The sequence below is a fragment of the Acinetobacter sp. KS-LM10 genome (genome assembly GCF_036896575.1).
Classification (GTDB): Bacteria; Pseudomonadota; Gammaproteobacteria; order Pseudomonadales; family Moraxellaceae; genus Acinetobacter; species Acinetobacter avistercoris.
Map to the genome: position 1 here is coordinate 1,672,475 of NZ_CP145906.1, position 115,343 is coordinate 1,787,817.

The window sequence follows — 115,343 nt, forward strand, 5'->3', positions numbered from 1 at the left end:
CAATCATTAAAGATTGCTGTAAATCTTGCGTCGACTTACGACCTTGCAATTGTAGTGCAACGGCATGAATCAATCCGGTCCAAGTCTCATTTGGTTCCCAGATTTCATGCATTAATTCTTGGGCTGTCGGCATATCTATGTCCATGAAATATCGACGATACAAATAAATCAAACAACTACATTGACTGTTAGAAGTGCAATGAATCCAGACCATCTTTTGTTGGATCAAGTGATCAATAAGATCAAGAACAAATAAACATTGCTCATCAGTTGGCATATCCCAATGAATAGGGACTTGAATATAGTTAAGTCCAAGTTCAGCACAAATGCGATCTTCATTCTCTAAGTGAGGCTCTGCATCGGTAAATGCAAGATTGATGACCGTGTCTACACCATATTCTTTGATTTGTTTAAGCTGTTCAGCTGAAGGTTGCCCTGAGCTAAACAGATGATCATGAACAAATTGAAAATGAGAAACTTGGCTTAATTCTGATTCAAGGTGATTCATAAATTATCTTCTACATAAAAAACGCCATCATAAAGATGGCGTTTATCATTCAATTATCGATTTGGCAGCACATTTTTAAGAGCTGCATCCATTTCTAGCAGCGCTTTTTCTGTCGTTTCCCAATCAATACAACCATCCGTTACAGACTTACCATACTCTAAATCACAAAGATTTTCAGGAATATCTTGGCGACCACCTTTAAGATGGCTTTCAACCATAATACCGACAATAGACTTGTTACCGTCTAAAATTTGTTCGGTGATATTCTTTAATACAAGAGGTTGTAAGTACGGGTCTTTATTTGAGTTGGCATGACTGGTATCAATCATGATTTTAGTGCTGACTTTGGCTTTAGCCAATGCATTTTCAGCTTCAGCGACAGAGCCTGCATCATAGTTTGGTTTACCATTACCACCACGTAAAACCACGTGTGCATATGGATTACCTTTAGTACGAATCACAGAGACTTGACCTTGATCATTCAGACCCAAGAAGCTATGGCCGTGTTTTACAGATTGCATCGCATTGGTCGCAACCGTCAAACCGCCATCTGTACCATTCTTGAAACCAACAGGTGACGACAAACCTGAAGACATTTCACGATGCGTTTGGCTTTCAGTGGTACGTGCGCCAATTGCTGACCATGAAATCAAATCTTGATAATACTGCGGTGAGTTAGGATCAAGTGCTTCAGTGGCACATGGCAAACCTTTTTCATTCAGTTCAAGTAATAATTTACGACCCAAACGTAGACCTTTTTCAATATCGAAAGAGTCATTCATATCTGGATCATTAATTAGGCCTTTCCAGCCTACTGTTGTACGCGGTTTTTCAAAATAAACACGCATAATAATATATAAAGTGTCTTTCACTTGTTCTGCCAACACTTTAAGTCGGTCTGCATAGTCATGCGCTGCTGCAACATCATGTATTGAGCACGGTCCGATGACCACAAACAAACGCTTATCTTGGCCATCTAAAATTTGGCGTACAGTTTCACGACCATTCAGCACAGTTTGATATACTTTTTCGTTAAGTGGCAGTTCTGCCTTAAGTTGAGCAGGTGGAACAAGAGGTTGAAAACTTTGAACATTCACATCGTTGATATCTGATTGTTGAATGGTATTAGACTGTAGTGTATTCATTGCCGTCACTGGTATTAGAAGATACATAAATATTGTTAGTTGCCTGAATATAACACGTTTTAATCATTACATTGCTAAATAAAAAATCAATTAAAACGTGAAATACATTGTGCGCGAATCAAGCAATTATCCGATTTGATGACTTTGACTGGTATTTATGACAGTAACTTGCGCTGTGGTTTCGACTGGTTTTGCTTTGACAGGATTCAACATAAAGTTAATTCCTATTGCAAATAAGGTAATCCCTAAAACCTTACGAATAATTTTTTCAGGCAAACGCGAACTGACTAATGTACCGATGACGATAGCAGGAATAGAACCCACCAAAAGCCACATTAAAAGATTAAAATCAACATTACCTGAATTCATATGTCCAATGCCGGCAACCAATGTAAGTACGACTGCATGAACTACATCTGAACCAATAATTCGAATCATAGGTAAGTTTGGAAACATGATAATCAGCGCCATAATCCCGAATGCGCCTGCTCCAACAGATGATAAGGTTACAAACACACCGAGAATAATTCCCATCAACAAAATATAAAATCTTTTATCTTTAAAACGTTGGCGCTCTTCTTCAATTTCATGTTGCTCAAGCTTCTTACCAAACTTACTGAAAAATCGTTCTACTTGAGTACGAAATACAATTGAAATACCCGTGATGGTCAGCATAAAGCCTAGAACCATAGTCAGAATAGCTTTGTAATGAGTAGATTGGCTTAAATAGTTGTCTAATACCCAAGTGGTTGCAAGCGATGCAGGAATACTTCCTAAGGCTAACCAAAGGACAATAGGCCAAACGATATTGAGTTTTTTGGCATGTACGAATGATCCACAGAATTTTGAAATTGCGGCATAGAGTAAATCTGTTCCAATAGCGATGTGAGGCTCAATTTTAAATAAACCGATAAGAATAGGCGTCATTAAAGAACCACCACCAACACCTGTCACACCAACACAAAAACCGACTAAAACGCCCGCCAATATATATTCTATGGAACCATACATAACAATTACAACATATCAAAAATCCCGCATATCTTATGGCTTTTTGATATAAGCAGTTGTCTTGATAATTGATTAACTTATTCAAAAAAATGCTAAAGATTAAAGTGATTTAAGCTGAAGTCAAATGAACGATTTAAAGAGCAATTTAAAGCTGGATTTAAACTGAATGATTGAGCTACTTTCAAAATTCATTTTTTATACAATAAAATCAGAATTCCCTGATCCTAATCTTCTCCCAAAGGAAACAGGCGCTTTTTAGATACTGCCCAGTTATCTTTTAAGATTGATGCAAGAGATCTATTCTTAATACAAAAATTATCATCAGCAATTCCTCTCATCATCACCTTTACTCTGACGGTGAAGGCGTTTCGTATGTCGAGCTATTGCCGCTTAATGAGAGATTTTTGATGTATAAAATAAATCGAATGCATCGAATAAATATTACTTTTTCTTTAGGGGGGTATGCATCTTAATAATCAGAATCCAAAGGACGGGTGTAATCCATACACAAAGGCTCACCAGCGCGATACCAGCTCCATACTTGTGATGAAACAAAAGAAGCGAGAATATTAAAATGATATAGGCCAAAACAAGAGTAGATTTTGGGTGTTGTGCAAAAAATTTGAAAGGTGTGTCTAAGCTTTTAGTTCGCTGTTTAGTCGACACTATATAAAACAGTCCACTTGCGAAGCTAAGCAGGATTAAACACCATAATTCGATCATGACTTTGACTCAGATTGAGGTTCTGAAGATTGTTTTTTAGATAGCCGCTTTTGGATTTTTTCGATCGATTTTTGTTGGATCGGTTGAATGTTTTGATGTAGATAAATAAACATAATTCCAAAGAGTAGGATCATCAAATCTACACGTAAAAATACCCAGTAATCTTGCCATTCGCTTATATATTGGTTATGGATTAAATAGATCGCATCCCATATCGGCAGAGCAAAACTCAGCAAGATGGTCAGTTTTAAAGCAGATTTCCAAAGTAAGTGTTGTGGAGTGAATAATCCCGCCAAAAAGCAGAATAACCATGCACTAAAAAAGGCATAAACTTCATAATTTGGTGTATTGGCATTGAGCGTAAACACGCGGTTTGCAAATAAATAGCAAAGCAAAGCCAATGGCAAACCTAGAAGTGCTGTAATGTTTAATCGATTAACCAAGTAATGGCCAATATGGAAATGATTTTGTTTATTTTGTATTTGTCGTTTTAGGCTCCATAACAATAATCCAGATGCAATCATTGCACAGCCCAATAGACCTGAAAAAAATAAAGCTAAGCGGAGCAGTGGTTGTGCATAGCGCGCCATATGTAGACCATACATCGCTGAATTTACGGTAGCCGTAGCACTTCGATTACGAATATCTTCTAGAATTTGGCCAGTATGAGCATTAAAAGTGAGTTGTGCTTGATTACGTGTTATTGAACGGTCTTGTAATTCGGTCAGGGTGATTTTGGCTTGATTGGTGTTAGGGTTTTGATAACTCACATTTTCAATATGAGTATTTCCCCATTTATTATTTTTCTGAGTTAAAAAAAACTCTATTCCACGCATAGTTGCAGGTGAATAAACGATATTTTCATCCTTTACACTAACGTTACGAATTTCTTCAAAATATTGAAATGGATTGTCTGGATAGGCCGTTTTCATACCATTGGGTAGTAATATATAAAAGAAAATGGCCAATCCTGTAAAGGTTATGGTGAGAAAAAAGGGTAGTGCAATGACGGAAGAAACATTGTGAAAATCTAAATAGGAACGCTGACCTTTAAATGCTCTTAACGTAAAGAAATCCGCGAATATTTTTTTATGCGTAATAATGCCCGAAATCAATGTTAAAAACATAATGAATGCGGCGAAGGTTACGATTAATCTTCCAATAAAATAAGGCACACCATAAAGTTGGTAATGAAAGCTATAAATAAAATCGCCACCTAGCGTGGAAGAAAGTGTCAACTCTTTACCTGTATTTGCATCTAAAGTTTTACTTTCATATTGGCCATCGGCTTTCTGCCAATAAATTTTATTTACAGGTGTATGTGGATTTGCAACGCCAATATACCAATTCTTTGCATCAGGCGCATGGGTTTGCAAATACTGTTGTGCAGATTGAATGGCGGTGTCTTGTTTAATTTGTTGAGTCGCAAAATGCGGTTGCATCCAAATGTTAATTTCTTGACGATAATAACTAATAGATCCTGTTAAAAAAATTGCGAACAATAACCAGCCAAAGCTTAGTCCAATCCAAGAGTGAAACCATGCCATCGATTGGCGAATTGATTTTTGCATGATTTAACCCGTGAATTTTGACAAAGAAAAAAGAATAATAAACAGCGATATACTAAGCAATGAAAGCTTTAAAATCGATTGTATACAGAAGCTAAATATGACGAAAAGTGTATAAAAAATAAGTGCAATTAATGCCGCTAGATATACCGATTCAGCTTTGTCTAAAGCAGGGTAGAGCCATGCACTGAATTGAATCGACATTAAATTTGAGCATAAGTAGCCCATTCCGAACGCGATTAAGAATCGGCAGAAGACCAAAATGGGATGACGAATAGCACTTAAGAACATAAATTTAATGGCTCGGTATAATCAATAAGAATCAAGTCAAAACAAATGAAATCAAAACGATAAAATTTCTAATACACCTTTACTTAATATTTGAATCTCAACGCCACGCTGTAGTTTGCTGGTGCACCGTAGAAACCTTGAGCGTCAGGAAAGTTAAATAAATATTTTTCATTCGTTAAGTTATTTCCATTGGCTTGAAGAGTCAGCTGAGGCGTGAGTTCATAACTTGCCATTAAGTTCACTAAGGCATAAGCATCTTGACGAATCACACCAGATTTTTGAGTCATGTTTCCAGTCATATCCATTACTTCATTTACATCTAAGTATGTTTTATCTTGCCACTGTAGTCCGAGGCCAAGTTTGAGTTTAGGTATTTGAGACGGCTGATAACTGGTCAGAAGGTTGATCGATTGAGTCGGATTATATGGTCGAGCGTCTCCACCATTGATCAAGTCTTTTAAACTAAACTGTGTGTATCCAAAACTAATATTTACGCTGTCAGTTAATTGGCCTGTAAGTCCAAATTCGAAACCTTGTGAGCGCATATCTGTGATTTGTGTTTTACGGTTGATTGGCAATCCATCTGAATTTCGAAGTGGATAATTATTTTGTTGAGTTCTAAAAATCGACATGCTTGCTGTCAATTTATCATCGAGCCAACTACTCTTAATCCCCATTTCATAACTTTCACCTTCAATCGGTGGATTAATATTGCCATTTATATTTTTAGTGGTTTGTGGACGAAAAATAGAGTTATAGCTTAAATAACCCGTATATTCAGGGCTAAAGTTATAACTAAACCCTATATAGGGCAAAAATTCATTTTCATCATAATCCGTAACTGTGCCATAGCTACTCCCTTTACTTTCAGCCTGAATATAGTTTGCGCCTAAAATCATTTTCAAAGCTTCACTCAGGTGTAAACGAGTTGCAGCATAATAACTTTGGTTTTGCTGTTGGGTGTGTTGTTCTCCATTCGTTTGACTCAAATTCCACAGAGGCTCATCAGGTGTCAAACTGCTTAAATCTGTCGTATAGGGAAAGTCATAAGTACCGCCATAACCGAGCCCATTAATTTTATTTTTTGACCAAGAGTAACCGATCGTGGCTTCGTGCTCACGACCCCACAGTGGATAGGAGCCTTGGAGATTTAAATTGATTAATTGTTCTTTGTTGTCATCAACATATTGTCCAGGCCATAAAAAAATATTGGATGTACCATCAGCATCGGGATTGCCAGATAGAAATAAAAATTTAGAAACACGATCATTACTTCTTTCTCCCATGTGAAATTTGAGAGACCAGTCATCATTCAGAAGATGCTGAACTTCAGCAAAATAGCTTTTGTTATTATTGTCCCAGTATGTCCAAGCAGGACTAAAGTTATAATGTCTATCGAAAGTTAGTTGTTGACCTTGTTTTGTGATTAAGGGATTCGCACCCCAGTTATTCCCATTGGGCATATGGTTGGTTTCGTTATAACCCAAAGTGACGAGTGTTTTATCGCTTAAATCTACTTCGACAATTGCGCCGATACCATTTTTTTCCAGTGAGTATCGATCCAAATACGAATCGCCGGTTTGTTGATATCCAAATAGACGACCTCGAATACGTCCATCTTTTGTAATCGATGATGAGACATCTGCTTCATAACGCTGGGTATTCCATGAGCCATAACTTGCATTAAATGCTGCTTGAAAGTCTTGAGTTGGACGTTTTCGAATCATATTAATGGTTGCGCTGGGCTCACCCACGCCATTGTTTAATGCATCAGCGCCTTTAACGACTTCTATGCGATCAAAAAAGAATGAATCTGGATTGTCACTATTGTAGTTATAACTATCTAAGGGGAAACCAATACCGTCGATGAGCACATTAGAAATTTCAAATCCTCTCGACATATACGTGGTTCGTTCAGTTTCTTGATTGGCGACGATGACACCAGGAGTATTACGAAGTACGTCACGAGTGTCATAAATTGCAAAATCATCAAGTTGTTGTCGTGTAATGACATTAACGGTTTGTGGTGTTTCTTTAAGGGGGATATTTAATTTTGTTGCGCTTGAGGAATCTTGAATAAGATATGATTTTGACTGCTCAGAACTTAGCGCTTTTTCAGTATGTGCTTCTAGTTTTATGGTTTCTAAGCTTTGTACTTCCAAAGCGGCACTGTATTGTGAGATTAAAATGGCACAGATGAGTGAAAGTTGAAAATAGCGAACATTGGTACTCTGCATTGGAATCTTAATACTAGTGATAATTATTATCATTAATGATAGTGGCGTTGATGAATGTTCTCAACTGAAATGAAATTGATAATTTGAATCAAATCAAGTCATCGCTATGATTTATTGAATGATGAAGATAAATCTAATCTAGATTGGTCAACTGTGTAATCGAATGATTATGTTATGCTATTTGGGCCAAATGTGAAGGAACAAGATCTTGCAAAATCGAAAGCTTAAAATAGGGATAGTGGTTGGTGAAGTATCTGGGGATACTTTAGGCGCTAAGCTGATTCGAAGTTTTCGCGAGCAGGGTATAGATGTGGAGTTTGAAGGCATTGGTGGTCCTCAAATGATCTCAGAAGGCTTTAAAAGCTTTTACCCAATGGATGTTTTGTCTGTGATGGGCATTGTAGAAGTGCTTAAAGACATTAAAAAATTATTCGCTGTTCGTGATGGATTGATAGAGAAGTGGACAGAAAACCCTGTTGATATTTTTGTTGGTATCGATGCGCCTGATTTTAATTTACGCCTTTCCAAAAGTATTAAACAAAAACAATTAACGATTAAAACTGTTCAATATGTGAGTCCATCAGTGTGGGCATGGCGTCAAGGACGAGTGCACGGTATTAAAGCCAGTATTGATTTAGTTTTATGTTTATTTCCGTTTGAAAAATCTTTTTTTGAAAAATTTGCAGTGAAAGCGGCATTTGTCGGACACCCATTGGCCAGTCAGTTGCCTCTGGTGAATCCGATTCAAGATGCAAAGCAGGCTTTAGGCTTGGTGGTCGATCAAAAGCATATTGCTTTATTACCGGGAAGTCGCCGTGGTGAAATTGAAAAATTAGCCCCTTTGGTTTTGGACGCTGCTCAGTTGATTTATCAAAAATATCCAGCCTATGAGTTTTTAATTCCGGCAATTAATGACGCGCGTAAACAACAAATTGAAGCGTTGTTATTGACATATCCTGAGCAACTTCGTGCAAAGGTGAAGTTGTTGGAAAATAATGGTGCTGAATCTAAAATTGGTCGTATGGTGATGGATGCCAGTGATATTGTGGCATTAGCTTCTGGTACAGCGACTTTAGAAGCGATGCTCTTACATCGACCGATGGTAACTTTCTATAAGTTAAATTGGTTGACTTACCGGATCGTCAAATGGTTAATCAAAATTCCTTATTATTCTCTACCGAATATTATTGCAGGTAAAAAAGTTATTTCTGAGTTGATTCAGCACGACGCGACGGCTGAAAAATTAGCGCTTGAAATTGAAAAGTTAATGAGTGTTGAGACTTCAAAAATTCAATCCATGCAGCTATTGACCATGCATAAGCATTTACTTTCGGATCAGAGTAATGATCCAGTTGAAGCCATTTTAAATTTAATTGACGTTAAATAATATTAACTTTAAGTGATAAAGCATTAAAAGCCTCTTCATAAAGAGGCTTTTTTTAAAGACTATTCTGCACGAACTTTAAGTTCATAACCTGTATATTTACGAATGTTAATGACACCAGTATCCATCAGTAAGTATTGACCTTTAATGCCTTGAAGTTTTCCACGAATAATCGGTGTCTTGTCCAAGTTGTGAGAGGTGATTTTTTCCGGATAATGATCAACAGGATAAATAAATTCACGCGCTAATTCATTTTCTAAAATTTCAACATTTTCATTGAAATCAAGACTCATACTGAACTCATCACGAATCATTTCAATTTGTGGTTCAAATTCGACAAGAAGCTCATCACGTATTTGAATCAAGTCGATAGGATCTGATTCACCTTTAAGCAGTTTGCGCCAGTTGGTTTTATCAGCAACTTGTGTACCAAACATGACTTCCATCTGACCTGACAGACGTCTTGAACCGACTTTCATAATAGGAAGCGCTTGCGTAGCACCCTGATCAAGCCATCGTGTTGGCATTTGGCCTAAACGCGTTATACCAATTTTAAGAGCGCTTGAATTGGCTAAATAGACAATATGCGGTTGGAAGCAAACTTCTTGTGCGAAGCTTTCTTCACGACATGTACCTAAATGATAATGACAGGTTTCTGGTTTCATAATGCACATGTCACAAGATGCTTTGGTTTTCATGCATTTAAAGCAATGACCTTGAGAATATGATTTTGGCGTTTTAGCACCGCATGAAACGCAAAATATTTTACCTGTCCATTCAAGTTCAATTTCTTGGCCTAAATGAAAGGGAAGGTTGATTTCTGCGCGATCTAATATAAATTTATATTCAACATTTGCCTGGTGAGTTTGATGTTCAGTTACACTTAGGTTGGTTAGACCTGCATGCATTTTATGGCAAATGCCTTGTAATTCCATGTTTAAATTCTCTCTCAATAAAGGTGCAGTAAATGGCTGAGAAAAATGTCATCACGTCGATGCTAGACGATTTATCAAAACAACAGCCAATCTCATCTGCATTGTGTCTAGGGCAAAATTTAGGCCTAGACCATCATCAATCTATTCAATGGTCATATTTTAACGTAACTGAGTTTTTAAATCTTCCTTTTACACAAAGATATGATTTGGCTGTTGTGCTGTTAAATACTGAACAATTAAAACAATTGAGTTCAACGCAAAAAGCACAATTATTGGTCAAGCTTCGTGATTTATTGGCAAGAAGAATTATTGTATTAAGTCCTTTTGAGGAAGAGCATCTACTTAGAAGTCTTGGTTTTACCCAGCTCATAGAGCATGCTTCAGAAGATATGGACTTAGCTTTTTGGCAATTTAATATTTTAACCTACAAACATGTGCCAGATTGGTTCAATTCTAAATTTTGGGCAAACCCAGAAAACTGGAATAAATTCCGTTGGTAAAATGCCCTTGAGTCATTTAGTATCATTAAAAATACAACAATTATCTTTAATCAATTATTCATAAAGAATTGTATGCTCAGTAAGATTGAAACAATTTTGAGGTTAACATCATGACAAACTTAAGCAATATCGTAGAAATATTGGCAAAACAAGCTTTAGGCGGCAATCAACAAAACGGTCAACAGTCACAGCAAGGTGGTCTTGGTGGAATTTTAGGTTCTGTACTAGGTGGTTTAACAGGTCAGCAACAAAACCAACAACAAGGTGGTCTAGGTGGAATTTTAGGTTCTGTACTGGGTAATTTAACCGGTGGTCAACAATCCACAACACCTGCAGCGAGTGGTTTTAATGCACAATCATTATTGATTGCTGTTGTACCATTGGTTTTAGCATGGATTCAAAAAAATGGTGGACTACAAGGTGCTTTGGATAAACTTAAGGGTCAAGGCTTAACCAGTCAGGTCGAAGATTGGGTTTCTACAGGTCCAGGCGAAAATGCTAATATTCCGACACAGAGCGTTCAAAATTTATTTGATCAACAAGATGTTGAAAGTGTGGCGGAGAAAGCGCAAGTTCCAACACAAGATGTTTATAGTGCAATTTCATCAGTGCTTCCACAAATCATTGATTCATTGACACCACAAGCAGGTCAGACTAATCAACAAGAAGCGAACTCAGATATTCAAAATGTGATGAACTTAGTGTCTGGTTTTTTAAAAAAATAAAATTTTAAATCATAATTCAAGCCAACTTAACCATGTTTAAGTTGGCTTTTTTGTTTCTTAAATTAACGTCTTAAATCAAAATATTAGGTTTTAATAGTATATTTTCTTAAATTCGATTTTTGATTGATCTTTCATCATATTTAAATATAGTTTTTATATATTCAATTGAAATTTAAAATAATTGAGTAAAATAAATGAATTTAAGCAATCAAAAAAAAATGCTGGCACTGCTATGTGCGAGTGCGATGCTGGTGGGTTGTAATGATGATGACAATAATTCTTCAAGTGGAACTGAACCTACACCTAAAGCTGTCGAATTAAATATTTTACATATCAATGATCATCACTCACATTTAGATGAAGAAAGTCTCGATTTTAAAATGAATCTCGGGACGGGTGAAGAAAAGTTTAGTGTTGCACGAGGCGGTTTTAGTCGTGTTGCTTCATTTATTAATCAAAGAGCAGCAGAAAGTAGCAATGTATTGAAAATGCACGCTGGTGATGCAATTACCGGCGATTTGTTTTTTAATTTAACCGATGGCAAAGCCGACGCTGATGCAATGAACACGGTCTGTTTCGATAGCTTCACTTTAGGTAATCACGAGTTTGATTCAAAAGATGTAGGTTTGAAGAAATTCATCGACTTCCTTGATGCAGGAAAGTGTGCAAAGCCAACCAAAATACTTTCTGCGAATGTCACTTTTGGTGCCTCATCTCCTCTATATCAGACCAAGCGCGTAGAAAAGTCTCATATTTTTGAGCGAGGTGGTGAAAAGTTTGCTGTGATTGGTTTGACAGTTGCTAAAAAAACTAAAAATTCATCACAACCGAATGCAGATACACTCTTTAGTGATGAAATTGAAACGGCTCAAAAAGAAATTGATCGTTTGAAAGCCAGTGGCGTCAATAAAATTATTCTACAAACTCATGCAGGGTATGATTTAGAGAAAAAATTGGCACAATCATTAACGGATGTTGATGTTGTCATTGGTGGGGACTCACACACTTTGCTCGGGCCAGAGAGCTTGATTAAATATGAGTTAACCCCAGAAGGACCTTATCCAACCCAACTTAAAAATAAAGATGGTGATTTGGTTTGTGTTGCACAAGCTTGGCAATACAGTTATATCGTGGGCGAGTTGAATGTTCAATTTGATCCAGCAGGTAAAGTCACCAGTTGTAAAGGGACACCGCATCTATTAATTGATGATCAATTTAAACGTGGAACAGTCGAAGTCTCAGCAATTGAAAAAACCAATATTTTAAACCAATTCAAAGTTGATCAAGTGCCATTTACTGTAGTTAAGCCGTCAACTCTGACCGATCAAGTACTTGCACCTTATAAAGCACAGAAAAAAGCATTTGCAGAGAAAATTGTTGGACAGGCGACCGATAACTTATGTTCTCGACGTGTTCCAGGGACACAGCGTGATACAGGTCGATCAAGCTTAGGGGATGTGTGTAATCAAAATGAGCATGTAAATCTGCATGGTGGAGATATTCAACAAATTGTTGCAGAAGCATTTTTACAACAAGGTAAAGCCTACTTTGATGCGGATCTCTCCTTCCAAAATGGTGGTGGTGTTCGTGTAGATGTTGCTAAAGGCGATGTTACTGTCAACAATATTTATACTGTATTGCCATTTAAAAATACTTTAGTTCGATTAGATATGACTGGTGCTGAAGTGAAAGCGACATTGGAAGACGCAATGAACGGTGTGTTGGCTGAAGGAAACAGCGGTAGTTATCCTTATACCGGTGGTTTAACTTGGAATGTTGATTTCAATAAAGCGTATGGTCAGCGTATCAGCCAGTTAAAAGTTCGTAATGCATCGGGTGGCTATGAGGCTTTGGATCCAGCAAAAACTTATAAAGTGATTACGATTGATTTCCTGGCCAATGGTTCAGACTATTATACAGCTATGAAAAATGTGACTGGTGAGCGTCGCGAAGATGTTGGTTTAGATTATGCAGAAGCCTTTTTAACCTATGTGCAGTCATTACAAGGCACTGAAGGGCAAAAGCAAATCAATAAATTAAATACTTTAGATTACAGTACCCAATTATTTACTGATGCGCCGAAATAAAAAATATTTCACAGTTTTAAGATAAAAATCTCGCTTTACGCGAGATTTTTATCTTTTATGGGTTCTAAATTGATCAACAAGAGCTGTTTAATTTACTTTTAGATTAAAAAACACTCAGTCGTTATGATTGTGTGAAATAAAGGGTTGCAAGAGTTTTTAAAGTGTATAGAATGCACCCCATACCGACGAGATAGACGGAAACGAACGAAGCACGAAGTGCTGAGTTGTTCAGTTTATTGAAGTCCAGCACTTAATACTGACGAAGTATTAAGAAGATCATTAAGAGATTATGAAGAACAACTTGTGTGGATTTTTACTGGTTGATTGATCGAAATTATTTTCATTGATTGATGGTAGAAATTACTCGAAGTTTATTTGAGAAATATTTGTCAGAAAATTGATGAGCCAAGATTGGTGCCCTTTAAGGCACTAAGCAATATTAAACTGAAGAGTTTGATCATGGCTCAGATTGAACGCTGGCGGCAGGCTTAACACATGCAAGTCGAGCGGGGAAAAGTAGCTTGCTACTTGACCTAGCGGCGGACGGGTGAGTAATACTTAGGAATCTGCCCATTAATGGGGGACAACAGTTGGAAACGACTGCTAATACCGCATACGCCCTACGGGGGAAAGCAGGGGATCTTCGGACCTTGCGTTAATGGATGAGCCTAAGTCGGATTAGCTAGTTGGTGGGGTAAAGGCCTACCAAGGCGACGATCTGTAGCGGGTCTGAGAGGATGATCCGCCACACTGGGACTGAGACACGGCCCAGACTCCTACGGGAGGCAGCAGTGGGGAATATTGGACAATGGGGGGAACCCTGATCCAGCCATGCCGCGTGTGTGAAGAAGGCCTTTTGGTTGTAAAGCACTTTAAGCGAGGAGGAGGCTACTTAGATTAATACTCTGAGATAGTGGACGTTACTCGCAGAATAAGCACCGGCTAACTCTGTGCCAGCAGCCGCGGTAATACAGAGGGTGCGAGCGTTAATCGGATTTACTGGGCGTAAAGCGTGCGTAGGTGGCCAATTAAGTCAAATGTGAAATCCCTGAGCTTAACTTAGGAATTGCATTCGATACTGGTTGGCTAGAGTATGGGAGAGGATGGTAGAATTCCAGGTGTAGCGGTGAAATGCGTAGAGATCTGGAGGAATACCGATGGCGAAGGCAGCCATCTGGCCTAATACTGACACTGAGGTACGAAAGCATGGGGAGCAAACAGGATTAGATACCCTGGTAGTCCATGCCGTAAACGATGTCTACTAGCCGTTGGGGTCTTTGAGACTTTAGTGGCGCAGCTAACGCGATAAGTAGACCGCCTGGGGAGTACGGTCGCAAGACTAAAACTCAAATGAATTGACGGGGGCCCGCACAAGCGGTGGAGCATGTGGTTTAATTCGATGCAACGCGAAGAACCTTACCTGGTCTTGACATACAGAGAACTTTCCAGAGATGGATTGGTGCCTTCGGGAACTCTGATACAGGTGCTGCATGGCTGTCGTCAGCTCGTGTCGTGAGATGTTGGGTTAAGTCCCGCAACGAGCGCAACCCTTTTCCTTATTTGCCAGCGGGTTAAGCCGGGAACTTTAAGGATACTGCCAGTGACAAACTGGAGGAAGGCGGGGACGACGTCAAGTCATCATGGCCCTTACGACCAGGGCTACACACGTGCTACAATGGTCGGTACAAAGGGTTGCTACCTAGCGATAGGATGCTAATCTCAAAAAGCCGATCGTAGTCCGGATTGGAGTCTGCAACTCGACTCCATGAAGTCGGAATCGCTAGTAATCGCGGATCAGAATGCCGCGGTGAATACGTTCCCGGGCCTTGTACACACCGCCCGTCACACCATGGGAGTTTGTTGCACCAGAAGTAGGTAGTCTAACCGCAAGGAGGACGCTTACCACGGTGTGGCCGATGACTGGGGTGAAGTCGTAACAAGGTAGCCGTAGGGGAACCTGCGGCTGGATCACCTCCTTAACGAAAGATTGACGATCGGTAAGAATCCACAACAAGTTGTTCTTCATGAAGATGTATCTGAGGGTCTGTAGCTCAGTTGGTTAGAGCACACGCTTGATAAGCGTGGGGTCACAAGTTCAAGTCTTGTCAGACCCACCACTCTGCGAACTTTACAGATAAAAAGATACATCGATCTATATGATAAGCTGGGGACTTAGCTTAGTTGGTAGAGCGCCTGCTTTGCACGCAGGAGGTCAACGGTTCGACTCCGTTAGTCTCCACCAAATTTCAAGATCATAAAAGCACAGCTTTTACTTGAAATTTAAGCAAGAAGCTACGCTTCGCGCAGTATGTAATCATACAGTGCTGAAGTTGCTTAGTTCCTAAGCGATCAAGTGCTTAGATCCTAGAGATTAACAAGTATAAGCGTTATGATGCGCGGACTTTCTAATCTCTGTGATTTATCACAGTTTCTAGACCTGACGAAGGCTAGAAAAATCATTAACAGAATATATTTGAGTTGAAATAAATTGTTTAAGGCTCAACATTAAATTGACATTTAAATGTGACACGCAAGTGACATGTTTGTATGGAGATAGAATGTTGAGAAACTAGCGATTAACTGAATCAAGCGTTTTGGTATATGAATTAGATTGAAGCTGTACGGTGATTAAATTCACAGTGCGTCAAACTGTAATGTTGAATGTTCTGCTTGTAAGAACAATCGACTGTTTGGGGTTGTATAGTCAAGTAATTAAGTGCATGTGGTGGATGCCTTGGCAGTCAGAGGCGATGAAAGACGTAATAGCCTGCGATAAGCTCCGGGGAGGCGGCAAATATCCTGTGATCCGGAGATTTCTGAATGGGGAAACCCACTTACCATAAGGTAGGTATTGCATGATGAATACATAGTCATGCAAGGCGAACGAGGGGAAGTGAAACATCTCAGTACCCTTAGGAAAAGAAATCAATTGAGATTCCCTTAGTAGCGGCGAGCGAACGGGGAAAAGCCCATTAAGTCATATAAGTTCTAGTGGAATGCTCTGGGAAGTGCAACCGTAGTGGGTGATAGTCCTGTACACGAAAGGGCTTATATGATGATGTCGAGTAGGGCGGGGCACGTGAAACCTTGTCTGAATATGGGGGGACCATCCTCCAAGGCTAAATACTCCTGACTGACCGATAGTGAACCAGTACCGTGAGGGAAAGGCGAAAAGAACCCCTGTGAGGGGAGTGAAATAGATCCTGAAACCGCATGCATACAAGCAGTGGGAGCCGGCATTGCGTCCGGTGACTGCGTACCTTTTGTATAATGGGTCAGCGACTTACATTCAGTAGCAAGGTTAACCGAATAGGGGAGCCGTAGAGAAATCGAGTCTTAATAGGGCGTTTAGTTGCTGGGTGTAGACCCGAAACCAGGCGATCTATCCATGAGCAGGTTGAAGGTTGGGTAACACTAACTGGAGGACCGAACCCACTGTCGTTGAAAAGCCAGGGGATGACTTGTGGATAGGGGTGAAAGGCTAATCAAGCCTGGTGATAGCTGGTTCTCCCCGAAAGCTATTTAGGTAGCGCCTCGGACGAATACCATTGGGGGTAGAGCACTGTTTCGGCTAGGGGGTCATCCCGACTTACCAAACCGATGCAAACTCCGAATACCAATGAGTACTATCCGGGAGACAGACTGCGGGTGCTAACGTCCGTAGTCAAGAGGAAAACAATCCAGACCGCCAGCTAAGGCCCCAAAATTATAGTTAAGTGGGAAACGATGTGGGAAGGCATAGACAGCTAGGAGGTTGGCTTAGAAGCAGCCATCCTTTAAAGAAAGCGTAATAGCTCACTAGTCGAGTCGGCCTGCGCGGAAGATGTAACGGGGCTAAAACTATATGCCGAAGCTGCGGATTTGCAATTTATTGCAAGTGGTAGGGGAGCGTTCTGTAAGCCGATGAAGGTGGATTGAGAAGTCTGCTGGAGGTATCAGAAGTGCGAATGCTGACGTGAGTAACGACAAAACGAGTGAAAAACTCGTTCGCTGAAAGACCAAGGGTTCCAGTCCAACGTTAATCGGGGCTGGGTGAGTCGACCCCTAAGGCGAGGCCGAGAGGCGTAGTCGATGGGAAATTGGTTAATATTCCAATACTTCTGTGTAATGCGATGAGAGGACGGAGAAGGTTAAGTCAGCCTGGCGTTGGTTGTCCAGGTGAAAGGCTGTAGGCATGCATCTTAGGCAAATCCGGGGTGCTCTATGCTGAGAGCTGATAGCAAGCTAGTTTACTAGCGAAGTGGCTGATACCATACTTCCAGGAAAAGTCTCTAAGCTTCAGTTACACAGGAATCGTACCCGAAACCGACACAGGTGGTCAGGTCGAGTAGACCAAAGCGCTTGAGAGAACTCTGCTGAAGGAACTAGGCAAAATGGTACCGTAACTTCGGGAGAAGGTACGCTGTCGACGGTGATAACCCTTGCGGTTTGAGCGGTTGACAGCCACAGAAACCAGGCCCCTGCAACTGTTTATTAAAAACATAGCACTCTGCAAACACGAAAGTGGACGTATAGGGTGTGATGCCTGCCCGGTGCTGGAAGGTTAATTGATGGGGTTAGCGTAAGCGAAGCTCTTGATCGAAGCCCCAGTAAACGGCGGCCGTAACTATAACGGTCCTAAGGTAGCGAAATTCCTTGTCGGGTAAGTTCCGACCTGCACGAATGGCATAATGATGGGGGCGCTGTCTCCAGCAGAGACTCAGTGAAATCGAATTCGCCGTGAAGATGCGGTGTACCCGCGGCTAGACGGAAAGACCCCGTGAACCTTTACTGCAGCTTGACATTGAACTTTGATCTTACTTGTGTAGGATAGGTGGGAGGCTTTGAAGTCGCGACGCTAGTTGCGATGGAGCCAATCTTGAAATACCACCCTGGTAATATTGAGGTTCTAACTCTGCTCCATTATCTGGAGCGAGGACCATGTCTGGTGGGTAGTTTGACTGGGGCGGTCTCCTCCTAAAGAGTAACGGAGGAGTACGAAGGTGCGCTCAGCGTGGTCGGAAATCACGCGTAGAGTATAAAGGCAAAAGCGCGCTTAACTGCGAGACCCACAAGTCGAGCAGGTACGAAAGTAGGTCTTAGTGATCCGGTGGTTCTGTATGGAAGGGCCATCGCTCAACGGATAAAAGGTACTCTGGGGATAACAGGCTGATACCGCCCAAGAGTTCATATCGACGGCGGTGTTTGGCACCTCGATGTCGGCTCATCTCATCCTGGGGCTGAAGCAGGTCCCAAGGGTATGGCTGTTCGCCATTTAAAGAGGTACGCGAGCTGGGTTTAGAACGTCGTGAGACAGTTCGGTCCCTATCTACCGTGGGCGTTGGAAATTTGAGAGGATCTGCTCCTAGTACGAGAGGACCAGAGTGGACGAACCTCTGGTGTACCGGTTGTGACGCCAGTCGCATCGCCGGGTAGCTATGTTCGGAAGGGATAACCGCTGAAAGCATCTAAGCGGGAAGCCTACCTCAAGATTAGATTTCCCTAGGACTATATGTCCTCTAAAGAGCCGTTGAAGACTACAACGTTGATAGGTTGGATGTGGAAGCATAGTGATATGTGAAGCTGACCAATACTAATTACTCGTGAGGCTTGACTATACAACACCCAAACAGTTGGTGTTGTTGATCTAATTGATACAAAAACCTTGATTTAGTGAAAGCTAGTCCTTAAACTGCAACTCAAATATAGTTCTGTTAATAACTCTTTTGGTAGAAAGCTTTGGCATCTAAATAAGACCAATGCAAGTATCCATAAACAGTTGTGCTGGCGACAATAGCAAGAGTGAACCACCTGATCCCTTCCCGAACTCAGAAGTGAAACCTCTTCGCGCTGATGGTAGTGTGGGGTTACCCATGTGAGAGTAAGTCATCGCCAGCTCATTAATTCTAAAACACCCCCAGCCGTTAAGCTGGGGGTGTTTTTTATGCGCGAGATAAAGAAAGAAAAAAGATTAGAAAAGAAAGTTTCTAATAAAGGGTAGACTAATATTAAAACTTCAAAAAATAAAAAGTTGATAATCATATGATATATCAGAAGAAAGTGACATGAATTTGTCATAAAACCTACGTCATTGTGTCACTTTATTTGTGTTTAATGTGATATTTAAATCATTAAAAGATCTATTATGAAAAAATTTTACGGTTCAGTTTTAGCCTTAAGTTTAATGGCCTTGGTCGGATGTAATGATGATTCTGATGACGTAGGAGTGGTTTCTCCTAGTCCTGCTGTCTCAGTTCCAACATTAATTTCTTTTGCAAAATTAAATGTAGCAACTTATGCAGATGGTCCAGAATCAGGTCTTGCAGTTAAAGGTGCCAATGGTATTTTACCACCATTCCCAGGACAGCCTGTACAAGGTTTTTCTGCGGCACTAAAAAATGCAGATGGAACTTATATGGCGATGGCTGATAATGGTTTTGGTGCACAAGATAATTCATCAGATTTTTTATTGCGTATTTATCAAATTAAACCAGATTTTAAAACCAAAGCTAAAGGGTCAGCAGACGTTGAAGTCATGAAATTTATTCAACTACGCGATCCTAATAAATTAGTCCCATTTGAAATTGTAAATCAGAATACAACCGAACGTTTGCTAACTGGCGCAGATTTTGATCCTGAATCATTACAGCGTGAAGCTGATGGTAGTTTCTGGATTGGCGATGAGTTTGGACCATATCTACTTCATTTTGATAAAGACGGAGTTTTATTAGATGCTCCAATTGCTTTGCCAAATCCTTATGTTAAAGATCAAGAATTAAGATCTCCACAAAACCAACTGAATAAAGAAGCAGTTAATTTTGTAGAACCGTTAGTTCAGCGTAGTGGTGGTTTTGAAGGTATGGCAATTTCAAAAGACGGGAAGTACTTATATCCTATTTTAGAAAAACCATTGAGCAATGATAAAACAGGTAAGTTGATTATTTCTCAATTTGATTTAAAAACTAAAAAATATACTGGACAATACTACCTATTCACTCTAGATACTAAAGCAACGGCGATTGGTGATTTTCAGCTTTATAGTGAAAATGAAGGCGTAATTATTGAACGTGATGATAGTGAAAATAACTTAGGAGGGCATAAGAAGTTAATCAAAATATCGTTTAATGGATCAGGCAAAGATGTAGCACGAGAAGAAATAGTAGATTTGATGGATATCGCGAATCCAGATTTACTTTACGGTACGCCACGTGAAGGTGATATTGCTACAGGACAACGTTTTGGTTTTCCATTCCAAACGATTGAGGATTTAATTATTGAAGATGCAACGACATTAACGATTTTTAATGACAATAATTTCCCCGGATCATCTGGTCGTAACAAAAATCTAGCTGATGATAATGAAATCATTCAGATTAAATTGCCAAAATCACTCTATTAATTTCTATATATTTTATATTAATGACTGTTATTTAGACTTAATTTATAGAAAATAAAGAAGAGACTTTAGATTGGTTATATTTAATGTCTCTTCTTTTTTATATTTTTTAAAATTTACACGATATAATAATTTATGAATATTAAAAATTCATACTGTAGAATTAACTCGATTGTTTATCATAATTCGTTGATAAATATTGATTTTAAAGATAATAAAAATCTATTAAGTCAAAAGTAGATTTATTTCAAAAGTCATTATTCAAATAATAGACTCATCATGAGTAATTCCTCATCCTAACCTTCTCCCAAAGGAGAAGGGATTTTTACATATCATTTTATGGCCAATCAATAATCATTTTTCTACTTATGAAAGAGATCTAGTGTAAATCATAGAATTAAAATAAAGCTCAATTTGAATAATGGAGCTTTACTTTAGAATGAATTTAACAGTAAGAAAATTATAATGCGCCTTTTAAATCATTTTTACGTGATTTAACTTGATTGGCATATTTTTTACCTTGTCGCTTCATTTTTCGATTGGTATTGTAGCCTGTTGGACCAACATTATAATAAGCTAAAGCTTTTTTCCAGCTTCCTGCAGATTGATTATATTTAGCTAAAATAAATGTACCACAGTTGATATTAATGTTCTCTTGGAAAAGATCACCTGGACAGGTTTGTTGCCAGTAACGCGGCATAACCTGTGTCAAACCGACTGCTCCTGCAGAGGAAACAACATGACTACGATAACTGGACTCTTGTTGAATCATCGCTGCAAGTAATAAGGGATCAACATCATACCGTTGTGCACTTTGTACAATCATTGGTGATACACGATTGGCAGTTGCTGGAGAAACGGAGTATGCTTTTTGAATGCCATTGGATAGTTTTGCTGCTCTCTTTTGAACAGAACCACCACCAAGTGAAGAACATCCTGTAAAGATGAGCACACTACCTATCAAAAGGATTGTTTTCAATGAAAAAAAAGTTGAAGGTTTATTATTTGCTTTAATAAGTGAAAAATGGTGTTTATTCAACAAAATATAATCCAAAATTTAACTGTAATATACGCAAAGATGTTAATTAGCAATGCACTGAGGGTCAAGTATATACTCACGCAATAATGGGTGATTTTGTAAATCTTATGTGTTTTCTCATTTTTATACCTAAAAAAGTAAAAGCTCAATCAGAGCGATTGAGCTTTCACTTTTTTAGGCATCTTTATGTATCACTTGAGTCGTATTACACATATTGATGATGAAACTTAGAATATTTGTTTAGTGTTTCTAGAACTTCCTGTTCTTCATATCCATAGAATAGGTTAATTTTAAAATATCAAAAATAAAGTTTTTCTACTGATCGTGTACGCTTAAATCTACAAATGATGTCCGTTAATGCTTCATTAATATACAGCTGAAATTCAGGTTTAGGATATTTAACTTCATAAAAATCTAAGACCACCAATAGCGTAAAATATGGAAAAAAATGGGTGCAGAGAAACATATGGAGTCGATACGATCGAGCATTCCACCATGACCATGAATCAGCTGACCCCAATCTTTAACGCCTCGGTCTCGTTTAATTGCAGACATCACCAATCCACCAAAGAAACCAAAAATACAGACAATAAAGCCAATAAAAGCAGATTCTAAATAAGTAAAGGGTGTTAGCCAAGACATTGCAACACCAAGGGCAGATGCCAAAACGATACCGCCGACTAAACCTTCTATGGTCTTTGAGGGCGAAAGAATAGGCGCAATTTTATGCTTACCAAAAATTTTACCGCAGACGTATTGCAGTACATCGGAGGCTTGAACAACCATAATTAGCCAAATAGCAAGCCATATAGGTTCACCATCAAAATTTTTCAATTTTAAATTGAGTAGTGCAGGAACATGAGAAATACAGAAGACACTGATCATGAGTCCCCATTGAATCTTTGCACTACGCTCTAAGAAATGTGTTGTATCTTCTTGTTTTAAACTGGCGATCGGAATAAGTAAAAACACATAAAGCGGAATAAATAGTGAATACAGCCCATACCAGTCGATATAAACCAAATAATACTGATAAGGGATGACGAAATAAAATGCAATCAACAGTGGAAAATAATCACCACGTCGAGTGGGCAATAAACTAATAAATTCTCGTAATGCAAAGAGAGAAATCAACGCAAATAAAATAATAAATGCAATATTACCTAGAAGGATCGCTGTACCAATAACAATCAGCATGACCCACCAAGCATTGATACGAGCATTTAAATTGTCTATAACAGGTGCAGATGACGTTCCTGCTTTTTGTTTTAAAATATATCCAACCGTTGAGGCAAAAACCAAAATAGCCGAAAAAATTCCAAAGAGAATATAGGTTTGGTGAAGGTTGTTGAGTGTCATTGATTTTCGACCTCTTTTAATTTTAGTAACTCATTTTGGGCATAATTTAAAAAAGCCACTTTATCTGTATGTTCATTCTTATTTAAAGGTTTTCCAAACACCACAGTGGATAATAATGGTAATGGAATAATTGCGCCTTTAGGCATGACACGTTTTAAGTTTGAAATCCAAACCGGAACTACTTCAACATCGGGAAATTGTTGAGATAAATGAAACAGCCCACTTTTAAACTCTAAAAGATCAACATCATCTTCTAAATTACGTGTGCCTTCGGGAAAGAAAATAATAGAATACTCTTGAGCCAATACATCCTTTACAGGTTGTAGAGGATCATTCTGTCCTTCTCGGTTTCGTTGTATGGTGACACCTGAAAAAGTATCTTGGATTAAAAAACGTCTAAGACGATCTTTCATCCAGTAATCCGAGGCTGCAATTGGCCGTGTTTTTCTTCTAATATCCGTTGGTAAAGATGACCATAATAAAATGAAGTCGATATGACTATTATGGTTAGCGTAAAAAATACGTTGCTTATGTTCAGGTTTACACCCCAGCCAAATGCTGCGTGCCCCAGTCAATAACCGGGCACTTCGACGTGTGATAAATGCAATAAACCGTCCACATAGATCGACGATGATATTTTTCTTTTTGAGCAAAATTTTTTGTTTCTTCTGCTCTTGAATCGCATATTTCATTGAAATCGGGCTCATTTATAATTTATGGATCTATAATTTATGAATCATCAGCACACTGAAGAGTGAGACTGCTTGTAAAACCAAAATGAATATTTGTATTTTAAAAAGTTTTAAACAGCCTTTGAAACGAATTTGCCAATCACGATCTGTCTTTGCACTGGGCATTAAATTGAATAAAACCAGACTTTGATCTAATTCAAATGTCGATTTCTGTAGACTTTGATACTCTGCTTCAGTATGCATCATAATCAGCAAATCAGAATCAAATTTAACTCGAATATAAATATAATGATGAATCCCGATAAGCAAAAATATCCATAGCATAAGAATGAATATGTTGAGTTGAGAGCACTCTTGTAGATGCATAAGCGCCAATATAGACAAGCCAAACATGAAATAACCAGCTGTGATTAAACTTGAGGTCGATGCGAGTAGTTTAGATAGAACATAAAAGTTAATTTTCATGGTGCAAGTCCATTCAGTTTCAACTTAAATAAATTGAGTTGTTGAATCTGAACTGTATTTAAAACGATCCATGGTCTGCCTTTCTGAACAATCTCAAACGCTTGCTCTGCATTATGAGCATACTGATGTTTGATTAACCAGGCGCATAAAACGGATGTACTTCGTGAATAACCTAATGCACAAAAGATGAGAATTTTTGAATCATTTTGATCATTAAGTTGCTGGGTGTGTTTGAATAACTGATCAAATTGAGTAACAGCAATATCGAGTTGATCAGCATAAATTGGAATTAAATCTAAACTCAAATATTGATTATAGTTTTTTATTTTATCTCCTAAATATGCAATTGGAAGTTCAGAGCAGCAGTCAAAAATACCCTGATAATTCATAAGATTTTTTTGTTGTGGAATACGCCCTAAATGTATTTCACGATTTTCAATGTTAATAATAAAAGAATCTTCAGGGTGTTGATGCGTCCATAATCGACTGTTTAACCAAGCTGCGCATATATATGGTGCGAATAAAATAAATGCAGCAGCAGTCATTTGACCATTGTTCTTTTTTTGAAAAAAATGTGGGCGTACGCATACATAAGCCATCGAAACCATTAATAAAGTAAATGCAGGATAAAGTAACCATAAAAATATCCCTTTAAAAATAAAGGCAATTAAGGCAAATAAAATAGATCCTAATAGATATAAAACACCCATTTTCAAATGTTTTGGACTGAGCTTTAGTCCTTTCTGTTTTTTGAATGGAGAGCGTACCTCAAGTGGGAATAACCAGACACAGAATGCACCTACCAGTATTCCTGTCGGAATATCAATGAAGTGATGTTGCCATGTGGTTAATACTGAAACGCCAATTAAAAATGCCCAAAAATCAACTCCGTATTTCCAGTGACCATGCACATGTCTACGAAAAAAATCCCAGAGAATGATCAGTAAAACGATATGCAAGGAAGGGGCTTGATTAAACGGTTTGTCAAAACCCATCAATACATCAAACCATAGACCAAAGAAACCACTCAATTCAGGACGTTCAAAAGTAAATTTTAGAGGAAAAAGCAAAAAACAACTGATTGAAATGATTTGAGCGGAAAATAGTCTAAGTGCATGTTGCTTGAGTTCAAATTTATTCCAACAGATCAGTAAGGAGAGCCCATAAAATAGATCGATAGACCAATAGGGTACAATCGTCCAAGACCATAAAGGAATATGCTTTTCCCAGTCAAATACAATAAAAGCAACTTCCGTTAAATTCGCTGCATATTGATTTGCAAATCCATAAGTAATAAAGAAAAAAGGGGCGAGTACAACTAAGCAGAGTAATCCCAATTTCCATGTTCCAGACTGTTTTTCTAAAATTTGCATATATCAGTCTCTTATATTTCACTCAATTATGATGAGGAAGCGCTTTTTTTTAAATTCAATTGAAGCTGGTTTTTAATAAATAAACCAAGTCAGATAAAGATGTAACCTGACTTAGATTTCATTTGTTTCATTATAAAGTTAAATTTTCTGAGCGACAGACACGGTAAAGATTCCAAATTCATCAATACACTGATCCACTTTTTTAAAGCCAACACGTTCAACTAAAGCATCCATTTCAGCTTGGGAGCGCAAACGCATTACCCAAGCATCTCCCTCGCGATGTGAAGTGAGCGCACGTGCGATAAACTCTTGTTGAGGATGCCAAATTTGTCCTGTGTAGATCAGAAAACCCCCTTTGGAAATTGCTTTTGATAAACCTTCCAAGGATTGAGCCAGCAAATCATTATCACTAAATAGTTCATATAATCCTGAAACTACAGCCAGCGTTGGTTTTGGACTGATAGAGGCTAAAGATTGTTTATCAAAAGCATCTGCTTGAATGAATTGAGCAATATCAGTTAAACCCCGTTGGGCAACCATCGCTTGGCCAGCATTAACATTAATATCACTATAATCACGTAATAAAATAGAATCAGGGCGTTTAGGTAGTTTATCGACAGCATCTAGAATATAACGGCCATGTCCAGAAGCAATATCTAAAATTCTGAGTGGTTTACGTTTTTGTATGAGTACTTGAGCATATTTTTCTAATAAGTTTTCAATATTTAATTTTCTGGCACGAATACCACGCCAGCCAATTGCATTCAAATATTGTCGATCAATAATCTTACCCAGTGGATTGGTGCTTTCACTTTGATTTCGATAGACAAAATCTAGTGTGCTCCCTGAGTCGTAACCTGTATCTTCACCAATTTTTAAGCCTGTAGAGATTTTACTGCCTATTTTGAGGTTGCTTTTGGTGAGCTGCCAAAATATATTCTTGATTGATTTTTTCGGTAGAGCCGAACTTAAATTCTCAGCAGTTGCACAGCTCGGACCAATTTTATCGGCATTGAGTAGATCTACTGCTAGGTATGGATTGGCAAAAGACTGTTGTATGAATCGACGGATTTTATCTATTGCAACTTTGCGATTTTTTTCACCTAAAGTGTCATGAAAAAAGCCATCTAAAATATGAAATTCTTTTTGAGGGTGCGGTAGCTTTAAATAGAATTCACGTTGAGGCGCTTGTTGAACCACAAAATCTGAACCAGAACAAAGTACTTGCGTCGGCACAAATATATTTTGAGCATCGTTGACAATGCGGGCTGAAGCATCATAGAGCCCTAAAAGCATTCTGACTGAAATAGAGCGTGCTATTTTAGGATCTTTATCATAGCTTTTAGCTCTGTCTAAATCATGCGTGAGCATGCTCGATTTAACATAGCTTTGGATGAAAAAATTGCCTTTGACTTTGCTCAAGGCTTTTAAACTCGGTATTGCGAGTGGTACATATAATTTGATTTCAAAAGCAGGTGAGGCTAAACATAAGGCTCTGATTTTAGGCGCATAATCATGCACCCATGTTGCAGCAAGAACAGCACCAACACTTTGACCGATTACGGCAATATTGTGTTCTTCAATGCCGTATTTATCATGTATATGTTGAACAAAGTATTGAATGTCTTTAACACATGCTGAAAAGCTTGGAGCATCTCCACGCTCTCCAGGAGATTCACCGTGACCACGTGCATCCCAAGCAAAAAAATCATATTCGGGTAAAGAAAGTTCATCGACTAAATGTGCCATACGTTCTGAATGTTCATGTCCACGATGAAACAGTAAGATCGCTCGTTTTTCTTGAGTTGAAACAGTGCTTTGCCAATGTTGGTAAAACAGTTCAGTTTGGTCGTGTGAGACAAAAGTATTGTGGGTATTGGAATACATAAATTAATCCATTTTTTAAAATTATATGGCTGTTGTTATACTATTTTTAATTCGGTTATAGATGGTTACGACAAGCAATAAACCCATCATAAAAAGTAATCCATTACAGAGATATATAAGGTACTCGGAGTGATCTGACATGATCGGGAAAACAAAAATAATTGTGGTTAAAAGTCCAAAACAAAATGCTCTATCACTTTTCCCCATAGGACCATCATAGCGACGTTCTTTTCCAATCAGGGGTGCCATGACCCCCGTATATTCACTTAAAATAGCCAAGAATACGATAATCAAAAGTAATTCAGATTGTATGAAACTAAATCCGATGAAACATAGATAAAGAGCGGTATCCGATATTACATCGCTCAACTCATTATAAAATGCACCCAGTTGAGATTGTTGAGCAAACTCTTTTGCAAGCATGCCATCAATAGCATTCAAGGCCATACGAATAAGCATCCATATCGGGAGTAACAATAAAATCCAAGAGGATGTTTGCTCTAAGGAATGCATATAAAGATAAAAAGCCAAAAAAATAGATACAAACATGGCGAAGAGGGTCACTTGATTTGCAGTCACACCGATTCGATATAACTGCTTAACAAGTGGTCGCAGAAGATTTTGAAATTGTGGTTTAAGTTTATATATAGTCGACATTTTTGTGATTAATTTTATATTTAATTGATTTTAAGCATGATCAGACACGAGTTACAAGTAAAATATATAGCCTAAGTAGATTAACAATTTGCTTTAAAAATTTTATAATCAATTCAGGTCTATTTTACTTATTGATATCAACATGACACCAGCTACTAAGATTCTGAAAAATAATAATATTAAATATTCTATTCATGAATATGAGCATGATTCAAATGTTAAAAACTTTGGATTGGAAGCAGCTGAAAAATTAAATTTATCTGTTCATGAGGTGTTTAAAACGTTATTGGTGACGGATGAAAAAAACTATTTTGTTGCAATATTGCCTGTAGAGCATCAACTCAATCTAAAAAAGGTGGCGAATGCATTGGGTTGTAAAAAATTGCAGATGGCGAACCCAAAAGATGCAGAACGATTAACTGGTTATTTGGTTGGTGGGATCAGTCCACTTGGACAGAAGAAGCGTCTTAAAACAGTCATTGATGCATCGGCAGAATCATTCGCTAAAATTTATATCAGTGGAGGAAAACGTGGCTTGGATATTGGCCTAGATCCTCAAAATTTAGCTCAGGTGTTGGGGGCAGTATTTGTTGATATCTTAGCGGAATAATATCGACAGAGTGTTTTAGAAAGCTTCAGGTTTCACATAGATCCAAGTTTTATAAGGTTTTAGATTTCACAAATTTATAGGTTTTACAAAGGCCTAGATTTTATAAGAGCTTAAAATTTAAAAAGGGTCAGGTTTGACAAAGGCTTAAATTTTACAAAGAACAAGATTTAAAATTAAGGCTGTTTTCATCATTTGATATTTACTATTTCAATTCTAAAGTCCTTATTAATCATTAAGTCCAATGCCATTAATTTTAATAATTAAAAGCAGAAAAAATTATATCGGATATACATTCTAATTTATTCAAAGACTTGCATCTGCATTACTACTCCATTAGCAAATCTTAACAATACTGCAATTTTAAATAATAACGATTATCATTAACGTGCTTTCAGAAGTACCCAGTAAAACAATTAAATGTCACTGAACTCAAAGGTTTCGTCTTGAAACTCAATAAAGGAAATGGTCAGATGAAAAAGCTAGCCAATCGACTGGCGATGCAACATCTAGTCAATGCATACGCTCAAGAAACAAACAAAGCGTTTTTACTTGAGATGAATCAGCAAAATTCTACACAGATTGCGTTTAGCCAAGGCTTGACGTTATTGATTATTCCACTTGAATGCTTGCAGGCACAAATTTTATTTCCTCTGTCTTATGTCAGTGTTGTGGGGCGACATCGCCTCGCTAAACTGCCAAAGGTGTCCATCAAAGGCGGGATTCAAGCGTTTAGTAGTGTTGCAGTGGCGACGTTAATGCTTGAGGATCTAATTCAGCAAGATCCAAACACGAATTCACAATGCTTAGATTCAGCTTCTTTATTAGAACGATGGATACAAAGTCGGGATGCTCTAGAGAAATTTCTAATATTAAGAGCTGCTGGAAGTGCTGTTGATCAGAACGATCGATTTAATCGTTTGGTTGATTTCGAGCAAAACTATATTGAGTCTGAACAAGCATTAATTCTTGGCCATAGTATGCATCCTGCACCCAAAAGTAGGACAGGTTTTGTTCATGAAGATTGTTTGAAATTTTCACCAGAGGCAGAAGCTAAAACTCAATTGAATTTTTGGTTAATTGCACCTGAATATATTGTTGAAGACAGTTCTCTAGAAAGTCCAATTTCTGAAGCGTTAAGAAAAAGTATCAAATGGCATTTAAACGAATGTGAAAATAATATTTTAAATCAGTATATGCATTATAAATTATTGCCGTTGCATCCGTGGCAAGCTCGATATTTACAATCTAAAGATTGGTTTAAATCGCTCAAACAAAAAAATAAGTTAATTGAATTGGGTGAAAAAGCGTGGCAATTTTCGCCTACGACTTCCGTAAGGACATTGGCTTCATTTGAAGCGCCGTGGCAACTAAAACCTTCTTTGTCCGTCATGGTCACCAATTCGATTCGGGTTAATCTAGAAAAAGAGTGTCATCGCGGTGTAATGACACATCAACTTTGGCATAGTCAATTCGGGCTTAATATTCTAGCGCAATGTCCGACGCTTAAAGCTGTTAATGATCCTGCTTGGATTGCTCTTAAAATTGATGATCAAGTCGTCAATGAAACGATTTGCATTTTTAGAGAACAGCCTTTTGATAAAGAACAGCAAGTGACGTGTATTGCTTCACTTTGTCAGGATCATCCAGCTGAGAATTTGAATCGTTTTAATGCGATTTTTGAAAATATTCAACAAAATAAATCTAATCATGTGCATGAAAAAGCTGAACGTTATGAGCTTGCTTTAGCGTGGTTTCAGCAATTTTTGGAGATCAGCTTAAAACCTTTAATGTATTTATATCATCAATACGGAATGGCATTTGAAGCGCATCAACAAAACGTGTTGGTCGAACTTGAACATGGATTGCCTAAAACATTATGGCTTCGTGATAATCAAGGGTTTTACTATATCGAGGAATTGGCAAAAGAAGTGCTGAGCCAATTTCCAGCCTTAAAAAATAAAGCGTATGCGGTTGGATCTCAAGCTTTTGTTGATGAACGATTTAGTTATTACTTCTTTGGTAATACGCTGTTTGGAATCATTAATGCGATTGGTGCGACAGGCTATATTACTGAACAGCAATTGTTGGAAGAATTAAAATCTTCGTTAGAACAGTTACTTAAAATCTATCCAAACAGTAGTTTAATTCAAGGTTTATTATTTAATAAAACGATTCCTTATAAAGGCAATTTACTGACTCGACTCCATGAGTTAGATGAACTTACTGCATCAGTAGAACTGCAATCGGTATATGTGCAATTAAACAATCCTTTGTGGATTAAACACGAGGAGGTAGCATATGCTTGATTTTATAGGAATAGGGTTAGGGCCGTTTAATTTAAGTCTTGCCAGTTTATTGCATCAAAAAACAAAAAAATCTTATATATTTTTTGAAAAAAAAGTTCAGTTTGATTGGCATGCAGGTATGCAACTCCCCAATACCATATTGCAAGTGCCATTTATGGCAGATCTGGTATCGATGGTTGATCCAACCAGTCCTTTGAGTTTTTTAAATTATTTAAAGCATCAACAACGCTTATATAAATTTTACTTTTTAGAACAGAGTCATATTCCTCGCCGTGAATATAACCATTATTGTCAATGGGTTGCAGATCAATTAGACAACATTCAATATCAGTCCAATGTGCTTGCTATTTATCCTAAAGACGTGGGTTTTGAGGTGGTTGTAGAGCAAAGAGGAATTACGCATCGTTATCGCTGTCGTAATTTAGTCATAGGTCCAGGGAATGTGCCAAGACTGCCAGAGTGCCTAGAAAAAATTCAAAATATTGAGCAAGTTCAATGTATCCATTCTGCTGAATATATGACGCATCGTAAAAATCAATTTACGGGCAATGTTGTGGTTTTAGGATCAGGCCAGTCAGCGGCCGAAGTTTTTCAAGATTTACTTGAGCGTCAGGCTGTTGAAGATTCAGATCATGCTCCATTTAATTTGCACTGGTTAACACGATCACCAGGTTTTTTCCCAATGGAATATGCACCTTTAGGTTTAGAGCATTTCAGTCCTGATTATGTGAATCACTTTTTTGAACTGAGTGACACCGCCAAGCAAGATCAATTGAAGGAACAATCGCTACTTTATAAAGGGATTAGCGCAAAAACCATTCAAGCGATCTATCAAAAACTGTATCACATGACCATTGGTCAAAAGCGGTCTTCAACTCATTTACATCAACATGCTGAATTGATCGATGCCAAGGTATTCGATGATCACAAAGTCAGATTGTATTTTAGGCATAAGTCGACAGGATCCGAGTTCTATCTGGATGCTGATCATGTTATTGCAGCCACAGGTTATCACGCTCCACAATTTGATTTTTTAAGTCAATTGACTCCTTTGATTGAGAAAAATGAGCATGGTCATTGGATGATTAGTAAAAACTATCGACTGAAATACACAGGACAAGGACTAATTTTTGGTCAAAATTTAGAAATGCATAGTCATGGCGTGGTAACACCAGATCTGGGTATGGGGGCTTATCGTGCTGCCATTATTGCAAATCAACTGGTGGGTTGTGAACTTTATGAAGTGGGGCAACAAGCGCAGTGTTTCCAGCATTTTGATCCTGAATCTAATCCGCATATTCAGGTGTATCAACCTCATTTAAAAGCCTTAATGCCTCAAAAAACAGCCAGTGAAGCGCAAAAGAAATCTTTTAATGTTTATTCAGAGCAGGTTTATTCAGAGCAGATGCATTCAGAACAGGTTCATCCAAAGCACGTGTACCCAGAGCATCAGAACGCAAACATGCAGCATACTTATTATGAGAAAAGCATATGACATTCGCAACCTTACAAATTAATCAAAAAGAATGGCGCGCTGCAGGGCAACGGCTTATTGAAATGGCAATTGCAGAATTTCTATATGAAGAAATTATCACCGTAAAAAAAATTCCAGATCTCTCTGCGAGCCATGAGTCGACTAATTCTGAACTTGGTCATTCAGAGGACTCAAATCGTTCTCAAAATACAGTTTCAAGAAAAACTCAACGTTATCAGCTTGAATTAGGGCATCATATTTATCAATTCAATGGCTATCAATATCTATTAGGGCATTGGCATATTGAAGAAAACTCTGTCGTTGTCATCGCGAATAATCAATCGTTACCTGCGTGGAATTTGCACGAGTTTATCGCAGCATTTTCAATACAGGCTGAAATCAAGCCTTTTACCAAAGCGTATTTAATCAAGGAAATGAATAATACTTGGATTGCTGAGGCACATTTATTCAAGTCTAATCGTTTGCCGAGTTCAGCAGTACTGCGCGAATCACATTCTAAAATTGAAGGCATGCTAAGAGGACATCCTTGGCTCATCATGAGCAAGGGACGTATGGGCTTCGGTTATGATGATTATTTATCAGCTGCTCCAGAACTATCACCTGAAGTTAAAGTCTTATGGTTGGCTGTTCATCAAGATTTAGCCGAGTTTAGATCGACTGATCAATGGCAAGCCAAAACGTTGTATCAACATGAGCTTGATCCGTTCGAAATTAATTACTTTAGACAGCTCATGCTTGAAAAAGGTCTAGATAGCGAGCATTACTTTTTAATTCCTGTTCACGCATGGCAATGGCATCAATGGTTGTTGCCGACCTATAGTAATGAAATTGTTGATCAGCGTATCGTTGAGCTGGGCGTTAGCCAAGACAGCTTTGTACCAATGCAGTCAATTCGTACCTTATGTAATATCACAGAACCCAAAAGACACTATATCAAGCTGCCGGTCAGTATTTTTAATACGGCAGTTTATCGTGGCTTACCGTCTAAACGTAATTTAGCTGCACCTGCGGTAACGCAATGGCTTAAATCTAAACTCGACACTGACCAAGACTTAAAGGCAACAGGTGTCATTTTCCTCGGTGAAGTGGCAACGCTGACCATACAACAGCCTTGTTATGATCAAATTGAGGGTGCTCCTTATCAGTTTAAAGAGCTCTTTGGTTGTCTATGGCGTGAAAGTGTAGCCGCCTATGTTCCCAATCATATGAAAGTGCTCTCCCAAGCCGCACTTTTACATCGTGATATTGATGGGAAATCTATACTACAAACCTTAATTACAGCATCAGGTTTGAGTCCATTGGACTGGTTAAAACGTTTTGCTGAAGTATGTGTATCACCTTTATTGGTGAGCTTGTACAAATATGGTTTGGCTTTTTCTCCGCATGGTGAAAACACCATGTTAGTCCATGAAAATGGCATTCCTCAAAAATTGGTCCTTAAAGACTTTATTGATGATGTCAATTTGGTTGATGAAGACTTCATTGAACTGAGTGATCTGCCCGAAGAAGGCAAAATTTTACTTCGACATCCCGCTTTAGAACTCAGTCACTTTATATTTACCGGACTGTTCATCGTGCATTACCGCTATATCTGTAATGTATTTTTGCAAGATTATCCTGAGTTGAATGAAGTGGAATTTTGGCAAGTCATTTCAGATGTCATTGCTGAATTTCATAGTGCGCATCCAGAACTGGAAAATCGAATTCAAAAATTTGCAATGTTTAGAGAAGAATTTGAAAAAATTTGTTTGAACCGAGTTCGATTATTTACCACCAGTTATAACGATGAAGCAGAGCGTCCAGTGCCTGTATTCCTCGATCCTATGGCAAATCCAATCAGTCCCATAACTTTAGAAAAGTGGTCAAATATTACCGCTGTCAATACATCAGCCTCAGATGATCAACAAAAAATAGCTTCAAGTTTAAGCGCATAATTCAGGACTTATGATGAAAACATTATCACAGCAATTACCAGATTTTTATGAATATTATGAGAATGAGACGCATTTTTACTTGCGTCAGGTTCAATATCCGCAAGATATTCCGTTGTTACACAAATGGATGAATGAACCGCACGTGATTCCACAATGGCAACTAAATAAGCCCGAATTAGACTTACAAGTTTACTATGACCGCATGCTGGCTGATGACCATCATCGACTATTGATTGTAGGGGTCAATGGAGAGGATGTCGGGTATACCGAAATTTATGAAGGTAAGCGTGATCGATTAGGTCGTTATTATGAAGGCGATGATTTGGATCTAGGTTGGCATTTATTATTTGGGGAAAAGTCTGTTTTTGGTAAGGGCTATTTACGTCCAGTGATGCGTTTATTGAGTTTTTATATTTTTGAAAATGCTGAATCTGAAAAGATCGTCGGTGAGCCAGATCATACAGTTAAACCTTATGCTGCTGTGGTCGAGGAGCTGTGCTATGAAGCTCAACGGTTGATTCCGATGCCTGAAAAAACAGCAATGCTGTATTACTGTTTTAGAGATAAATTTTATCAAAAATATGGTCATTTCCTTGTTGAATCTCAACAGTTTCAACAAAGCCAAATTAAGAATAATGCATCTTCAGACTCAAGCGACATAAACCCAATCGCTCAACAACAGTCTTCACACACTGAGACTGCACTATGAGTTATTTGTGTACTCACATGCACATTTTGGATATGCGCTTTTCTGGTCAGGTCAGCATAGAAGATTTTGAACAATGGCTAAGTCAATTTGAACGTTTCTTTCTCAAAAAACAATATTTTGTTTTGGTGATGCAGACGGCTGTGAATACCACATTTCCTGACGAGTATCGTCAGATTCAAGCCGTTTGGTATAAGAAATATAAGTTGGATTTTTTTAAATATTGTCTGGGTTTAGCGCGTATTGCACAAGACCAAGATGATCAAGTGCGTTTGAATACACCCGCTTTGCATAGTGCATGGCGAGTGCCTTATTTCGTTTCCTTAGACCAAACTTCTGCACTGCAATGGGCTGTGCAGCAGTGGATATGCAAATCATGACATCATCCATAAAACCTGTAGAAAATAATTTAAAACAACAGCAAACCGCATCACATCCTGTAGAGAAAGTGACTGCATTGGGCTTGGGCGTTGTTGTAATTTTATATTTAGCACATGCTTTACCCTTGTATTTTTACAACGTGGCTTTGCCAGCGATTCTTCGTCATCAAGGCGTCGATTTACGTTGGATTGGTATGTTGTCCTTACTCTATATTCCTTGGGCTTTTAAGTTCTTCTGGGCACCGTATATCGATCGTTTTTATTCTAAAAAATTGGGAAAAAGAAAAACCTGGTTGTTGTTTACCCAGATAGCCTTAGTGCTTGGTGTTGTTGCGTTGGCACTCACACAGTTCGATTATGGCTTAGGTGTATTCATCATCGTGGGATTGTGGATTTCAACCTTTGCAGCTACCCAAGATATTGCCATTGATGGCTATACAGTAGAGCGCCTGAGTGAGTCCGAGTATCGACTTGGCAGTATGGCACAAAGTATGGGGGTTGCTTTAGGCAGTATGATTGGTGGGGCAGCGACCTTATGGCTTTATCAATATTATGGCTGGAAGACGGCACTCATATGTTTAGCTGCAATGACAGCGATGACAATGTTCGCCGTATTTTTTATTAAAGAAGACAATGAAGAACATGCCATTTCTAAACCCATCCCGAGTTTAAAGAAAGCATTTAAGCGTAAAGAGATTTTGTGGGCATTGTTGCTCATCGTGTGTTATCGCGTGGTTGAAGCACCTGCGATGGCCATGCTGAACCCCATGCTAATTGATCAAAAATGGTCTCTATCGCAAATCGGTGTGTTGATGTCTGTGATTGGAGCAGGAGTAGGTTTACTTGCTGCGGTTACGGCGGCATTTTTGCTTAAAAAAATTGATGCAACCAAGCTATTAATTTGGGCCGGTTGGGGGCGAACTTTTTTGTATGCATTAATCGGTACAGCTGTCATTTTAGGTTGGTTAGATCAATGGCACCTGTTACTCGGTGTATTTGTCGTCTCTATGCTGGCGATTCGTTACATCGCTATGACCTCCTTATACGCTTATTTCATGCAAACCAGTTCTAAAGAACAAGCAGGAACAGATTTTACCATCCTCGTTTGTTTTGAATTATTGGTGTATTTCATTGGCGGAGCAGCATCGGGCTTCCTTGCAAAATCACTGGGCTACGGGAATTTTTACTTAGTGCTTGCCATTGCATCTATTGTCAGCGTCATTATCAGCCAAATAATCATTTCAAAAATAAAAACTCAAATAACACCCCACACAACACCTAAAGTCATTCAGGATTAATCATGAAAAAAATATCATTCCCTTTACAAATGACATGTTTAACATTGGCAATTTGTACTCAGCTTTATGCTCAAGATGAAGTTGCAGGAACAGTAGCGAAAAAGAGCGATAGTCAAACAGTTAGTTCAGCTTCTAAACTGGCACCTATAGTGACTACAGCAACAAGATCTGAGAAGAGTATTGCGAATATTGCAGGTACTGTTTATAGCATTGATCAAGTTGAAATAGAGAAACAATCAAATGCAGGTAAGAGTACGGCAGATATTCTGGGTATTTTAGTTCCATCACTAACACCAAGCAGTGGTACAACGTCTAACTACGGCATGACCATGCGTGGACGTGTAGTTCAATACATGATTGATGGCGTTCCGCAAACTGGATCACGTGATGGTTCTCGTCAATTAAACAGTATCAGTCCAGCAATGATTGAAAGAATCGAAGTTGTTTCTGGTTCAACGAGTATTTATGGTTCAGGAGCGACAGGCGGCATCATTAATATCATCACCAAGCGAGGTGGAGATGATCCAATTAATTTCGAAACAAAACTAGGTCTAACTTCAGGCGATAATTTTAATTCTGATGCTTTGGCCTATGAAGTCTCACAATCAATATTGTTTAATCAAGGCGCTCTTAAAGGCGCATTTGGTGCAAACTTTAGTCAGCGTGGAGAAATTCAAGACAGTCGTGGACGTCGTATTGGACCTGAAATTGCGCAGACAGATCGACAAGATACTGAAACGATCGATGTTAATGGTCGTTTAAGTTGGGATATTAGTGATGTGCAGAGATTAAGTATTGGTGCGCAATATTATCTTGATAAACAAGATAGTGATTATGCGCCTGATTATGGTCCAAATTTAAACGTCTTATTTGCTGGTGCCCAACCGAGTTTGAAAGCTTTATATGGATTGCAACTACAAGATCAACCTCATACTGAACGTTGGTCTACCAATGTTCAGTACAGTCATGATGATGTTATGGGGCAAGGACTCACAGCAGAAACTTATTATCGTAAAGAACAAGCACGTTGGTTCCCTTCAGCAATTATGCTACCTCATGCTGCATTGCCAGGCGGTGGAATGCCAGTAATAATGCAATCCAATACTGATATTGATGTTTGGGGAGCACGTCTTGCATTACAGAAAGACTTCGAAATTTCAAATCAGTCTTTAAAACTAAGTTATGGTCTAGATTTTGAGAATGAAAACAATGCTCAAGAGGGGCAGGCTTATGACAGAAATACATTTGTTTCAAGTAATGGTTTGAATTATCGACCTGCCAAAACTTATGCAATGGGTCCAGATGTTAAAATTCAAAAATTAGGCGGTTTTATACAAGGTGACTACCAGCTTAATGATCGAATTGATTTACAGGCTGGTATTCGTCATGAGCGAATTGATAGCGATGTATCTAATTCAACGCCTTATCCTGAAGCCATTGTTGCTGACTCAATTGCAGGATATGAATCCAAACCATTGGCTGGTGGAAAAATTAAACATAATGCGACATTATTCAATATGGGTGGGGTATACCATTTAAATGATCAACAACAAGTATTTGCGAATTTTTCACAGGGCTTCAGTCTGCCAGATGTACAGCGTATGTTGCGCGATGTTCCTGCAACATTTGTAGTAACCAGTAATAATATTGAGCCAATCAAAGTGAATAACTATGAATTAGGATGGCGGTTACAAAGTGAAAGTGGTGCAAATTTAGGCGTGAGTACGTTCTACAATGATTCAGATAAATCTGTGAAATTTAGAGGTGCGCCAAATTACAATATAGAAATTATTGATACAGATGAACGTATCTATGGTTTAGAGGTAAATGCTCAGTATCCTATTTCTAATATGTGGAAAGTTGGAGCAACGGCTGCATATACCAGAGGCCAATTTAAAAATACAAATGGTAAATGGCAGGAATTAGATGCAACACGTGTTGCACCATTAAAAGGAACCGTATTCTCTGAATGGCAATTTGATAACGATATGAGTTTACGTGTACAAGCACTTGCTGTAGCCGGCACTGATGAAGCTTTTAAAGATGGTAATTCATTCAATACGACTGTTGAAAATGCTCTAAAAGTTAAACCACCTGCGGAAATAAAAGGCTTTGCGACGATGGATGTCATTGCCAATGCAAAAGCAGGTCCAGGCCATGTTGGATTTGGGGTCTACAATGTATGGAATACAGACTACAAGTCGGTTTATAGTCAATCTGTCGCACCTGTATATGGCGCTATTTCTAGTTTAGCAGCGCAAGGCAGAACCTATGGATTGAGTTATAGCTTGAAGTATTAATGACGCTTATTAATAATCTATAGACATATCCAAGAGGTAGTTTTAACTACCTCTTTTTAAATCAATTAATTAAAAATTATTAATATTTAAAATATAAATATTTCAGACTTATACAGACTAGAATCATTCTTGGAATAAAAGAAAATGACGAATAGAAAAAATAAAATCTTTATCGCGGCTAGTTTGGCCAATGGTGCAAGTTTTTCAATGATTTTGCCACTATTAGCGCCATTGATTCGTCAACTGAAATTGTCTGAAATTCAAGCTGGTGCAATGGTTTCAGTGGGAGCTTTGCTCATGGCCATTGCTGCGATATATATTTCAAAACATCAAAATAAATTTTCAATTTATCAATTACTCAGTATTGGTTTTGTGGGAATGGCCATCACTTGGGGGCTATTCACAGCTATTTTAATGTACGGTCTGAATACTCAACTTTCATTACTCATATTATTTATTTTGCTCATGGTTGCTCGGGCATCAACCGGTATTTTTATGGCAATGCCTCAAATTGCATTACAAAGTTATGTGATGACCAGTTTTTCTGATGAAAAGACAAGATCGCAAACAATGTCAAAGTTTGGTGCTTTAAATAGCTTAGGATTAATCCTTGGTCCATTAATGACTACGGTGCTTTTATATTGGGGGATACTAACGCCGTTATGGGCAGCGGTGATTATATTGCTCATTATGAGTGTGATGATTGTTTTTTTGTTTGATCAATCGAGTTCAATTGCAGGTTCAGAACAACACCAAGTACATAATAAATCAATAAAAAATATAATCATCGAAGCGGATCATAATCAACAAGTTGATGTTGAAGTTGATGCTAAAACTGATTGGAATATCAAAAAGTGTTACCCATGGTTAAGTTTAGGTTTTTCATTATATTTAGCAATTGTGACTTTAAATTTGACGGCTGGTTTTTATATACAGGATAAGTTTCAAGTCAGTGTTGAACAAGTCGCAGTATACTTTGCGCAATGTTCACTGATTGTGGGTGTAGCATTGGTTTTCATGCAAATTTTGATTTCTAAATATTTAAAATGGTCTTTGCAACGATTACTTTGGGTGGGTCTGAGTAGTATGGTGCTTGCATTAATGATTACGCTATTTACTGATCAATTAATCGTTTTCCAACTCACTTATGTGCTTTACGGAATCTCTGTTGCCTGTCTGCTTCCAGCATTCACTACAGGCGCAGCACAGACTGCACCCAATCAATTTCAAACCAAAGTAGCGAGTTTCTGTACTGCAACGCAAGCTATTAGTTTTGTGGTTGGACCGTTGTTAAGTACAGGTTTATATCAAATCAATCAAAGCTATCCATATTATTTATTGATTATGGTGATGTGCATCATGATGGTTTATTTTGCAGTTCAACATTTTAAACTAACGGACCAATTAAGATTCAGTAAATAAAATACGTCTTTCATAAGTCATTTTTTAACGAACTTAGATTATCGTTCGAAGTGCAAAATCATTCACCCCTTATCCTTAACTTTTCCAAGGAGAGGAGTGAGACTTGCTTATTGGTATATTGACGCTAAAGAACTTTATAAAATGTATCAAATAGAACTTATGATCATGTCAAGATTTAAACAATAATTTAAATATGGTCAAAGAGCATCATAAATTTTTCAACCAAATGATTCGTTGTAAAAGCTCCACGACAGAAGGGAGATAATTTAGCTAAATTAATTTGATATAAACGATTTTGATCGATTCAAATGGATGAAGCTACTTAGGGCTTAAAATTGAATTGATATTAGACTTCTTTCATACATCATTATTCACACAACAAAATCATCATGATTATTTCCTCATCTGAATCTTTTTCCAAAGGGAGAAGGAGTTTTTACAGATCAATGTATTACCACTCAATGATGATTTTTGATTTATGAAAGAGGTTTATTAAAATATATCTAATGTCAGAGTATTAGATTTTTAACTAAATTAGATTTTTAAATTTAAGGAATAAAAAGACAGCCATGGTGTACATGGCTGTCTTTTATAATGATTGATTAGAGGTTTTTATGATTAGAAATCGTAACGGAAACCTAAAGAAAGACCTAGTGAGTCTTCACCTTTAAAACCTTTAACGTTATTTGTGCGTGCTTGTTCCCAAGGCGTTAAGCTCGAGTTTTTGTCATTCAAAACTGTAGCAATGTTGCCATAGATGCGTACAGCTTTGTCAAGACGGTGCTCAAGACCAATTGCAATAAGGGTAGCATTAGCATCTTCAGCATCTACGTCACGGTGCATGACTTGACCACGAACATAAGTTTTAGGCGCAAATTTATAATCTGCAGCGATACCAATCACTTGAGCATCTGGATTAACGACATCATTGTCATGAGTAAGGTATTGATATAGACCACCCACATTCAACTCTGGCGTAATTTTGTATGCGCCTGCTAAGCGTATACCATCACGTTCTCCGCGAGTCGCATCTTCTTCATAATGTTCATATGCTGCAGCGAAATCAATTGGACCTTCTTTGTAGGTTAAAGCTAAATCATAAGCTTTGTTCTTTTTAGTGTCGCCTTTAAGGTTATCAGCTGTATTTTCTACATAACCTGCTGAGTTTCCTTCATGTAAAGATAATGCTGCTATAACGTTAAAGCCAGTACCTAATTTTGGAGATTTATATTCAATTGTATTTTCATTACGCTCATCAAAACGCAAATTTCCTGCACGAGTGACATTTCGTAAATCACCAACTTGATCACCGAAGAAGTTTACAGGTCCGCGTGCTGCTTTAAATGGGCTATCAAAACGACCTACACGCGCTTGACCAAAGTCACCTTTGAGACCCACGAAAGTATCACGAGTTGCAAAATCTGTACCTGAGTTTTGACCACCGCTCGCGAAATTAATTTCTTGTTCAATTTGACCAAATACGGTCATATTATTTTCAAGTTCTTGTTCTACTTTAAAACCTAAACGCGATGAGTTCGAAGAAAGTCCAACATCGTTATAATCTTTTCCATCATCTAAATAATCTAACGAGATGTGTGCACGACCATAAATTTTTACATCTGCTGCATTAGAAATAACAGGTGTTAAAATAGATGCCCCGATTGCAAGTGCGCAAAGTGTTTTTTTCATTTGTGTTGCTCCAATTAAGACTTTTATTATCGAGTCAGCATGAGCAGTAGGTTTATAGTTGTAACTACTGCTCTCTAATGGAGCTCAGTATCGTTCACAAATAAGTCAGTCATATTAAGGATTTATTTCAAATTTATTAAATTAATTTAGACGATGAATATTGAGTAAAAACATTAACGATAATCATAGAAGTAAAAATAATCTTGCCAGTGAAACTAAGCACAGCAAGGGACTGTACAAATAAGAAAGTGCCTCAATAAAAAAATGGAGCCTAAGCTCCATTCATTAAATCATCAATATATTGTGATCATTATTTGTTGATCAGTGTTTAAAGATCAAAAAATTAAGGTGTAAATATTAAATCTCAGACTAAAGTGCGGCTTTAATTTTATCTGCTAAAACTTTAATTTGATCTTGATCACCCATTTGCACACCATGTTTGCCTAGTTCATGAACAGAACTTGGGATCAAGTGGAAATGCACGTGAGGTACGGTTTGTCCAGCAGCAGCGCCTGAAAGCTGCATTAAAACAATACCTTTTACGTCTAATGCTTTTTCCATTGCTTTAGCAATTTTTTGAACGACTTGAATGGTATATGCCGCTTCCTGAGGATCCAAATCTAATAAGGTTACTGCGGGTGATTTTGGAATCACAAGAGTATGACCTTCAGCTTGGGGCATAATATCCATAAATGCTAGAACTTGATCATCTTCATAGACTTTAATTGCAGGAAGCTCATTGCGTAGTATTCGTGCAAATATATTTTGATCATCGTAAGTCATTTCAATTCCTTGCTGTCAATGGTTGAACGATATTAATTACAGTTCAATTCTTTCTGACGAGCCTTAATCGAGTCAAGCTTTTGTTGCTCTTTTTCAGAGAATTTAGGTTTAGTTGTATTGCAATTCTCGTCACCAAATTTAGCTTTAGCTTCAGGATCCTTGAAGCAAAAACCTTTAGCCGCATAAATGACATTGTGGTCATTTTTTAATTTTTCACATTCTTTTGCTGTATCAGCAAGAGCATTTACCCCAACTGACATAGAACATGCAGCGATAATCGAAACAAATAATTTATTCATGAGAAACCCTCAAATGGACATTTTTTGTATTGTCACTATAGCTATTATAAGTCCATCTAAAGGGTTTTCAATGGCTAATAATTATTCTAAGGTAATTTTACTCCATGATTCATACATTTTTACTGCAGCGGAAAAGTCGCTATTTACTTCAGCAGTCGCATGCGCAACTTGAATTAAATTCTGTGTGAGATTGATGATGGGTGCAGAAAGATTTGCTTGACGTACAAGGTCGATTGCAATCCCCGTATCTTTGGCTAATAAAGGCAGGGCAAAGGTATTCGGAAAACTACGATTGAAAACACGTTGTGGTAAAACATTTTCAGTGACACCGCTTTTTCCACTTGATGCATTGATGCAATCAAGCGCTTCATTCAGGTTTACACCATGCGCTTTTAGTGTTGTAAAGCCCTCTGCAGCTGCACATAAATGTACAGCAAGTAACATATTGTTTACAGCTTTCACCGCAAAGCCAGCACCAGATTCACCGACATGCTTAATCAATTGACCCATTGCTTGCATTGCGGGAAGGGCTTGTTTAAATATTTCAGCTTGTCCGCCAACCATAAAGGTCAAGGTCGCATTTTCTGCACCAATTGTTTGACCACTGACTGGAGCATCTAAAAAAGAGACATTTTTAGACTTTAGATATGCAGCTTGTTGACGTGCTGCTTCGGGTACACCGCTGGTACAATCCACCCAAATTGCACCAGATTTCATCTCTAATTGATGAATAATATCGTCTACGTGTTGACTGGTGGGTAAGCATGAAAAAATAATGTCTGCTTGAGCGGCTTCATCTAAAGAGACTGCTTGAGTATTAAACTCAGTTGCATGTTGTTTGGCTTTTTCAAAATTTCGATTCCATACCAAGACGGATTCAAAGTGTTGAGGTAAGTGGGCTGCCATGCGGTAACCCATTGCGCCTAAACCAATAAATGCAACTGTTGTCATATTTTTTCTCTACTTTCTATAGCGTGATCTATCTATAAAGGCGTGGATCTTTGTGCTAACCATTCAGAAAGTTTTGGCCAAAACTCGTCTGCACTTTTTTGGCTCGACATTAAACCCAAATGCCCCCCAGGGATTAAAGTAAACGTGACATCTGGGCTACTTGTCAATTCAGTCAATGGTCTAACAGCGTCAGCTGTGACCATTTGATCGCTACGACCCGCGCCAACAAACAGAGAGCAGTCTATATTTTTTAACTCTATTTTCTTATCTTTTAATTCGATAAAGCCTTGATGGAGTGGATTTCTTAACCAAACATTAAAAAGCATGTCTTGATTGACTCCAGCAGGATAATCAATCATGTGGTTTAAAAAATAGCCTAAAGTTGCATGTTCATGTAATAACTTGGTGTCATCTAAATTGGTTAATAGTTGTTTATGACCTTCATACCAACCTTTCGGATCTAAGATTTTAAAACCAACGGCATTAAGAATACCTGGGGTGTGGAGTAAACGTTTTGGCAAACCACCCGCATAAATTTTACGTTGTAAAGCAGGATTACGATTGAGATAACGATTCACTCGGGCATACAGTTTTCCAATACTCCCTGAAGCATAACTGTCGATAGGACTTCCCAAAATCACTAAATTTTTAATGTAATTGGGTTTTTGTAATGCTGCATACAATAAAACAAAAATGCCAGACATGCTCCAGCCATGCAGAGAAATCAATTCAGAGCCTGAATGGGCACGAATTTGTTCGATACAGTTGGGGATGGCATGTTCAATAAAACTTAAAAAATCTAAATTTCGATCTTGGTAATTAAAATGACCCCAATCCAATAAATAGACATCAAATCCTTGTTCAATATAATATTTAATCAGAGAACGATAAGGATATAGATCATAGATATCCATCTTAATCGCTAAGGGTGCAACAAACACAAGAGGTTCAGCGAACTTCTTATTCGGGGATGCATAGTAGCGAATTTTACTGTTGTTATATTTTCCAATAACCTCGTAACTTGTCGCTTGTGATAAGACCAGAGATTTTCCATAAAATACGCGAGTGCCTAAGTTTTTTAATTTACTTTGCTTTTCGCGCCAGCGATCTTTGAGTTGTTGCATGAGGAGGTAATGTCTCATATTCATATGATTTGTTCGAAGTGTAAGCGATATTTATATATTTTACCTTGACCTTAAATGCCGTAGGCGCTCAAAATGTTGGCAATTATTTACAAAGGCAGTCTATCGACTGATTCGTACACATGAGCCACCAAGACGACATTGAATATCAACTTGATACTTTAGCACTTCGTACAGGCCATACACGCAGTTTTGAAGGTGAGCACGCCGAGCCAATTTTTCTAACTTCATCTTTTGTGTATGCAGATGCTGCTGAAGCTGCTGCTAAATTTTCTGGGCAAGAACCTGGGAATATTTATTCTCGCTTCACCAATCCGACAGTCGCTATGTTTGAAAAACGTTTAGCGGCAATGGAAGGTGCTGAGCGTGCAGTGGCGACAAGTACAGGTATGGCTGCCATTATGGCCGTTGCAATGTCATTCTTAAAGCTTGGCGATCATGTGATTTGCTCACGTGCAGTATTTGGTTCGACTGTCGCATTATTTGAAAAATATATTTCCAAGTTCGGTGTTGCCGTCGAATTTGTCGATTTAACCGATTTGAATGCTTGGAAAAATGCGATACGTCCAGAAACAAAACTATTATTTGTCGAATCTCCATCAAATCCCTTATCAGAAATTGCAGACATTCGTGCTTTAGCAGACATTGCACATGCCAATAATGCACTGCTTGCGATCGACAATAGCTTTTGTACACCAGTTTTACAGCAGCCTCTGAAGTTAGGTGCAGATCTTGTGGTTTATTCAGCAACCAAATATTTAGATGGACAAGGTCGAGCTTTGGGTGGCGCAGTTGTGGGCAATTCAAAACTACTTGAAGATGTGTTTGGCTATGTGCGTACCACAGGGCCTTCAATGAGTCCATTTAACGCTTGGGTATTTCTTAAAGGTCTTGAAACCTTACGTATCCGAATGAAGGCACATTCTGAAAGTGCGCAAAAAGTGGCGGAATGGTTACAGACACAGGACAACGTTGAAAAAGTATATTTTGCAGGTTTAGAAGATCACGTTGGTCATGAACTGGCGAAACAACAGCAAAAAGGCTTTAGTGGAATCGTTTCATTTGTAGTGAAAGGTGGACGAGAAGGTGCTTGGAAAGTCATTGACCATACTCAATTTATCTCTATAACGGGTAATTTGGGGGATGCGAAGTCGACGATTACCCATCCAGCAACCACCACACATGGCAAATTATCGGATGATGCTAAAAAAGCAGCGGGTATTTCTGAAGGTTTAATACGATTATCTGTTGGTTTAGAAGATGCAGATGATATCATTGCAGACATTCAACGTGGTTTGGATCTTATCTAAGATCTTTTAAAGTTTTTAAATTTTTTGTTCGGAGAGTTTTATGAACATTAATATGCTTATGCAACAAGCGCAGCGCATGCAAAAAGATATGGAAGTGAACGTAAAGAAAGCGAAAGAAGAGCTTGCGCAGACTGAAGTTCATGCTGAAGCAGGCGGTGGTTTAGTTAAAGTAACGATGACTTGCCGTAATGTTGTTAAACGTATCGAAATCAATCCAGAACTTTTGCAGGATGATCCCGATATGATTGAGGACTTGATTGCAGCAGCAATGAATGATGCAGCACGTCAAGCTGAATTAGTGTCAGAAAAAAAAATGAAAAGTGCGAATACGGGTATGGGTCTACCACCTGGTCTTGCAGGAATGTTCTAAGGAATCTTATTGTGTTTAGTGATCGATTTGATCAACTTGTACAAGGCCTAAGAATATTGCCAAGTGTTGGGCCGAAATCGGCTCAGCGCATGGCATTGCATTTGATTATGAAAAATAAACAAGGTGCACTAGGTTTGGCCAATGCTTTAAATGAAGCCATGTCATTCATCTAAAGACGTGACCCATGATGTTGACACCCTGATTGAAAATATTGCTTTAGATATTCAAATTCCGAAAGAAGTCATCATGCGTAAAAAATGGTTAAGTTCGCTATATCAGCATGTGGTTTTTAAACGAGATGAACAAGATTTACCTGATTATTTACTTGGCTGGCGTTATGATTTATTAACCAAGCCTTTAATTCAGATGCTTAATAACGACGCAGATTATTTAAGCTTACAAATGCGAGTAGATGATTAAAAAGTCGATTAGCGTGAGTAATGCTACGATTGGTCAAAGAATTTACAGTCATTTAAAAAGACGACTGTTGCGTTAAAAAAGGTTAATGTTTCGCATATAATTTTCCTGTATGCTTTATTTTGAGTTTTATTGGTGTTGTAAAAATGTGGTGTGAAATCTTTAAATCGAGTAAAAAAGACGAAATGTATCTTTACGTTGCTCGCGCTGAATCTACTGAAACAAATGAGCAAGCAGATCCGCTGGCAGTATTATCCGATGCCTTAAAAAGTGCATTTGGTCGTGCGACATTTGTGATGTCAATTGAGTTGCATGAAGAGAAGAAATTAGCCCGTGCGAATGTTTTGCATGTTATGGACTCTATTCAAACCAATGGTTATTTTCTACAACTACCACCAGAAGGTTTAATTAACCCGAATGCTGTAGAACCAGAGGGATTACGCGGTGCTTGAAGCTTTATCAGGAATATGGACTCAATTTTTATCAATACTTGACGCTATTCCAGAAGACAGTATTGCCATAACAGTTTATGTTCTTGGTACTTTAATCATCTTATGGTGTTGGTATTCAATCGCTAAACGTTTACCTTCACCATTAGGCGGAATCACTTGGATTCTGATATTCGCAATTTTGGCAACGCCAACAGTTTCTGAAGGCCCTAACTCTGCTATTGCACCCGCATTTTTTGGTTTGGTTTTTGGCATATTAACTAAAGATTCGCCTTTAATTTGGTCTAATTTCTCACTCATTGCTTTTGTTGCAGGTGTGGGCTTCGTCATTGGCTATTTTTGGTCCAAATATTCATCCAATAAAAAATCAATCCAGAACAAAATGCTCAGCAATAGAACATCACCACTTTAATAAAAATAAGGTTAAAACATGTCTGTCGATATTCAACAATTTTCAGGTACGGATCAGTATATTGCGACTGATAGCTTAAAACTTGCTGTTAAGGCGGCTCGTGCTTTACAGAAGCCTTTATTGGTTAAGGGTGAACCTGGAACAGGGAAAACTTTACTCGCTGAGGAAGTTGCTCAAAGTTTAGGTCTAAAACTCATCACTTGGCATATTAAGTCTACGACAAAAGCGCAGCAGGGCTTGTATGAGTATGATGCTGTATCACGATTACGTGATAGTCAGTTAGGCGATGAACGTGTATATGACATTAAAAATTATATAAAACCAGGTAAGCTTTGGGATGCATTCACCAGCGAAGAGCGCTGCGTTTTACTGATCGATGAAATAGATAAAGCAGATATTGAGTTTCCAAACGATTTGTTGCATGAACTCGATAAAATGTCGTTCTTTGTGTATGAGACAAGTGAAACCATCACTGCAACGCAACGACCGATTGTGATTATTACTTCGAATAATGAAAAAGAATTACCTGATGCGTTTTTACGTCGTTGTTTCTTTCACTATATTGAGTTTCCAGATGAAGCCACGATGCGTGAAATTATTGCGGTACATTTCCCAAATATTTCAACAAGTTTGGTCAATGAAGCCCTACAAGTGTTCTTCAAATTACGCGTTGTACCAGGCTTGAAAAAACCACCTTCAACCTCGGAATTGATTGATTGGCTAAGTTTGTTAATGGCAGATGAAATGCCTGAAGATGTGTTACGCAATCATGATAAATCCAAGGCGATTCCGCCTTTATATGGTGCATTGATTAAAAATGAGCAAGATGTTCAGTTGTTAGAGCGTCTTGCCTTTATGACACGTCGTTAAAAAAGGGTCGCACAGATGTTCGTAAGATTATTTTATACCTTGCGAAAATACGGGATTCCCGTTTCGACGCGTGAATTGATTGACTTGAACCATGCGGTAAGTCAGGGTTTGGTCTTTGCGAATCAAGATGAATTTTATCAATTGGTTAAAACGGTCATGGTTAAAGATGAGCGTTTCTTTGATAAATATGATCGTGCCATTAAAGACTATTTTCAAGGCATTGAAACCTTTGATCTAGACGATCTCTTGAGAAAGATTGAGCTCCTACCCAAAGAATGGTTTGATTTAGAATTATTAGAAAAGCATCTCACCCCAGAACAGCGTGAAGAACTTTTAAAAGCGGGTTCGCTTGAAGATCTCCTGAAGATGTTTGAAGAACGTTTACGTGAGCAGCATAAAAAGCATCAAGGTGGCAATCGTATGATTGGCACGGGTGGAACTTCACCTTTTGGTGCCTATGGTGATCATCCTGAAGGTGTTCGCATTGGTGGCCCTGGTCGTAAAAAATCGGCAGTAAAAGTCTGGGAGCAACGTAAGTACCAAAATTTAGATGATGATCAAATTTTGGGTACGAGGCATATGCAAATGGCGCTGCGCCGTTTGCGTAAATTTGCCCGACAAGGTGCCGCAGAAGAGTTGGATATAAATCTCACCATCAAAGAAACAGCCAAGCAGGGTATTTTGGATGTTCAGCTGGTTCCAGAACGTCGTAATCGCGTGAAAGTTTTAATCTTGTTTGATGTAGGTGGATCTATGGATGCCTATATTGCACAATGCGAAAAACTCTTTAGTGCTGCAAAAACAGAATTTAAAACGCTTGAGTATTTCTACTTCCACAATTGTTTATATGACTATGTCTGGAAAGATAACCACCGTCGCTCATCTACAAAAATGAATACTCACGATCTCTTTAATACCTATGGAAAAGACTATCGTGTGATTGTTGTTGGTGATGCCAGTATGGCCCCGTATGAACTGCGTTCAGCAGGTGGTTCAGTCGAATATATGAATGAGGAATCTGGTGAAATTTGGTTAAAGCGTCTACGCCAGCATTATGAAAAAACGGCTTGGCTCAATCCTGAAACTGAAAATTATTGGCATTATACTCAGACGATAGGCCTGATTAAGCAATTGTTTGAAGATCACATGTATCCAATGAGTCTCAAAGGTCTTGAAGATATGACCAAATATCTAGCACGCTAAGATTTTTGTGTGCACTGAGTTTGTACTGTGATTTGATTTAAATTTATTGTTATCTAATTTGTTATCTAATTTGTTATCGAAAAATGTAAAAGGATCTCACATGGATCATCATATCAATGGCATTGCATTACCCAACGAAGACGGTTTTTTTGGTGAGTATGGTGGACAATTTATTCCGCCACATTTAAAACAAGCAATGGATGAAATTAACCTTGCTTACGAAGAGATTCGACATACAGCAGAATTTCAAAATGAATTGAATGATTTGTTTGCGCATTATGTTGGCCGCCCGAGTCCATTGTTCCATGCAAGACGTTTGTCTGAGCAGTTGGGTGGAGCGCAGATTTATTTAAAACGTGAAGACTTAAATCATACTGGCGCACACAAAATTAACCATTGTTTAGGTGAGGCATTACTCGCTAAATACATGGGTAAAAAGAAAGTGATTGCTGAAACAGGTGCTGGTCAGCATGGCGTTGCTTTAGCAACTGCATGTGCATTGGTCGGTATTCCCTGTGAAATTCATATGGGACAGGTGGATATTGAAAAAGAACATCCTAATGTCGTAAAAATGAAGATTTTAGGTGCAAATCTCATTGCTGTGAGCCGTGGTACTGCGACATTGAAAGATGCCGTTGATAGTGCATTTGAAGAGTATTTAAAAAATCCTAAAGATTTTATTTACGCGATTGGCTCTGTGGTTGGACCTCATCCATTTCCAAAGATGGTGCGTGACTTTCAAGCCATTATTGGTGATGAAATAAAAGTTCAGACTCAAGCTCGTTTTAATAAGCATCCTGATTATATCGTTGCTTGTGTCGGTGGTGGTTCAAATGCAGTAGGTGCATTCACTGCCTTTTTAAATGATCCTGAGGTTAAGTTAGTGGGCGTAGAGCCTGCTGGTCATGGTTTGGATACGAATCAGCACTCAGCAACTTTGACCCTAGGTAAACCGAGTGAGCTTCATGGTATGGCGTGTTATGTACTTGAAGATGAAAATGGTGAACCTTTGCCTGTTCATTCTATCGCTTCTGGTTTGGACTATCCTGGTGTCGGTCCTCAGCATAGTTTCTTAAAAGATTTGGGACGTGCACAGTATGCAACCGCCACTGATCAAGAATGTTTAGATGCTTTTATGACTTTATCTCGAGTTGAGGGGATAGTTCCTGCTTTGGAAAGTGCACATGCGGTGGCATGGGCAATTCGAGAAGCGCCTAAAATGGCCAAAGAGATCAATATTGTGGTGAACCTATCGGGTCGTGGTGATAAAGACTCTGATTACGTTGCTGAAAAACTTGGATTAAATTGAATATATTTCGTTAAATTTGAGTTGGAAATTCTAAAAAACAAAAACCCACTTGCTGTGGGTTTTTGTTTTTTAGAAGTTATTAGATCTCTTTTATCGGTCGAAAAATGATCATTGAGTGGCCATATATTGATAGGTGAAAATCCCTTCTCCCTTTGGGAGAAGGTTAGGATGAGGGAATACTCATGATAAGTCCGTTACATGAATAATGACTTTTGAAAGAAGTCTATTTAATAGATTTCTATTTAAAGTTTTAAATTAAAGATCAAAATTAAAAATTAAATAAATCAAAGAATCTATTTTAGGAATTTCAAAAAACTAATTGCGCGCTAGGAAACTATCCTGAAATGTATTGCTGCAGTTGTTCAATCAGAACCTTTTGATCGTCCATAGTCGCTTTAACCAAATCACCAATAGACACCAAACCCACCAACTTATCATGATCAATTACGGGTAAATGGCGAATATGTCGATCTGTCATCAAGGCTAGGCATTCATCTACCGTATTAGAACTACTGATAGAAAGAACTTTTGACGTCATAATTTCAGCAACGGTGGTCAGGTTTGAAGTACGTTGCATAAGTGCAATTTTGCGCGTGTAATCGCGTTCAGACAAGATACCAGTGACCTGAGTATCACTTACTACCACTACAGCACCTATACCTTTATTCGCCATCAAGGTGATGGCCTCCAATACAGTTGCTTCTGGTGAAATCGTGGTTATTTCAGAATTATTTTTATTCTTTAATACTTGAGCGACTGTCGTCATCTTGTTGCCTCGCTTTTTTAAATAAACTCTTGCTTCTATTTAAATAACTGAAATTTTTGAATATTACAATTAATTAAATATCATTTTGTGAAACAATTAAAGTAAATCATTCATTTAATTGCATTCTTTAGCCATGTTAAGAGGTAAATTTTACTTGATGACCAAAAAATATTTGGTTCATTTGTGCAGTTGAAAGCTTAAATCGTCGATTATTATGATTAAACAAAGCAGGTGAAACGTCTAATCGAGTCAAAGTGGGTAATAAGGACTCTTTAAAATCTTTAATTGTAATTTTTCTTGGAGTGTAATTAGGCCAATGCACTTTAGCATACTGGATGGCTTGTGTGGAATTCAACCAAAAAGGAAATATATGATCTGAATTTTCAGATTTAATAGCCCAGCCTTGATGTTCGGTATTATAAAGTCCCCATAAAACACCGCAATACATCATCGTTTTTAAAATTGAAATTTTTAACAGAAAATCTTTGGTTGCTGGTTGAAGCTTAATATATTTCTTCATGAGAATATTTTTGCATTTACAACTAGAAATATAGTTAGATTGATTTTAGCGGATCAATGTTAAAGTTCAGTGTATTGATTGCTTAATATCGTAAGCAATTATTATCAATGATCAAAATAGTGTGTATATGTCAACAATATTGATTATTTAAGTCAAATGAAGAAAATTTTAAAGAATAAAGAGTCAAAAAAAACGCCACCTGAGTGACGTTTAATTATGCTTGCATGGTGGCCATGTTCTGCCAATATTGTGCTTTGAGAGAATCACGTTCTACGCGAAAACCCTGTAAATAAAGTTCAGCGAGAAACATAGCAGCTTTACCATGACCCGCATGGGCAGCATTTTCTAACTCTTGAACTGCATTTGAAAAGTTCATTTCAAATTGGATGGTGTTTACAGCATTTGAGTAAATAAACTCAAGATCTTGCTGAGAGATTTGGTTAATCATATCAAACTCCTTATTCTAATTATGATTAGTACAACAATTACATATGACCCATAGGGTCTAAAGTCAATATAATGAAGCAATATGAAACTAATATTACAATTTGATATACTTGTCAACTATATTTTCAGTATTTACACTGGTTACATTAGCTTACATGTCTAAACTTTAATCGTATTTGGAATTATTTAAGATAGAATTGAAAAAATAAATAAGGAGATCAAGTCATGTCAAATACAATAGATGGATTTAGTTTTGATACACCTCCAGTGCAATCTCAAATTATTGCTTTGGCGCAACATCATCGTCAACAGTTGGATGAGGCTATTTTTCATCAGGAAATTCATTTGGGTGATTACTGTCTGGCCCAACGTAAAAAAATTCATGACTTCACAAAAAACCTAACACCCAATGAAAAAGCTGAATTTTATCGTTATTACGATGGTGAGCTAAAACGTATTGCTGTTGAAGATCGCGAACATCCGGATGATGCTGAAAGTGGGGTGAGCCTATTTACGATTTTTATAGCACTCGCTTTTATTCTGCTGATTTTGTATTTTGGCGTTATTCGTTCAGTGACAGCTTAATCGCTTAATATAAGTTATATATAAATTATATATTTGTTCTGAAGACTTCCTTGAATCATTAAATGTTCAAGGAAGTTTTAATGTCGATTGTTGGTTCTTTTTAGTCTATTCAATAGGTTTAACGTCAATAATGAGTTTTAAAACCCGTTTTAGGCTGTTCTTTTCTGTGCATCACGATTAAAATACCTTGAATTAGAGGTCGTACATGCTCAGCTTTAAAGAATACATTTTAAAAATTAAGACTACTTTTCCTTTTGAAGTTGCCCAAAATTATTTGGTTATGATCATTGTGATAATGATCATATTGGCTGCAAGTTATGCGTTATATAGACCTGTCAATCAGGATCAATTTGCACAGGTGATTGTGCTCAAAAATCAATATACATTACCTGAAACACAGGATATGGCTGAAAAATTGGCTTCCCAAAACACAATTTCAAATGCTGAATATTATCGATTGATCAATGCCTATTCTTTTGAATCATCGAATATTAAAAAATATCCAGATCTCAATGTTGATGACTTACGTTAAGCTATCATTTAAAACATCAATATTTTTTAAATAACTTAAAAAATCAATGAATAGTATGAACTTAAGTTAGCTAAAAAATTAATTGATTTCAGACGTTTGATTTGCATCATCAGATATAAACGTTACTTGCCCTAAATTTTCATTGAGAATTTCAGTGATTTTATTTTTATCTAATTGATTTGCAACGACGACTACAGTCATCTTATCGGCATGTAAATTTTTACGAATTGCATTCTCAACATCTTGCGTGGTTAATTGAGAAATTTGTTTTTGATACTGATTTAAATAGTCAGTTTCTAGACCATAAAATCCAATGGATGCAATCTGGGCATTGATGTTGGCATTACTGCTCAAAGTCATTGGAAAAGACCGCAACAAACCCTCTTTGGTTTCAGCCAGTTGCTTTTTAGAAATCGGCTGATTGATAAAATCATATAAAGTCTGATGTGCAACATCAATACTCTCTAAAAGTTGCACTTGTTGAGTGGCATAGCTCAAGCTAAATAATCCTCGTGCTTGCGTAGATGTCAGGGTGCTCGACGCATTATAAGTGAAGCCACGTTTTACACGAAGTTCTTTGGATAATAATGAATTAAAACTCCCACTACCAAAGATACGATTGGCAACTTCTAGCGCAATTCGATCGGGATCATTTCGACGTATACCAATGTGACCCATCATAACGTGTGCTTGACTTGAGTTATGCGGTATCCACTGAATATTAAAATTATCTTGTTCAACTGGCTCAACAGTAGGAGGGGCTTTGCTACCTTGTGGAAGAGAAACACTTATTTTTTCTGCAATTTTACTTGCCTGTAAATTGGTTAAATTACCTGTGATAGCAATATTAGAATTTTGAGCGACTAAAAGTTGGTTTCGAAAGTTTTGAATGAGTTCAGGCGTTATTTTCTTAATGCTTGATTGTGTGCCCACACTCGGTTGAGCATAAGGATGCTGTCCATATACAGATCGATAAAATTGAATCGTCATTAAGCGACTTGGATTTTCTTGTACTTGTTTTTGACCCACCTTGGTGTTGTTCAAAACGAGATTTAGTCCAGACTGATTAAAATTGGCATCTTGGATTAAATGTAAAAATAGATCTAAGGCTGGTTCAAGTTTCGTTGGATCGGAGAGTACACGGAGACTGACTGTAAACATATCTCGGTAGGCGTTAACACTAAATTTAGCACCAAGCTCTTCAAAGGCGCGACTCAGTTGTTTTGCAGTATATTGATCAGTCCCTTCAGGCATGAGTCTCGCCGCCATGCTGGCGATCCCATATAAGCCTGGACCAATCACTTCATCTTGTGCCGAACCTGCATTAAAGCTCACTTGGATATCGACGATCGGTAAGTCTTGGGTCGAAACAAAGAGTGTGCGAACATTTTTTGTATTGGTAAGTTCTTGTACAAAAGGCGTTTGATAATTCTGACCTTTAGATAAATTTTTTAAGCTGATTAAATGGGGGATTGAGCTTAAAGTGCTTTGATCAATCAGTTCTTCTTGATCAGTGATTGGTAATGGGTCTACGTCTGAATGCGATAACGTTGAAGATAAGAGCACTGGAAACAAGAAAAAATGTAAATACTTTTGCATTGGATATCCTTTATTTCCACTCAGCCATCATCTTATGATTCAAACTTAAGTGAGATATGAGAATTTAAGTGGCTCTGTGTAGTTAAATCATTTTGAATTTTTCGTCATTTACACAAGTTTTGAAAACATGTATTTGAAACTAATTTGTTTGATACTAATTTGTTTGATACTAATGTATTAGACAATAATGTATTAGACAAAAATGTGTTTAGGCTTCTAAGATCATTCGGGCATTAAGTGTAAAACACTCAAATTGTCGCGTACAAAAAAAACATTGGCGATGCGCTGGATATCTTGCGGCGTGACTTTTTCATAATGTTCACTTAATGTGTCGATCATACGGTAGTCCAAGCCATTAATATCAAGTAATCCGATCATTTTTGCTTGTCCTGCGATATCATCTTGGCTGTAGATAAAATTAGAAACAAAATTTGATTTTATCCCTGATAGTTCGGTTGAATCGACCAATTGCGTTTTAAACAAATCTAATTCTTCCTGAATAAAATTTTGCGCTTGACTCAAATTAACGCCTTCTGCTGGTAATGCCGAGATCATGAATAAACTATCACCTCGACTATAGGGGTCATAACTGACACTAATCGCAGTCAAAACTTTTCGATCTCTTACCAATCGATCTTGCAAGCGAGATGAAATTCCACCATCCAATAAATTTTGAATAATGGTTAAAGCATAAGCATCTTGAGGGTTTTTTGCCGTTTTAAGAGATTTCACATTCCATGCCATATATAAATTAGGCACTTGCACAGCTAAATTCATTTCCATCTGGCGGTAGCCGAGCCGTTCGAACTCAAGCACATCATTACGTTCAGGTATTTCTTGTTTCGGTATCTGTGCAAAATACTGCTCAACTTGCTTTAAAGCCACTTCAGGATTGACATCACCGACGATAACTAAAGTTGCATTGTTGGGGCTATACCAAGTTTGATACCAATTTTTTAAATCCTTTAATTGAATGTTTTGTAAATTTTTCATTAAGCCAATAATGGGTTGTCTGTAGTGACTGGTGGGATAAGCAATCCACTTAAATCGTTCAAATGCCAGATTTCGCGGATTGTCTTCAGTTCGTTGGCGACGTTCTTCCATCACCACTTTTATTTCAGGTTCAAAATCTGTTTGGCGCAACACCAAATTTCGCATTCGGTCCGCTTCCAACTCTAAAGCGAGTGGAAAGTATTTTTTAGGATAAAGTTGAAAATAGTTGGTGTAGTTGGTCGATGTGAATGCATTAACGCTGCCGCCATAAATCCGGCTTAATCGTGTAAATTCATCATTGGGCACTTTTTTGGTCCCTTTGAACATCATATGTTCAAGTACATGAGAAATCCCCAGTACATTGCCAGACTCATCGCTACTGCCAACGCCATACCAAATTTGGCTAATGACAATGGGTGCACGGTGATCTTCTCGAATGATGACTTTTAAACCATTTTTCAGTGTGCTTTCGACTGTATTGCGCGCAAGCTTACTTTGATTTTCTGCAAAACTTAAACTGCTGAAACCGCATAAACATGCGATAAAAAAAGAACGCATAATGTGCTTTGATCGTGACTGTAAATCAAAAAATAAGGATTGGTGGAAAAACACACATCACAGCCAGTTGGTTATTATTGTTCCTATTTTTAAAAATATTCAAACTGAAAGCAAGTGAGCCTTGTTGCTTTTTAGTTGATGTTTTTAAAAGCGTCTTGGCAGCGCTTAAAATAACGAATCTATGATAAACTTCTGGTCTTTAATTCTATGCTTTTCAAGGAATCGGCATGCAAGAACAGCAAAATAAATTCTTGATTGATGCGGATATCGGTGATGACGATGTCACATTACCTAGTTTACCAGCCGTAGATGTGCCTATTGTTGAAAATAATAAAGTAGAGTCTGTTGTAAGCTCGGCTGTTAGTCCTCAAATTGAAGAAGAAACTGAGGCTAAGGGCGGTTTCTTTAGTCGGATGAAACAAGGCTTAAGTAAGTCACGCAAGAACTTAGCTGATGGAATGGTAAACATTCTGATTGGTGGTAAAGAGATTGATGATGAACTACTTGAAGAAGTTGAAGAGCAACTTTTAGTTGCAGATATTGGTGTAGAAGCAACAAAAACCATTATTACCAATCTTACTGAGCGTACAGCGCGCGGCGATTTGATTTATTCGCATTCTTTATACAAAGCGCTACAAGAAGAATTGGTCACGATACTTGCACCACGTGTTAAACCTTTAAACATTGATCCCAATAAAACACCCTTTGTGATTTTGGTGGTGGGTGTGAATGGTGTCGGTAAAACGACCACGATTGGTAAATTGGCAAAACGTCTGCAAGGCGAAGGTAAAAAAGTAATGCTTGCAGCAGGTGATACATTCCGTGCTGCTGCTACTGAACAGTTAGAAATTTGGGGTGAGCGTAATAACATTCCTGTGGTTTCACAAGGCAATGGTGCTGATAGTGCTTCTGTTATCTTTGATGCCTTTGAAAGTGCACGTGCCAAAGGTATAGATGTTCTTATTGCTGACACTGCTGGACGTTTACATAACAAAGGTCATTTGATGCAAGAATTGACCAAGGTTAAGCGTGTGATGCAAAAGATTGATGCCACTGCACCACATGAAGTGATGTTGGTTGTGGATGCAGGCACGGGCCAGAATGCCATTAATCAGGTTGAAATGTTTGACGAAGCAGTAGGCTTGACTGGTTTAACCATTACCAAGCTCGATGGTACTGCCAAAGGTGGTGTTTTATTTAATATCGCCAGCCGTACACATGTACCGATTCGATTTATTGGTGTTGGTGAAAAGATTGATGACTTGCGTCCTTTTTCTGCCAAATCTTTTGTGGCTGCACTTTTTGAAACAGAAAAATAAGGCATCTATTTGATCTTCAATAAATTTTAACCATTTTATTGTTTTTAAAAATTTCATTAGATCAAGACCCTGCAGTAGTGCAGGGTTTTTTTATGACTAAAAATTACAGTTTTATTTCTTTATTCGTTCTAATTTTGGAACACATTGTTATAAAGATCGGGCTGACGCTGACTCAAAATATTTATATGATGGTTATATCGTATAACAGACACCTACATCAAAATAAGGATTTCAAATATGTCATTTCTAGATCAAATCAAACAACGTCGTTCAATTTATGCCATTGGTAAAAATGTGAGTTTAGACAATACAAAAATTGAAGAGTTAATTAAAGATGCTGTTAAACATAGTCCATCATCTTTTAACTCACAAACGTCTCGTGTTGTGACTTTATTTGGTCAATCACATGAAGATTTTTGGAATATTGTTTTAGAAACATTACGTAAAATTGTACCAGCGGACGCTTTTGAAGGCACCAATGCGAAGATCAGCAGCTTTAAAGCAGGTCATGCCACTGTGTTGTTTTATGAAGATCAAGATGTAGTAAAAGGTCTACAAGAGCAATTTGCTCTTTATGCAGATAATTTCCCAGTTTGGTCTGAGCATTCTTCAGCAATTGCACAGTTTGCTGTTTGGACAGCATTGGCTGAGCATAACATCGGTGCATCACTACAACATTACAACCCAATTGTAGATGCAGAAGTGGCTGCAAAATTTGATGTTCCAGCAAACTGGAAACTTCGTGCTCAGTTGGTATTAGGTTCAATTGAAGCCGAAGCGGGTGAAAAAACATTTATTGATGACGCAGTACGTTTTAAAACATTTCATTAATTTGAACAGTGTGAAAAGGGGCGCTTAGGCGCTCTTTTTTATATGAAATAATTAAGCAAAATTCAGATTGTCATAAAAGTGTCATCGCTGCCTAGCATAGTGTTTTGAAATTTTGATGAAATCATCTGAGTATAAAATGAATTTAAAATTAACCACCTTATTCTTAGGACTAATAGCACAGAGTTCTGTATTTGCTGCCGCAACAATTTCAGCACCCGAAGAGATCATTGTGGTTGCTTTAAATGGTCAAACTGTTAAATCAGGATTATTTAAAGGTCAAAAACAATTTAAAGTTGAGGCAGGTCCAGTCAACTTAAATGTACGTTATCAAGAATATTTCGAAATGCACAATGGTCGTTTTGATATTATTAAGTCAGATGTAGTAAATATTCGAGTGCCTGAACTCAAAGATAATCAGAACTATAGCTTGGCCTTAGTCAATCCACCGAAAGATGAAGAAGAAGGTAAAAAATTCGCTCAATCTCCACAGATTGCAATTTACGATCAAAATAATAAATCAGTACAAATACAACAACAGTCTAATGTTCAGAATGAATCACCATCAATTCTCGGCGGGCTATTTTCTAAGGACGACAATTCTAGCCGAGTATATTCAACACAAGAGCAATCCTCAGCGCCAACACCAAGCATTTCCACAAAGGTTGAACAACCCATTAGAACGAAGACGACTGTTCAACCAGGAACATCTGAACAGCAATTAATTAAGATTTGGCAACAGTCTTCAAAAATTGATCGTCAAAAGTTTTTATCTTGGTTAGCAGAACAGTAATTCATCTTTAATTCTGAGACAAGTACGACTGTTAATGTTAAAAATAAAAGAGAGATGGCTTATTAAGTTCGATAAAAATGCAAGACTTTGATTTCAGACTGGCTGAAGAAAGAGATATTCCGGATTTAGCACTATTGATTAATCGTGCTTATCGAGAAGACCACAAAAAAAGCTGGAGCAATGAATCTCGATTTGTTGCAGGTGATCGTATTAATCACGCTCAACTCAAAGATTTAATCGTTCCAGACTTGAAACAAAGAAATAATTCACGACTCATAGTCGCTGAATTTAATACTGACGATCATACTGAGATATTCGGCTGTATTTTAATTGAGTTTAATCAAAATACAGCTGAAATTGGCACTTTTTGTATTGCACCAACGTGGCAAAATTTAAACTACGGTCATAAGTTACTCTCCAAGGCTGAAATGTACGCCTTAAAAACTAATCCAGACTTATACAGTTATGAAATGTGAGTATTGAATCTTCGTTATGAATTAATTGATTTTTATTTACGTAGAGCTTATGTCAAAACCGGTAGGATCAGCAGCTATCCAGTTGATGCAGGTGTAGGTGAGCCATTAACAGAACTTCACTTAATTCATCTCCAGAAAATAGCCTAAGCATTATAATAATTTTATTTAACTCTAATAAAATATTATATAAATATACTTAGAAATAAAGATTATACAGTTTCTTATTTTACTTTCTTAAATTGAACTAACAGCAAGTCTTAATCTGCATTGAATAATTGATTTGTTCTCGCTATTTTTTTTGCTATGTAATGGGATTTTTTAAAACGAATTAATAAAATTTGTGAATGAAGCTCAAGTTCACCGAATTCTGGTTCTACTTGAACATAATGTAATTGACCGAGTTCATCACGGACACGTGCTTGTGCTGAGAACCCAGGTCTTGCATTACCACTCGAAACGGTTGCCAAGCGACCGAGAAGATTGGTTTGAGTATACTTTAAGTGTGGCTTAATCACTTGATCGAGACAGTGAATCATGAAAACTGTAAAAAAAATGGCAATAATTAGAGCAGGTAGGATCACGTAGTACCAAGGAATAAATTCATCTTGATACGCAAAACTAAGTAATTGTAGAAAATATCCTGCAAAACTAAAATTAATGAGCAGAAATACAAAAATCAGAACTTTAGAAAATTTCACTTGCAGTAAAGGGGAGTGTGATAGCCAATCGGGTGCTACTTTTTTAATAAAAGTACTGGGTCTAAGACCAATATAAACGCCTAGAGTTTCGGCCATACTTAACATGATCAATGCGAGAACACAGATGTGAAATGGCATCAAATCGCATTCAAGTAAAAATGTCAGCATGACCAATCCTTTAGGCGGTTAAAGAGCTTTAATTTTCTAAGTAAATTCCACCGTCCGAATGGACTTTAATCTCTACTTTCTCAAGTGATTCACCTTGACATGGGCCAGAAATACAAAGACCAGTTTCAACGTCAAACAGTGCGCCGTGTGTTGAACATTCAATAAATTCTTGTTCACGATCTAAAAATTGATTTTCTAAAAATTCAAGTTCAACTTGTAGATGTGGGCATACATTTTGGTAGGCATAAAACGTTCCATCACGTTGAGTAATGAAAATCGTATCACCATCAGTAGTTTCAAATGCTCGAGCTTCACGTTCTGGAATTTCTTCCATCATGCATATTTTATTCATGTTAAGCGACTTCCGTATGGAATTCATTTAAAAGTTTTGCATAATCTGCAACATCTAATCTTGGACCAAATTGAGAAACCACCTGACTTGAGATTAGGATCGCCAATTCTGTCGCATGCTTTAAGTCTTTGCCTGAGTTTAAAGCATATAGGAATGTACCCGCAAATGAGTCGCCAGCACCATTGGTATCTACAGCAATTACTTTACGTCCTTTCACTTGAAAAGTTTCATTTTCAGACGATACAAGCGCACCTTCCGCACTCAAAGTAATAATCACTACTTTACTCAAAGATTTTAATTGAATAAGTGCTTCTTCAATCGATTGGGTTTGGGTATACATCAATGCTTCTTGTTCATTACAGAACAAGACATCAACACCATCACCTAATAACTCATCTAAACCTGAACGTGCATACTGCACCATGGCAGGGTCAGAAAGTGTAAGCGCAATCTTCACATCATTTTGACGTGCAATTTCACGTGCTTGCTTGACCGCAGCTCGTGCTGAATCGCTAGTCGATAGATAACCTTCAATATATAACCATTGCGCTGTTTTAAGCGGCTCAAAATCAATTTGAGTCTCAGTCAGCTCAGCTGTAATACCAAGGTAAGTATGCATAGTACGTTCAGAGTCCTCGCTGACCAAGACCATACATGTTCCAGTTACACCGTGACTAATCGATTTTTCAGAAGTGGATATACCCGCATCATTCAAACCTTTGAGGTAAATAGAACCCAGTTCATCATTGCCAACGCGACATGCATAAAATGCACTCGCACCTAAAGCACTAAATGCAACTGTAGTATTGGCTGCAGAGCCACCAGAAGCTTGGCCTTTATACACTTGGCTGTCTTTTAATTTTTGAAATAATTCTGCTTGTGTTTGGCCATCTGTAAGTTGCATGGTGCCTTTTTGCAAATTCTGTTGAGTCAAAAAATCGTCTAAAACTGTAAATTCTTGGTCAATGAGCGCATTACCAATTGCAAAAAGGTCAACTTTAGCCATGATTTTAATCGCATAAATATTTAAAAATGAAAGTTTACACGATTACTCACCTTTACTATAGATTGATGAATAAAATTCATTTTATTCTAGACATTATTATTTAATTCATAGCTTATTTTCTAAATGAATCATTAAGATTAAACACGAATTTACTCGATTAAATTTAAAAGCAGAATTATGGATATTTTCTAAAGAGGATCTCTAATTTTAATTGATCAAAATAGCCTAAGCAAAAAATATTTTAAAATTTTAAAACAAACATAATAATAAACTTGACTAAAAGAGTCGGAAAAATAAGGTAGACTGCTACAAACTCATCAAATCTCATCAACATACGCTATAATAAGGTATGTTAAAAAATTCAAATTTAGGAGCTCACATGACAGTAGATGTTACTGAAACTATTTCCAAGACCGTTCACCCTGCGTTTCAGTTGGTACGTCAACATCATGTAGCCGCGTTAGATATTTTTGTTTCAGAATATAGACACAAAGTCACGCAAGCCATTCACTATCATTTAGCCACTGAGCATGACGAAAATGTATTTTTAGTTGCATTTCGTACACAGCCAATGGATTCAAAAGGTGAGGCGCATATCTTAGAACACACCGCTTTGTGTGGTTCTGAAAAATTCCCTGTACGTGATCCATTTTTCCTGATGATTCGCCGCTCATTAAATACATTTATGAATGCATTTACGGCGGCAGATTGGACTGCGTATCCATTTGCAACGCAAAATAAAAAAGATTTCCAAAATCTACTTTCTGTATATTTAGATGCGGCTTTTGCAGCAAATTTGAATCCTCTTGATTTTGCGCAAGAAGGCATTCGAATTGAGCTTGAAAATGATCAACCTGTTTATAAAGGTGTTGTTTTTAATGAAATGAAAGGGGCGATGAGTGCACCATCAGATCAGTTGTATCATCAGTTGGCACATCATTTATTCCCAAAAACAACATATCATTATAATTCTGGCGGTGATCCTAAAGACATTCCAGATCTAACTTACCAAGAGTTAGTTGATTTCTATAAATCTCATTACCACCCAAGTAATGCCATATTTATGACCTTTGGTAATCAATCTGCCTATGACTTACAAGAACAATTTGAAACTTTAGCATTATCAAAATTTGAAAAAGGTAAAACACTTTATTCAGTAGCTGAGCAACGTTTAACAGCACCGATTGAAGTGACAGAAACATATGCTGTAGACGCAGAAGATTTAACAGACAAAACCTATCATGTCATTTCGTGGTTACTGCCTGAATCAAGTGATATTAAATTACGTCTTGGCTTACGCCTTGCTGAAGGAATTTTATTAGAAGATTCAGCATCACCATTACGTCACTATTTAGAAACCTGTGGTTATGCACAATCCACAGGCCCAATTATGGGCTTAGATGATTCAAATTTTGAAATGACGTTCTATTGTGGAATTCAAGGTTCAAATGCTGAACATGCTGAGACTTTTAAAAATGAGGTGATGGGAATTTTGCAAGATGTTGCTTCTAAACCAGTAGATCCAACATTAGTCGACGCAATTTTACATCAAATCGAATTACATCAACGCGAAATTGATGGTGATGGAACGCCTTATGGTTTGAGCTTAATCTTAAATGGATTGGGGAGTGTCATTCATCATAATGACCCTATACATGTCTGGGATGTAGACTCTACGATCGAACAAGTCAAAGAAGAATTGAAAGATCCAATGTGGCTTTCAAACTTGATTAAGACTCATTTGATCGATAACCCTCATCGCGTTCAATTAACCTTAATTCCTGATGCAACAAAATCTGCGAAAGATTTAGAACTCGAAAAAGCACGTTTGGCTGAAATTGGTGCAAATTTAAGTGAAGCTGATCGAGCTGAAATTATTAAACAGACTGATGCATTAAATTTACGTCAAGCTACACCTGATAATCTCGATTTACTTCCTAAAGTGGGTCTAGAGGACATTCCCGCTGAGCTTGCCATTGTTCAAGGACAGTTACGTGAAATTATCAGCAATAATATGGATATGCCATTAAATCTGTATCACGCAGGGACCAATGGTATTTACTATCAGCAAGTGATTATTAAAATTCCGACTGAAATCGTAAAATCTCCATATTTCAACTTACTCTCTGTTTTGATGGGTGAGGTGGGTGCAGGTGAATATGATTATCTAGAGTTACAACAACTACAAACTGCTGTAAGCGGTGGTTTGGGTATGGGCGCATCATTACGTAGCAACGTCAATAACAAAGGTGAAATTAGTGCTTGGTTAACCCTAACCACTAAATCTTTAGTAGATAAAGTCGATACCATTCAGTTGCTGAAACATGCATTTGAAAAACTACGTTTCGATGAAAAAGACCGTATTATTGAATTATTACAGCAGCGTAAAACCCGGTGGGCTTCGCGTTTATCAGGTTCTGGCCATAGTTATGCTATGCAGATCGCGTCACGCAATATGAGTGCTTTAGCAGAACGCGATTATAATGTCACTGGTTTAGGTGCTTTGAATTGGCTCAGTGAACTAGTGGTAAATATTGAAAAAGACGATGCTGCTTACGATCAATTGATTCAAGAATTAAAAGCGATTCATCAGGCATTATTGCTGGCGCCTAAACAGTTTTTATTGGTCTGTGAAGATCATCATTCAGACCGTCTGATTGAAGAAATACAAAATGTTTGGGATAAATTAGACATTGATCGTACGCCAAGACATATAAGTTCTTCGAATTTCAAGAAAGACTTTAAAGATGAAGCATGGTTAATTCAATCTAATGTGCAGTTCTGTGCTTCCGCTTATGCGGCTGTAGATGTGTCACATCCAGATGCTGCACCATTAATGGTATTGGCAGGCTATTTACGGAATGGTTTCTTACACAGCGCGATACGTGAAAAAGGTGGGGCATATGGTGGCGGGGCAAGCTATGATGGCAATGCATGTGCTTTCCGTTTCTATAGTTATCGTGATCCACGTTTAGCTGAAACCTTCCAAGACTTTGAAGCCAGTATTGATTGGTTATTAAATGCTGAGCAAAAGCCACATCAGCTTGAAGAAGCTATTCTTGGTTTGGTGTCTGGAATGGATAAACCTGGTTCGCCTGCTGGTGAAGCGATAACAGCATGTTATGCATTATTGCATGGACGTACTCCAGCATTCAGAAAAATGTTGCGTAAGCGTTTACTTCAGGTCACTTTAGAAGATCTACAACGTGTTACTCAACAGTATTTAGTTGAACAAAAACCCACTAGAGCAGTTGTTGCGCCAATGACGAAAAGAGAAGCTTTAGAACAATTAAACTTTGAAATAAAAATCGTAAATTAGAAGATTGGGGAGATTTAAATGGCGTTCAAAAGAATTGAACGTACTCCTTTAAGACTGAGTATGATTACCATGCTCAGTCTTTGGAGTGTGAATAGTGCTTATGCTGTAGACGAGACACCGGCAAAACCATCATCAGCAGAAGCCTGCGTTGCTTTAGAAGCCAATTCGGATCGTTTGGCATGCTATGACTTGGTCTTTAAATCTCCATCAATTGAACAAGCTGTTTTAGTTTCAGAAAAGCAGGCGGCACAACAAATTCAACCACCTGAAACTGAACCCGTAGATTTTAAGGAAAGAATCGGACGTAAGATAGACACTTTATTTTCGCTTGAAGGTCCGAAAATCTCTCCAAATACGTCTCTGTTTGATAAACGATGGGAATTGTCACCTGACAGCAAATTAGGGACTTGGAATATTAGAGCGCATCAGCCTGTGTATTTATTACCTGGCTTTTGGACAACAGACAAAAATGAATTTCCTGAAAGCCCAAATGAAAATAACACAGCAACCGAAGATCAAAATTTAAAGTCAATGGAAGCAAAGTTCCAGCTGTCTTTAAAAACCAAGGCTGTCGAAAATTTAATTGGGGATAATGGTGATATTTGGTTGGGCTATACTCAATCATCGCGTTGGCAGGTTTATAACGAAGATGAATCTCGTCCATTTCGTGAAACCAATTATGAACCAGAAGCAAGTTTAGTATTTCGAACCAATTACGAGTTCTTAGGTCTAAATGGTCGCTTACTGGGTTTAACTTTTAATCATCAATCGAACGGTCGTTCAGATCCGCTTTCCCGAAGTTGGAATAGATTGATGCTAAATGTTGGCTTAGAAAGAGGCAACTTCGCGATGATGATTCGTCCATGGTATCGTCTTGAGGAAGATTCCGATGATGACAACAATCCGGATATCAAAAATTACGTGGGAAGAGGTGATTTAACCACTTTTTATCGTTGGAACGATCATGATTTTTCACTCATGTTGCGCCATTCATTGAAAGGTGGAGATAATTCACATGGTGCCGTTCAATTTGATTGGGCGTTTCCGATTAGTGGGAAATTACGGGGGCATTTTCAATTGTTTGACGGATATGGTGAAAGTTTGATTGATTACAACCATCGAGCAACTTATGTCGGCTTGGGTGTGTCATTGATGAATTGGTTCTAAATCTAAGTGTCTTGATAAAAGCCACTACATAAGTGGCTTTTATCTATCAGTTTATGTCTATGTATTTATAGTATGTCTGAGCAAGATTGATTTTTTTAAATAAAAAACTGATTTGTTTTTTATTATGAGTTTAGATTGTATCCTACTTAATACTGCTGAATTATTAGACAAATAATTCTAATATGCTAAGATAATAAAACCATTGCGATAAGAATTTTTAATCATGTGTTGCAATGCGTATACGCTGAGAAGAGGTAAGCTATGTCAATATTTACCACGATGAAAACGACTATAAGTGAAGAGGCTTTAATTCCATCACTTGCTATACACGCCTTTCATCAAGCTTTTGAAGACGCAAGTTCAACAGCTGAAACAGTCACGTATGCTGAAAATAAACAATTGCTTAAAAAACTCGAAAATGGTGATGTAATTGTTTTAAAGGATCTATCTAAATCCTATACCACATTCAATTCAAAGCATGCTGTGTTGAAGCGTAAAAGAAAAATCTCTGCTCTGGCTTAAACTTTGCCACAACCACGTATTCGTATGTTTGCGGGTCCAAATGGATCTGGAAAAAGTACCATCATTCAATATCTTTTGCCTCATCAAGTTGGGGCATATTTGAATGCAGATGAATTAGAAAAACAGCTCAGATCATTTCAATATATCGACTTAAGGACTTATCATCAGGCTTTAAGTGCACAAAAGCTGGTCCAGTTTTTAGAACATAAACAACGTAAAATAAATTCAATTGTATCTCAACTCATCACATATCCACCCGTAGTGAAAGGCAGTATCATCTATTTTAATATGGATGATGTTGATTCTTATCTTGCTGCTCGAATCATTGATTTCATTCGATTCGAATTTTTAAGACTGAAAATTAGTTTTACTTTTGAAACAGTCATGTCACATATCAGTAAAGTAGAATTTCTAAAACAAGCCCAAGAGCAGGGTTTTCGGACCTATTTATATTATGTAGCAACGGTAGATCCTGAAATTAATATTGGACGGGTACATTATCGAGTGCAAACTGGAGGACATAAAGTCCCAGAACAGAAAATCAGAGAACGTTATTACCGTAGCTTAGACTTATTAATTCATGCCATTGAATATAGTGACAGAAGTTATCTATTTGATAATTCGAGTTATGGTCAAAAAGCATCATTTTTAGCTGAGATACAGGCTTCTGAGCTTCTAAAAATTAATCCAGAGCTCAAAGAATACCCAGCATGGTTTGTCGATAAAGTTGTTTCAGAGTTTAGTGATTAGAGTTTAGTGATTTAAGTTTTAAATTTAGAAATTTGTAATTACTAAGCAGTAAATAATACTGGGCTTATTCATAAGTCATTTTTATAAAAAATAAAAATCATTCCTCAATCATCCTGACCTTCTATCAGAGTGAGAGAGAGTTTTTAGATAGAAAATTATTACCGCTCAATGATCATTTAAGTTAATGGCAAAGATTTAGTTGAAGCGTCTTTGCCATTTTATAAAATCTTAGAAATTTATAAAATTCCACAAAAATAAATATTGATCAATTACATTAAAGATTAACGCTTAGCTAATGCTTCTAATTGAGTCAGCAGAGCATTTGCTTTAAAAGTTCCCGTGAGTCTCAAATCACGAATTTCATTGCCATTTTCATTTAAGAATAAAAATGTTGGAGGGCCTAATATTTCAAACTTTTTCAGAATTAGATCTTGTGAAGAGTCATAGCTGGATAAATCGAGTTTAATGAGATAGTTATTTTTAAGTGCGTCTTGTACATCTACTCGTGGTAAAACTTCTTTTTCAAGAGGCTGGCACGCAACACACCAATCGGCATAAACATCAATGACCACATTTTTATTGGCTTTTTTAGCGTGCTCAAGAACCATATTTAAGGCTTCTAAAGTACTCACGGTATGCCAAGCTAAGTGATTTTCTTTTAATTGTTGCGTTTGACTACTTTGATAAGCTTGAACGACATTCCAAATACTAGCAGATGTTGCTAAAAAAATAGCGCATATAAACAATAATTTTTGAGTAAATGATTTGGAGTCTTTTATAGCAGCAAGGCTAAGATAAATTGCCAGTGCTAAAAATATAATCGCGTTTAAACTTAAATAAAGTGTCGATTTCAACATAGGTTGAATAAAATAAAATGCCATGAATAACATCAAAAAGCCAAAGCTGACCTTGAGATGATTCATCCAGATACCAGGTTTCGGTAATAAACGCGAACCAAATACACTCGCTATAAATAAAGGTAAACCCAATCCGAGTCCTAATAAAAATAGATACACACCGCCCAATACTGCACTATGGCTTTGTGAAACAAACAATAATGCACCAGCAAGTGGAGCGCTCATACACGGTCCGATGATAAGCGCAGATAACGCACCCATGACCGCAGCACCTAAAATAGAACCTGCTTTTTGAGAATTTTGAAAATCGCTAAGTTTTTGTGTGAATTTATTGGGCAGTGTGAGATTAAATAATCCAAATAAATTAAGTGCAAACAAAATGAATAAGCTTGCGAAAATTGAAAGTACAACTGGATTTTGAAACCATCTTTGAAAACTATAACCAATTTCTGCGACGACAACACCCATAAGCGCGTAGATAAGCGCCATACTAATGACAAAACTAGAGGCAATAGCAGCAGCACGTAAACCTGATTTTTTCTGAATCAAAAGGGTGGATAATATAGGGATAAGGGGCAATGAGCAAGGTAGAAATGCCAATAAAATTCCCAAACCAAAAAAGATAAAGAGGTTAATCATCAAAGTATCTTGAGAAAGAAGATTAAAAAAGCCTTGGTCATCATTCCATTGTAATGACATTGTATTGTTTTTATCAGTACTTTTTTGATTATTATCTTGTTCAGATGAGATTGCTTGTAATGATTCATTTTCAATTACTGAAGCGTTTTTAGCTTCTTTTAAATTGTTTGTTGAATCCGTTAAATTTTTAATTTCATTTTTTTGTTGATGAGCAGCAAATCCTTGATTTTGATTTGCATTCATTTGAGGAATTAAACCATCAGCATCTGTTTTAATTTTTAAATGCTGTAAGGGATAACATAAACCATCCTGCGAACAACCTTGCCATTGGATGGTGTAAGCCGTATCTGGTTTTACGGAAAATTGCGCTGAAACATGATTATAATGAACTTCGGTTAATCCAAAGGTTGGATCATTTTTCTCTTGGCCTTTTGGAAGTTTAAGCTCAATGATTTGCTGATCTGACTTTACTGAAAATTGATCATGATATAAATAATAGTGTGGAGCAATTTTCCAGTTAAGTTCGACACTCTGCTTGGAAATAGATTCACTTGATATCTGGAATGCTTGATCTGCAGCTAAAAATGTAGGATTAGCAAAGCTAAGTGAACTATAAAGTGTAATTAAAGCTAAGCTGAACTTCATTATAAGGTGCAAAATAAATGTCCTGAATTACAAATGAATAAAACATAAGGGAGGATAATTGAACTTATAAATATATGCTGAAATACAATAAAAATATATAAATGAAACGTGAACAGTCATATGCAATTTGTATTTTTTATCAGGTCTCTTAGATTTATTAACGATTTCAAATTAACGTTAACTATTGGTTAAATCCACTTACTGCATCATTTTGGGTGTTTTTTGTGCTAACGAGTTATATTTTAAAGCGATAAGTTGCTTTTCAATCTTGAAAGGCGTATAAAGACTCTATTGTTGCGGGATGGAGCAGTCTGGTAGCTCGTCGGGCTCATAACCCGAAGGTCGTTGGTTCAAATCCAGCTCCCGCTACCAACCTTAAACACAGAGTTTATGGTTGGAATTGGTATAGAATGATCAATGTATAGTTGTTTTGAAGTGTTAAGTTGATGTTGAAAGTGGTTTTACGTGATGTATGCCATTTAAATGAAAATGAAATATTGCTGTATTTAAACAATAAGACAATTAAATGTCCTCTCTTTGAATGTTGATCTCAAAATCTATGGTTATAAACAAATATAGAATTTTCAATTTTGAAGTTCTATATGTATAAATAAATTGGTGTATGTGTTGAATATATTTGAAAATTTAGTAGCAAAATCTGTAAATGGTCATGAAATTTTAGTATCTTTAGTTCCTTCAAAGAAAATACAAAATACGCGTGATGGCGTGAAATGGGTTGAAGTCGGTAAAAAAGTATTGCTTCAGTCTGGTATCGAACTTGAATTGAACTTAGATGGACGTAGTTTCTATACGGGCGTTAATGAAATGTTCCGCTTAGATGCAAGAGTTTGTTAATACTGAAAATTTATTGATTAATATCAATTAAATCGATAAATTAAAAAAACCGCCTTAAACGGCGGTTTTTTATTGGGTTGAATTTCATTTATTAAATATCTAATAAACTTCTTTCAAAAGTCATTATTCATACAAAAGATTCATCATGAGTTTTCCCTCATCCTAACCTTCTCCCAAAGGGAGAAGGAATTTTTACAGATTAATTTATTATCACTCAATGATCATTTTTTGACTTATGAAAGAGATCTAATGAACTATATTTTATAATCCTTCTTAATTCATTAAAATACTGGCGGTGTATAGGTAAGCGTTCGACCCAATATCCAGAGAAGAAAGAGTACCAAAGGAATATGGAACACCAGTTGAGTCACGGTAAAACCAATCACGTCTTTGGCTTTTAATTTTAAAATCCCAAGCATTGGAAGCATAAAGAAGGGGTTGATTAAGTTGGGTAAAGCTTCTGCTGCATTATAAATTTGAACCGACCAACCTAAATGAACTTTTAAATCATTGGCTGCTTGCATCACATATGGCGCTTCAATAATCCATTTACCACCACCAGATGGAATAAAGAAGCCCAAAATTGCTGAATAAATCCCCATTACGATAGCGAAAGTTTCTTTTGAGGCAATAGATACGAAGAATTCAGCAATATAATGAGATAAAGATAAATCTGAACTGTTCATGGCTGTGGTCATGATAAAGGCGATGCTGCCATAAAGTGGAAATTGAATCAGTACACCTGAAATAGCAGGTACAGCTTTAGACACCGCATTAAGAAAGTTACGTGGCGTACCATGTAATGCAATACCTAGCATTAAAAAGATAAAGTTATAGGTATTTAAACTGGAAATCGCAATAATTGGATTACTTTTGGTGAACTCATTGAACATCCACAATAGACCGAGTACAACGATCAATATACTCAATAGTGGTGAATTTTCTAACCAATCTCCTGGGCGTTTTTTGGCAGATTGGCTAGATACGGATTTATTGGATAACGCGATCGTTTTTTCTTGTTTTTGGTCGTGATCTTGATCAAGTTGAATATCAAACTGATCCATGGTTTTAACGCTATTTCCCTTTGGCGCTGACCAAAAGGCGATCGCAATAGAAGCGACAATAAGAACCGCAGTCATAATCATAGACTGCGGTAGAAAAATCGTTTCTGTAAATGGAATGACACCTGTTAAATTATAGATAGGTTCCGGAAGACTAGCTTTGTTGGCTTGTAGTTGCGCAGCTGAAGAACTAATACCCAGTGCCCACGTTGCACCCATACCAATAATTGCCGCGGCAGCCGCAGCGCGGTAGTCCATATTCAGCTCTTTGCGGTGTGCCAAAGCAATGACCAATAGAGCCGTGAGTACAGTACTCATTGCCCAGTTAATCAAAGACACCAATAAGCTGACCGTGGCAACCAAAACAATTGCACCACGTCCTGAATTTGGAATTTTAGCCATGGATTGAATCAGCAGAGCAATTGGTTTTGAAACTGATACGACATAACCGACCACAATTAACATACACATTTGCATGGTAAAAGGAATCAAGCTCCAAAAACCATTACCAAATGAATTGGCGACATCTTGTACTGGTGCACCGATCCCTATTGCTGCAACGGCGACAATAAGAACACCGAGTAGGGCGAAAATATAGGAGTCAGGAAACCATTTTTCTGACCAGTCACTTACTTTGAGTGCAAACCGTTGTAAAATATTTTGAGAATGATCCATAGCTAAAATCCTTTTGCCATTGGTTTAGATTTAAGATTTATTTTTACGACTTTTTTAAATGATGATGTTTAAACTTATATTATTTTTAAATGCTGTCGTTTCAGTAAAATTATGATTGTTTTGAATCGTTGATCTTTGAGCAATTTATTCTGTACTAAAATTCATGTGTGATAAATTATGGTTAATCGTCCATGAAAGCTGCTCATCATCAACATATCACATTATGAAATACTTCATTTTGCTTCAATGATTTGAGTTATGAATAAATTGAGAGCTGAACACGGTTCATGGATGTATCTGTTTAAGTTTAATAGACTTCTTTCAAAAGTCATTATTCATACATCAGACTCATCATGAATTTTCCCTCATCCTAACCTTCTCCAAAAGGGAGAAGGGATTTTTACCTATCAATGTATGGCCACTCAATAGTCATTTTTCGACTTATGACAGAGATCTCATCATTAAACACCCCAATAAACGGCGTTAATATCAAAAAATCGCATTCTTAATCTGTTATTGAATGAGAGCTACACCTGTAACTTTTTGAATCTCATCAAAACTGACATCCTGAGCAAGTTCGACCAGTTTGACGCCTTGTTGCGTGATGTCGAGCACTCCTAAGTCGGTGATAATACGGTGGACTACACCTTTACCTGTAAGTGGCAGTGCACATTGCTCAACAATTTTCGGAGTACCATCTTTCGCTGAATGCTCCATGAGTATCACCACTTTTTGTACGCCTGCAACTAAATCCATGGCACCGCCCATACCTTTTACTTTCTTACCAGGAATCATCCAATTGGCTAAATCGCCTGATTGAGAAACTTCCATTGCACCCAATATGGCGATATTGACATGGCCACCGCGAATCATCGCAAAAGAGTCTGCACTGGAAAAAAATGATGCACCTTTGCGTGCGGTTACTGTTTGCTTACCCGCATTGATCAGATCTGCATCTACAGTGGCTTCAGTTGGAAATTCACCAATGCCCAATAAGCCATTTTCAGATTGTAGCCATACATTTATATGTTCAGGAATATAGTTTGCGACTAGGGTCGGTAATCCAATCCCTAAGTTGACATAGAAACCATCTTCGAGTTCTAAGGCAGCTCGTTGTGCCATTTCATTACGCGTCCAAGCCATGATTTATGCCTCCACCTTTAAAGTCATTTGTTCAATTCGTTTTTCAGGGTTTTTATTTAAAATAATTCGATTGATATAAATTCCCGCTAAGTGGATTGAATCTGGATCTAAATCGCCAATTTCAACAATTTCTTCAACTTCAGCAATGCTAATTTTCCCCGCCATAGCACAAACAGGATTAAAATTTTGTGCTGTTTTACGAAAAATTAAATTGCCTGCTTTATCTGCCTTATAGGCTTTGATCAAAGCAATATCTGCTGTTAAAGACTCTTCTAATATGTATTCTTTTCCATCATATTCACGAGCTTCTTTTCCTTCAGCAATCAGTGTTCCAACCCCTGTTTGAGTGAAGAAAGCGGGGATACCTGCACCTCCAGCACGGAGCTTTTCAGCCAAAGTGCCTTGTGGTGTGAGTTCTACTTCAAGTTCACCATTTAAATATTGGCGTTCAAATTCTTTGTTTTCGCCCACATAAGATGAAATCATTTTTTTAATTTGTTTGGTTTCAAGTAAAAGTCCCAATCCGAAACCATCTACACCTGCATTATTTGAAATACAGGTTAGATCTTTGGCTCCAGTGTCTTTCAAGGCGGCAATAAGTGCTTCGGGAATGCCACACAATCCAAAGCCACCGACAGCCAAAGTTTGACCATCTTTAACGATATCTTTCAGTGCTTGTGCGGCACTGTCATAGAATTTATTTGACATTGAACACCTCATTTTAATTTTTACTTTGAGCCAAATACCATTTCAGCATTCGGTGTGATCACTAAGCTGTTTTAAATCACTTTATTTTGCCAATAAGCATTGGCGTAGTTGGATGGGTTATTGCGCTGTAGTACTTGGCTTATATTTTTTGAAGCAAGCATCAGTGCATCTAAATTAACGCCCGTTTCAAATCCCATTTTTGAAAGCAAGTAAAATAAATCTTCTGTTGATACGTTTCCAGATGCACCTTTTGCATAAGGACAACCACCAAGTCCAGCGATCGATGCATCAAAGATTCGAATGCCTTGTTGCAGAGATTGATAAATATTGGCAATCGCCATGCCATAAGTATTATGAAAATGTCCAGCTAGAGACTGAGCATCGATTTGTGTCAAACACGCATCCCAAACTTTGGCAACACGATCTGGCGTAGCTGTCCCAATCGTCTCACCTAAAGACACTTCATAACAGCCCATATCGAGCAGTCTTTTAGACACCTCAGCGACTTTCTGTGGATCAATGGCACCTTCATATGGACAATCCACGATACAGGAGACATAACCGCGGACTTTGATGTTGTGGAGTCGAGCATGGCGAATAACATCTGCGAATTTATCGAAACTTTCATCGATACTGCAGTTAATGTTTTTACGGGTGAAACTCTCAGAAGCGGCAGTAAAAACGGCAACCTCTTTACATCCAACCGCCAACGCAGACTCAAAACCTTTCATATTCGGAGTGAGTAAACTCAATTGAATATCATTGTCCTGAGGTAAGTCTGCAAAAAGCACATCGCTGTGTGCCATTTGCGGCACCCATTTGGCAGACACGCAGGATCCAACTTCAATATTTTTCAGACCTGTTTTCATTACGTCCAAAATTAATTGACGCCGATCTTCGAGTGTTAAAGGTGTTTTTTCATTTTGAAGACCATCGCGAGGACCAACTTCAACGATTTTTACAAAATGATTTGAATCTGATGCATTTAAAGATGTCATGCAACCTCCTTTGTGAGCGCCTGAAACTCCACCAGCTCATCACCAGCCTTCACTTGATCACCTTGTTGGAAATAGGCAGCCACAACGACACCATCAAATGGCGCACGAATCGAATACTCCATTTTCATTGCTTCTAAGGTGAGTAAAACCTCATCTTTTTTAACAGTTTGATTGGCGGTAACAAAAACCTGTGTAACCGCACCCGGCATTGGCGCTTTTAAATTTGACTCATTGCCTTGACTTTCGTCCGCTAAATAATTGGTTTTTAAATGCTTAAAAACATAGGTTTTACCGTCTTTAAATAATGAAATTCCCTCTTGGCTACGGCTAAAGCTTAATTTGTAGAGTTGCGTGTCAGATTGAATCTTAATCAGATTTTTATTGATGAATTCACCTGAAATATTAAAATTCTTTCCATTTAGACAGGCTGAATAGCCATGTCCGTTGGTACTAAATTTAAGCTCAAGGGGTTGTTCATTATGTTCAAATTTAATGGTGTAATTACTTTTGATATTGCTACGCCAAATCGGCTTTGCTTTCCACACAGGATGATCAAACTCTTTGCTTACAGCTAAGCGAGAGAGCAGTTCAGTCAATCCAGCAGCAATAATCAATTGCTCAGAAGTTTCAGTTTTCTGCTGGAAAAGAAACTCATCTTCACGTTGAATTAAATTGGTGTCTAAATCGGCATATTTAAACGATTCGCATGTGACTAAACGATCTAAGAAGGCAATGTTGTTACCTAAACCTTCAACATGAAACTGACTCAAGGCATGATGCATTTGCACTAAAGCTGCTTCGCGATTTTCTCCCCAGACAATCAGCTTCGCGATCATCGGATCATAAAACGTCGATATTTCATCACCTTCAACGATACCACTATCAATGCGGACACACTGATTTTGTTCTGGATAGTGTAGATAGTGAATACGACCAATCGCAGGTAAAAAACCTTTTTCTGGTTCTTCAGCATAGACACGTGCTTCTAAAGCATGACCATGAATCTTTAATTCAGATTGTTGCTTCGGTAATGGCTCGCCATACGCGACACGGAGTTGCCATTCAACCAAGTCTTGACCTGTAATCATTTCAGTCACAGGGTGTTCTACTTGTAAGCGTGTGTTCATTTCCATGAAGTAGGCTGTACCATCTTGCTCCACAATAAACTCAACGGTTCCAGCACCCACATAGTCAACAGCTCGTGCAGCATCAATCGCTGCTTGACGCATCGCCTCAAGCTTAGGTTCTGACATTTTTGGTGCTGGTGCTTCTTCTAGCACTTTTTGATGACGGCGCTGTACTGAACAATCACGTTCGAAGAGATGTACATAATTACCGTGTTGATCACCAAAAACTTGCACTTCAATGTGACGTGGATTCACCACATAGCGTTCAATAAGGACATCGTCATTACCAAAACTTGATTTTGCTTCGCTCTTGCACGAATTCAATGCTGCGATCAGGTCTTCACTTCGTTCTACCAAGCGCATACCTTTACCGCCACCACCCGCACTGGCTTTGATCAGAACAGGATAGCCAATGGCGTCTGCTTGTTGTTTTAAAAATTCAGCATCTTGATTACTGCCGTGATAACCCGGTGTTAAAGGCACTCCCGCTTTTTCCATCAAGGTTTTGGAAGTGGCTTTTAAGCCCATGGCTAGAATCGCGGCTACAGGTGGTCCAATGAAAATAATATTATTTTTTTCGCACGCTGCAGCGAATTGATCATTTTCAGATAAAAAACCATAACCTGGATGAATGGCTTCTGCACCTGTGCTTAAAGCCGCTTGAATAATACGATCTGCTTGTAAATAACTGAGTGCAGCAGGGGATTCACCAATATAAATCGCTTCATCAGCTAATTTCACATGTTGAGACTGAGCATCAGCATCTGAATAAACGGCAACAGTTGCTATGCCGAGTTTTTTTGCACTTCGAATCACACGGCAGGCAATTTCACCACGGTTTGCAATGAGAATTTTATTAAACATAGAAAGATCCTTATCCTTGTGTTGCCGTGTTAAGCCACGGTCTTAATCCAACTTGGACTTTGTTTATTTAAAAAAGCATTTAATCCGTTTTTAGCTTCTGAGCCTTGACGAACTTGCGCAATATGTTGAGCAGTCTTAAGCAATAATTGTTCACTCAGTTCTTGTTGGTCGACTAAACGTATCAATTGTTTAGAAGACGCTTGGGCTTCTGGTCCACCCAAAAGAATCGCTTGAACAATTTCATTCACTTTTGCATCCAGTTGTTCTGGTGAACAAACCTCATGTACTAAGCCAATTTTTTCAGCTTGTTCAGCACTTATCCGTTCTGCTGTTAAAAAGTAACGTGAAGCTTGTCGTGCACCTATAGCTCGTATCACATAAGGGCTAATGGTTGAAGGTGCTAAACCGAGACGAACTTCCGAGGTTGCAAATTTCACGTCTGTACTGGCTATACAAATATCACAAGCTGAAGCTAAGCCCATACCGCCTCCAAAGGCAATACCATGTACACGTGCAATTGTGGGTTGTTTAAGGTTGGCTAAAGCCTGCAGCATTTTTGCAAGTTTTAAGGCATCTGCTTCATTCTCTGATGTGGAGGCTTCACCTGCTTGCTTCATCCAATTTAAATCTGCACCTGCAGAAAAGCTTTTGCCTCGTCCAGCAAGAATAACCACACGGATATCATCGCGTGTATTCAGCGCAGTAAAGCAGGCATCCAATTCCTCAATGACTTGAGTATTAAAGGCATTGTGTAACTCTGCACGATTAATCCAAACAGTGGCTACTTCTGCATGTTGTTCAAGTTGCAAAAATTCATAGCTCATGGTCTATCTCCTTACATACGGAACACACCGAATTTAGTCGGTTGAATGGGAGCATTTAAAGCAGCCGCTAAGCTTAGACCTAATACATGGCGTGATTCTGCAGGATCAATAACACCATCATCCCATAAGCGTGAAGATGCATAATAAGGATGTCCTTGTTTTTCAAATTGATCACGATAAGGTTGCTTAAATTGATCTTCTTCTTCAGCTGACCAAGTTTCACCACGTTGCTCGATTTGATCGCGTTTAATGGTAGAGAGAACACTTGCTGCTTGTTCACCACCCATCACCGAAATACGTGAATTCGGCCAAGTCCATAAGAATCGAGGTGAATAAGCGCGACCACACATGCCGTAGTTCCCCGCGCCAAATGAACCACCCACCACCAACGTGATTTTAGGTACATTCGCTGTTGCTACAGCCATAACCAGTTTGGCACCATTTTTGGCGATACCTTCATTTTCATACTGACGACCGACCATAAAGCCAGTGATATTCTGTAAAAATAAGAGCGGAATATTACGTTGTGTACATAGCTCAATAAAATGCGCGCCTTTTTGAGCAGACTCTGAAAAAAGAATGCCATTATTGGCAATGATGCCAACGGGCATACCGTAAATTTTGGCAAAACCAGTGATCAGGGTTGTGCCATATCGCGCTTTAAATTCATCGAGTCGAGAACCATCTACAATTCGTGCAATCACTTCACGAATATCAAATGGTTTGCGTGCATCACTTGGAATTACGCCATAGAGTTCTTCAGCATCATATAAAGGCGCTTCTATTTGCTCAGTAAATGGCTTAGGTGTAATGTTGAGGTTTTTTACAATATTACGTGCAATCGCAATCGCGTGTTCGTCGCTCTCAGCAAGATGATCCGCAACGCCAGAAAGACGTGTATGTACATCACCGCCGCCCAAATCTTCTGAGCTTACCACTTCACCTGTCGCAGCCTTAACCAGCGGTGGGCCACCCAAAAAGATGGTGCCTTGATTACGGACAATAATTGTTTCATCAGACATAGCAGGGACATAGGCACCACCAGCAGTACAACTACCCATAACCACTGCAATTTGTGCAATGCCTAAACTCGACATGCGTGCTTGATTGTAAAAAATTCGTCCAAAATGATCTCTGTCTGGAAAGACTTCATCTTGCAGAGGAAGAAAGGCACCACCAGAGTCCACCATGTAAATACATGGTAAATGGTTTTGTTCAGCAATTTCTTGTGCACGTAAATGTTTTTTTACCGTCAATGGATAATAGGTTCCACCTTTGACCGTTGCATCATTGGCAACAATCATACAAGTAATGCCTTGTACTTGACCAATTCCTGCAATTACACCCGCAGCAGGGACATCATCTGCATAGACTTGGTAGGCAGCCAATTGACCAATTTCAAGAAAAGCAGTTCCAGCATCAATCAGTTGATCAATACGATCACGTGGGAGTAATTTCCCACGATCTAAATGTTTTTGACGAGATTTTTCACCACCACCTAATGCAATGGTTTGGGCTTTTTGCTTTAAATCATCAACCAAGCTCAGCATGGCTGTCTGGTTAATTTTAAAATCTTCACTTCTAATATTTAATTTACTTTGAATTTCATTCATCGTGAACGTCCTTGTATGACTAGGATTGACTTATTTGGTTTCGTTGAAAAGTTCACGACCAATCAGCATACGGCGAATTTCCGATGTGCCTGCACCAATTTCATAAAGTTTTGCATCACGCCATAAACGCCCCGTATCATAGTCATTGATATAACCATTACCACCAAGCGTTTGAATTGCTTCACCTGCCATCCATGTGGCTTTTTCAGCAGAGTAGAGAATTGCACTGGCAGCATCTTTACGTAGACCACGGTCATGATCTGCTTGATCACATGCAGCACCTACGGCGTATACCAGTGCTTTACATGCAAGCCAGGTAGAATACATATCTGCAATTTTGCCTTGCATGAGTTGAAATTCACCTAAGCATTGTCCAAACTGTTTGCGTTCATGAATATATGGAATCACGGCATCCAAACAAGCATCCATAATGCCCAATGGACCACCACTTAATACTGCACGCTCATAATCCAAGCCGCTCATCAATACTTTCGTACCATTGCCCACACCACCCATGACATTTTCTTTGGGTACTTTGACGTTGTCGAAGAAGAGCGGATAAGTATTTGAACCCCGCATTCCCAATTTGTCTAAATGTGATCCATGGCTAAATCCGTCCATGTCTTTTTCAACCAAAAAGGCTGTCATGCCTTTCGCACCGGCCTGAAGATCGGTCTTTGCGTAAACAACGAGGACATCGGCATCACCGCCATTGGTGATCCACATTTTTGAGCCATTGAGAACAAAGTGATCACCATGATCATCTGCGCGTAATTTCATGCTGACAACATCTGAGCCTGCATTGGGTTCAGACATTGCCAATGCACCGACAAATTCACCAGAAATTAATTTAGGTAAATATTTCTGTTTCTGTTCTTCAGAACCATTACGGTTGATTTGATTAATGCAGAGGTTGGAATGCGCACCATAAGACAAACCAATAGAAGCAGAAGCACGGGAAATTTCTTGCATGACGACGATGTGAGCAAGATAACCTAGATTTAAGCCCCCATATTCTTCACTCACGGTCAGACCCATCAATCCCATATCACCAAACTTCTTCCATAAATGGGCAGGGAAAAGATTGTCCTTATCGACTTGTTGCGCAATCGGTGCAATTTCTTTAGCGCAAAACGCCGCAACAGAATCACGTAGGGCAATTAAAGTCTCATCTAGTCCGAAGTCGATGCTGTGTAAATTCATTTTTTCATTCATCCTAAAAGTTCTATTTTTATTTACTAGAAGCAAATTTCCTGTGCTTAGAAACTACAATACATTTATTTTTTAAAAAAGTGAATACATATTCAGAAAATGATTTATAATTCATTTTAGTTGATTAGGCAGACAATTATGAGCTATAAAAGATCATCCTTAATGCAAGAGCGCATGGAGCAAAATCGTCAATCGATCTTGCAATCTGCGAGAGAACTCATTGCTGAAGGGGGTTTTAAAGATGCACAAGTTCAAGCAATAGCGGATAAATCGGGCGTTTCGAGCGGTTTGGTATATCGTTATTTTGAAAATAAAAATCAGATCCTGATCGAAGTGCTTTCACATGCGATTACAGGTGAGGTGGATATTTTAAATAATATCGCGCGAACGGATTTAAGCGCGGCGCAAAAATTACATAAAGCGGTTACGACATTTGTTAAACGTGCATTGAATAGTCCTCAATTGTCTTATTCACTCATGTTTGAACCTGTCGACCCAACGATTGAACATGAGCGGTTTCGCAGTAAGCAGCTCATTAAACAGTCGATTAAAGAAATCCTTGCAGAAGGAAAAATCAATGGAGAGTTTGGTTTCGAAGATTTAAATACCGCAGCACTGTGTGTCGTGGGTGCCATGACATTCGTGGTGATAGAACCTTTGAATCCATCTCGTAATATCATGTTTGATGACAGTTATAAGGGTTACTTCGTGAAGCAAATTGCAGATTTTTGTGTGAATGCAGTCATATCAAAGGGAGAGTAAGAGGATCTATTCATACACAAAGGATGTTGTTTTGAATAAGTAGTAATCGCGTATAGCTAAAATTTGAATGTAAGAACAGTAATAAAAAGAGAATCAAGGAGTATGATTCAATGACGCAATTACGACTGAGTTATGCCTATGGCACCAGTAGCCAACCTTTACTGGGAATGACCATAGGGGATAAGTTTGATCAAGCGTGTTTACAATATGCAGATCAGGATGCCGTGGTGAGTGTTCATCAAAATATCCGTTTAAGCTATCGACAACTGCATGAAAAGGTCAATGCTTTTGCCTGTCAGCTATTAAAACTCGGATTAAAAAAAGGTGATCGTCTTGCGATATGGTCACCAAACTGTGTGGAATGGACGATTACCCAGTTTGCTGCATTCAAAGCAGGCATTATTTTGGTCAATCTCAATCCTTCTTACAAAAGCAGTGAACTTGAATTTGTTTTAAACAAAGTGGCCTGTAAAGGATTGGTCATTGCTTCCTCCTTTAAAAGCACTGATTATCAAGAAATTTTATATAAAATTGCGCCAGAGCTTTCTCAAGCAACAGATAAAATTTTAGAATCCGCTCGTTTACCGCATTTGAAAATAGTCATTAAAATAGATGATGAGAATCATGTTGGTTTTCATCGTTTCGCGGACTTGATGCCTACACCCACAGACACAGAATTAAAAGACTTAGAAAAATTATCCAGTGAATTACAATTTGACGAAACCATCAATATCCAATTTACCTCAGGCACGACAGGCAACCCGAAAGGCACGATGTTAACCCACAACAATATCCTGAATAATGGATATTTTGTGGGAGAGGCGATTCATCTCACACCACAAGATCGAGTCTGTATCTCTGTGCCTCTGTTTCATTGCTTTGGAATGGTGATGGGAAATTTAGCCTGTATTACACATGGCTCTGCGATGATTTATCCAGCTGCTGTTTTTAATCCCTTAGAAAGTTTAAAAACAATTGAAAAAGAGAAATGTACAGCAGCCTATGGTGTCCCCACCATGTTTATTGCGATGCTGGAACAAGAACAATTTGATGACTTTGATTTAAGCAGTTTGAGAACCGGCATTATGGCTGGAAGTCCTTGTCCGCGTGAAATCATGCAGCGTGTGATAGATCGCATGCATATGAAAGACATTACTATTTGCTACGGAATGACAGAAACAGCACCTGTAAGTGCGCAAAGTTCGACGACAGATTCTTTGGAGCAAAGAGTCAGCACCGTTGGGCGAGTACATCCACATATTGAAATTAAAATTGTTGATGAACAAGGCAAAGTTGTGCCTAGAGGAAAGCTAGGAGAACTTTGTGTGCGCGGCTATTCAGTTATGCTGGGTTATTGGGAAGACGAAGAAAAAACCCGTGAAGTAGTCGATGTCGCGAAATGGATGCATACGGGTGATATCGCGGAAATGGATGACTTTGGTTTTATCAAAATCAAAGGACGTATTAAAGACGTCGTGATCCGTGGTGGAGAAAATTTATTCCCCAAAGAAATTGAAGATTTCTTATATAAACACCCCGATGTTTCTGATGTTCAAGTTATTGGCTTACCAGATGCTCGATACGGTGAAGAACTGTGCGCATGTATTATTTTGCATGAACATCATCAAGTAACCGAAGACTGTATTCGTGCCTACTGTAAAGAGCATATTTCGCACAATAAAGTTCCACGTTATGTGAGATTTTTTACTGAATTCCCAATGACAGCATCAGGCAAGGCGCAAAAATTCAAATTACAAGAATTTATGCGCAAAGAATTGAATCTATTAGACGAAATGGCATAGTACTGATGGAATTTTAGAAAATATTGCTGTAAGAATGCCAAATTTAAGGATTTTAAATTTGGCATTCTATTTTGAATATCAAGCTAATTTAATGCTCATTGAGAATAGTTCTAATACAAGATAAACCTAATAGAAAACAAACGTAATAGAAAATAAACCAAAGGTGAAAATGTGGCTAAAAACTTTAATCATCCCAAAGTCGTTGCTGCTTATGATGAGCATATTCGAAAGCTCATTCCTGGTTATGAATTGGTTCATTTACAAATTCAGGCGATCTTAAAAAGTCGTCTTCCAGTTGATGCGAAATTATTAATTGTGGGCTGCGGCACAGGTTATGAGTTGTCATATTTACTCGATCAATTTCCGTCTATGACACTGGTCGCGATTGATCCTGCTTTAGAAATGCTGCAACACGCCCAACGTAATTTATCGGATAGCGCTGATGTATCACGTGTTGAATTTATCCATACCGATACACAAGGATTAGATGCATTTTCCAATCATTTCGATGCAGTTTTAAGTATTTTGGTTTCTCATTTTATTGCTGAAGAGAGTAAAACAAATTTTTTTAGTGATATTGCCAAAGTATTGAAGCCGAATGGTCTTTGTATTAATTTTGATTTAGTACAGATAGACAACGAATCCGATAAAATTTCTTTAAAATACTTAACTGAATCAATCGGTTTGCCAGCGACTCAAAGCCAAGCCATGTTGGATCGTTTAGAGTATGATTTTCATTTAATCACGACAGATGCTTTAAAAGAGATTTATCATCAGGCTGGCTTTAAAACAGTTCAAACGTATACTCAAATATTAAATTTTTATGGTTTTATTGCGATTAAATGAGTTAAATCATCAAATTGAATAATGATTTCATTAAAACGTATATCAATTGATTACAATTGGATATATAACGAAAATGAAATAGGATTATGATTAAACAGTAGTTTTAAGAATATAAAAGGATGATTCATGGCAACTGATGCACAATTTCCTCAATCTGAAAATTTAGGTATCGCGGTTTATAGCAATAATGCTGATTCAATTGGTAATACGCCATTGGTTCGTATTAACCGATTGATTACGGGTGGTGCTACTGTTCTTGCAAAAACTGAAGCCAGAAATCCTGCTTTTTCAGTGAAAGACCGTATTGGTGCAGCATTAATTGCAGATGCGGAAAAAAGTGGAAAACTCAAAAAAGGCATGCATATTGTAGAACCAACCAGTGGTAATACAGGTATTGCACTTGCTTTTGTTGCAGCTGCCAAAGGTTATGAGATTACGTTAACCATGCCAGCCAGCATGAGTATTGAACGTCGTAAAGTGCTTAAAGCTTTGGGGGCTAACTTAGTCTTAACTGAAGCAGCAAAAGGAATGAAAGGTGCGGTCGAAGAGGCAGTACGTCTAGCCACTGAAAATCCTGATCAGTATTACTTACCACAACAGTTTGAAAATCCAGCCAACCCACAAATTCATGAAGAAACCACTGGTCCAGAAATTTTTGTAGCAACAGGCGGGAAAGTCGATATTCTTGTGGCGGGTGTAGGTACTGGCGGTACGATTACCGGTGTTTCACGTTATTTTGAAAAAATTAAAAATCAGCCGATTTATTCTGTGGCGGTAGAACCTGCAGATTCACCCATTATTGGTCAAACCAAACGAGGTGAATCCATAACACCGGGGCCGCATAAAATTCAGGGAATTGGTGCTAACTTTATTCCGAAGAATTTAGATTTAGACTTGGTCGATGAAGTGATTGCGATTGAAAATCAGGTCGCAATTGATTTTGCCCGTCAATCTGCGATTCAAGAAGGTATTTTTGTTGGTATTTCCAGTGGTGCCGCTTTAGCCGCAGCACATGAGCTTGCATCACGTCCAGAAAACGCAGGTAAAACGATCGTTGTGATCCTACCTGATGCTGGTGAACGTTACTTATCTTCAGTGTTATTCGAAGATATTTCAGCAGAATAATCTATTCAATTTAATCGATTTATAATTCTGTTTAAAAATTGAAGAAAAAAACCGATTCAAACGAATCGGTTTTTTTGTTTTTTTAAATGGTTTTTAAAAAATATATCACCAACTAAAGAAAGTGAGTTACTAAAGTCTTAATCGTTATCTGGTCGCTATAAATTAAATAAACCCTAGATACTATTCAGATTATCCGAAATATTATTTACCATATGAATCAAGCGCGGTCCAATTTCATTTTCCAGTTTTTCTTGGTTGAGTAAATAACTCGGCGCACCACAATTGAAGGTTAAGATCCCATGCTTTGGATGCACCAAAGGAACTGCAACTGAGTTCACATCTTTAGTCCAATCACCTAAAGATAAACAATAGCCATAATCTTGATAATCACGAATTGCACGTTCTAAATTGCGTTTAATGTTGAGCCATTGTTCTTCATTTCTTTTTTTAATCGCGTCAAATAAGAATTCTCTTTCTTTAATTTCCATCGCCGCTAGACAAGCACGTCCCATGGCACTCGAGTGTATTGGCAGCGTAGAACCCACTGAACGGCGCATCGTGAGATTTGAGTCAGTATGTACAACCTCTAGATAAATCATATTCAAACGGTCACGGGTTGCCATCGCAACGGGTGCTTGAGCATAACGAGACATTTCTTCCATGATAGGATAGGCCTGATTTCGTGCAGAGATATTACTTAATGCAGAATAGCCCAGCGCCAGAACGCCAACATCTAATAAATACTTCGTGGTATTGGGGAGTTGTTTTAAATAGCCCAAAGAAACTAAAGTACTGGTAATACGTGCAACTGTTGGTTTCGGCAAATGGGTTAACTGTGCAATTTCCTGATTACCCAGTAGCTGATTTGTTCCAGAGAAGCATCTTAATATTTCTAATCCACGTGCAATAGACGCAATAAACTGAGGGTTATTTTCACGATGAATGTGCGAAATAGGATCTAAACGAATTTCATCAAAGTTAGGCGTTTCACCTTTTTTATTTATTGTCATATTGAACAGATATCAAGTTAATTCATACATACTATAACAATTAAATTTCACGATACAAAATAAAAGTTTAAATAAACGATAAATCGCAGTGATTTTCATCATTTTTGTTGTTGATTTTAAAAAAATTATAGAAAAAACCAATATTTCTCAAAATTTTCAATTTATTTTTCAATCAAATCTAAGCTGAGCAAACTTTTATGCTGCTTAATTTTTTATAGTTAATATGTTTTTATAAATTTATATATATCAATCTATTAATAAAGATAAAAAGCATAAATAATCATTTAAATAATGAATCATGAGCATTTTAATTGTTTAAAATTTAAATTTTTTAAATAAATCTCTTGCTGTAATTGAGTTTTTATGGTTATTTATTTCGTATTGCGAAATAAAAATAAGGGTAAAGGAATTTACTCAAACGATATTATGGAGATTCTTATGATTCGCGATCCGGAAATGCTTGAACAACTTTTAGGGACTATCCGAGACTTTGTCAGAGATGAGCTTGTACCTCTAGAACATGAAGTAGAAGAAAATAATGCAATTCCAGAACATATTATCAATCAGATGAAGGAATTAGGCTTATTTGGACTCACAATTCCTGAAGAATATGGTGGTCTTGGGATCACGATGGAAGAGGAAATTCTTGTCGCAATAGAATTGGGGCAAACTTCCGCTGCCTTTCGCTCTCTGATCGGAACCAATAATGGGATAGGTTCCAGCGGTATTTTAATCGACGGAACTGAAGAGCAAAAACAGAAATATTTACCTCGTTATGCCACAGGCGAAATCATTGGTTCTTTTTGTTTGACTGAACCTGATTCAGGGTCAGACGCTGCGTCGTTAAAAACCAGTGCGATAAAAGAGGGCGATTATTATGTTTTAAACGGGACAAAACGCTTTATTACCAATGCACCTCGCGCTACAACATTTACAGTAATGGCACGGACGAATGCTGAAATTAAAGGTGCTAGCGGTATTTCTGCATTTTTAGTCGAAGCAGGCACACCAGGTTTAAGTCTCGGTAAAATTGATAAAAAAATGGGGCAACACGGCTCATATACTTGCGATGTGATATTCGACAATTGCAAAGTACATCAAGATCAGTTGATTGGCGGAGTTGAAGGTATTGGTTTTAAAACCGCTATGCGCGTATTAGATAAAGGCCGTCTGCATATCGCAGGTTATAGCGTAGGCATGGCAGAACGCATGCTTGATGATGCTGTAAATTATGCGGTTGAGCGCAAGCAGTTTGGGCAACCTATTGCCAGTTTTCAATTAATCCAAGGCATGTTGGCGGATTCTAAAGCTGAGATTTATGCTGCCAAATGTATGGTACTGGATGCTGCTCGATTACGTGATGCGGGTCAGAATGTCACAACAGAATCGTCATGTGCAAAAATGTTTGCGACAGAAATGTGTGGACGCGTCGCGGATCGCTGTTTACAGATTCATGGTGGAGCAGGTTATATCAGCGAATATGCCATTGAGCGCTTCTATCGAGATGTTCGCCTGTTCCGTCTTTATGAAGGAACGACACAAATTCAGCAGATCATTATTGCACGTGAATTGATTAAAAAAGCGACTGCATAATCGTAAAGATAATATTTTTAAAACAAGATTTTAAAAAATAGGTCTTAAAAATAAAGTTTTAAAGACACAGTATTAAAGAAAAAATTTTAAATACAGAATTTGCGAAGAAAAGTTTTCAAACAGAATCTTCGCAAAACAGCACGCAAAATAGTACGTAAACAATACTCGTAAAAAAGATAAAGGACATATTGAGATGACGACAAAAAACAGATTTGATTGGCAAGATCCATTTTTAATTGAACAGCAACTCAGCGAAGAAGAGCGCATGATTCGTGATGCCGCTGCTGCATATTGTCAGGATAAACTTGCTCCGCGTGTGCTTGAGCAATTCCGTCATGAAACGACAGATATTTCGATTTTTCGTGAAATGGGTGAGTTGGGTTTACTTGGACCAACCATTCCAGAGCAATACGGTGGCGCTGGCTTAAACTATGTGAGTTATGGCTTAATTGCACGCGAAGTAGAACGTGTAGATTCAGGCTATCGTTCGATGGCCAGTGTGCAAAGTTCATTGGTGATGGTGCCAATTAATGAATTTGGCTCGGAACAACAAAAGCAAAAATATTTACCAAAATTAGCCACAGGTGAGTTCATTGGTTGTTTCGGATTAACGGAACCTGATCATGGTTCAGATCCAGGTAGCATGATTACACGTGCCAAGAAAGTAGATGGTGGATACCGTTTAAGTGGTGCAAAAATGTGGATCACCAATAGTCCAATCGCTGATGTATTTGTGGTGTGGGCAAAAGAAGTATCGACAGAAGGCAATGTTGGCGATATTCGTGGTTTTATTTTGGAAAAAGGCTGGGAAGGTCTCACAGCACCAACGATTCATGGCAAGGTCGGCTTGCGTGCATCGATTACAGGTGAAATTGTGATGGATAATGTCTTTGTACCAGAAGAAAATGCATTTCCAGAAATTCGTGGTTTACGTGGTCCATTTACCTGTTTAAACAGTGCGCGTTACGGCATTGCTTGGGGTGCTATGGGTGCAGCAGAATTCTGTTGGCAGACGGCACATCAGTACACCATGGATCGTAAACAATTCGGTCGTCCTTTAGCGGCCAACCAATTGATTCAGAAAAAGCTCGCCGATATGCAAACTGAAATTGCATTAGGACTTCAAATTGCGCTTCGTTTTGGTCGAATGAAAGATGAAGGGATTGCATCAGTTGAAGGTACGTCACTGATTAAACGTAATAACTGCGGTAAAGCCTTGGATATTGCGCGTGTTGCGCGTGACATGATGGGTGGAAATGGTATTTCAGATGAATTCGGTGTAGCTCGACATCTGGTAAATCTTGAAGTTGTGAACACCTATGAAGGAACTCACGATGTTCATGCTTTGATTTTAGGCCGTGCTCAAACAGGTATCGCTGCATTTTGTAATTAAAGCGTTCGATTTCAACGGGTCAGAATAATCTGGCTCGTTGAATTACTGTTTTAAGCAAATCAGCTTTTATGAAATCTGACTCCAGCAAATTATTTAAAAGTAAATCCATTCACGACTTCATGACAATTTAAGAATGAAAATACTCAGATAGGACGCTTATTAAATTGATGAGTCAATCTTATTAATAGGAATTTAAGTTGAAGAGAAAAAAATGGAGTCATGATAAACAAATAAAGTTTTAAATATTTTTAATTAAGAGCTCTTTCATCAATCTAAAGAAATCTTTAGCGGCAATAAATTGAAATAAAAAATACCGTCTTCCTCTGAGAGAAGATTAGGATGGGAATATTTTGATGATGTTTATATGACTTTTTTGATGATGAGCAAGTCGTTTAAAAAGAAGTTGGAATAGTCTCGCAAAGTTTTTTTATCGTTTAATAAAAATATTTCTGAACAATCAGACAAAATCAATGGAGTGGACATGGAACAGGTCGTTCAAATTGAGCAAATCTCAGCGCATGTTGCGATGGTCAAAATTCATCGACCTGAAGCAAAAAATGCATTAAATACAGAAGTGCGGCAGAAACTCGCGACCGCTTTCCATCAATTAAATGATGATGAAAATATCCGTGCCATTATTCTGACGGGCGGTGACAAAGATTTTGCTGCGGGGGCTGATCTTAAAGAATTAGCACAAGCAGAAACGATTCAAATGATGCAACGTCATACTGAACGATATTGGCAAGCGATCGCTCAATGTTCAAAACCAGTCATTGCAGCTGTGAATGGTTATGCATTGGGCGGTGGCTGTGAGTTGGCTATGCATGCTGACATTATTATTGCTGGAAAAAGTGCTCAATTTGGTCAACCTGAAGTCAAAGTCGGGGTTATGCCAGGTGCGGGTGGAACGCAGCGTCTATTTCGTGCAGTAGGGAAATTTCACGCCATGCGTATCTTGATGACAGGATGTTTAGTACCTGCATCAGAGGCCTATCAAATTGGACTGGTTTCTCAAGTCACAGAAGACAGCGAAACGATTGCAACTGCCATCAAAATGGCTGAAGGTCTGGCAAAATTACCCCCAATCGCATTGCAACAAATCAAAGAAGTCGCATTGTTAGCAGAAGATGTTCCACTGAATGCAGGCTTGATGTTAGAACGAAAATCGTTCCAAATGCTTTTTGCTTCGGAAGATCAAAAAGAAGGTATGCAAGCCTTTATTGAAAAACGTAAACCCAATTATCAAGGACGATAATGATGACTTTACACATTCAAAAAATCGGTATTATTGGCGTTGGAACCATGGGTGCTGGCATTGCACAAATTGCGATTCAATCTGGTCATGATGTGCTGTTATTTGATGCCAAAACGGGTGCTGCACTAGAGGCGCAAGAAAAACTAGCTAAAACGCTGAATGGATTAGCAGATAAAGGCAAGTTTAGTCACGATAAAGCAGCCGAAGATCTCAGTCATTTGTCTATTGTACAGCAGCTTGAAGATTTGAAAGATTGTGACCTCGTGATTGAGGCGATTATTGAAAATCTAGAGATTAAACAAAAACTGATGCAGCAACTAGAAACAATTTTAAAACCAGAAGCCATTTTGGCATCAAATACATCATCGCTGTCTATCACTGCAATTGCTGCAAACTGTCGTCAACCTGAACGTGTCGCAGGCTATCATTTTTTTAATCCAGTCGCGCTAATGAAAGTGGTGGAAGTGATTGAGGGTTTTAATACACGTCTTGATATTATGGATACCTTAACCCAACTCTCAATAAAAATGGGACATCGTCCAGTAAAAGCCAAGGATACCCCCGGCTTTATTATCAACCATGCAGGTCGTGCCTTTGGAAGTGAAGCCTACGCCATTCTTAATGAGAACGTTACGCCATTTTACGATATAGACCGAATTTATCGTGATGGGATCGGTTTTAAAATGGGACCATTCGAGTTGGTCGATCTGACGGGTATGGATGTATCACACCCAGTGAGTGAATCTATTTATACTCAATATTATGAAGAGACACGTTATCGTCCGAGTGTAATTACCCGCCAGCGTTTTATTGCAAAACAGTTAGGGCGTAAAACAGGTAAAGGTTTTTATGATTACACCTCAGGCAGTAAGCAAGGGGATATCGCGTCCATATTTGTTGAAAAACTGGAATATTATCCAAAGGTCTGGCTTGCGACAGAATATAACGACGACCGTCAAGCTCTTGTGCAATATCTTGAGCAGTTCAATATTCAAATTGAAACGACTGAACGACCATCTGCTGAAGCTCTAATTTTAATTGCGACTTATGGCGAAGATGCAACATCAGCGGCATTACGTTATCAAGTTGCGCCAGAACAATTGGTGTGTATTGATTTGCTGTATGGTCTGAATAAACATCGCACACTCATGCCAAGCTTTGTTACTCAAGATAAATACATAAAAACAGCACAATCTATTTTCAATCTGGATGGTATCTCGGCCAGTGTGATTCAAGAAAGTGTGGGCTTTGTTGCACAACGTGTCTTGGCGATGATTGTTAATTTAGGCTGTGATATTGCCCAGCAAGGTATTGCTACTGTTGAAGATATTAATGTCGCTGTGAAATTAGGTTTAGGTTATCCCTATGGTCCAATTGAATGGGGCGATGTATTGGGTGCTGAAAAAATACTGAAAATTTTAGATCGTATGACAGCCATTACACGTGATCAACGTTATCGTCCAAGTCCTTGGTTACGCCGCCGTGTCCAGTTAGGTCTTCCACTTGTACATAGTTCACATTAAATAAAAGCTTCTCATTAAATAAAATTTAAAGGAACAACGGATGTTAAATGCTTATATTTATGATGGTTTACGTTCACCCATTGGTCGTCATGCAGGAGCTTTATCCAGCATTAGACCTGATGATTTGGCAGCCACTGTCATCAAAAAATTGTTGGAAAAAACGGGGATTCCAGCTGCTGATATAGAAGATGTTATTTTTGGTAGCACCAATCAAGCGGGTGAAGATAGTCGAAATGTAGCCCGCTTTGCAGCACTCTTAGCGGGAATGCCGGTGACCGTTCCAGGTCAGACGGTAAATCGTCTTTGTGCTTCAGGTTTGGCCGCTGTCATTGATTCTGCACGTGCAATCACAGCAGGTGAAGGAGATCTTTATATTGCAGGTGGTGTAGAAAGTATGTCACGTGCGCCATTTGTATTGGCAAAAGCAGAAAGTGCATTTTCGCGTGATGCAAAAATATATGACACCACCATTGGAACACGTTTTCCCAATCCAAAATTTACCGATCAGTTTGGTGCGCATAGCATGCCTGAAACAGGTGATAACGTCGCTCATGAATTTGGTATTAGCCGCGAACAGGCCGATACTTTTGCTGCTGCGTCACAAGCAAAATATCAAGCGGCAAAAGCGACTGGATTTTTTGTTGATGAAATCACCCCAATTGAAGTTTCACAAGGGCGTAAATTACCGCCGAAACACATTGTGGAAGATGAACATCCACGTGCTGCTTCTACATTTGAGGCATTGGCCAAGCTTAAACCACTCTTTAATGGCGGCATCGTCACAGCCGGAAATGCATCAGGGATCAATGATGGTGCGGCAGCACTGATTATTGGCAGTGAAAAAGTTCAAACACAATATGGACTAAAACCTTTGGCCCGCATCCTATCATCTGCAGCTGCGGGCGTTGAGCCGCGTATTATGGGTGCAGGACCAATCGAAGCCATCAAAAAAGCAGTCAAACGCGCACAGTTAAGCTTAGATGACATGGATATTATCGAAATTAATGAAGCCTTTGCCAGCCAAGTGCTGTCTTGCTTAAAAGGTTTAGATATTGCATTGGATGATCCTCGGGTGAATCCAACTGGTGGTGCGATTGCGATCGGTCATCCACTGGGTTGTTCCGGTGCACGTTTGGCTTTGACCGTCGCACGTCAGTTACAGATTAGTGGCAAAAGATATGCGGTCATCAGCTTATGCATCGGATTGGGGCAAGGCTTAGCGATGGTCATTGAAAACCCTGAAGTGAATTAATCTGATCTATTGATCATTTGAATGTCGAGGGTCAAACTATTTATGAGATACCACTAATTGATCTCTTTCATAGGCCGAAAAAAGCTCATTAAGTGGTCATAAATTGATAGGTGAAAATCCCTTCTTCCTTTGGGAAGAAACTTAGGATGAGGGAATATCAATGATGAGTCTGTTGTCTGAATAATGACTTTTAAAAGAATTTTAATGAAGACTATGAATCATTGGCTAAGGCTATGAATGAATTTTTATTCGTAGCTCGTCGCCTTTTTCGCCGACAGTTTCAGGTATAAAAATGCCATACTATTAATCGATAAGATCAATTTTGCGATTCTTAAATTTTACAACAGTGATTTTCGACTGCCCAAAAGTGAAGTAATTAAACCATTCTTTAAGGATTCGAATGATCTAAAACTTCATTTTCAATATTTTCATTTTCGATATTTTCGATATTTTCGATATTAATACTCTTCAGGCCATCATTCACTTTATTTAACAGATGAATCAAAGTCACGACATCATCAAATGCAACATTGTTTAAAGCCTGTCCATAGAAGTTAAAGAAATTATCTTGTAACTTTTCCCATGTTTTAAAGCCCTCACTGGTGAGAGCAACATTTTTGGCACGTCGGTCATGTTCAGCGATAACACGCTCCACTAAACCATCACGCTCCAAACGCTTTAAAACGCCATCTAAATTTTGACGACTTACGCCAAGATATTCAGTTAAATCCGAAAATGACATCCCTGATTGCACATGTGATCTAGACAGCGCACCCATAACGGCCCAGTGTACAGGTGAAATACCTAATTCATTCGCACACTTTCGGTCTAAAGTATTACCGACCTGAAATAATCTAAAAAAAAGTCTATTGTGTGCAGAATACAAGGACTGGTCATAGTTTTTAGGTAGAGCATCACTCATTTTAGAAGACCATCCTGATCAAAATGTTTAAATAAAAATGAGTATACCTTATAGGTATCTGGCATAAATCAAATTCTAACTTTCTATCATCATTTGCTTTTAAATAAAACGATGCATGATTAAGTTTCATCTTCACCCTAGTTTATCGAATTAGCAGTTCATTCGATAACTATGCTGATTGAATAGAAATTATAAAATTTTTTGTGATACAGATTTGTTTATAAAAAAAATAATAGGTTTATATAAAACTTAAAAGAAAAACCCTACATGTGTCAATACATTAAATTTTAAATTTTATTAAATAACTGATATATATAATTATAATAAATAATAAAAATTATTTTATGTAAATGTATTGACACAAATGTATTCTAATTCTATTTTAATGGATATAGGAATTTAATGATCAAAAGCCAATAAAACTCGATAAGAATAGGGATGAAACAATGAAAGGATTGAAAAATAAAGTGATCATTATCACTGGCGGTGCTGGTGGCATTGGTTCGGCTACTTGTCGCCGTTTGGCTGAAGAAGGCGCCAAAATCGCAATCTTTGATATGAATATTGAAGCCGCAGAAAAGTTAGCCAATGAGATTAATCATCAAAATGGTCAAGCCTTGGCAGTGCAGTGCGATATTACGCAAAGCGATGTTGTGGAACAGGCGGTACAGCAAGTAGAAACAATGCTGGGTCCCATTGATGGTCTAGTCAATAATGCAGGTTGGGATATTTTTAAACCTTTCGTTAAAAGTAATCCTCAAGAATGGGACAAACTGATTCAGATCAATTTGGTCGGTATGTTAAATATGCATTTTGCTGTACTGAAAGGCATGATGGAACGTAATTCTGGAAGTATTGTAAATATTGCCTCTGATGCTGCACGTGTCGGTTCTTCTGGTGAAGCTGTATATGCTGCATGTAAAGGCGGATTACTTTCATTTTCTAAAACACTAGCGCGTGAACATTCTCGTCATAACATCAAAATCAACGTGATTTGCCCTGGACCAACAGACACTGCTTTATTGGCGGGTGTGACTGAAGGTGCATCTAATCCTGAAAAATTGCGTGAAGCATTTATCCGTGCGATTCCACTCGGTCGTTTAGGCCAACCTGAAGACTTAGCATCCTCGATTGCATTTTTCTTAAGTGATGATGCCAGCTTTATCACTGGACAAGTATTAAGTGTTTCTGGTGGTTTAACCATGAGTGGCTAAGCGGGCTAAAAAGGATAAATCTTTATTCTAAATGATTGCTCACAACAGTAACTTACAACAGTTACTCAGAATACCCATACTCATATCAAGATTAAAAAATCAGTAAAAAACACTAGAAAATAGAATTTAGTGATAGACATACAGGACGTTATAAAAATGAATTTTGAAGATATCTTATACGAAGTTAAAAATGGCGTGGCTTGGATCACAATTAATCGTCCTGACAAAATGAACGCTTTTCGTGGCACAACCTGTGATGAATTAATTAAAGCCTTGAATAAGGCAGGGTATGACCGTGAAATAGGTGCGATTGTACTGACTGGTGCTGGAGATCGCGCTTTCTGTACGGGCGGTGATCAATCTGCTCATGATGGTAATTATGATGGCCGCGGAACCATTGGTTTACCTATGGAAGAATTACATACGGCGATCCGTGATGTACCCAAACCTGTAATTGCACGAGTTCAAGGCTATGCGATCGGTGGCGGTAATGTATTAGCAACGATTTGTGATCTCACGATTTGTTCGGATAAAGCCATTTTTGGTCAGGTTGGTCCAAAAATGGGTTCGGTGGATCCAGGCTTTGGTACGGCTTATTTAGCGCGTGTTGTGGGTGAGAAAAAAGCCCGTGAAATTTGGTATATGTGTCGTCGCTACAGTGGACAAGAAGCGGTCGATATGGGATTGGCCAATAAATGTGTACCTGCCGATCAACTGGATGCAGAAGTTCAGGCATGGGCTGAAGAAATTTGTGAGCGTAGTCCGACTGCAATTGCGATTGCCAAACGTAGTTTCAATATGGATACCGCACACCAAGCAGGGATTGCAGGAATGGGAATGTATGCATTAAAACTCTATTACGATACGGAAGAGTCGCGTGAAGGCGTCAATGCACTCAAAGAAAAACGTAAACCTGAATTTCGTAAATTTTATAAATAGAGGAAATGCATAATGTCAAAAAATCCTTATATTTCAGAAGATTTAGAATTCTTAGCAGAAACAGTAGAGAAATTTGCACAAAAGTATATTGCACCCGGCTTTTTAGAGCGTGATCAAAGTCGAGTATTTGATCGTGATTTGGTCAAAAAAATGGGCGAGATGGGCTTTATCGCCCCAGAGTTACCTGAACAATACGGCGGTCAAGGAATGGGACGTCTGGCTGCAGGCGTTATTCACGAAGCCGTAGCCAAAGCAGACTTAAGTTTTTCCTATATCAACTTGCTTGCATCTTTAAACGGGCAGATTCTCGCTGAACATGGACAACCTGAAGTCGTCGAGCCTTGGCTTAAAAAACTGACTGCGGGCGAAGCAATCTTTTCGATTGCCCTGACTGAGCCACGTGGTGGTTCGGATGCAGCTAATCTACGTTTAAAAATCGAACGTGATGGTGATGAATATGTCATAAATGGTGAGAAAACTTCGATTTCCGCTGCTGATCAGGCCGATGCGTCGGTGGTTTTTGGTCGAACAGGTTCAATTGAAGATGCTGCACATGGCGTTACAGCCTTACTGGTTCCCATGGATTTACCTGGAATTAGCACCACACGTTTTGATTGTCATGGTCAACGCGCGATTGGTCGCGGTTCAATTTTCTTTGACAATGTACGAGTCCCTGTTAATCATCGACTGGGCGATGAAAACAAAGGTTTTGTTCAAGTGATGCAGGGTTTTGACTTTTCACGCGCCTTGATTGGCTTACAAGTACTGGCTGTAGCGCGCGTAAGTTTAGATGAAGCTTGGGAATATGCAGCCCAACGTGAAGCATTTGGTCAGCCTTTAAGCGCATTTCAAGGAGTATCACATCCATTGGCCGAGTTTGAAACAAAAGTCGATGCAGCCCGCTTATTGTGTTTACAAACATTATGGTTGAAAGATCATGATCTGCCACACACTTCCGAAGCAGGCATGTGTAAATGGTGGGGGCCTAAATTGGCTTATGACGTGATTCATCAATGTTTATTGACTTTTGGTCATGCAGGATATGACCGTGGTGTGATGGAACAACGCATGCGGGATGTTCTTGGCTTCCAGATTGGTGACGGTACAGCACAAATTATGAAAACTATTATTGCACGTAAAAAAGCAGGACGAAAAGCAGTACCGGCTTAGTTTGTTTTTAAATCATATTTAGACTGAGATTCAGCCGATATAATTAAAATTAGGAGTAAACGAATGGAATTCGATGCAGTTCTGATATCTTCAAGGAAAGAGAAGATGCTCAAGGAAGGCTACTGGCTCAATAAAACGATTATTAATTCACTACGTCAGGCTCTAAAAAAAAATCCAGATAAAACTGCATTGTTTAGTTTTAAAGTGGAATCTAAAACTGAACAGATGTTTAGCTATCAGGACCTTTGGGACATGACCAATAAAATTGCTTTAGGTCTTAAGCAATTGGGGGTGACTAAAAATGATGTCGTTTCTTGTCAATTACCGAATTGGTGGGAATTTACCATATTGTATTTGGCTTGTAGTCGTATAGGCGCCGTATTAAATCCATTGATGCCCATTTTCCGTGAACGCGAACTTGAATTTATGCTCAAACATGGAGAGTCCAAGGTATTTATCGTACCAAAAAAATTCCGTAATTTTGATCATGAACAATTAGCAAATCATTTAAAAACTAAAATTGAGACCTTAGAACACGTCATCGTGGTGAATGGTCTTGGCGAAAATAATTTTGATCAGGTCTTGGTCAATCATGGTCTTGAGCAAGATGCTTCAGCCATTGCAGCTTTGGATCAACTAGAAGCAGCTCCTGATGATATTACTCAGTTAATTTTTACTTCAGGAACGACAGGTGAACCCAAAGGAGTCATGCATACGGCGAATACTTTATATTCAAATATTGTTCCTTATGCAGAACGATTACATTTAAATGAAGATGATGTGGTGCTCATGGCATCGCCTATGGCACATCAAACAGGCTTTATGTATGGTCTCATGATGCCAATTGAGTTGAATGCAAAAGTGGTTTTACAAGATGTTTGGGATGTTTCACAGGCTGTCAATTTAATTCATCAACATCAAGTCAGTTTTACCATGGCTTCAACACCATTTTTAAATGACTTATCGAACACGGTCGCAGAACAGCATAATCAGGTCAGCAGCTTAAAAACCTTCTTATGTGCAGGCGCTCCAATTCCGGGGTCACTGGTACAAAAAGCTCGAGAGACTTTAGGGGTTAAAGTGATTTCTGCTTGGGGAATGACGGAGTGTGGCGCAATTACCACCACACGACCTGAAGATGATGATGAACGTTCCTTTAATACGGATGGTGTTGCTTTACCCGGTGTGGAAATCAAAATCATCAATAAAGCTGGAGAGATTAAACCACTCAATGAACCGGGTCGCTTAATGATTCGTTCCTGTTCAAGTTTTGGCGGCTATTTAAAACGTGCGCATTTAAATGATACCGATGCAGACGATTGGTTCGATACAGGTGATATTGCATATCAGGATGAACAAGGCTATATCCGCATATGGGGACGTAAAAAAGATGTGATTATTCGCGGTGGAGAAAATATTCCAGTGGCTGAAATTGAATCACTGCTGTATAAACATCCGAATATCGCCGTCGTGGCCTTGGTTGCCTATGCAGATGAACGCTTAGGTGAAAGAGCGTGTGCCATTATCAAGCTTAAAGATCCAAGTGAGCCTTTGGTATTGAGTGATCTTGTCACATTCTTAAAAACTCATAATCTTGCAGTGCAATATATACCTGAGCGTTTAGAGATTTGGGAGGAGATCCCAATGACACCGTCTGGCAAAATTCAAAAGTTTAAACTTCGCGAACTTCTGGCCAGTCAGATTGCTATGGCGGAAGCAGCATCAAACTAAAATTTGACATAAATCATTAAAAACCCTTGAAGCCTATTGTTCAGGGGTTTTTATTTGTGGGCAAAAATGTCTTCTCCCTTTGGGAGAAGGCTTGGATGATGAAAGTAGGATGATTAAGTTAGGATCATTAAATTAGGATAGTAGAATATTGATTTTGAGTGGGTTGATTGAAAATGACTTATAAAAGTCTATTTTAAGTGTTTGATTAATGCTTCAGCGGTTGCAGCAGAAGAGGCAGGGTTTTGTCCTGTAATCAATAAGCCGTCTTGCTGCACATGAACCTGCCAATCCTCAACTTTAGAATACTGGCCGCCTTGTTCTTTGAGCATATCTTCAACCAAAAATGGGACAATCTCGGTCAAACCAACAGCATCTTCTTCGCTATTACTAAAACCAGTCACCAATTTACCTTTGGCAATAGGTTGACCTTGCGCATCTTTAACATGGCGTAACACACCTGGTGCGTGACAGACCAAAGCCACAGGTTTATTGGCCTGCAAATTTTGCTCAATCAATGAGATTGAAGTCTGGTCTTCGGCTAAATCCCATAAAGGGCCATGCCCACCTGGATAAAACACAGCATCAAAGTCGACGATTGAAACATCACTGAGCTTTTGAGTCTCGGACAACGTTTGCATCGCAACTTGATCTGCTTCAAAACGCTGCGTCGCTTCAGTCTGAGCCTCTTTTTCATTACTTTTAGGATCTAAAGGTGGTTGACCACCGAGAGGTGAAGCCAAGGTGACTTCAACACCTTCATCCAGAAATGCATAATAGGGTGCTGCTAATTCTTCTAACCAAAAGCCTGTTTTCTGTCCAGTATGACCAAGCGTGTCATGTGAAGTTAAAACGATTAAAATTTTCATCTTATTTCCCTGTATATGCCTAATGAGATATGTGCGTAATCAATTATTAATTTAGCAAGTAGCGAACATGAAAATTGTTGTAATACGTTGATTTGCTGTATCTGTGCATTTTGGGATTGGTTTTTTCTGAGTCTATTGATGAAATACAGGATGACAATAATCTATATAAAAATAACTCTAGTACAGAATATTTATGATCTGGACCATTATTACTGGATATTAATTAACAGCACTTAAAATATCGTTTTATAGATAAATTCTTCATTTCTTCATTTCTTCATTTCTTCATTTCTTCAATCTAATCTTATCCCAGAGCGACAAGGCATTAAAGTATGAACTCATTGCCAGCTGTAAGATTCAAAATATAATTTTATTCAGTTTATAAGGCTATGTACCGTCAAAAATAAATAATTGCCAAGCATCTGAATCTATCGAAAATGATTAAGGTAAAAGATTCAAAGATGATGAATATTATAGATGAAATAAAATTCAAATTATTGATTTTTATGTTTTTATTTTAAAATCATAATGACGTAAAATTAGAAATAAAGTCTTTAATTTTCATTATTCAAGTGCCTTTTAAACTCAATAAATACCAAGCATGAATTTTACTCATCTTTAGGTTAGATTAAATCATTTTTATTCATGTTGTGGTTCGCGTATAAATTACTGCATTGAAAGATTAAGTCGTATTTTAAAAATTAGGGTAGTACATCATCATGAGTAAAGATTTTGCATGTTCAATTAAACGTATTCGTTTCGATGAAAATTATCAGCCTGCAGAAAGTACACGTCTTACGACAAACTTTGCGAATTTAGCACGTGGTGAGCAACGTCATGAGAATCTACGCAAAACTTTAAGCATGATCGATAATCGTTTTAATGCGTTGGCACATTGGGATAATCCGCTGGCAGATCGTTATTCAGTTGAAGTTGATATCATCTCTGTCAACATGGACATTGAAGGCAATGGAAATACATTCCCAGTTATCGAAACATTAAAAACTACCATTGTTGATCATAAAGAAAATAAACGCATTGATGGCATGATCGGTAATAGTTTTTCTTCTTATGTCCGTGACTATGACTTTAGCGTTTTACTGTTAGAGCATCGTAATAAGCAATTGGCATCAGCAACACCAGAAAATTTTGGAGATTTGCATGGCAAGCTGTTTCAATCGCTCCTAAATTCAGAAGCCTACAAAGCCAATTTCAATAAAACACCTGTGATCTGCTTGAGTGTTTCAACCAGTAAAACTTATCATCGTACAGCCAATGAACATCCTATTTTAGGCGTTGAATATCAACAAGATGAATATTCATTAACGGATGAATATTTTGCCAAAATGGGTCTCAAGGTTCGTTATTTTATGCCTGCTGATAGTGTTGCACCACTGGCATTTTATTTCAGCGGAGACTTATTAGCTGATTACACTAATCTTGAGTTAATCAGTTGTATTAGCACCATGGAAACTTTCCAAAAAATTTATCGTCCTGAAATTTACAATGCCAATTCAGCTGCGGGTCAAGTATATCAACCGAGTTTGAAATACAAGGATTGTTCATTGACGCAAATTGTATATGACCGTGAAGAGCGCAGTCAGTTAGCACAAAAGCAGGGTAAATATACAGAAGAGCATTTTATTAAACCCTATCAAGCCATTCTTGAACAATGGGCTGAAACTTACGCTGTCAATAATCACGCTGCCTAATCGAACAAATATTGAAATATAGAGAAGAATGAATATGAAAATTTTATTACCCACATCTACTGCTGGCAGCTTACCAAAACCTTCTTGGCTTGCAGAGCCTGAGAAACTTTGGTCTCCTTGGAAATTAGAAGGAGATCAATTGTTTGAAGCAAAACAAGATGCTTTACGTTTGTCATTACAAGAACAAGTTCATGCTGGAATTGATATTGTGAGTGATGGTGAACAAACCCGTCAGCACTTTGTCACCACATTTATTGAACATTTGGATGGCGTAGATTTTGAAAAGCGTGAAACGGTTCGAATTCGTAATCGTTATGATGCCAATGTTCCATCTGTCGTCGGAGCTGTGAGTCGCCAAAAACCTGTGTTTGTGGAAGATGCTAAATTTCTACGTGCACAAACCAATCAGCCGATTAAATGGGCACTGCCTGGTCCAATGACCATGATTGATACGCTATATGATGGTCACTATAAAAGCCGTGAAAAACTTGCTTGGGAATTTGCTAAAATTCTTAATCAAGAAGCAAGAGAGCTGGAGGCCGCGGGTGTAGATATTATTCAGTTCGATGAGCCTGCATTTAATGTCTTCTTTGATGAAGTGAATGATTGGGGTGTTGCGACTTTAGAAAGAGCGCTCGAAGGTTTAAAATGTGAAACTGCCGTCCATATTTGCTATGGATATGGTATCAAAGCCAATACCGATTGGAAAAAGACTTTAGGCTCTGAATGGCGCCAATATGAAGAAGCTTTTCCGAAGCTACAAAAATCCAAGATCGACATTATCTCACTTGAGTGTCAAAATTCTCACGTACCTATGGATCTGATTGAACTGATTCGCGGTAAAAAAGTAATGGTGGGTGCGATTGATGTGGCAACCAATCATATTGAAACGCCAGAAGAAGTGGCGAATACTTTACGAAAAGCACTTCAGTTTGTAGATGCTGATAAACTATATCCTTCTACGAACTGTGGTATGGCGCCGTTGTCTCGTGACGTGGCAAGAGGCAAGCTGAATGCTCTTAGTGCTGGTGCGGAGATTATTCGAAAAGAGCTTACTTCTTAATACTTAATGATCTTTCTAATGTATAAACTATGCTTTGTACATTAGAATCTTTAGATTTCTTTTTTGTTGATGGCTAGATATTTATCTGTCTAGTTATTAGCGATCTTTTTTGATACTTAGATGAGCGGCTATGGTTTGATTGAAGCGTTTAGATCAAACCGAAAGCTTATAATTTAATTGGAATAACGTATTATTTCTTTTTAGCATCATAGCCATGGCTATCATAGCGCTCATAAATATCTTGAGCTTATTTAGATCTTGGATGTACGTGTTTAAAAGTTCTTTCAGAAAATATACGATCAAATTTTGGAATAAGCTAATGATTGAAGCAGCAGACTTTAGAAATGCAATGTCTTTGTTAACAAGTGCAGTCAATGTTGTGACCACAGCAGGGCTGTCTGGTCGTCATGGATTCACTGCGTCTGCTGTTTGTAGTGTTACAGACACACCGCCAACACTTTTGGTTTGTATGAATAAAGCATCAAGATCGCATGCATATTTTCTTGAAAATAAAATTCTAAGTGTTAATGTTCTTGGCGCTGAGCATGAACAAATTTCTAATATATTCTCATCAAAATTAGAATCAGAAGAACGTTTTACGCATGGAAAATGGATGGAGTTGGAAACTGGATCGCCTGTTTTAAAGGATGCTTTGGTGAATTTTGATTGTGAAATTGATCAAATTCAGGAAGTAGGAACGCATACTATTTTAATCTGTAATATTGTAGCGATCCGTAAAAACCAGCAAGATAATGCGCTCGTGTATTTTAATCGCGCTTATCATCATGTCGGTCAAACTGAAAATGTTTAACCGAGAATTTATCTTTTTTTATTCAGGTTATTAACGCTTAGAAAAATTATTTCTTACTCCAAGTATTGAAATGAAGAGTAGCGTCAAACCAATCTATTTTGTAGAATATATCACACTTTATAATTAAAAAGGGGCTTAGGAAGCTAAAGAGGGTTTTCACGGAGTAGTTTAAGCAAATCAAGGTATAAATTACTGTGTCGATGATTAAACCTATATTCCGTTTCTTTAAGATGCAAATAAAACATCTTTTTGTCAATCCCATTGAATTTAATTAAACGCTTTTTAGCATAACCCCAAAAGGATTCGATACCATTAATATGACGTTCACCACAGGCAAATTCATTTTGCCCATGGTTGACTCTCAGATGCTTATTGAAACCAATATCTACCAACCCATCATACCCTCGCCAACCATCCGTATTGATGATCGTTTCAAGTTCTATATGACCACGGATAATGCCTTGTAGTGTAGGTTTAGTGCAATCAGGGACTACTTCTGTATAAACGTTTCCTTCGCGTTTCAGAAGTCCAAATACGATGGTTTTACCTGAAGCACCACGGCCACGTTTTCCACGAATGCGTCTTGCTCCAAAGTAGGATTCATCAAGCTCAACTACACCAGTAAATGGGGAAATATTCTCACATTCAGTTGCTATCCTTTTACGGATCTTAATGAAAATTGAGTTAATCGATCTTAGAGAAATATTGGTCAATATAGCGGTATCAGTAGCCGTAAAATCCATGGAAAAAAAGCGAATAATCTGTCTGAATTTCGCCTCTGTTATTTTAGAACGGGAATAGTATCTATTTTTACTTTTCATATTAGGAAGTTACCATACAATTTTTATATGTTTACTTCCTAAGCCCCTTAAAAAATATTTGATGCTAAACAATATTTATACAGCACTCGAACAGCTTGGATTGACCGCACAGAAAAGAGCAATACATGTGCAGTTCTCTAACGCGTCTTTAAATGAACAAGTGTTCTTGCACCGTGTGGATGGTCAGCATCAACTGAATCAAGGCTTAAGTCTTAGTTTGATCTGCTTATCTACAAACGCAACGATTTCCTTAAAAGACTTTATCGGCAGTCAAGTTGCAATTGACTGTGTCACAGATAAAGGCAAACTGTCACGCCTCACTGGGATCATCACTAAAGCAGATGTAGGTGCTAGTGATGGTTCACTCACCATTTATCGTCTAACAGTAGAAGATCCAACTGCACTTTGGAAGCATCGTCGTAATTCCAGAGTGTTTATGAATAAATCAGCCGTTGAAGTTGTAGAAACCATCTTCAGCGAATGGCAATCACGTAGCCCTTTATTTGCATCAAGTCTAACTTTGGATAAAAGTGGACTAACCAAGACCTATGATGTACGACCATTTATCATGCAAAGTAATGAGCTCGATTTCGACTTTGTAAAACGACTTCTAGCATCCGAAAGTATCAACACTTTAATTGATGAATCCCAAAGTCAAGTTGCCAGTTCAAGTGAACAAATTCAACCCCAAAAATTGCGTTTAATAGATGATAATTAGCAATATAAGCCCTTGGATCGTCGTAATATTCGATTTCATCGGAGTAGTGCGGTAGAAAAACAAGACAGTATTACTGCATTTATAGGTATACGTTCATTACAACCCACTGCGGTGCATCTACAAAGATGGCAAGCGAATGTTTTAGAGCAAGAAATAGGCGCAGGTTCAACTCTTACCCGACATCAGCACTCAAATAATCAAGATGTGGCGAGTTTAGGCTTAGAACAAGCTTTTCATCTCAGTCCAGCGTGGATACAAGATCTCAAAGGTGAGGATGGCGTTAGCCCATCAGGTAATCATCAAATTGAAAAATTAAATAAAAACCTGAGTCAATATTACGATTCGCAAGCCAAACACTTTGCAGCAACCTCTACAGTACGAGACGCACATGTGGGTTATTGGTTCAAATTTACCGACCATCCTAAAATAGATCAGCATTCTGGGGCAGATAAAGAATTTCTAATTACCTCAAAGACCTTTTATAACCAGAATAACTTGCCTAAAGATTTAACAGGTCAAGTCAATCAACTGTTACAAGACAGTCATTGGCAAGTACAAAACACATTTCAAAATCAACTTATTAGCAACCTTACAGAAGAGCGCCAAGCCAATTATCTGACGTTACAACGACGCAACATCAGCACTGTTCCAGAATATAATCCAATTGAAAATCGACCATCAGCTCATCCGCAACGTGCCAAAGTGGTCGGTCCTAGTGGTGAAGAAATTCATGTCGATGAATGGGGCCGCATCAAAGTTCGTTTTCTATTTACACGTAGCGAAGATCATGGGCATGATGGTGGTGCAGGCGCTAACAATAATGACACCGACTCCGCTTGGGTAGATGTATTAACCCCATGGGCGGGTGAGGGCTATGGCGCACGTTTTTTACCTCGTATTGGTGAAATCGTGGTCATTAATTTTTTTGATGGCAATATTGACCGTCCCTATGTGGTTGGTCGAATTCATGAAGCACAACGTATTCCGACTAAGTTCGATGTAAAAGGACAACTGCCAGATACCAAGAAAATTTCAGGTATTCGTTCTAAAGAAGTGAATGGCGAAGGCTTTGGACAGCTGCGCTTTGACGATACGACTGGACAGATCAGTAGCCAATTACAAAGTAGCCATGGGGCAAGCCAACTGAATTTGGGTAATCTTAGTCATCCTAAAGACAGTGCTGAGAGTGATGGACGTGGAGAAGGTTTTGAACTGCGCACCGACCAATGGGGTGGAATCAGAGCAGGGCAAGGACTACTTCTGACTACACACAAACAAGACCAAGCGACAGGCACCCATCTGGATGCCAAAGAAGCGAAGACCCAACTCGAAGGCAGTCTCAATAACAGTAAAGCCTTAAGTGAAGTTGCGAAGAACCAACAGACCGATCCACTTGAAGTTTTGGATGGATTAAAAGCATTTCTTGATCAAATTAAAAAAAGTGAAAAAGACAAAGCCGATGCGTTTAAACAAGCATTAATGATACTGGCTTCACCAAATTCAATCGCGCTCAGCAGTAATGAAGATATTCATATATCAGCAGATGGCCAGATCAGCCATAGTGCTGGAGATAGCATTAATATGAGTACGCAAAAGAATTTACTGGCGCATGCACAAAGTAAAATGAGTTTATTTGCAGCGCAAGATGGTGCGAAAATCTATGCAGGAAAGGGAAATGTTGAGATTCAAGCACAAGGTGATGGTGCAGACTTTATCGCACGTAAAGGCGTTCAAATTATTTCGACTGAAGATACAATTTATATCACGAGTCCAAAAGAGATTCGTTTGATTGGAGATGGATCAGAACTGAAAATTAATAGTTCAGGTATATTTGTCACCACAGCGGGTAAGTTTGAGAATAAGGCAGGACAGCATTTATTTAAAGGTGGAAGTAAGCAAATATTACAATTGCCGAAACTACCTCAATTAGTCCTTGCTCAAGGCCCTTTCTCTGGAAGATTTCAGCTTTTTAAAACCAATGGCCGAAATTTCGAAGGTTATAAATATTTTATTAAGGATATGAGAGGTAATATTTTGAAAGAAGGTATTACTGATAACCAAGGTTTTACAGAGCAAGTTGTGACCGAAAAAAGTATAAAAGTAGAGTCTTATAAGTCTGTCATGAGAGAAAGTGAGCGAATTACTGAAAATTGGGAAAGCAAATTGGATTCAATGGCTAAACGTACAGGAGAAGATTAATGGCAGTTCCTGTTATTTTAGGGATTATTAAAATTGCTGGTTATGCGATTGCAGCCTATGAGCTTTATCATGTAGGGATGAATATATACACTGAAGTTGAAGCATATAAAGACAATATTAAAAAAGCTAAAGATGAAATGAAAAAAATGATGAAATCTTTAGATTTAGAGATTTCAGATAATATTGATAAAAAAACTGAATTAGCACAACTTAATGCGATAACAGGATCGGATAAACAAAGCTCGGTTACCAAAAATCCATCAGGTCGAGGAGCAACTGTAGCTGGTATACCCGCGGCCATTATGCAAAAAATTCCTTTTAGACCTGTGATTAGTAAAGTATGTGAAACAGCTGATCAACTACCAATGGTTCAGCTACGTGCAAAGAAAGGTCAAAAATTAAAGGATGCTATTCCAAAAAGCAAAGTGACAATTGTCGCTAAATTATTGAGTATGACTACCGAAGAATTCGCAGATGCTTCCATTGAAGAATTTACCATTGTGAGATTAAAGCAGCTGGCTGTTAATTTTATGATTGAATGTATGGATGAACTACTGACATGGCGAGGACCGTTAAAAGCTGAAGTGTGTTTTCCTTTTAATGCAAGAATGAATCAATTTAATAACCCACCTATTGATGGAACCACACGTTTAAAACGTGCAGGAGGCGATATTAATCCTTTTTGGCCGATGCCAAGTCGCGCACGTGGTACGATTAGTGCGGATATGGCTATACCTGAATATCGAGCTGAAGCACTTTCATTAACTAATATTTTTGCTTTAGTGGAAGTTAAATTTCAAGGAGACACAATTCAACAAAAGCAATTTGATGAATATGGAAAATTAAATAATCAATCTAAACAAGCAAAAAGGGTAAGTGGAATCACTGCTAGTGAAGGTTTTAAACTATCATTATTTCGGTATCCTGAAGACAAGTCACCAGAATCTAACGATGATAAATCACAAGGCAATTCATCTAATAATCGTCGTGGAAGAAATTAAATAGCTTAAATAATTAGGATTTATAGATGAGCACATCAACTTTATTTTTGAATGATCAAGAAATAGAAGAATTAGTTCAGGATATTCCTCTTGATACATCAATAATTTACGGGGAAGAAAAAAAAGAGTTCGGAGTTTGCCCTTATATTACATTTTATATTGATCAAAAAAAAACAAATGCTCAAGATTTTTTGGTAAAAGTTATTGATATTTACGAAGAATTTGAAATAAAAATAATTGACAAGCCATTTCATTTAAGATTTCGATGTGATACAGAGGTTTGGAAAAATGCAATTTCATGGATTAGAAGTCGTGAAGAAATATCAGCTGAAATGGCAAAAATTTATAAAAAATATTTCATTTATTATTTAGGTGCAACATCTGCACAATCTCAAGATCAAAGTCCACGTTGGGCTTTAAGTGCTAAGATTAGAGACTCTAGTGAACGCTATTCTAGCCTAAAATTAACTTTTGGTGATCAATGGTATAGATCCAATAAATCTATTTGGTACTCATTTGTTCAAAAATGTCTAGAAATACTTAACCCAATCCAAGCATATAGTGGCTATGAAATTGGAAACACAGGACAATTTGCATTTGTATCTCCTGAGTTTGAAACAGTTGAACGGATTTTCGCAGATTATTTTTACGGACTAGATATTGATCATCCTGGTATGGAGTTTTCTCATGAAAATATGTTTATTGCGGAAGATCGGGATGGTTTAGGTGGAGGTATTCGTACACCTATATGGTGCTTTTTACTTTCACCATATTGGTTAAAAAAACTTGGTTTAAATGAGGAACAAATTCGGGAAAAACTGAATGATCCTCGCATTGAAATCACAAAAATAGAAGATCTAAAAAATCCTAATGAATACAGTTTATGGATTCGTTTAGGGGAACTTTCACTTTATCCAGTTGAAGAAGGTGTACCTGAGTTGTTGGTTATGGCGAATGAATTGATTAAGCCGATACGTTGTGACAACTTAAAATTAACCACCTTAGATGCATGGGATGATGATCCAAACCCAAGGTTTGATGTTATCAGTTCGAAACAATGGATTGCCCGATTTGATAAAGACAGCACATGGCCAGAATTAAAACGAGTTGAAGTCGAACCTGAAAATGAAGAAAGAATAGATATCGTTGCAGCTGGAGAACCATGTCCACATGCAGGTTATTGGTATACGTTTGCCAAAGAAAATTCACGTCAATACTTTAAACAAGGAGATATTTTTCCTGATTTTGAAAGTGATTGGGGTGAAGTGTACTGGCAGTTTGATGGTGAATGATCAAATAATAAATTGGCATAAATGGTTAAATTTAGAAGTAAAGGACAAAAGCCAGTTTAGAGACAATTTACTTGAACAAGGAATGTATCATAAGAGATTTGATACATTTGTAAATGGTATTTACTCGGTTACTGATGGTTTTAGTAAATATAAAAATGATTCTCAATTCGGTGGATATATAGCAGCCGGAAGAAGACGAATTATAGATGGATTGGATTTAGCATCCTTACAGTATTCAGCGAGTGGTGATATTGATTTTATTCAAGAACTTTATCCATATTTACTGCATTGGACTGAAGAATATGCAGAAACCAGTCACCTCTATAATTTAAGCCCTGAAGCTAATGGTCGTTTTGTTTGGCATATTTCTCTAAGCACAGAAGATTATTGGTATATCGCATTACGTTTAGTTTGTTTTGGTTTGCTTACAGGTAATGCCGACCAAATGAGTCGTATTATGTCGATTATTGATTACAAAGAAGCAACGCCTGAAGGACAAGAAAAAGATGGCTTAATTGAGCTTTTAGTTGCGCGATTTGCTTTAGACAGAGGTATTCCACCGAATGAAGCAAGACGACATTTACCATATCGAAAACTCATAAAAGTGTTTGATGCAGAACCCCCAAAACGTCCTAAACTTATATTGCAATATTTAGAAGATTGGTATGAAGCAAGCCGACGAGAACCTTATCATGATCAACATCCACAACCAGATCTAAGATCTGGAAGAAGTTACTATGGTTATTGGTCATGGGAAGCTGCATCCGTCACTTGGTTATTGGATATTGATGACACGATTTATAGAGAACATCAGTTCTATCCAAAAGATTTGGTTGATTTTGCTAGATCACTAGCTAAAACGACTACTAGAGTAAGTCCTGTGGAAAGAATTAAAGTCAAAGGTGGAGAAAAATGTTCAAGAACTGGATATTGGACTACGCCTGCGCAACCTAATACACGTCCTTATTTTAAGCAAGATGAATTTTTACCGATTTTATCTGGGTTGGATTGGGGTGACGTATATTGGTATTTTGACGGTGAAGAATAACACCCACACATTTGAAATATGCCACCTCTATTGGGTGGCTTTTTTTATAATAAGTTTTCTTTATTAGATCTGATCATCATCACAGCTGATAAATTTGATTATAAATAGAGGAAACTAAAATAACACTTAATTCGCACAATATAATTGATACATCGTCTGCATTAGAGCGAGTACTTTAGGATCACAAACTTGATAAAAAATCAGTTTACCTTCACGCCGTGTACTCACCATATTATTTTTACGCAAGACAGTTAGCTGTTGCGAGAGAGTAGGTTGATGAATATCCGTAGAAGCTTCAATTTGTTGCACATTCAGTTCGCCATCGACCAAAACACAAAGAATCTTTAACCGGTCAGGATTTGATAATACTTTTAAACAATTCGTGACTGTATCAACTTGAGAAAAATCAATTTTAGACTGATTCACCAGTGTATTCATTACGAGATCCTTGTATTTGGCATATTTATAAATCAGTTACATAAGAGTAGCACAGAATGCTTGTTTAATATTTAAAATTATATATTATAAATAAATATATTGTAAGTAAGTATACTTAATATGTATGATTTTCTGATTGCTTTCATCGGTGGGTTAATGCTTGGTGTCTCCGTCGTTGGCTATCTGTATGTGCATGGTCGCATTGCAGGCATCAGTGGGATGATCGGACAAGTCTTAAATCCACAAACGATATTCAAAACACCCGCCATTTGGTTTTTATTGGGGCTGATCATTACGCCATTTATCTATGGTGGTTTTGTGCAGCCTGAAATTCAGTTAGATGCAAGCCCACTGATGATGGTCATTGCAGGTTTGTTGGTGGGTTTCGGTACTCGACTGGGATCAGGTTGCACCAGTGGTCATGGGATCTGTGGAATGAGTCGATTGTCCAAACGGTCAATTGTGGCAACAGTAAGCTTTATGTTTGCAGGTTTTGTTACTGTGTATATTGTCCGTCACATCACTGGAGCATTTTAAAATGAAAAATATATTCGCTTTTATTTTTGGTGCTCTTTTTTCGATTGGCTTAATGGTTTCAGGTATGTCAAACCCTGAAAAAGTTCTCGATTTCTTAGATGTATTCGGTGACTGGGATGCAAGTCTTGCTTTTGTAATGATGGGTGCGATCGCAGTAGCATTCATTCCATTTCAAATGGTCATTCGAAGCAAAACTCCTCAAACTATCTTTAATGAACAAATAGATTTACCCACCAATCAAAAGATTGATCCGAAACTGATCTCGGGCAGTTTATTATTTGGTATTGGGTGGGGTATTGCAGGTGTTTGTCCAGCGCCCAGTTTTACCTTGATCGGACTAGGACATTATCAAGTTTTGTATTTTATATGTGCAATGCTGATCGGTGTATTGATTCATCGTAAATGGTCAGGAGTTTAAAGATGTTGAGTATTCCTGTAGTCAAAGATTTTTTTCATGAAGATACCAACACCTTCAGCTATGTGGTACGTGATCCTGCGACTCAATCTTGTGCCATTATTGATAGTGTTCTAGATTACGATGCTGCATCTGCAAGCACATCAACAGATCATGCTGATCAAATCATTGCGTATATCAAACAGAATAGTCTAACCGTAGAGTGGATTCTAGAAACACATGTCCACGCTGACCACTTGACTGCTGCACAATATCTTAAAGATAAGCTGGGTGGCAAGATTGCCATGAGCCAGAAAATAGCAATCGTGCAAGAAACGTTTTCAGCTATTTATCATCTTGATATCAAACAATGGAATGCTGATCAGGGTTTTGACTATTTGTTTGAAGATCATGAATCATTTCAAATCGGAACACTAAAGTCTTATAATATTCCGACTCCAGGTCATACACCTGCATGCTTAAGCTATGTTATTGGTAATGCGGTATTTGTAGGTGATACATTATTTATGCCTGATTATGGAACTGCACGCTGTGATTTTCCGCGGGGCAGTGCTGAGCAACTTTTTGATTCAGTACAAAGTTTATATCAGCTCCCCGAAAACACTCGAGTGTATTTATGTCATGACTATTTACCTGATACACGTGAGTCATACGTATGTGAAACAGATATTGAATCTCAAAAAACAAAAAATATTCACATACATGAGGGAGTGCTCAAAGCTGAATTTGCACAAATGCGTAATCAGCGAGATTCACAACTTAGTATGCCTAAACTCATACTTCCTGCGATTCAAATTAATATGAAAGCAGGTCAGTTTCCTGAGCCAGAACATAATGGTGTTTCTTATTTAAAGCTTCCTCTCAATTACTTTAAATAAGATAGTTTAGAGATGAATAAAAAACTCGTCCTTAACTTATTCAGTTTTTTTTACTTTTCTTTTTCATTAATTTATTTTGATGAAAGAGAGAAGATGATTCAGTCACGGGCATGATAGAAACAACGATCATTCATGAATCTCACTTTATTTGAATTTTCATTTTCTAGATTTTAACTCTAGATTTTAACTCTAGATTTTTACTATAAAGACCATCTACCTATATGTAGCAATAACCTTAAATTTTATCGTGCGAAATATATTCGCCGTTGACGAAGCGACACAGAGTAACTGATATTGTTCCATAATTGATTTGAGCTAAGTTAGCTATTTTCTAGTCAACAACTCACCAATTAATTTAAATCATCATATTTCTGAAAAATTCTAAAAATAACATTCTCAAAACCTTTTCTGAGTCTTTCTCTAACTCTTAATCTTTAAAAGTTAACTTCAAAGTAATTTCTTAGCAAATCTCAATCCGTGTTCTTCTACACATGATTATTCCTAAAATCATTCACTACTGAATAAGTCTCTAACTGAATATTTATAAATACATAGCTTACGATTTTTCATATTCATCTTGGCTTAGATTTTAAAATTTGAGAATGATATCCAACGAGTATGGCTAGGATATTGAAACGGTATTAGACAGCAGGAGTGCATTTAGCTGATTCTTGACACTGAAAAAAAAACACGATGATTTAATTCAGCTAATCCATAGGATTTGGATCGATTAAAATTAAGGATTATTAAATGCACAAAACAATTGATGATA

The 115,343-nt window shown here is 37.9% G+C and carries 95 protein-coding genes, 3 tRNA genes, 3 rRNA genes and 3 pseudogenes (2 of these 104 running past the window's edge); 64 read left to right on the forward strand and 40 right to left on the reverse strand.

Features of this window, described 5'->3' with window-relative positions; translation table 11 throughout:
* The 5 genes from V5M36_RS07625 to V5M36_RS07650 all read right to left on the reverse strand — a co-directional run.
* Positions 1 to 508, reverse strand: partial view of a protein tyrosine phosphatase family protein gene (locus tag V5M36_RS07625; RefSeq protein ID WP_338563758.1) — the 5' portion only. The gene continues 17 nt to the left of window position 1, outside the view; only the first 508 of its 525 coding nucleotides appear in the window; the start codon lies at positions 506 to 508; the stop codon falls past the left edge of the window.
* 53 nt (positions 509 to 561) lie between these two features.
* A complete protein-coding gene (locus tag V5M36_RS07630) occupies positions 562 to 1,653 on the reverse strand; it encodes a 3-deoxy-7-phosphoheptulonate synthase (RefSeq protein ID WP_338564104.1) in 1,092 nt (363 codons plus the stop codon).
* Positions 1,654 to 1,779: 126 nt separating this feature from the next.
* Positions 1,780 to 2,664 (reverse strand): sulfite exporter TauE/SafE family protein, encoded by an 885-nt coding sequence (locus tag V5M36_RS07635; RefSeq protein ID WP_338563760.1) that lies wholly within the window; start codon positions 2,662 to 2,664, stop codon positions 1,780 to 1,782.
* A 719-nt stretch (positions 2,665 to 3,383) separates the two neighbouring features.
* Entirely contained in the window at positions 3,384 to 4,958 is a 1,575-nt protein-coding gene (locus V5M36_RS07640; RefSeq protein WP_338563765.1) for a PepSY-associated TM helix domain-containing protein, read from the reverse strand.
* Positions 4,959 to 5,329: 371 nt separating this feature from the next.
* Positions 5,330 to 7,483, reverse strand: a complete 2,154-nt coding sequence (locus V5M36_RS07650) for a TonB-dependent siderophore receptor (protein WP_338563769.1) — start codon at positions 7,481 to 7,483, stop codon at positions 5,330 to 5,332.
* A gap of 208 nt (positions 7,484 to 7,691) precedes the next feature.
* Between V5M36_RS07650 and lpxB the strand changes: the two genes are divergently transcribed.
* Positions 7,692 to 8,870, forward strand: coding sequence for a lipid-A-disaccharide synthase (gene lpxB, locus V5M36_RS07655; RefSeq protein ID WP_338563772.1), 1,179 nt, complete (start codon positions 7,692 to 7,694; stop codon positions 8,868 to 8,870).
* A gap of 59 nt (positions 8,871 to 8,929) precedes the next feature.
* Here lpxB and V5M36_RS07660 read toward each other — a convergent pair whose 3' ends face one another.
* Complete coding sequence (locus V5M36_RS07660) at positions 8,930 to 9,802, reverse strand: DUF2797 domain-containing protein (protein ID WP_338563776.1); 873 nt, start codon at positions 9,800 to 9,802, stop codon at positions 8,930 to 8,932.
* A gap of 32 nt (positions 9,803 to 9,834) precedes the next feature.
* On the opposite strand from V5M36_RS07660, the gene V5M36_RS07665 reads away from it, so the two are divergent.
* The 9 genes from V5M36_RS07665 (at position 9,835) to V5M36_RS07705 (ending at position 20,492) form a co-directional block, all read left to right on the forward strand.
* Positions 9,835 to 10,302: a DUF6231 family protein gene (locus tag V5M36_RS07665; RefSeq protein ID WP_338563779.1), complete on the forward strand. Its 468-nt coding sequence runs from the start codon at positions 9,835 to 9,837 to the stop codon at positions 10,300 to 10,302.
* Positions 10,303 to 10,412: 110 nt separating this feature from the next.
* Positions 10,413 to 11,027 carry a YidB family protein gene (locus V5M36_RS07670; protein WP_338563781.1) on the forward strand — a complete coding sequence of 205 codons (615 nt, stop codon included), beginning with the start codon at positions 10,413 to 10,415 and terminating at the stop codon, positions 11,025 to 11,027.
* Between the two features lie 194 nt (positions 11,028 to 11,221).
* Positions 11,222 to 13,114: a bifunctional metallophosphatase/5'-nucleotidase gene (locus V5M36_RS07675; protein ID WP_338563784.1), complete on the forward strand. Its 1,893-nt coding sequence runs from the start codon at positions 11,222 to 11,224 to the stop codon at positions 13,112 to 13,114.
* A 441-nt stretch (positions 13,115 to 13,555) separates the two neighbouring features.
* Positions 13,556 to 15,093 (forward strand): 16S ribosomal RNA (locus V5M36_RS07680).
* Positions 15,094 to 15,154: 61 nt separating this feature from the next.
* A tRNA-Ile gene (locus V5M36_RS07685) sits at positions 15,155 to 15,231 on the forward strand.
* 49 nt (positions 15,232 to 15,280) lie between these two features.
* Positions 15,281 to 15,356, forward strand: a tRNA-Ala gene (locus tag V5M36_RS07690).
* Between the two features lie 460 nt (positions 15,357 to 15,816).
* Positions 15,817 to 18,711 (forward strand): 23S ribosomal RNA (locus V5M36_RS07695).
* Between the two features lie 165 nt (positions 18,712 to 18,876).
* Positions 18,877 to 18,991 (forward strand): 5S ribosomal RNA (rrf, locus tag V5M36_RS07700).
* Together the 16S, 23S and 5S rRNA genes with 2 tRNA genes alongside form the textbook arrangement of a ribosomal RNA operon.
* A 247-nt stretch (positions 18,992 to 19,238) precedes the next feature.
* A complete protein-coding gene (locus V5M36_RS07705; protein WP_338563786.1) occupies positions 19,239 to 20,492 on the forward strand; it encodes an esterase-like activity of phytase family protein in 1,254 nt (417 codons plus the stop codon).
* Between the two features lie 457 nt (positions 20,493 to 20,949).
* Here the strand turns inward: V5M36_RS07705 and V5M36_RS07710 are convergent, their stop codons facing one another.
* The 7 genes from V5M36_RS07710 to V5M36_RS07740 form a co-directional block, all read right to left on the reverse strand.
* On the reverse strand, positions 20,950 to 21,450 hold the full coding sequence (locus V5M36_RS07710; RefSeq protein WP_445206328.1) for a lytic transglycosylase domain-containing protein: 501 nt from the start codon (positions 21,448 to 21,450) through the stop codon (positions 20,950 to 20,952).
* A gap of 492 nt (positions 21,451 to 21,942) precedes the next feature.
* Positions 21,943 to 22,887: a phosphatidate cytidylyltransferase gene (locus V5M36_RS07715; RefSeq protein WP_338563791.1), complete on the reverse strand. Its 945-nt coding sequence runs from the start codon at positions 22,885 to 22,887 to the stop codon at positions 21,943 to 21,945.
* Entirely contained in the window at positions 22,884 to 23,579 is a 696-nt protein-coding gene (locus V5M36_RS07720) for a lysophospholipid acyltransferase family protein (protein WP_338563793.1), read from the reverse strand. The genes V5M36_RS07715 and V5M36_RS07720 overlap by 4 nt, the downstream gene beginning before the upstream one ends.
* Positions 23,580 to 23,609: 30 nt before the next feature.
* On the reverse strand, positions 23,610 to 24,044 hold the full coding sequence (locus V5M36_RS07725; protein ID WP_338563797.1) for a hypothetical protein: 435 nt from the start codon (positions 24,042 to 24,044) through the stop codon (positions 23,610 to 23,612).
* Positions 24,041 to 25,417 (reverse strand): phosphatase PAP2/dual specificity phosphatase family protein, encoded by a 1,377-nt coding sequence (locus tag V5M36_RS07730; RefSeq protein WP_338563799.1) that lies wholly within the window; start codon positions 25,415 to 25,417, stop codon positions 24,041 to 24,043. The genes V5M36_RS07725 and V5M36_RS07730 overlap by 4 nt, the downstream gene beginning before the upstream one ends.
* A gap of 138 nt (positions 25,418 to 25,555) precedes the next feature.
* Entirely contained in the window at positions 25,556 to 27,304 is a 1,749-nt protein-coding gene (locus tag V5M36_RS07735; protein ID WP_338563801.1) for a bifunctional alpha/beta hydrolase/class I SAM-dependent methyltransferase, read from the reverse strand.
* A gap of 21 nt (positions 27,305 to 27,325) precedes the next feature.
* The gene (locus tag V5M36_RS07740) at positions 27,326 to 27,961 is read right to left on the reverse strand and encodes a CDP-alcohol phosphatidyltransferase family protein (RefSeq protein ID WP_338563804.1); all 636 of its coding nucleotides are present in this window, start codon (positions 27,959 to 27,961) and stop codon (positions 27,326 to 27,328) included.
* Between the two features lie 142 nt (positions 27,962 to 28,103).
* Between V5M36_RS07740 and ybaK the strand changes: the two genes are divergently transcribed.
* The 9 genes from ybaK (at position 28,104) to V5M36_RS07785 (ending at position 40,412) form a co-directional block, all read left to right on the forward strand.
* Entirely contained in the window at positions 28,104 to 28,571 is a 468-nt protein-coding gene (gene ybaK, locus V5M36_RS07745; protein WP_338563807.1) for a Cys-tRNA(Pro) deacylase, read from the forward strand.
* A gap of 470 nt (positions 28,572 to 29,041) precedes the next feature.
* Positions 29,042 to 30,877, forward strand: a complete 1,836-nt coding sequence (locus tag V5M36_RS07750) for an IucA/IucC family protein (RefSeq protein ID WP_338563809.1) — start codon at positions 29,042 to 29,044, stop codon at positions 30,875 to 30,877.
* Entirely contained in the window at positions 30,870 to 32,372 is a 1,503-nt protein-coding gene (locus tag V5M36_RS07755; protein ID WP_338563811.1) for a lysine N(6)-hydroxylase/L-ornithine N(5)-oxygenase family protein, read from the forward strand. Before V5M36_RS07750 ends, V5M36_RS07755 begins: the two co-directional genes overlap by 8 nt.
* Positions 32,369 to 34,306, forward strand: coding sequence for an IucA/IucC family protein (locus V5M36_RS07760; protein ID WP_338563814.1), 1,938 nt, complete (start codon positions 32,369 to 32,371; stop codon positions 34,304 to 34,306). The genes V5M36_RS07755 and V5M36_RS07760 overlap by 4 nt, the downstream gene beginning before the upstream one ends.
* Before the next feature lie 13 nt (positions 34,307 to 34,319).
* Entirely contained in the window at positions 34,320 to 35,015 is a 696-nt protein-coding gene (locus V5M36_RS07765) for a GNAT family N-acetyltransferase (protein ID WP_338563816.1), read from the forward strand.
* Complete coding sequence (locus V5M36_RS07770) at positions 35,012 to 35,392, forward strand: hypothetical protein (RefSeq protein ID WP_338563819.1); 381 nt, start codon at positions 35,012 to 35,014, stop codon at positions 35,390 to 35,392. Before V5M36_RS07765 ends, V5M36_RS07770 begins: the two co-directional genes overlap by 4 nt.
* Positions 35,389 to 36,690, forward strand: a complete 1,302-nt coding sequence (locus tag V5M36_RS07775; RefSeq protein WP_338563822.1) for an MFS transporter — start codon at positions 35,389 to 35,391, stop codon at positions 36,688 to 36,690. The genes V5M36_RS07770 and V5M36_RS07775 overlap by 4 nt, the downstream gene beginning before the upstream one ends.
* A 2-nt stretch (positions 36,691 to 36,692) precedes the next feature.
* Complete coding sequence (locus tag V5M36_RS07780) at positions 36,693 to 38,990, forward strand: TonB-dependent receptor (RefSeq protein ID WP_338563824.1); 2,298 nt, start codon at positions 36,693 to 36,695, stop codon at positions 38,988 to 38,990.
* 144 nt (positions 38,991 to 39,134) lie between these two features.
* On the forward strand, positions 39,135 to 40,412 hold the full coding sequence (locus V5M36_RS07785) for an MFS transporter (RefSeq protein ID WP_338563827.1): 1,278 nt from the start codon (positions 39,135 to 39,137) through the stop codon (positions 40,410 to 40,412).
* 618 nt (positions 40,413 to 41,030) lie between these two features.
* Here V5M36_RS07785 and V5M36_RS07790 read toward each other — a convergent pair.
* The 5 genes from V5M36_RS07790 to V5M36_RS07810 form a co-directional block, all read right to left on the reverse strand.
* On the reverse strand, positions 41,031 to 42,101 hold the full coding sequence (locus V5M36_RS07790) for a porin (protein WP_338563830.1): 1,071 nt from the start codon (positions 42,099 to 42,101) through the stop codon (positions 41,031 to 41,033).
* Between the two features lie 369 nt (positions 42,102 to 42,470).
* On the reverse strand, positions 42,471 to 42,884 hold the full coding sequence (locus tag V5M36_RS07795) for an HIT family protein (protein ID WP_338563833.1): 414 nt from the start codon (positions 42,882 to 42,884) through the stop codon (positions 42,471 to 42,473).
* Positions 42,885 to 42,916: 32 nt separating this feature from the next.
* A complete protein-coding gene (locus V5M36_RS07800) occupies positions 42,917 to 43,183 on the reverse strand; it encodes a YARHG domain-containing protein (RefSeq protein ID WP_338563836.1) in 267 nt (88 codons plus the stop codon).
* 81 nt (positions 43,184 to 43,264) lie between these two features.
* Complete coding sequence (locus V5M36_RS07805; protein WP_338563839.1) at positions 43,265 to 44,134, reverse strand: NAD(P)-dependent oxidoreductase; 870 nt, start codon at positions 44,132 to 44,134, stop codon at positions 43,265 to 43,267.
* Positions 44,135 to 44,166: 32 nt separating this feature from the next.
* Positions 44,167 to 45,258: an alpha/beta fold hydrolase gene (locus V5M36_RS07810; RefSeq protein WP_338563842.1), complete on the reverse strand. Its 1,092-nt coding sequence runs from the start codon at positions 45,256 to 45,258 to the stop codon at positions 44,167 to 44,169.
* A gap of 140 nt (positions 45,259 to 45,398) precedes the next feature.
* Between V5M36_RS07810 and V5M36_RS07815 the strand changes: the two genes are divergently transcribed.
* The 9 genes and pseudogenes from V5M36_RS07815 (at position 45,399) to trpB (ending at position 51,616) form a co-directional block, all read left to right on the forward strand.
* The gene (locus V5M36_RS07815; protein ID WP_338563846.1) at positions 45,399 to 46,586 is read left to right on the forward strand and encodes an O-succinylhomoserine sulfhydrylase; all 1,188 of its coding nucleotides are present in this window, start codon (positions 45,399 to 45,401) and stop codon (positions 46,584 to 46,586) included.
* 40 nt (positions 46,587 to 46,626) lie between these two features.
* A complete protein-coding gene (locus V5M36_RS07820; RefSeq protein WP_338563849.1) occupies positions 46,627 to 46,956 on the forward strand; it encodes a YbaB/EbfC family nucleoid-associated protein in 330 nt (109 codons plus the stop codon).
* 11 nt (positions 46,957 to 46,967) lie between these two features.
* Positions 46,968 to 47,126: pseudogene (gene recR, locus V5M36_RS07825) on the forward strand (recombination mediator RecR); the annotation flags it as partial.
* A pseudogene (locus V5M36_RS07830) lies at positions 47,119 to 47,376 on the forward strand (ribonuclease D); the annotation flags it as partial. The pseudogenes recR and V5M36_RS07830, both read left to right, overlap by 8 nt.
* Before the next feature lie 143 nt (positions 47,377 to 47,519).
* A complete protein-coding gene (locus V5M36_RS07835; RefSeq protein WP_338563855.1) occupies positions 47,520 to 47,825 on the forward strand; it encodes a YcgL domain-containing protein in 306 nt (101 codons plus the stop codon).
* Positions 47,818 to 48,234: a hypothetical protein gene (locus V5M36_RS07840; RefSeq protein ID WP_338563857.1), complete on the forward strand. Its 417-nt coding sequence runs from the start codon at positions 47,818 to 47,820 to the stop codon at positions 48,232 to 48,234. Before V5M36_RS07835 ends, V5M36_RS07840 begins: the two co-directional genes overlap by 8 nt.
* Positions 48,235 to 48,252: 18 nt before the next feature.
* Positions 48,253 to 49,104, forward strand: a complete 852-nt coding sequence (locus tag V5M36_RS07845) for an AAA family ATPase (RefSeq protein WP_338563858.1) — start codon at positions 48,253 to 48,255, stop codon at positions 49,102 to 49,104.
* A 15-nt stretch (positions 49,105 to 49,119) separates the two neighbouring features.
* Positions 49,120 to 50,307 carry a vWA domain-containing protein gene (locus V5M36_RS07850; protein WP_338563861.1) on the forward strand — a complete coding sequence of 396 codons (1,188 nt, stop codon included), beginning with the start codon at positions 49,120 to 49,122 and terminating at the stop codon, positions 50,305 to 50,307.
* Positions 50,308 to 50,407: 100 nt separating this feature from the next.
* Positions 50,408 to 51,616: a tryptophan synthase subunit beta gene (gene trpB / locus V5M36_RS07855; RefSeq protein ID WP_338563863.1), complete on the forward strand. Its 1,209-nt coding sequence runs from the start codon at positions 50,408 to 50,410 to the stop codon at positions 51,614 to 51,616.
* 334 nt (positions 51,617 to 51,950) lie between these two features.
* Here trpB and V5M36_RS07860 read toward each other — a convergent pair whose 3' ends face one another.
* The 3 genes from V5M36_RS07860 to V5M36_RS07870 all read right to left on the reverse strand — a co-directional run bounded on the left by V5M36_RS07860 (position 51,951) and on the right by V5M36_RS07870 (position 53,350).
* Positions 51,951 to 52,382, reverse strand: a complete 432-nt coding sequence (locus V5M36_RS07860; RefSeq protein ID WP_338563865.1) for a CBS domain-containing protein — start codon at positions 52,380 to 52,382, stop codon at positions 51,951 to 51,953.
* A gap of 136 nt (positions 52,383 to 52,518) precedes the next feature.
* Positions 52,519 to 52,902: a DUF2750 domain-containing protein gene (locus tag V5M36_RS07865; protein WP_338563868.1), complete on the reverse strand. Its 384-nt coding sequence runs from the start codon at positions 52,900 to 52,902 to the stop codon at positions 52,519 to 52,521.
* Positions 52,903 to 53,116: 214 nt separating this feature from the next.
* Positions 53,117 to 53,350, reverse strand: coding sequence for a hypothetical protein (locus V5M36_RS07870; RefSeq protein ID WP_338563870.1), 234 nt, complete (start codon positions 53,348 to 53,350; stop codon positions 53,117 to 53,119).
* Positions 53,351 to 53,574: 224 nt separating this feature from the next.
* Here V5M36_RS07870 and V5M36_RS07875 point away from each other — a divergent pair, with 224 nt between their 5' ends.
* Entirely contained in the window at positions 53,575 to 53,934 is a 360-nt protein-coding gene (locus V5M36_RS07875; protein WP_338563872.1) for a hypothetical protein, read from the forward strand.
* 205 nt (positions 53,935 to 54,139) lie between these two features.
* Positions 54,140 to 54,466 carry a hypothetical protein gene (locus V5M36_RS07880; protein ID WP_338563874.1) on the forward strand — a complete coding sequence of 109 codons (327 nt, stop codon included), beginning with the start codon at positions 54,140 to 54,142 and terminating at the stop codon, positions 54,464 to 54,466.
* Positions 54,467 to 54,544: 78 nt separating this feature from the next.
* On the opposite strand, the gene V5M36_RS07885 is transcribed toward V5M36_RS07880, so the two are convergent.
* Positions 54,545 to 56,065, reverse strand: coding sequence for a M16 family metallopeptidase (locus V5M36_RS07885; RefSeq protein ID WP_338563877.1), 1,521 nt, complete (start codon positions 56,063 to 56,065; stop codon positions 54,545 to 54,547).
* 222 nt (positions 56,066 to 56,287) lie between these two features.
* Positions 56,288 to 57,616: a M16 family metallopeptidase gene (locus V5M36_RS07890; protein WP_338563880.1), complete on the reverse strand. Its 1,329-nt coding sequence runs from the start codon at positions 57,614 to 57,616 to the stop codon at positions 56,288 to 56,290.
* A gap of 227 nt (positions 57,617 to 57,843) precedes the next feature.
* Between V5M36_RS07890 and ftsY the strand changes: the two genes are divergently transcribed.
* From ftsY to V5M36_RS07910, 4 genes are all read left to right on the forward strand, one after another.
* Positions 57,844 to 58,935, forward strand: coding sequence for a signal recognition particle-docking protein FtsY (gene ftsY / locus V5M36_RS07895; RefSeq protein WP_338563882.1), 1,092 nt, complete (start codon positions 57,844 to 57,846; stop codon positions 58,933 to 58,935).
* 237 nt (positions 58,936 to 59,172) lie between these two features.
* Complete coding sequence (locus V5M36_RS07900) at positions 59,173 to 59,766, forward strand: nitroreductase family protein (protein ID WP_338563884.1); 594 nt, start codon at positions 59,173 to 59,175, stop codon at positions 59,764 to 59,766.
* A 136-nt stretch (positions 59,767 to 59,902) separates the two neighbouring features.
* Positions 59,903 to 60,556: a DUF2057 domain-containing protein gene (locus V5M36_RS07905; RefSeq protein ID WP_338563886.1), complete on the forward strand. Its 654-nt coding sequence runs from the start codon at positions 59,903 to 59,905 to the stop codon at positions 60,554 to 60,556.
* A gap of 77 nt (positions 60,557 to 60,633) precedes the next feature.
* Entirely contained in the window at positions 60,634 to 61,032 is a 399-nt protein-coding gene (locus tag V5M36_RS07910; protein WP_338563889.1) for a GNAT family N-acetyltransferase, read from the forward strand.
* 257 nt (positions 61,033 to 61,289) lie between these two features.
* Here V5M36_RS07910 and V5M36_RS07915 read toward each other — a convergent pair whose 3' ends face one another.
* From V5M36_RS07915 to V5M36_RS07925, 3 genes are read right to left on the reverse strand one after another with little or no spacing between them, the layout of a single operon-like run.
* Complete coding sequence (locus V5M36_RS07915; protein ID WP_338563892.1) at positions 61,290 to 61,898, reverse strand: OB-fold-containig protein; 609 nt, start codon at positions 61,896 to 61,898, stop codon at positions 61,290 to 61,292.
* Between the two features lie 28 nt (positions 61,899 to 61,926).
* Entirely contained in the window at positions 61,927 to 62,235 is a 309-nt protein-coding gene (locus V5M36_RS07920) for a Rieske (2Fe-2S) protein (RefSeq protein ID WP_338564107.1), read from the reverse strand.
* 16 nt (positions 62,236 to 62,251) lie between these two features.
* Positions 62,252 to 63,256: an adenosine kinase gene (locus tag V5M36_RS07925; RefSeq protein ID WP_338563895.1), complete on the reverse strand. Its 1,005-nt coding sequence runs from the start codon at positions 63,254 to 63,256 to the stop codon at positions 62,252 to 62,254.
* 379 nt (positions 63,257 to 63,635) lie between these two features.
* Between V5M36_RS07925 and V5M36_RS07930 the strand changes: the two genes are divergently transcribed.
* The 4 genes from V5M36_RS07930 to V5M36_RS07945 all read left to right on the forward strand — a co-directional run bounded on the left by V5M36_RS07930 (position 63,636) and on the right by V5M36_RS07945 (position 69,014).
* Positions 63,636 to 66,575, forward strand: coding sequence for an insulinase family protein (locus V5M36_RS07930; RefSeq protein ID WP_338563898.1), 2,940 nt, complete (start codon positions 63,636 to 63,638; stop codon positions 66,573 to 66,575).
* An 18-nt stretch (positions 66,576 to 66,593) separates the two neighbouring features.
* Entirely contained in the window at positions 66,594 to 67,742 is a 1,149-nt protein-coding gene (locus tag V5M36_RS07935; protein WP_338563901.1) for a phospholipase A, read from the forward strand.
* A 261-nt stretch (positions 67,743 to 68,003) separates the two neighbouring features.
* Positions 68,004 to 68,264 carry a hypothetical protein gene (locus V5M36_RS07940; protein ID WP_338563904.1) on the forward strand — a complete coding sequence of 87 codons (261 nt, stop codon included), beginning with the start codon at positions 68,004 to 68,006 and terminating at the stop codon, positions 68,262 to 68,264.
* Positions 68,265 to 68,267: 3 nt separating this feature from the next.
* Positions 68,268 to 69,014 (forward strand): zeta toxin, encoded by a 747-nt coding sequence (locus V5M36_RS07945; protein WP_338563907.1) that lies wholly within the window; start codon positions 68,268 to 68,270, stop codon positions 69,012 to 69,014.
* A 281-nt stretch (positions 69,015 to 69,295) separates the two neighbouring features.
* Here V5M36_RS07945 and dsbD read toward each other — a convergent pair whose 3' ends face one another.
* Complete coding sequence (dsbD, locus tag V5M36_RS07950) at positions 69,296 to 71,155, reverse strand: protein-disulfide reductase DsbD (protein ID WP_338563909.1); 1,860 nt, start codon at positions 71,153 to 71,155, stop codon at positions 69,296 to 69,298.
* Between the two features lie 295 nt (positions 71,156 to 71,450).
* Here dsbD and V5M36_RS07955 point away from each other — a divergent pair.
* Both V5M36_RS07955 and V5M36_RS07960 read left to right on the forward strand, forming a co-directional pair.
* Positions 71,451 to 71,527, forward strand: a tRNA-Met gene (locus V5M36_RS07955).
* A 255-nt stretch (positions 71,528 to 71,782) separates the two neighbouring features.
* Entirely contained in the window at positions 71,783 to 72,010 is a 228-nt protein-coding gene (locus V5M36_RS07960) for a hypothetical protein (protein ID WP_445206317.1), read from the forward strand.
* A 281-nt stretch (positions 72,011 to 72,291) separates the two neighbouring features.
* Here the strand turns inward: V5M36_RS07960 and V5M36_RS07965 are convergent, their stop codons facing one another.
* The 8 genes from V5M36_RS07965 to V5M36_RS08000 all read right to left on the reverse strand — a co-directional run bounded on the left by V5M36_RS07965 (position 72,292) and on the right by V5M36_RS08000 (position 82,226).
* Entirely contained in the window at positions 72,292 to 73,746 is a 1,455-nt protein-coding gene (locus V5M36_RS07965) for a short-chain fatty acid transporter (protein WP_338563914.1), read from the reverse strand.
* Between the two features lie 513 nt (positions 73,747 to 74,259).
* The gene (locus V5M36_RS07970) at positions 74,260 to 74,889 is read right to left on the reverse strand and encodes a CoA transferase subunit B (protein WP_338563916.1); all 630 of its coding nucleotides are present in this window, start codon (positions 74,887 to 74,889) and stop codon (positions 74,260 to 74,262) included.
* A 3-nt stretch (positions 74,890 to 74,892) separates the two neighbouring features.
* A complete protein-coding gene (locus V5M36_RS07975) occupies positions 74,893 to 75,597 on the reverse strand; it encodes a CoA transferase subunit A (protein ID WP_338563919.1) in 705 nt (234 codons plus the stop codon).
* Positions 75,598 to 75,668: 71 nt separating this feature from the next.
* Positions 75,669 to 76,595 (reverse strand): hydroxymethylglutaryl-CoA lyase, encoded by a 927-nt coding sequence (locus V5M36_RS07980; RefSeq protein WP_338563922.1) that lies wholly within the window; start codon positions 76,593 to 76,595, stop codon positions 75,669 to 75,671.
* Positions 76,592 to 78,586 carry an acetyl/propionyl/methylcrotonyl-CoA carboxylase subunit alpha gene (locus V5M36_RS07985; protein ID WP_338563924.1) on the reverse strand — a complete coding sequence of 665 codons (1,995 nt, stop codon included), beginning with the start codon at positions 78,584 to 78,586 and terminating at the stop codon, positions 76,592 to 76,594. Before V5M36_RS07985 ends, V5M36_RS07980 begins: the two co-directional genes overlap by 4 nt.
* A 29-nt stretch (positions 78,587 to 78,615) precedes the next feature.
* Positions 78,616 to 79,410: an enoyl-CoA hydratase/isomerase family protein gene (locus V5M36_RS07990; protein ID WP_338563927.1), complete on the reverse strand. Its 795-nt coding sequence runs from the start codon at positions 79,408 to 79,410 to the stop codon at positions 78,616 to 78,618.
* A gap of 11 nt (positions 79,411 to 79,421) precedes the next feature.
* Entirely contained in the window at positions 79,422 to 81,023 is a 1,602-nt protein-coding gene (locus V5M36_RS07995) for a carboxyl transferase domain-containing protein (protein ID WP_338563930.1), read from the reverse strand.
* A 30-nt stretch (positions 81,024 to 81,053) separates the two neighbouring features.
* On the reverse strand, positions 81,054 to 82,226 hold the full coding sequence (locus V5M36_RS08000; protein ID WP_338557755.1) for an isovaleryl-CoA dehydrogenase: 1,173 nt from the start codon (positions 82,224 to 82,226) through the stop codon (positions 81,054 to 81,056).
* A gap of 147 nt (positions 82,227 to 82,373) precedes the next feature.
* Between V5M36_RS08000 and V5M36_RS08005 the strand changes: the two genes are divergently transcribed.
* The 4 genes from V5M36_RS08005 (at position 82,374) to cysK (ending at position 86,770) form a co-directional block, all read left to right on the forward strand.
* The gene (locus tag V5M36_RS08005) at positions 82,374 to 82,997 is read left to right on the forward strand and encodes a TetR/AcrR family transcriptional regulator (protein ID WP_338557756.1); all 624 of its coding nucleotides are present in this window, start codon (positions 82,374 to 82,376) and stop codon (positions 82,995 to 82,997) included.
* Positions 82,998 to 83,107: 110 nt separating this feature from the next.
* A complete protein-coding gene (locus tag V5M36_RS08010; RefSeq protein WP_338557758.1) occupies positions 83,108 to 84,799 on the forward strand; it encodes an AMP-binding protein in 1,692 nt (563 codons plus the stop codon).
* Positions 84,800 to 84,970: 171 nt separating this feature from the next.
* The gene (locus V5M36_RS08015) at positions 84,971 to 85,645 is read left to right on the forward strand and encodes a class I SAM-dependent methyltransferase (protein ID WP_338557760.1); all 675 of its coding nucleotides are present in this window, start codon (positions 84,971 to 84,973) and stop codon (positions 85,643 to 85,645) included.
* 126 nt (positions 85,646 to 85,771) lie between these two features.
* Entirely contained in the window at positions 85,772 to 86,770 is a 999-nt protein-coding gene (cysK, locus tag V5M36_RS08020; protein WP_338557762.1) for a cysteine synthase A, read from the forward strand.
* A gap of 173 nt (positions 86,771 to 86,943) precedes the next feature.
* On the opposite strand, the gene V5M36_RS08025 is transcribed toward cysK, so the two are convergent.
* The gene (locus V5M36_RS08025) at positions 86,944 to 87,780 is read right to left on the reverse strand and encodes an IclR family transcriptional regulator (RefSeq protein WP_338557763.1); all 837 of its coding nucleotides are present in this window, start codon (positions 87,778 to 87,780) and stop codon (positions 86,944 to 86,946) included.
* A gap of 438 nt (positions 87,781 to 88,218) precedes the next feature.
* Between V5M36_RS08025 and V5M36_RS08030 the strand changes: the two genes are divergently transcribed.
* From V5M36_RS08030 to V5M36_RS08050, 5 genes are all read left to right on the forward strand, one after another.
* Positions 88,219 to 89,373: an acyl-CoA dehydrogenase family protein gene (locus V5M36_RS08030; RefSeq protein ID WP_338557765.1), complete on the forward strand. Its 1,155-nt coding sequence runs from the start codon at positions 88,219 to 88,221 to the stop codon at positions 89,371 to 89,373.
* Positions 89,374 to 89,566: 193 nt separating this feature from the next.
* The gene (locus V5M36_RS08035; protein ID WP_338557766.1) at positions 89,567 to 90,766 is read left to right on the forward strand and encodes an acyl-CoA dehydrogenase; all 1,200 of its coding nucleotides are present in this window, start codon (positions 89,567 to 89,569) and stop codon (positions 90,764 to 90,766) included.
* Positions 90,767 to 91,247: 481 nt separating this feature from the next.
* Positions 91,248 to 92,021, forward strand: a complete 774-nt coding sequence (locus tag V5M36_RS08040) for an enoyl-CoA hydratase (RefSeq protein WP_338557767.1) — start codon at positions 91,248 to 91,250, stop codon at positions 92,019 to 92,021.
* A gap of 2 nt (positions 92,022 to 92,023) precedes the next feature.
* Positions 92,024 to 93,544, forward strand: a complete 1,521-nt coding sequence (locus tag V5M36_RS08045; protein ID WP_338557769.1) for a 3-hydroxyacyl-CoA dehydrogenase — start codon at positions 92,024 to 92,026, stop codon at positions 93,542 to 93,544.
* Between the two features lie 40 nt (positions 93,545 to 93,584).
* Positions 93,585 to 94,796, forward strand: coding sequence for a 3-oxoadipyl-CoA thiolase (locus tag V5M36_RS08050; protein ID WP_338557770.1), 1,212 nt, complete (start codon positions 93,585 to 93,587; stop codon positions 94,794 to 94,796).
* Positions 94,797 to 95,184: 388 nt separating this feature from the next.
* On the opposite strand, the gene V5M36_RS08055 is transcribed toward V5M36_RS08050, so the two are convergent.
* Entirely contained in the window at positions 95,185 to 95,718 is a 534-nt protein-coding gene (locus V5M36_RS08055; RefSeq protein ID WP_338557771.1) for a MarR family winged helix-turn-helix transcriptional regulator, read from the reverse strand.
* 446 nt (positions 95,719 to 96,164) lie between these two features.
* On the opposite strand from V5M36_RS08055, the gene V5M36_RS08060 reads away from it, so the two are divergent.
* From V5M36_RS08060 to aliA, 4 genes are all read left to right on the forward strand, one after another.
* On the forward strand, positions 96,165 to 96,932 hold the full coding sequence (locus V5M36_RS08060; RefSeq protein WP_338557773.1) for a glucose 1-dehydrogenase: 768 nt from the start codon (positions 96,165 to 96,167) through the stop codon (positions 96,930 to 96,932).
* Between the two features lie 156 nt (positions 96,933 to 97,088).
* Positions 97,089 to 97,871: a 2-ketocyclohexanecarboxyl-CoA hydrolase gene (badI, locus tag V5M36_RS08065; RefSeq protein ID WP_338557774.1), complete on the forward strand. Its 783-nt coding sequence runs from the start codon at positions 97,089 to 97,091 to the stop codon at positions 97,869 to 97,871.
* Positions 97,872 to 97,883: 12 nt separating this feature from the next.
* Complete coding sequence (gene aliB, locus V5M36_RS08070) at positions 97,884 to 99,041, forward strand: cyclohexanecarboxyl-CoA dehydrogenase (RefSeq protein WP_338557776.1); 1,158 nt, start codon at positions 97,884 to 97,886, stop codon at positions 99,039 to 99,041.
* A gap of 63 nt (positions 99,042 to 99,104) precedes the next feature.
* Positions 99,105 to 100,772, forward strand: a complete 1,668-nt coding sequence (gene aliA / locus V5M36_RS08075) for a cyclohexanecarboxylate-CoA ligase (RefSeq protein ID WP_338557777.1) — start codon at positions 99,105 to 99,107, stop codon at positions 100,770 to 100,772.
* Positions 100,773 to 100,960: 188 nt separating this feature from the next.
* Here the strand turns inward: aliA and V5M36_RS08080 are convergent, their stop codons facing one another.
* The gene (locus V5M36_RS08080; protein WP_338557778.1) at positions 100,961 to 101,638 is read right to left on the reverse strand and encodes a type 1 glutamine amidotransferase domain-containing protein; all 678 of its coding nucleotides are present in this window, start codon (positions 101,636 to 101,638) and stop codon (positions 100,961 to 100,963) included.
* A gap of 719 nt (positions 101,639 to 102,357) precedes the next feature.
* On the opposite strand from V5M36_RS08080, the gene V5M36_RS08085 reads away from it, so the two are divergent.
* The 3 genes from V5M36_RS08085 to V5M36_RS08095 all read left to right on the forward strand — a co-directional run bounded on the left by V5M36_RS08085 (position 102,358) and on the right by V5M36_RS08095 (position 105,224).
* Positions 102,358 to 103,350 carry a DUF1852 domain-containing protein gene (locus V5M36_RS08085; RefSeq protein WP_338557780.1) on the forward strand — a complete coding sequence of 331 codons (993 nt, stop codon included), beginning with the start codon at positions 102,358 to 102,360 and terminating at the stop codon, positions 103,348 to 103,350.
* A 34-nt stretch (positions 103,351 to 103,384) separates the two neighbouring features.
* Positions 103,385 to 104,413, forward strand: a complete 1,029-nt coding sequence (locus V5M36_RS08090; RefSeq protein WP_338557782.1) for a methionine synthase — start codon at positions 103,385 to 103,387, stop codon at positions 104,411 to 104,413.
* A 319-nt stretch (positions 104,414 to 104,732) separates the two neighbouring features.
* Positions 104,733 to 105,224 (forward strand): flavin reductase, encoded by a 492-nt coding sequence (locus V5M36_RS08095; RefSeq protein ID WP_338557783.1) that lies wholly within the window; start codon positions 104,733 to 104,735, stop codon positions 105,222 to 105,224.
* A 143-nt stretch (positions 105,225 to 105,367) separates the two neighbouring features.
* Here the strand turns inward: V5M36_RS08095 and V5M36_RS08100 are convergent, their stop codons facing one another.
* Complete coding sequence (locus tag V5M36_RS08100; protein ID WP_338557785.1) at positions 105,368 to 106,045, reverse strand: IS1595 family transposase; 678 nt, start codon at positions 106,043 to 106,045, stop codon at positions 105,368 to 105,370.
* Positions 106,046 to 106,106: 61 nt separating this feature from the next.
* On the opposite strand from V5M36_RS08100, the pseudogene V5M36_RS08105 reads away from it, so the two are divergent.
* The 4 genes and pseudogenes from V5M36_RS08105 (at position 106,107) to V5M36_RS08120 (ending at position 112,303) form a co-directional block, all read left to right on the forward strand.
* Positions 106,107 to 108,962, forward strand: a pseudogene (locus V5M36_RS08105) (type VI secretion system Vgr family protein).
* Positions 108,962 to 109,963, forward strand: coding sequence for a hypothetical protein (locus V5M36_RS08110; RefSeq protein ID WP_338557787.1), 1,002 nt, complete (start codon positions 108,962 to 108,964; stop codon positions 109,961 to 109,963). Before V5M36_RS08105 ends, V5M36_RS08110 begins: the two are co-directional and overlap by 1 nt.
* Before the next feature lie 26 nt (positions 109,964 to 109,989).
* Complete coding sequence (locus V5M36_RS08115; protein ID WP_338557788.1) at positions 109,990 to 111,255, forward strand: type VI immunity family protein; 1,266 nt, start codon at positions 109,990 to 109,992, stop codon at positions 111,253 to 111,255.
* Complete coding sequence (locus V5M36_RS08120) at positions 111,245 to 112,303, forward strand: PoNe immunity protein domain-containing protein (protein WP_338564110.1); 1,059 nt, start codon at positions 111,245 to 111,247, stop codon at positions 112,301 to 112,303. Before V5M36_RS08115 ends, V5M36_RS08120 begins: the two co-directional genes overlap by 11 nt.
* A gap of 126 nt (positions 112,304 to 112,429) precedes the next feature.
* On the opposite strand, the gene V5M36_RS08125 is transcribed toward V5M36_RS08120, so the two are convergent.
* Entirely contained in the window at positions 112,430 to 112,741 is a 312-nt protein-coding gene (locus V5M36_RS08125) for a metalloregulator ArsR/SmtB family transcription factor (protein ID WP_338557789.1), read from the reverse strand.
* Positions 112,742 to 112,861: 120 nt separating this feature from the next.
* Between V5M36_RS08125 and V5M36_RS08130 the strand changes: the two genes are divergently transcribed.
* The 4 genes from V5M36_RS08130 to V5M36_RS08145 all read left to right on the forward strand — a co-directional run.
* The gene (locus V5M36_RS08130) at positions 112,862 to 113,278 is read left to right on the forward strand and encodes a YeeE/YedE family protein (protein WP_338557791.1); all 417 of its coding nucleotides are present in this window, start codon (positions 112,862 to 112,864) and stop codon (positions 113,276 to 113,278) included.
* Position 113,279: 1 nt separating this feature from the next.
* Positions 113,280 to 113,696 carry a DUF6691 family protein gene (locus V5M36_RS08135; RefSeq protein ID WP_338557793.1) on the forward strand — a complete coding sequence of 139 codons (417 nt, stop codon included), beginning with the start codon at positions 113,280 to 113,282 and terminating at the stop codon, positions 113,694 to 113,696.
* Between the two features lie 2 nt (positions 113,697 to 113,698).
* Positions 113,699 to 114,571: an MBL fold metallo-hydrolase gene (locus V5M36_RS08140; protein WP_338557796.1), complete on the forward strand. Its 873-nt coding sequence runs from the start codon at positions 113,699 to 113,701 to the stop codon at positions 114,569 to 114,571.
* A gap of 750 nt (positions 114,572 to 115,321) precedes the next feature.
* Positions 115,322 to 115,343, forward strand: the beginning of a protein-coding gene (locus tag V5M36_RS08145; RefSeq protein ID WP_338557799.1) for an MFS transporter. The gene runs 1,289 nt beyond the window's last position; 22 of the gene's 1,311 nt are visible here — the first part of the coding sequence; its start codon is at positions 115,322 to 115,324; the stop codon falls past the right edge of the window.

Bases quoted from the DNA above. Each gene is read 5' to 3' on its own strand.
- V5M36_RS07630 (WP_338564104.1), bottom strand. From the start codon at position 1,653: ATGAATACACTACAGTCTAATACCATTCAACAATCAGATATCAACGAT.
- V5M36_RS07635 (WP_338563760.1), bottom strand. From the start codon at position 2,664: ATGTATGGTTCCATAGAATATATATTGGCGGGCGTTTTAGTCGGTTTT.
- V5M36_RS07640 (WP_338563765.1), bottom strand. From the start codon at position 4,958: ATGCAAAAATCAATTCGCCAATCGATGGCATGGTTTCACTCTTGGATT.
- V5M36_RS07650 (WP_338563769.1), bottom strand. From the start codon at position 7,483: ATGCAGAGTACCAATGTTCGCTATTTTCAACTTTCACTCATCTGTGCC.
- V5M36_RS07660 (WP_338563776.1), bottom strand. From the start codon at position 9,802: ATGGAATTACAAGGCATTTGCCATAAAATGCATGCAGGTCTAACCAAC.
- V5M36_RS07665 (WP_338563779.1), top strand. From the start codon at position 9,835: ATGGCTGAGAAAAATGTCATCACGTCGATGCTAGACGATTTATCAAAA.
- V5M36_RS07670 (WP_338563781.1), top strand. From the start codon at position 10,413: ATGACAAACTTAAGCAATATCGTAGAAATATTGGCAAAACAAGCTTTA.
- V5M36_RS07675 (WP_338563784.1), top strand. From the start codon at position 11,222: ATGAATTTAAGCAATCAAAAAAAAATGCTGGCACTGCTATGTGCGAGT.
- V5M36_RS07705 (WP_338563786.1), top strand. From the start codon at position 19,239: ATGAAAAAATTTTACGGTTCAGTTTTAGCCTTAAGTTTAATGGCCTTG.
- V5M36_RS07715 (WP_338563791.1), bottom strand. From the start codon at position 22,887: ATGACACTCAACAACCTTCACCAAACCTATATTCTCTTTGGAATTTTT.
- V5M36_RS07720 (WP_338563793.1), bottom strand. From the start codon at position 23,579: ATGAAATATGCGATTCAAGAGCAGAAGAAACAAAAAATTTTGCTCAAA.
- V5M36_RS07725 (WP_338563797.1), bottom strand. From the start codon at position 24,044: ATGAAAATTAACTTTTATGTTCTATCTAAACTACTCGCATCGACCTCA.
- V5M36_RS07730 (WP_338563799.1), bottom strand. From the start codon at position 25,417: ATGCAAATTTTAGAAAAACAGTCTGGAACATGGAAATTGGGATTACTC.
- V5M36_RS07735 (WP_338563801.1), bottom strand. From the start codon at position 27,304: ATGTATTCCAATACCCACAATACTTTTGTCTCACACGACCAAACTGAA.
- V5M36_RS07740 (WP_338563804.1), bottom strand. From the start codon at position 27,961: ATGTCGACTATATATAAACTTAAACCACAATTTCAAAATCTTCTGCGA.
- ybaK (WP_338563807.1), top strand. From the start codon at position 28,104: ATGACACCAGCTACTAAGATTCTGAAAAATAATAATATTAAATATTCT.
- V5M36_RS07750 (WP_338563809.1), top strand. From the start codon at position 29,042: ATGAAAAAGCTAGCCAATCGACTGGCGATGCAACATCTAGTCAATGCA.
- V5M36_RS07755 (WP_338563811.1), top strand. From the start codon at position 30,870: ATGCTTGATTTTATAGGAATAGGGTTAGGGCCGTTTAATTTAAGTCTT.
- V5M36_RS07760 (WP_338563814.1), top strand. From the start codon at position 32,369: ATGACATTCGCAACCTTACAAATTAATCAAAAAGAATGGCGCGCTGCA.
- V5M36_RS07765 (WP_338563816.1), top strand. From the start codon at position 34,320: ATGAAAACATTATCACAGCAATTACCAGATTTTTATGAATATTATGAG.
- V5M36_RS07770 (WP_338563819.1), top strand. From the start codon at position 35,012: ATGAGTTATTTGTGTACTCACATGCACATTTTGGATATGCGCTTTTCT.
- V5M36_RS07775 (WP_338563822.1), top strand. From the start codon at position 35,389: ATGACATCATCCATAAAACCTGTAGAAAATAATTTAAAACAACAGCAA.
- V5M36_RS07780 (WP_338563824.1), top strand. From the start codon at position 36,693: ATGAAAAAAATATCATTCCCTTTACAAATGACATGTTTAACATTGGCA.
- V5M36_RS07785 (WP_338563827.1), top strand. From the start codon at position 39,135: ATGACGAATAGAAAAAATAAAATCTTTATCGCGGCTAGTTTGGCCAAT.
- V5M36_RS07790 (WP_338563830.1), bottom strand. From the start codon at position 42,101: ATGAAAAAAACACTTTGCGCACTTGCAATCGGGGCATCTATTTTAACA.
- V5M36_RS07795 (WP_338563833.1), bottom strand. From the start codon at position 42,884: ATGACTTACGATGATCAAAATATATTTGCACGAATACTACGCAATGAG.
- V5M36_RS07800 (WP_338563836.1), bottom strand. From the start codon at position 43,183: ATGAATAAATTATTTGTTTCGATTATCGCTGCATGTTCTATGTCAGTT.
- V5M36_RS07805 (WP_338563839.1), bottom strand. From the start codon at position 44,134: ATGACAACAGTTGCATTTATTGGTTTAGGCGCAATGGGTTACCGCATG.
- V5M36_RS07810 (WP_338563842.1), bottom strand. From the start codon at position 45,258: ATGCAACAACTCAAAGATCGCTGGCGCGAAAAGCAAAGTAAATTAAAA.
- V5M36_RS07815 (WP_338563846.1), top strand. From the start codon at position 45,399: ATGAGCCACCAAGACGACATTGAATATCAACTTGATACTTTAGCACTT.
- V5M36_RS07820 (WP_338563849.1), top strand. From the start codon at position 46,627: ATGAACATTAATATGCTTATGCAACAAGCGCAGCGCATGCAAAAAGAT.
- V5M36_RS07835 (WP_338563855.1), top strand. From the start codon at position 47,520: ATGTGGTGTGAAATCTTTAAATCGAGTAAAAAAGACGAAATGTATCTT.
- V5M36_RS07845 (WP_338563858.1), top strand. From the start codon at position 48,253: ATGTCTGTCGATATTCAACAATTTTCAGGTACGGATCAGTATATTGCG.
- V5M36_RS07850 (WP_338563861.1), top strand. From the start codon at position 49,120: ATGTTCGTAAGATTATTTTATACCTTGCGAAAATACGGGATTCCCGTT.
- trpB (WP_338563863.1), top strand. From the start codon at position 50,408: ATGGATCATCATATCAATGGCATTGCATTACCCAACGAAGACGGTTTT.
- V5M36_RS07860 (WP_338563865.1), bottom strand. From the start codon at position 52,382: ATGACGACAGTCGCTCAAGTATTAAAGAATAAAAATAATTCTGAAATA.
- V5M36_RS07865 (WP_338563868.1), bottom strand. From the start codon at position 52,902: ATGAAGAAATATATTAAGCTTCAACCAGCAACCAAAGATTTTCTGTTA.
- V5M36_RS07870 (WP_338563870.1), bottom strand. From the start codon at position 53,350: ATGATTAACCAAATCTCTCAGCAAGATCTTGAGTTTATTTACTCAAAT.
- V5M36_RS07875 (WP_338563872.1), top strand. From the start codon at position 53,575: ATGTCAAATACAATAGATGGATTTAGTTTTGATACACCTCCAGTGCAA.
- V5M36_RS07880 (WP_338563874.1), top strand. From the start codon at position 54,140: ATGCTCAGCTTTAAAGAATACATTTTAAAAATTAAGACTACTTTTCCT.
- V5M36_RS07885 (WP_338563877.1), bottom strand. From the start codon at position 56,065: ATGCAAAAGTATTTACATTTTTTCTTGTTTCCAGTGCTCTTATCTTCA.
- V5M36_RS07890 (WP_338563880.1), bottom strand. From the start codon at position 57,616: ATGCGTTCTTTTTTTATCGCATGTTTATGCGGTTTCAGCAGTTTAAGT.
- ftsY (WP_338563882.1), top strand. From the start codon at position 57,844: ATGCAAGAACAGCAAAATAAATTCTTGATTGATGCGGATATCGGTGAT.
- V5M36_RS07900 (WP_338563884.1), top strand. From the start codon at position 59,173: ATGTCATTTCTAGATCAAATCAAACAACGTCGTTCAATTTATGCCATT.
- V5M36_RS07905 (WP_338563886.1), top strand. From the start codon at position 59,903: ATGAATTTAAAATTAACCACCTTATTCTTAGGACTAATAGCACAGAGT.
- V5M36_RS07910 (WP_338563889.1), top strand. From the start codon at position 60,634: ATGCAAGACTTTGATTTCAGACTGGCTGAAGAAAGAGATATTCCGGAT.
- V5M36_RS07915 (WP_338563892.1), bottom strand. From the start codon at position 61,898: ATGCTGACATTTTTACTTGAATGCGATTTGATGCCATTTCACATCTGT.
- V5M36_RS07920 (WP_338564107.1), bottom strand. From the start codon at position 62,235: ATGATGGAAGAAATTCCAGAACGTGAAGCTCGAGCATTTGAAACTACT.
- V5M36_RS07925 (WP_338563895.1), bottom strand. From the start codon at position 63,256: ATGGCTAAAGTTGACCTTTTTGCAATTGGTAATGCGCTCATTGACCAA.
- V5M36_RS07930 (WP_338563898.1), top strand. From the start codon at position 63,636: ATGACAGTAGATGTTACTGAAACTATTTCCAAGACCGTTCACCCTGCG.
- V5M36_RS07935 (WP_338563901.1), top strand. From the start codon at position 66,594: ATGGCGTTCAAAAGAATTGAACGTACTCCTTTAAGACTGAGTATGATT.
- V5M36_RS07940 (WP_338563904.1), top strand. From the start codon at position 68,004: ATGTCAATATTTACCACGATGAAAACGACTATAAGTGAAGAGGCTTTA.
- dsbD (WP_338563909.1), bottom strand. From the start codon at position 71,155: ATGAAGTTCAGCTTAGCTTTAATTACACTTTATAGTTCACTTAGCTTT.
- V5M36_RS07965 (WP_338563914.1), bottom strand. From the start codon at position 73,746: ATGGATCATTCTCAAAATATTTTACAACGGTTTGCACTCAAAGTAAGT.
- V5M36_RS07970 (WP_338563916.1), bottom strand. From the start codon at position 74,889: ATGGCTTGGACGCGTAATGAAATGGCACAACGAGCTGCCTTAGAACTC.
- V5M36_RS07975 (WP_338563919.1), bottom strand. From the start codon at position 75,597: ATGTCAAATAAATTCTATGACAGTGCCGCACAAGCACTGAAAGATATC.
- V5M36_RS07980 (WP_338563922.1), bottom strand. From the start codon at position 76,595: ATGACATCTTTAAATGCATCAGATTCAAATCATTTTGTAAAAATCGTT.
- V5M36_RS07985 (WP_338563924.1), bottom strand. From the start codon at position 78,586: ATGTTTAATAAAATTCTCATTGCAAACCGTGGTGAAATTGCCTGCCGT.
- V5M36_RS07990 (WP_338563927.1), bottom strand. From the start codon at position 79,410: ATGAGCTATGAATTTTTGCAACTTGAACAACATGCAGAAGTAGCCACT.
- V5M36_RS07995 (WP_338563930.1), bottom strand. From the start codon at position 81,023: ATGAATGAAATTCAAAGTAAATTAAATATTAGAAGTGAAGATTTTAAA.
- V5M36_RS08000 (WP_338557755.1), bottom strand. From the start codon at position 82,226: ATGAATTTACACAGCATCGACTTCGGACTAGATGAGACTTTAATTGCC.
- V5M36_RS08005 (WP_338557756.1), top strand. From the start codon at position 82,374: ATGAGCTATAAAAGATCATCCTTAATGCAAGAGCGCATGGAGCAAAAT.
- V5M36_RS08010 (WP_338557758.1), top strand. From the start codon at position 83,108: ATGACGCAATTACGACTGAGTTATGCCTATGGCACCAGTAGCCAACCT.
- cysK (WP_338557762.1), top strand. From the start codon at position 85,772: ATGGCAACTGATGCACAATTTCCTCAATCTGAAAATTTAGGTATCGCG.
- V5M36_RS08025 (WP_338557763.1), bottom strand. From the start codon at position 87,780: ATGACAATAAATAAAAAAGGTGAAACGCCTAACTTTGATGAAATTCGT.
- V5M36_RS08030 (WP_338557765.1), top strand. From the start codon at position 88,219: ATGATTCGCGATCCGGAAATGCTTGAACAACTTTTAGGGACTATCCGA.
- V5M36_RS08035 (WP_338557766.1), top strand. From the start codon at position 89,567: ATGACGACAAAAAACAGATTTGATTGGCAAGATCCATTTTTAATTGAA.
- V5M36_RS08040 (WP_338557767.1), top strand. From the start codon at position 91,248: ATGGAACAGGTCGTTCAAATTGAGCAAATCTCAGCGCATGTTGCGATG.
- V5M36_RS08045 (WP_338557769.1), top strand. From the start codon at position 92,024: ATGACTTTACACATTCAAAAAATCGGTATTATTGGCGTTGGAACCATG.
- V5M36_RS08050 (WP_338557770.1), top strand. From the start codon at position 93,585: ATGTTAAATGCTTATATTTATGATGGTTTACGTTCACCCATTGGTCGT.
- V5M36_RS08055 (WP_338557771.1), bottom strand. From the start codon at position 95,718: ATGAGTGATGCTCTACCTAAAAACTATGACCAGTCCTTGTATTCTGCA.
- V5M36_RS08060 (WP_338557773.1), top strand. From the start codon at position 96,165: ATGAAAGGATTGAAAAATAAAGTGATCATTATCACTGGCGGTGCTGGT.
- badI (WP_338557774.1), top strand. From the start codon at position 97,089: ATGAATTTTGAAGATATCTTATACGAAGTTAAAAATGGCGTGGCTTGG.
- aliB (WP_338557776.1), top strand. From the start codon at position 97,884: ATGTCAAAAAATCCTTATATTTCAGAAGATTTAGAATTCTTAGCAGAA.
- aliA (WP_338557777.1), top strand. From the start codon at position 99,105: ATGGAATTCGATGCAGTTCTGATATCTTCAAGGAAAGAGAAGATGCTC.
- V5M36_RS08080 (WP_338557778.1), bottom strand. From the start codon at position 101,638: ATGAAAATTTTAATCGTTTTAACTTCACATGACACGCTTGGTCATACT.
- V5M36_RS08085 (WP_338557780.1), top strand. From the start codon at position 102,358: ATGAGTAAAGATTTTGCATGTTCAATTAAACGTATTCGTTTCGATGAA.
- V5M36_RS08090 (WP_338557782.1), top strand. From the start codon at position 103,385: ATGAAAATTTTATTACCCACATCTACTGCTGGCAGCTTACCAAAACCT.
- V5M36_RS08095 (WP_338557783.1), top strand. From the start codon at position 104,733: ATGATTGAAGCAGCAGACTTTAGAAATGCAATGTCTTTGTTAACAAGT.
- V5M36_RS08100 (WP_338557785.1), bottom strand. From the start codon at position 106,045: ATGAAAAGTAAAAATAGATACTATTCCCGTTCTAAAATAACAGAGGCG.
- V5M36_RS08110 (WP_338557787.1), top strand. From the start codon at position 108,962: ATGGCAGTTCCTGTTATTTTAGGGATTATTAAAATTGCTGGTTATGCG.
- V5M36_RS08115 (WP_338557788.1), top strand. From the start codon at position 109,990: ATGAGCACATCAACTTTATTTTTGAATGATCAAGAAATAGAAGAATTA.
- V5M36_RS08120 (WP_338564110.1), top strand. From the start codon at position 111,245: ATGGTGAATGATCAAATAATAAATTGGCATAAATGGTTAAATTTAGAA.
- V5M36_RS08125 (WP_338557789.1), bottom strand. From the start codon at position 112,741: ATGAATACACTGGTGAATCAGTCTAAAATTGATTTTTCTCAAGTTGAT.
- V5M36_RS08130 (WP_338557791.1), top strand. From the start codon at position 112,862: ATGTATGATTTTCTGATTGCTTTCATCGGTGGGTTAATGCTTGGTGTC.
- V5M36_RS08135 (WP_338557793.1), top strand. From the start codon at position 113,280: ATGAAAAATATATTCGCTTTTATTTTTGGTGCTCTTTTTTCGATTGGC.
- V5M36_RS08140 (WP_338557796.1), top strand. From the start codon at position 113,699: ATGTTGAGTATTCCTGTAGTCAAAGATTTTTTTCATGAAGATACCAAC.